Below are 88,369 nucleotides of genomic sequence, written 5' to 3'. Positions count from 1 at the left end.
CCGACGAGGCGGCCGCCCGGCTGGACCAGCTGGCGCAGCTGCTGGCTGCCCGGGCCGACCGTGCGCCGGGCGTCGGCGCCCCGGCGCTCGTGGTGGCCTCGGTGGTGCACGGCGAGCTGCTCGCGCTGCGGCCGTTCGCCTCGCACAACGGCGTGATCGCCCGGGCCGCCCAGCGGATCGTGCTGATCGCCGAAGGGCTGGACCCGAAGGCGATCTGCCCCGCCGAGGTCGGCCTGGCCGAACTCGGCACCGCGGCCTACCAGCAGGCCCTGCAGGGCTACTTGAGCGGCACGGCGGACGGCATGGCGGCCTGGATCGCGCACTGCGGGCAGGCGCTGCGGCTCGGCGTCCGGGAGAGCACGGCGGTCTGCGAGGCGATGCAGCGCGGGATGGTCTGAGGCGGCCGCAACGAAGAGTTGCGGCAAAGAGTTGCGGCGACGCCTGATGGAGCTGGGCGCCGCCGCTGGTACAGGTACCGGGTGACCATGCATGCACCGTAATTGCCCATCAGGTGGGGATCTACTGCCCGTTCACCTGGTGCGGCGGCCCGACAGCGGGTCGGCTGCATGTGGGTGCTCAGTTATCTGTACTCGGTCCGTGGGGCCTGAAATGCGTTGTCGGTTTGACCTCTCAGGGTCCTGACCGGGTCTCGCGGGCCGTAAGTCCTTTCTACCGCGAAATCGGACAAAGGGGAACCCGAAACGACAACTCATTCGGCGCTTGTCCGGGGCGCTTCAGGCAATCGGCCTGCGGCGCTTCGCGGTGTACCAGAGCAGCCCGGCGGTCAGCGCCGCCGTGCCGACCGCGACCGCGAGCAGCACCGAGCGGCTGGGCGCGGAGAACTCCGGGAGCCGGCGGCGGAGTTCGACCGGCCGGTCGAAGACCAGGATCGGCCAGTCCCGGGCCTGCGCCTCCTTGCGCAGGGCCCGGTCCGGGTTCACGGCGGAGGGGTGGCCGACCGCCTCCAGCAGTGGCAGGTCGGTCGAAGAGTCGCTGTACGCAAAGCAGTTGGCGAGGTCGTAGCCCTCGCTTGCGGCCAACTCCCGGATCGCCGCCGCCTTGTTCTCGGCATAGGCGTAGTAGTCGATCTCGCCGGTGTACCGGCCGTCCTCGACCTGGAGCCGGGTGGCGATCACGTGGTCCGCGCCGAGCAGCTGCCCGATCGGCTCGACCACCTCCGAGCCGGAGCTGCTGACGATCACCACGTCGCGGCCGGCCTGGTGGTGCTGCTCGATCAGTGACGCGGCCTCGTCGTAGATGATCGGGTCGATCAGGCCGTGCAGGGTCTCGGCGACGATCTCGCGGACCTGCTGCACGTTCCAGCCCTTGGTGAGGGCGGACAGGTACTCGCGCATCCGCTCCATCTGGTCGTGGTCCGCACCGCCGACCAGGAAGACGAACTGGGCGTAGGCGCTCTTCAGCACGGCCCGACGGTTGATCAGGCCACCCTGGTAGAACGGGCGGCTGAACGCCAGGGCGCTCGACTTGGCGATGATCGTCTTGTCGAGGTCGAAGAACGCGGCGGTCCGGGGTGCTCTGAACGGGCGAGCTGCGGCTGCTGCGGCGGTCGCAGCCACAGCGGCTTCGGCTGCTGCGGCGGTAGGCAGTGGGTCGCGCGGGGCGCCGTTCGGCACCGAATCGCGGGCGGAGTTCTCGCCGTGGTCGGCGGTGTCGGCGTTCTCGGTGGTGTCCACGGGATCAGAGGATAGAGGGCTGGGCAAAAGACCCCGCCATATGGCGTACTCGCGGCCACGCGGGTTTGTGTTTCTGGGCCGTCGGGTACACCATGGAAGTCACGGATCGTTCGCGACCGTGCTAACCCGGTCCGGCTCCTCCCCCCCCGAGTCGGACCGTGGATAGACGACCCCCGCTCTCCCCCCCGGCGGGGGTCGTCGCACGTCCGGGGCCATTTTCCGGGCCACAGGGCGGTCGGGCGGGGTTCGCGGTGCGGTGTTTCCCGCGACGGTGGGGCGGTTGGACGTCCTGTCGATCGAGACGAGATCGTCACTCTGAGTATCCAGTTCGACGGCTCGTTCGACCTTGTGGTTGATCTTCGTTTGTATCCGTCCGGGGTCTTCCGGATCTTCTCGGTGACGAAGTCGGCGTCAATTCATTGGGCAATCGCCCCCCGTGCGAGTGAACAAAGTTATCCACAGCCCCGAGTTGTCCCCAGGGAATCGGGCAGGGACTGACGGACCCTCAGCGGAGCCGGACCGTGGTGTCCGGTCGGGCACCGTCCGACCGCACCTCGCCAGAGGGAGCAGCCGTACCGGGGGAGACAGCCATGTCGACACCGATCACCGACCGACTCACCGACCGCCCGGCGGCCCGGGGGCCGCTGATCGTCACCGAGGACGAGACGCTCGCCGAGCACCTGCTGCGGCTCTGCGCCGCGGCCGGCACCGATCCTCAACTGCTCTCCGGGGCGCCACCGCCCCGAGGGCTCTGGGAGAGCGCCCCGCTGGTGCTGGTCGGTGACGACCAGTCCGAGCGCTGTGCCGGGCTGACCCGCCGGGCGGGGGTGCTGTTGCTCGGGCTCGACCTGGACGACTGCGACGTCTGGGTCCGGGCGGTCCAACTCGGCGCCGAGCACGTCATCTTCCTGCCCGACGCCCAGGCCTGGCTGTTGGACCGGATCGCGGACGCCGCCGAGGGCGTCGGCGCACCGGCCCTCACCGTCGCGGTGCTCGGCGGCCGGGGCGGAGCGGGCTCCTCCACGCTGGCCTGTGCGCTGGCCGTCACGGCGGCCAGGGCGGGCCACCGCACCATGCTTATCGACGCCGACCCGCTGGGCGGCGGCCTGGACATCCTGCTCGGCGGCGAGGAGACCGGCGGTCTGCGCTGGCCCGATCTGGCCGGTTCCCGGGGTCGGGTGAGCGGCTCCGAGCTGGCCAAGGCGCTGCCCTCGCTGCACCGGATGACCGCGCTGTCCTGGGATCGTGGCGACACCCTGGCCGTGCCGCCCGAGGCGATGCGCAGCGTGCTGGCCGCCGCCCGCCGTCGAGGCGGCCTGGTGGTGCTCGACCTGCCCAGACACCTCGACCCGGCGGCCGGCCAGGCGCTCGAACAGGCCGACACCGGGCTGCTGGTGGTGCCCGCGGAGCTGCGCGCGATGGCGGCGGCCGACCGGGTCGCGGCCGCCGCCCGGATGCGGCTCGCCGATCTGCGGGTGGTGGTCCGCGTGCCGGGCCCGGCCGGGCTGACCGGGGCGGAGGTGGCCCGGGGGCTGCGGCTGCGACTGGCGGGCGAACTGCCCGCCGAGCCCGGGCTCGTGGTGGACGTCGAGCGCGGCTCGCCGCCCGGCATCCGGGAGAAGGGGCCGCTGGCCCGCTTCTGCGGAGGCTTTCTGGCCGAGGTCATGCCGCCGGTCCAGGCGGCCGGAGGTGGCACGTCATGACGGATCGTCAGCGCCGCCCTGGCTGGCCCGTCGGCCGCCGTACCGCCGCCGTGCCGCACCGGCGGCCGCTGGGTGGCGGAGTCGCTGCCCCACGGCCGCTCGTCATCGCCGCTGCTGCCGACGAGCAGGCGGCGGCCCTGGTCGATGCCGTCCGGATCCGCCTGGCCGAGGTCGGGGCCGCACCCACCGCCGGTTCGGTGGCGGCCGCGCTGCGGGCCGCCCGCCCGCCGCTGGGTGGGGACGACGTGCTCGACGCCGTTCGGGTGCTCCGCTCCGAACTGGTCGGCGCCGGGCCGCTGGACGCCCTGCTCGGCGAGCCGGACGTGACGGACGTGCTGGTGAACGGACCCGACCAGGTCTGGGTCGACCGGGGCGGCGGGCTGCGACGCGTACCGGAGATCCGCTTCCCGGACGCCGAGGCGGTCCGGCGGCTGGCCCACCGGCTCGCCACCGCGGCCGGCCGCCGGCTCGACGACGCCCGCCCGTGGGTGGACGCCCGGCTGCCCGACGGCACCCGGCTGCACGCCGTGCTGCCGCCGATCGCGGCCGGCTGCACCCACATCTCGCTGCGGATCTGCCGGACCAGGCCCTTCACCATGGCCGAGTTGGTGACCGGCGGCGCCCTCCCACCGATCGGGGCCGAGCTGCTCACCGCCGTGCTGCGGGCCCGGCTCTCGCTGCTGATCAGCGGCGGCACCGGGACGGGAAAAACCACGCTGTTGGCTGCGTTGCTCGGTCTGGTCGAGCCGGACGAACGGATCGTGCTGGCCGAGGACTCGGCCGAACTCCGGCCCGACCACCCGCATGTGGTGCGCCTGCAGAGCCGCCCGCCGAACCAGGAGGGTCTGGGCGAGCTGACCCTGCGGGACCTGGTGCGGCAGGCCCTGCGGATGCGCCCGGACCGGGTGGTGGTCGGCGAGGTCCGGGGCGAGGAGGTGGTGGACCTGCTCTCCGCCCTCAACACCGGCCACGAGGGCGGCTGCGGAACGGTTCACGCCAATACCGCGGCCGATGTCCCGGCCCGGCTGGAGGCGCTCGGCTCGCTGGCCGGACTCGACCGGCTCTCGCTGCACAGTCAACTGCGCGCCGCGCTGGACGTGGTGATCCACCTGGTCCGCGACCAGCGGACCGGGCAACGGCGGGTGGCCGAGCTGCACATGCTGGTCGGCGACGAGCGCGGGCTGGCGCTGACCGTCCCCGCCCTGGCCTTCACGGCCGAGGGCGGCTGCACACCGGGCCCGGGCTGGGTGCGGCTGCGTCGGCGCTGCGCCGAGCGGGGCGTGGTGCTGCCCGAGCCGCCGGTGGTGGCGTGATGACGGGTGGCGCGATGACGCCCGAGCTTTGGCAGGTCGGCTGGGCCCTGCTGCTGTGCGGTGCGGCGGCTGCCGCCCGCTACGCGCTCAGGAACGGGACGAAGGAGCGGGGATGACGACTGATCAGATTCTGGTGATCGCGGCTGGAGTGGGCGGGCTGACCGCCGGGCTCGCGTTCCGCCGTTGGCGGCACTCCCGGACGGTGCGCCGGGCCGGGGCACTGCTCGGTGGTCCGGCGCGGGTCGGTCCGGTGAGTCGCTGGTCCGTGCTCGGGAGGGCCCGGCCGCTCTGGCTGGTGCCGGAACTCCTGCTGCTCCCGGCCGGGTTGCTGGCCGGGGAGCTCAGTCGCTCCCCGGTGCCGCCGCTGCTGGCCGCTCTGGCGGTGCTTCCGGTGTGGCGCTGGCGCAGCCGTCGCCGTCGGGCGGCCGAGGCGCGGCGCCGGGCCGCCGCAGTGGTCGAACTGTGCACCGGGTTGGCCGCCGAACTCCGCAGCGGAGCCACCCAGCAGCAGGCCCTGCACACGGTGCTGGGCCGGGCGTCCCAGCTGACCGAGGGGCTCGGCGCCGAGTCCTCGGCCCGGCTGGCGGCCGGCCGCTATGGGGCGGACATCCCGGCGGCGCTGCGGTCGGTCGCGGAGCTGCCCGGCGGTCGCGGTGCGGCGGCGGTGGCGGCCTGCTGGCAGGTCACCGCCGAGAGCGGCACCGGCCTGGCCCCCGGACTGGACCAACTCGCCGACGCACTCCGGGCGGAGCGGGCCCTCGCCGAGGAGATCGAGAGCGAACTCTCCGGGCCGAGGACCACGGTCGCGGTGCTGGCCGCGCTGCCGCTGGTCGGCCTGCTGCTCGGGGCCGCGCTCGGCGCGGCGCCCGTACGGATTCTGCTGCACACCCCGGCCGGGTTGGCCTGCCTGGCGGCCGGGGCGCTGCTGGAGGCGGCCGGGCTGGCCTGGACGGCGCGGATCGTCCGGGCGGCGGAGGACGTACCGCCGGAGCGGGGCGGCAGGGCGGCGGGCGCCTGTGGGCTCTCCAGGACGCGTGCTGGGGCACCGTCGCAGGACCGCTGGGTGGGCGCGGAGGCGTCGGCTGTGCGGGCGGAGGTGGCTTGGTGAAACGGGAGTTGTTGCTCGGGCTGCTGGCCGGGCCGGTGGTGGGCGGAGTCGGGGCCGAGCTGCTGAGGGCCGTCCGGCGGAGGTCGGTCCGACGGCGGGTCAGGCGGCGGGTCAAGCGGTGGGACGGCCCGGCCGGGCGGCCGTTCGCCCGCTGGCGCCGACGCCGGGCCGGGCGGATCGGCCAGGCGCTGCGGGCGCGCGGGGTGACCCGGGCGGTGCTGCTCGACCAGGCCGTCCCGGTGGCTGCCGGGGCCGGTGCGGCGGTGCTGGTCGGTGGCCTGACGGGGCTGGTGGTGGGGTTGCTGGTCGGCCTGGCGGCCCGGCGGTGGCTGCCGAGGGTCCGTTCGCCGAGTGCCCGCAGGGCGGCTCTGGAGCAGGAGCGGTTGACTCGCCAACTGCCGCTGGCTGCCGAGCTGCTGGCCGCCTGCCTGGGTGCCAGCTCGTCACCCGCCGCTGCGGCCGCCGCGGTGGCCGACAGCGTCGATCAGCCGATGAGCGGACGACTGGCGGGTGTGGCCGCCGAGTTGGCGCTCGGTGCACCGCCGGAGGTCTGTTGGGACCGGCTCGGTGTCGACTGCCCGCCGCTCGCCCCACTGGCCCGCTGCCTGGTCCGGACGAGCGTCAGCGGTTCGCCGCCGATGGCTCCGCTGGTCGGCCTGGCACACGCCCAGCGGGCCGCCGCCGGTCGAGCCGCCCACGCCCGGGTCCGCCGGGCGGGGGTGCTGGCCACCGCGCCGCTGGGGGTCTGTTTCCTGCCCGCGTTCGTCCTGATCGGCGTGGTGCCGGTGGTGATGGGGCTGACCGCACTGTTCGCCGAGCGGGTCTGACCTGCGAGGTCGTCGTTCCGATCCGGATGCTGATCCGGATTCTGACAAGGGAGTCTCTGATGACTGTTCACGTTGTGCGGGTTCGGCACCACCGGTCGGCCGGTCCGGCCCGGCGGATCCGGGTGCTGCTGCGCCGCCGGGTCGACTGGCTGACCGTCCGGGCCCGCCGGCTGGGCGGTGCCCGGGCCGATGCGGGGATGACGACGGCGGAGTACGCCGTCGGGACGGTGGCGGCCTGCGCCTTCGCCGCGTTGCTCTACAAGGTGGTGACCAGCGGGGCGGTCTCCGGTGCCCTGAGCGAGGGGGGGGGGGGGGCCCGGGGCCGCGGCCCGGGGAGACGGCAACGCCGGGGCGTTGGCGCAGGCCGCCGCCCCGGCCGGGGCCAGGGTGAGTGTGGCGACGGGCGGTGACACCGTACGGGTCACGGTCGAGGCGCCGAGCTCCGCGCCGGGGCGGCTCGGTGGGGCGTTGTCGGTGCGGCTGCACGCTGAGGCGGTGGCCGCGCGGGAGGACGTGATCGGTTCGACCGGCGGAGGTGGGCGATGGCCGGACTGAGGCGAGCTGGCCATCAGGGGGTGGGCCAGCGCCCCGACACGCCGCCCGACCGGGGCTCGGCGACGATCTGGCTGGTCTCGCTCGGGATGCTCGGCTGCGTGGTCTTCGCGGTCAGCCTTGCGTTCGGCGCGGCGGTGGCGGCCCGGCACCGGGCGGAGTCGGCCGCCGACCTGGCCGCACTGGCCGCCGCCGGGCACCTGATGCTGGATCAGGACGGCGGCTGCGGGCGGGCCGCCCGGATCGCCGGCGAGCACCGGGCCCGACTGGTCAGCTGCACCGTGCGGGAGGGCATCGACGCGGTGGACGTGGTGGTCGAGGTGCCGGTCACCGGCCTGCCGCTGCCGGTCGGTCCGGCCCGGGCGCGGTCCCGGGCGGGGCCGGTCTGGGCCTGGGGCGACGGCGACCCGGTGGCGGCCGGGGACTCCCGCCGGGATCTGCCGGACCTGCCGGACCGTCAGGACCCCTCGGACGACCGCCCCGGGGCTCCCGCCAGCAGGATGTTCAGCAGCCGGACCGCCGCCGCCTTGTCCAGCGGGTCGTTCCCGTTGCCGCACTTGGGCGACTGGACGCAGGACGGGCAGCCCCGTTCGCACTCGCAGGCGGCGATCGCGTCCCGGGTCGCGGTCAGCCACTGCTCCGCGCCCCGGAAGCCCCGTTCGGCGAAGCCCGCTCCGCCGGAGTGGCCGTCGTACACGAAGACCGTCGGCAGCCCGGTGTCGGGGTGCAGCGGCACCGAGACCCCGCCGATGTCCCAGCGGTCGCAGGTGGCGAACAGCGGGAGGAGGCCGATGGAGGCGTGCTCCGCCGCGTGCGCCGCACCGGGCAGCTGGTCGAACGGGATGTCGGCGTCCAGGAGTTGGTTCTCCGTGACGGACCACCAGACTGCCCGGGTGCGCAGCGTCCTGGGCGGCAGGTCGAGCTTGCTCTCACCGAGGATCTCGCCGGTGGAGATCCGCTTGCGCAGGTACCCGACCACCTGGTTGACCACCTCCACCGAGCCGAAGCTGAGCCGGGCCTCGCCCCACTCCACGGTGGTGTCGGTGGCCAGTACCGAGATGGAGGTGAGGTCCCTGGCGGCGGTGGTGTAGGGCGGTTCCGCGGGTTCGACCAGGGCCACCGAGTTCTCCAGGTCGAGGTCCTGCACCAGGTAGCTGCGGCCCTGGTGCAGGTGGACCGCGCCGGTGTGCACGGTGGTGTGGGCGGCGGCCGCGTCCACGGTGCCGAGCAGCCGGCCGGTCGAGCCCTCGACGATCTGCACCGGGCTGCCGCCGCTGCCCCGCAGGTCCACCGAGTCGACGGCGCGCTCCCGGCGGGTCCAGTACCAGGAGCCCTTGGTCCGCTGCCGGAGCAGGCCGCGCTGTTCGAGCACGGTGAGCAGCTGCCCGGCGGAGGGCCCGAAGAGCTGCAGGTCGGCCTCGGTGAGCGGGAGTTCGGCGGCGGCCGCGCACAGGTGCGGGGCCAGGATGTGCGGGTTGTCCGGGTCCAGCACGGTGGCCTCGACCGGGGTGGCGAACAGCGCCTCTGGGTGGTGCACCAGGTAGGTGTCCAGCGGGTCGTCCCGGGCGATCAGCACCGCCAGCGCGCCCTGGGCCTCCCGCCCGGCCCGCCCGGCCTGCTGCCAGAGCGAGGCCCTGGTACCGGGGTACCCGGCCATCAGGACGGCGTCCAGCCCGGAGACGTCGACCCCGAGTTCCAGCGCGGAGGTGGAGGCGAGACCGAGCAGCCGGCCGGAGTGCAGGTCGCGCTCCAGCGCCCGGCGTTCCTCGGCCAGATAGCCGCCCCGGTAGGCGGCGACCCGGGCGGCCAGCGGCGTGCCGAGCTGGTCCTGGGCCTGCAGGGCGACCAGTTCGGCCGAGCGGCGGGAGCGGACGAAGACCACCGTGCGGGTGCCTCGCTCGACCAGCTCGGTGAGCAGGTACCCGGCCTCGGCGGTCGCGGTCCGCCGGACGGGGGCACCCTGCTCGCCGACGTTCTCGGTGAGCGGCGGCTCCCAGAGCGCGAAGACCAGCGGCCCGCGCGGCGAGGCGTCGTCGGTCACCGCGACGGCGGGCAGCCCGGTGAGCCGCTCGGCGGTGGCCGCCGGGTCGGCGGTGGTGGCCGAGGCCAGCAGGAAGGTGGGCGAGGAGCCGTACCGCTCGCACACCCGCCGCAGCCGTCGCAGCACCTGGGCCACGTGCGAGCCGAACACCCCCCGGTAGCTGTGGCATTCGTCGATGACCACGTACTCGAGCGTCTTCAGGAACGAGGCCCAGCGCGGGTGGGCCGGCAGGATGCCCCGGTGCAGCATGTCCGGGTTGGTCAGCACGTACGAGGCGTACTGGCGGACCCACTCGCGTTCCTCGGGCGGGGTGTCCCCGTCGTAGAGGGCGGCCCTGACCCGCTTCGGGGCCAGCTCGGTGGCCCGGCGGCGCTGGTCGGCGGCCAGCGCCTTGGTCGGCGCCAGATAGAGCGCGGTGGCGCCCCGGCCGTTGCGGGCCTCGGTGCCGTCCAGCAGATCGCTGAGCACCGGGGCCAGGTAGCCGAGCGACTTGCCCGAGGCGGTTCCTGTGGCCAGCACCACAGTTTGGCCGGATTTGGCCAATTTCATGGCTTCGGCCTGATGTGCCCAGGGTTCTTCGATGCCCAGGGCCTGCGCGGATGCCACGATCTCCGGACGGATTCCGTCCGGCCAGGGCGCGTAGCGGGCCTGACGGGCCGCCAGATGCTCCGTATGGGTGAGGCGGTCGGCCCGGCCCCGACTGGCGGACAGGGCGGCGAGCAGGGCCTCGGGCTGGTGGTGACGGGGCGGCATGGGGACCCAGTGTGTCACCGGCCTGGCGGAGAATCGCGCCAAGCCATCGTGCGGGCATGGTCGCAAGTGGTTGAATGAAGCCGTGACGGCCGCATGGCCGAGGGTCGCACCGCCGGGGCTCAACTGCCACGGCCGTGCCGTGCCCGGCCTGCGACCAAAGCGGTGACGGCCATCCGGCCGAGGATCGCAATGACGTAGCAAGGCAAGGTGCTGGAGGTTCCGTGGACCTGTCCCTGTCGACCCGCACTGTCGGCGACCGTACGGTCGTCGAGGTTGGCGGCGAGATCGATGTGTACACCGCCCCCAAGCTGCGCGAGCAGCTGGTCGAGCTCGTCAACGAGGGCAACTACCACCTGGTCGTCGACATGGAGGGCGTGGACTTCCTCGACTCGACCGGCCTGGGTGTCCTGGTGGGCGGCCTCAAGCGAGTTCGCGCGCATGAGGGTTCGCTGCGCCTGGTGTGCAACCAGGAGCGCATTCTGAAGATCTTCCGGATCACCGGTCTGACCAAGGTCTTCCCCATTCATACCTCGGTGGACGACGCGGTCGCCGCCACCGACTGACCAGTCGTCAACGGGCCGGGGCGGGCGACCGCTTCGGCCCCTGACGCTCTCACCTGAGCTCATCCGTTCGTGCACCGGCGGGGCCCTCGGCCCCGCCGGTGGCGAGTGGTGGGCACTGCCCCGGCGGCGCTCTCTGCCAGCCCGCGCGAGTCCGAGGCGTGATCCCGGAGGGGAAGACAATGGCAACGGTCGAACTTCGGTTCAGCGCACTTCCCGAGCATGTCCGTACGGCCAGACTCGTGGCGGKGGCGGTGGCGAGGCGCGCCGGAGTCGATGAGTCGGTGCTCGACGAGGTGCGGCTCGCCGTCGGCGAGGCGTGCTCGCGTGCGGTGAGCCTGCATCAGCGGGGCGGCCTGGACGGCGCGGTACGGGTCGCGTTGACCGATCAGGAGAAGCGTTTCCTGATCGAGGTGGAGGACGAGGCCGGTCCGGCCGGTCTGCCGCCGGTCGGCTCCGCTGCCGAGGAGATGGGCGAGGACGCCGAGGATGCGCTCGGGCTCGCGGTGATCACCGCGCTGGTCGAGGACGTCGAGGTGACCGCCGGGGCCAACGGCGGCCTGATCCGGATGAGCTGGGGCCTCGCCCCGGATTCCCTGGAGCTCTGAGGCCCCGCCGGGGCCGGTATTGACAAATTGTTGAAGCAGGCGGTTCCCTGCTCTCGGGCGCGATCGGTTTCGGTTCGAGAGAAGGACACCTTCCCCATGCGGATTCGCATCCTGTGGCCGGCCGGTCAGGCCACCGCCACCCTGCGTTCGACGCCCACCTCCGAGGCGCTCTGGGCCGCCCTGCCGGTCGGTTCCACCGCCAGCACCTGGGGCGAGGAGGTCTACTTCGGTACCCCGGTCTCGGTGGCCCGCGAGGACGACGCCCAACAGGTGGTCGAGCCCGGCACGGTGGCGTTCTGGACCGACGGCGACAGCATTGCGCTCCCGTACGGTCCGACGCCGATCTCACGTGCTGCCGAGTGCCGGCTGGCCAGCCCCTGCAATCTGCTCGGTGCGCTGGACGGCGATCCCGGGGTGCTGCGCACCGTCCGGGCCGGGGATCCGATCCGGGTGGAGCGGGCCTGAGCCCTTCGGGGGGCCGTGCGGGGCCGTGTAGGTTCGCAGCGTGAAGCCTGATGTGAAGCTCGAAAAGCGGCTGTGGGCCGCCCCCGTGCTCGGTCTGCTGCTGGCAGCGGGCGCTGTCGCGTGCGGCGGTGGTGGCAGCGACACCGCCGCGCTCGACTCCTGGGCCAAGAAGGTCTGTGACTCCGCGCAGAGCCCGATAGCGCAGTCGCAGACCGCGCTCGCCGACAGCGACAAGGTGGTGCCCGGGGAGCAGCCGGCCGAGCTGCAGCAGCGGCTGGCGGCCGACCTGGGGGTACTGGCCGCCACCAACCAGCAGCTCGCCGAGGCGATCTCCAAGGCCGGTGAGCTGAAGACCGACGGTGGGGCGGCGGTCCAGCAGGGCGCCGCCGACGAGTTGAAGAAGGCCGCCCAGGGCTACCTGGAGGCACAGCAGAAGCTCACCGCGCTGCCCAACACCGAGCAGGCGAAGTTCGCGGATGCCCTGCGCAGCGTCGGCGACCAGGTGCAGCGCCTCGCGCAGCAGTCCACCGCGGGGCTGAACAAGTTGCAGAGCGGCGAGCTCGGCGTCGCCATCGCCAAGCAGCCCGGCTGCAAGCCCGCCCCGAAGACCTCGCCGAGCGCGTCGGCATCCACGACCGCGTCCCCGGCCGCGTCCCCGGCCGCCGACCCGAGCGCTCCCGCCGCCGCGAGCGCCGCGCCGTCCACGGCCCCGACGCCGAGCGCCAGCGGCTGAACCGATCCGGTCACCGCGCGACAATGGGCGGGTGACCAACAGCCCTGTCCTTGACCACGCCCGTCTCGCCGAGCTGCGCGAGGCGCTGCTCGCCGCCTCGTACACCGCCGACGGCTGCCTCGACCTGCTCGGGTCCACCGGGTACGCCGCGCTGGCCCGGAGCGAGGCGGTGCCCGCGCTGCGGGCGACCACCGGCGGCACCCCGCTGGAGACGCTGGTGCGACTGTTCCTGCTCCAGCAGCCGGTGCCGTACGCCGCCGCGGCGGCCGCGCTGCCGGTCGAGCACTGTCTGACGGACCGTTGGCTGGTCCGCGACGGCGAGGGCGGCCGCGACCTGGTGCGGGCCACCGTGGACGTCCGCCCGTACGCCAACGAGGTGGCCGGGCTGCCCAGCGCGGACGCCTGGGTGGTGTCCGACCTCGGCTGTGCGGTCGGCGGGGCGGGTGGCATCGGCGCCGGGGAGGCCGCGCACGGGGTGGCCAGGAAGGACCTGGTGCTCGGTGTGGGCGGCGCCTCCACCACGCTGGCCAACCTGGCCGTGCGGCGGCCGGCCCGCCGGGTGCTGGACCTCGGCTCGGGCTCGGGTGTGCAGGCACTGCACGCCGCGCGGCACGGCCGCCAGGTCACCGCGACCGACCTCAACCCGCGCGCGCTGCGCTTCACCGCGCTGACCCTGGCGCTGTCCGGCTTCGCGGACTTCGAGACGGCCGAGGGCAGTCTCTTCGAGCCGGTCGGGGAGCAGAAGTTCGACCTGATCGTGTCCAACCCGCCGTTCGTCATCTCGCCCGGCAGCCGCTTCGTCTACCGGGACGGCGGGATGGCCGGCGACGAGCTCTGCCGCAGCATCGTCCGGGGCGCCGCCGCGCACCTGGAGCCGGGCGGCTACTGCCACCTGCTCGCCAACTGGCAGCACGTCAAGGGTGAGGACTGGCAGGACCGGCTGGCCGGCTGGGTGGCCGGGACCGGGCTGGACGCCTGGGTGGTCCAGCGCGAGGTCCAGGACGTGGCCCAGTACGCCGAGTTGTGGCTGCGCGACGGCGGTGACCACCGGGGCCCTGGCCCGGACTACCAGGCCAGGTACGGCGAGTGGCTGGATGCCTTCGAGGCCGCCGAGGTGGAGGGCATCGGCTTCGGCTGGATCACCCTGCGGGCGGGCGGTTCGGCCGAGCCGACGGTCCGGATCGAGGAGTGGCCGCACACCGTCGAGCAGCCGCTCGGCCCGCACATCGAAAGCTGGTTCGCCCGGCAGGACTTCCTCCGGACGCACGACGACGCGGCGCTGCTGGCAGCCCGTTACCAGCTCGCTGACGATGTGGTGCAGGAGCAGATCGGCGCGCCCGGCGCGGAGGACCCCGAGCATGTGATCCTCCGTCACAACCGGGGCATGCGGCGGGCCACCAAGGTGGACACCGTGGGCGCCGGTTTCGTCGGGGTCTGCGACGGCACCCTGCCGGCCGGCGAGATCGTCGACGCGATCGCCCAACTGCTCGGCGAGGATCGGGTGGTGCTGCGGGACCGGGTGCCCGAGTCGCTGCGGATGCTGACCGAGCAGGGCTTCATCGAGCCCGTCGGGTAGTCGGCGGGGCAGCCCGTCGGCACCTGGTTCATCTGCCGGTTGCCCGGCGTACGCCGGACGGCAGCCGCGGGTTGGCCGCAGCCTGCCACGCTCCCTGTCCACAGGCTGTGGACAGGGAATGGGCGGGGGAGCGATGGAGACGCCGACGGCGGTGGCCGCAGGGGTGGTACTCACGTGCTTCGGTAGCGCCCTGCTGCTCTGGTGCGCCGTCGAACTGCGCCTTCGCCACCACCTGCGCCGCCACGGCGTGCCCGCCACCGCACGGGTGATCGCCGACCGCGATCCGTACGGCGAGCCCTACGGCGACACCTTCGGCGAGCTGGACAGTGCGCCGCTGCTGGCCTTCCCGACCGATGACGGCGGCTCGGTGCTGGCCCGGCCGCGCGGACACACCCCGTTGCGTCGGCCGTCCTGGCTGCGGCCGGGCGTGACCGTGCCGGTCGCATACGACGCACAGCGGCCGACCCGCGTGGTGCTGGCCACGCCGGACGCCGCCTCGGCGGTGCCCGGTGACGTGTTCTGGGCCCTGCTCGGCACCAGCGCGCTGGCCGGTGGGCTGAGCCTGCTCGGCACCGTCCTCGCTGGTTAGACGCCGGTCGGGCGCTGGTTCGGCCGACCGGTTCAGGTCGTCCGGAATCCGACCCCGAGACACCCCGTAACCCCATCCGCGCGGCAGGAACACGCATCATCGGGTTACCGTTCGAGTGGCGTAGGTCGGCCTTGCCAGTGAAAAAGTGCGATCCGTTCGTTTGACAAGGGTGGCCAGGGTACGGTCACACTCCGCTGGTGGGGCCGTCGCACAGTGGCAGCCTCGGACGAGGACCACGAGCAGTAGACGAGGGTCGGGGGCGGGTCGAACGCCACCGGTCCTCGGCCGCGCCGCCACCAGACATAACGACCGGGAGAGAAGAGCGAAGGTGTCCCCGAGCAGCGAGACCGCGCACGGCATGCGACTCGTCATTGTCGAGTCGCCGGCCAAGGCGAAGACGATCAAGGGCTACCTTGGCCCCGGCTACATCGTCGAGGCCAGCGTCGGGCACATCCGCGACCTGCCCGGCACGGCCGCCGAGGTCCCCGACCAGTACACCGGCGAGGTCCGCCGGCTCGGCGTGGACGTCGACCACGACTTCGCCCCGATCTACGTGGTGAACGCGGACAAGAAGTCCCAGGTCTCCAAGCTCAAGGCTCTGCTCAAGGAGTCCGACGAGCTCTTCCTCGCCACCGATGAGGACCGCGAGGGCGAGGCCATCGCGTGGCACCTGCAGGAAGTGCTCAAGCCCAAGGTGCCGGTCAAGCGGATGGTCTTCCACGAGATCACCAAGGCCGCCATCCAGGAGGCCGTCGCCAACCCGCGCGAGCTGAACCAGCGCCTGGTCGACGCCCAGGAGACCCGCCGCATCCTCGACCGCCTGTACGGCTACGAGGTCTCGCCGGTGCTGTGGAAGAAGGTCATGCCGAAGCTCTCGGCGGGCCGGGTGCAGTCCGTCGCGACCCGCCTGGTGGTCGAGCGTGAGCGCGAGCGGATCGCCTTCCGCACCGCCTCGTACTGGGACCTGACCGCCACCTTCGGCACCGGCCGGACGGCCGCCGACGCCGCGAACCCGGAGAGCTTCGGCGCCCGGCTGTCCACGGTGGACGGCAAGCGGATCGCCAGCGGCCGGGACTTCGGCTCGGACGGCCGGATCAAGGGCGCCAACACCCTGCACCTGGACGAGACGGCCGCCCGCGCGCTGGCCGCCGGCCTGGAGCAGACCGCGTTCAGCGTCCGCAGCGTCGAGTCCAAGCCGTACCGCCGCTCGCCGTACGCGCCGTTCCGCACCACCACGCTCCAGCAGGAGGCCAGCCGCAAGCTGGGCTTCGGTGCGAAGCGGACCATGCAGGTGGCCCAGAAGCTGTACGAGAACGGCTTCATCACCTATATGCGTACCGACTCCACCACGCTGTCGGAGACCGCGATCAACGCCGCCCGGGCCCAGGTCACCCAGCTCTACGGGGCCGACTACCTGCCGGACGCGCCGCGCACCTACGCCTCCAAGGTCAAGAACGCCCAGGAGGCGCACGAGGCGATCCGCCCCTCCGGCGACCGCTTCCGCACCCCGGCCGAGACCGGGCTGAGCAGTGACGAGTTCCGGCTCTACGAGCTGATCTGGATGCGCACCGTCGCCTCCCAGATGAAGGACGCGGTCGGCCAGTCGGTGACGGTCAAGGTCGGCGGCCGGGCCACCACCGGGCAGGACGTGGAGTTCTCCGCCTCCGGCAAGATCATCACCTTCCACGGCTTCCTGAAGGCCTACGTCGAGGGCGCCGACGACCCGAACGCCGAGCTGGACGACCGCGAGCGCCGGCTGCCCCAGGTCACCGAGGGCGACCCGCTGGCTGCCGAGCAGCTCAACCCCGAAGGCCACTCGACCAAGCCGCCGGCCCGCTACACCGAGGCCTCGCTGGTCAAGGAGCTGGAGGACCGGGAGATCGGCCGACCGTCGACGTACGCGTCGATCATCGACACGATCATCAACCGGAAGTACGTCTTCAAGAAGGGCACGGCGCTCGTCCCGTCCTTCCTGTCGTTCGCCGTGGTGAACCTGCTGGAGAAGCACTTCGGCCGACTGGTCGACTACGACTTCACCGCCCGGATGGAGGACGACCTCGACCGGATCGCCGCCGGTGAGGCGCAGTCCGTGCCGTGGCTCAAGCGGTTCTACTTCGGCGGCGTCGAGGGCGCGGCCGAGGGCGGCGCGGCCGAGGCCGGGAACGGCGACGGCGACCACCTCGGCGGCCTCAAGGAACTGGTCACCGACCTCGGCGCGATCGACGCCCGGGAGATCAGCTCCTTCCCGCTGAACGACGAGATCACCCTGCGGGTCGGCCGGTACGGCCCGTACGTGGAGCGGGCGTCCAAGGTCGAGGGCGAGCCCGGCCAGCGTGCCGACGTGCCCGACGAGATGCCGCCGGACGAGCTGACCGTCGAGCTGGCCGAGGAGCTGCTGGCCAAGCCCAGCGGTGACTTCGAGCTGGGCCAGGATCCGGAGTCCGGCAACCAGCTGGTCGCCAAGGACGGCCGCTACGGCCCGTACGTGACCGAGATCCTGCCCGAGGGCACTCCGAAGACCGGCAAGAACGCGGTCAAGCCGCGCACCGCGTCGCTGCTCAAGACGATGACGTTGGACACCGTCACGCTGGCGGACGCGCTGCGGCTGCTCTCGCTGCCCCGGGTGGTCGGCACCGACGCCGAGGGCGTGGAGATCACCGCGCAGAACGGCCGGTACGGCCCGTACCTCAAGAAGGGCACCGACTCGCGGTCGCTGACCGACGAGGAGCAGATGTTCACGGTCACCCTCGAGGAGGCCCTGGCCATCTACGCCCAGCCCAAGCTGCGGGGGCGGGCCGCGGCCGCGCCGCCGCTCAAGGAGCTCGGCAACGACCCGGTCAGCGAGCGTCCGGTTGTGGTCAAGGACGGCCGGTTCGGACCGTACGTGACCGATGGCGAGACCAACGCGACGCTCCGCAAGGACGACGAGGTCGAGACCATCACGCCCGAGCGCGGCTACGAGCTGCTGGCCGAGAAGCGGGCCCGCGGACCGGTGAAGAAGAAGGCCGTGGCGAAGAAGGCCCCGGCCAAGAAGGCCGCACCCGCCAAGACGGCGGCGGCCAAGAAGACCGCAGCGAAGAAGACCACCACGGCCAAGAAGGCGACCACGGTGAAGAAGACCGCCGCCAAGAAGGTCGCGGCGAAGAAGACGGCGGCTCCGGACGAGAGCTGACCCCGGTCGGAAGGTCGGAACCGAGGGCCCGTGCCACGGCGCGGGCCCTCGGTGTGTCACAACCCAGTCATGACCGGGCATCCGGAGGGCCTTCCCCCCTTTGGCCGCAGGCGTCGACCGCTACGCTGACGGTATGACGAGCGAGGAGCAGCCCACCCCGACCAGCACCGCCGACCTGCCGGAGGTACGTCCGGCCGGGACACCCGGCGAGCGGGCCAGGGCGCTGCTGCGGCTGCGCCCGTACCGGCGGCTCTGGGTCACCCAGCTGGTCGGGGGTGCCGGGGACCGGCTCGGTCTGCTGGTGCTGATCGGCCTGACCTGGGTCGCGGCGCTGGTCGGCGGCCAGCTCGGCCACGGTTACCGGGGCCAGGCGCTGGCGGTTGCCGCCGTGCTGGCGGCCCGGTTGCTGGCCACCCTGATCTTCGGTGCGGCGCTGCTCGGACCGGTGCACAGTCTGTTCGGCGGGCGACTGGACCGGCGCTGGACGATGCTCGGTGCCGACGTCTTCCGTGCGGTTCTGATCGGCCTGGCGCCCTGGTGGCTCAGCTGGTCGACCGGTTCGGCGACCTGGCTGCTGCTCGGCACCGCCTTCCTGACCGGTGCGGCCGAGCGGATCTGGTCGGTGGCCAAGGACGCGGCCGTCCCCGGCCTGCTGCCCGTCGCCGACCCGTACGCCCCCCAGCGGGAGCAGCGTCCTTCGGCCTCGATGCTGGAGACCGTCCGGGCTGTCGACCAGCGCACCGGCTGGGCCACCGTGCCGCTGGCCGGGGCGCTGCTGGTCGGGCTGACCCTGCTCAACAACGTCTTCGCGGCGCTCGGCTCGGACTGGCTGAGGGTGCATCAGTTCACCACCGCCGGTGTCGGCGCGGCGCTGCTGCTCACCGCCTCGGCGGTGCTGACCTTCCTTCAGGAGCTGCCGACCGGCGCCTTCGCCGCTCCGCGCTCCCCGTTGCAGGGCCTGCGGGCCCCGACCGACGCCACCCCGGGCCCGGCGCTGCGCAAGGGCCGGACCGGCTCGGCCCCGTTCTTCACCTTCTCGGTCGCCGCCGCCTACGCGGCGATGGCGGGCGTCGCCGTGCTCGGCCTGCTGACCGCCGTCGACCACCGGGCCGGCCCGGCCGGCTTCGGCCTGCTGGTGCTCGCCGCGACCGGTGCCCCCGCGATCGGTGTCCGGATCACCCGGCCGCTGCTGCCCACCCTGTCCCGCCGCCGGCTGCTGGCACTCGCCCTGATCACCGAGGGCGTGGCGCTGATCCTGGCCGGTCTGGTGCTGGACTTCGTCCTGGTGCTGCTGCTCACGACGCTGGCCGGGCTGGCCGCCGGAGTGGTGATCGGCACCGGCCGCACGCTGCTCGCCCAGGAGGTCGAGGAGACCCGGCTGGCCAGGGTCACCGAGCACCTGTACGCGGTGCTGCGGGTGGTGGTCGGCGCCGCGCTGGTGCTGATGCCGGTGCTCGCCGCCGGGTACGGCGAGATCGCCTTCGGCGAGGTCACGACGGGCAGCTTCACCTTCATCCACGACGGTGCCGCGCTGGCGATCGGCACGGCCGGGCTGCTCACCCTGGTGCTGGCCGCCGTGGTGCTGCTGAAGACCGACGACCAGCGGGGCGACGTCCCGTTCGGCCGGGAGCTGATCCGTTCGCTCCGGGGTACCGACGCCGTGGCGCCGCACCGGATGAGCGGTACCGGCTTCTTCATCGCCCTGGAGGGCGGCGACGGCGCCGGCAAGTCCACCCAGGCGACCGCGCTGGCCGAGTGGATCCGCAGCAAGGGCCACGAGGTGGTGGTCACCCGTGAGCCCGGCGGCAGCCCGATCGGGCAGCGGCTGCGCGCGCTGGTGCTGGACGTCGGCAACACCGGGCTCTCGCACCGGGCCGAGGCGCTGATCTACGCGGCCGACCGGGCCGAGCACGTCGAGAACGTGATCCGCCCCGCGCTGGAGCGCGGCGCGGTGGTGATCACCGACCGGTACATGGACTCCTCGATCGCCTACCAGGGTGCGGGCCGTGACCTGGCCGCCACCGAGGTGGCCCGGATCTCGCGCTGGGCCACCGGTGGGCTGGTCCCCGATCTGACGGTGGTTCTGGACGTCGCGCCGGAGGCGGCGCGCGAGCGCTTCACCGAGGCGCTCGACCGGCTGGAGTCCGAGCCGACCGAGTTCCACGCCCGGGTGCGCGCCGGGTTCCTCGCGCTGGCCGCGGCCGACCCGGCCCGCTACCTGGTGGTGGACGGCAGCCAGGCCGCCGCCGCCGTCACCACCGCGGTCCGGCACCGGCTCGACCGCGAGCTGCCGCTCTCCTCGCAGGAGAAGGCATCGCAGCTCGAGCAGGAGCGGCTGGCCCGTGAGGAGGCCGCCCGGCGCGCCGCCGAGGCGGCCCGGCTGAAGGCGGAGGCCGAGGAGGCCGAGCGGAAGCGGCTGGAGCTGCTCGAGGAGCTCCGCGCCGAGCAGGCCGAGAAGGACCGGCTGGCGCGCGAGGAGGCCGAGCGCGTCGCTGCGGAGGTCGCGGCCAAGGCCGCCGAGGAGGCCAGGGTGCTGGCCGAGGCCGAGGCTGCGCGGCGGGCCGAGCAGGAGGCCGTCCGGGCTGCCGAGGAGGCGAAGCGGCTCAAGGCCGAGCTGGCCGAGCGGGAGCGGCTGGCCGCCGAGACTGCGGCCCAGGAGGAGCTGCAGCGGCAGCGCGAGCTCCAGCGGGCCGAGCAGCGGCGCCGGGCGGAGGAGGCGTTGCAGCGGGCGGAGGCGGCGCGGGTGGCGGCTGCGGCCGCTGCTGCTGTGGCGGTGGGAGAGAGCACGACGACGGTGGAGCTGTCGCAGGTCGTTGCCGACGACCGGACCCGGGAGATCCGGAAGCCGGCCCCGGCGGACGAGACCGCGGTGATGCCCAAGGTGCCGGCGGCGGACGAGACGGCGGTCATGCCGAAGGTCGAGCCGAAGGCCGTCCCCGTGGAGGACCGGGTGCCGCCGGGGCTGTTCCGTGACGAGACGCCGGCTGAGACGCCGGCCGTGACGCCGGAGCCGCAGGCCGACGCCACCCGGGAGATGCCGGTGGCCGAGCCGCGACCGCGTCCGTCCTGGGCGGAGGAGACGCCGATGGACGACCTGCCGAGTCTGACGGACACTCTGCTGGGCTCCCGCGAGGAGTGGGCGCAGTGGCAGACGGACGAGCCGGGCCCGGACGAGAAGCCGCGCAAGCGCCGCAGCTAGGCGCTCGCGCCCAGGTGGCACACGCCAGGGGCTCGGGGAACTGCGAAAGTGCCTGACCACTTACGTACGGATCACCTTGTACGAGGTCGGCGTCGCAGTTCCCCGAGCCCCTGGCGTTCTGCGAACTGTGTCCGCCCGCAGGGTTAGGCTCGGGCCGGGACGAGTGGTGGGAGTGCGGCGTGAGTGTGTGGGACGACCTGGTCGGCCAGGATCGGGTGGTCGAGCAGCTGACGGCCGCTGCCGGGGCGGCCCGCGCGACGGTGCTGGCGGGCCGGACGGCAGGCGCCCCGGCGGGTAATGCTTCGCTGATGACGCACGCCTGGCTGTTCACCGGCCCCCCGGGGGCGGGCCAGATCACCGCCGCGCGGGCGTTCGCGGCGGCGCTCCAGTGCACCAGCCCGGACCTCGAGCTGGGCGGCGTCCCGGGCTGCGGGTTCTGCGACGGCTGCCACACGGTGCTCGCGGGCAGCCACGCCGACGTGAAGTACGTCCGGACCGACGGGCTGTCGATCGGCGTCGGCGACATGCGTGAGCTGGTGCTGCGGGCCGCCAGCTACCCGACCGGCGGCCGCTGGTCGGTGATCCTGGTGGACGCCGCGCACCGCCTCACCGAGGCGGCGGCGAACGCGCTGCTCAAGGGCGTGGAGGAGCCGTCCCCGCGGACGGTCTGGCTGCTCTGCGCCCCGTCCGTGCAGGACGTGCTGCCCACCATCCGCTCGCGCTGCCGTCTGCTGGTGCTCCGGACGCCCGCCGCCGAGGCGGTGGCGGACATGCTGGTCCGTCGGGACGGGGTGGAGCCGGAGACCGCCATGCTGGCCGCGCTGGCCGGGCAGGGCGACGTGGACCGGGCGCGGCGGCTGGCGGTGGACGACCAGGCCAGGGCCCGGCGGCTGGACGTCCTGCGGATTCCGTTGGAGGTGGCCGACATCGGGGGCTGCCTGGCGGCCGCCCAGCGGCTGGTGGACACCGCGAAGGCCGATGCCGAGGCGCTGGCCGAGACCCAGGACACCAAGGAGACCGGCGATCTGCGGGCCGCGTACGGCGCGACCGAGGGCAGCCGGGCGCCGCGTGGGATGGCCGGCGCGGTCAAGGATCTGGAGAAGCGGCAGAAGAGCCGCGCCACCCGGACGCGGCGGGAGACGCTCGGCGTCGCGCTGCTCGATCTGCTCGGCTTCTACCGGGACGTGCTGGCGCTCCAGTTCGGCGCGGGCGGTGCGCTGTCCAACGAGGACCAGCGCCAGGCGCTCGGCCGGGTCGCGGGTCAGAGCACGGCGGAGAACACGCTGCGCCGGATCGAGGCCGTGCTGGCCTGCCGCCGTGCGCTGGACCGGAACGTCGATCCGCTGCTGGCGGTCGAGGCGATGACGGTGGCGCTCCGCGCGGGCTGATCCGTTGGCCGAGCCGTCGGCCGGGCCCGGCTCGCATGGCGGCGGGTGACGCTGCGTCAGCTCATCCGTTCGAGTGAATCCCGCACCCCTTCCGGGAGCCGCGCGGCCGTCCGCCGTTCCGTCTTGCACGCTGTGGACCGAGTACGCCGTGGTCTGCGGCCCCGAAGGCCGGGCCGTTCGTGTTCGGTTCCCCGAGGTGGTGCGCCCCATGCCCCGTCCGCTCCTCGTCGTTTTGCTGGTGCTGGCCCTGGCCGTCGGATTCTGGCTGACCCGGGCCGCGTTGGTCCGCTGGCGCGACCTGAAGTCCGCGCAGACGTACGAACTGGTCGCCGAGCAACGCCCGTTGCTGCTCCGTGCGGGTGGCGCGGTACTGTGCGGCATGTGTGTGACCGCGCTCACCGTGGCGGTTGCGCTGGACGGCCGTGGAGTGCACCCGGCTCGGGCCGCCGTTGTCGTGGCGGCCGAACGCGCGGCAGCCGAACGCGCGGCGGCTGACCATCCGGCGGCCCCGCCGGTGGCCGCCGCCTCGCCCGAACTGCCGCCGGTGGTCACCCAGTTCGACGCGATCGGCAAGCCCGCAGGGGGTGAGCTGCTGGAGGGCTCGGTGGCCGGTCCTGGCGGCCGGCCGCGCACCGTACGGGTCTGGCTGCCCGAGCGGTACCGGACCGACCCGCAGGCCAGGTTCCCGGTGGTGGTGCTGCACGCGGGCACCGCCCGGCGGACCGCCGACACCGAGGTGCCTGACGTGTTCGAGGGCATCGCCTCGGCGGTGAAGCTGGGCCGGGCCCGGCCGTTCGTGGTGGTCGCCCCCGAGGCGCCGACCGGCACCGAGCACCCGTGCGAGCTGGTCGCCGCCGCCCCGCAGGCGATCGCCGACGACCAGGCGCTGCGGACGGCGGTGGCCGCCGCGTTCCGTACCCTCCCGGCGGGACCGGGCAGTTGGGGCGTGCTGGGCATCGACGGCGGCGCGGCCTGCGCGGCCGCCGCCGGGCTGGCCAGGCCCGACCTGTACGGGGCGGCCGCCGCCGTCTCCGGCCGGTACGACGCCACCGCGCTGGCGGGCACCGGCGCCGAGGCCCCCGAGGGGACCACCGCCAAACTGCTGCTGGCGGCCGCCAAGAACGACGCGGCCGGGCTGGACGCGGCCCGCAAGCTGCAGACCGCCCTGCAGGGCGGCCGGGGCCGGGCCGCCAAGGCGAACGTCCGGATCTCCGACGTGGTGCAGGACTTCGCGCCCGACCGGGAGCGGCTGCGGCTGGTCCGGGTGGCGGCCCAGTACCTGGCGGAGAGCCTGACCCGTACGGGCTGAGGCCCCCGGCCCGCACCGGTCGGGCCGGGCGCGACCGCTACGCTCGATGCACCCTGGTACCGAGCGCAGAGAGAAGCACCCATGCGAGCTGTCCGGCCGTCCCGCCTCGTGCCCGCCGTCCTGGCGGCTGCCCTGCTGCTCGGGGCCTGTACCTCCGGCGGGTCGACACCCGGTCAGACCGTCTCCTCCGCGCCGTCCTCGGACCGCGCTCCGGCCGCCGGGGTCACCCCGTTGGAGCCGCTGCCCGCCGAGATCCCGGCCGCGCTGGCGTCCTACTACGCGCAGAAGCTCACCTGGCAGTCCTGCGACGGCGAGTTCGAGTGCACCACCTTCAAGGTGCCGCTGGACTACGCGGCCCCGGCCGGCGGCGACCTGGTGCTGACCGCCGCCCGCAAGCGCGCCACCGGTGGCAAGGCCCGGCTGGGCTCGCTGCTGCTCAACCCGGGCGGCCCCGGCGGTTCGGCCGTCGAGTACGTCGAGGGCGTGGCCAAGGGCTACGACCCGGAGGTCAGGGGGGCGTACGACCTGGTCGGTCTCGACCCGCGCGGGGTCGGCCGGAGCTCGCCGGTGACCTGCCTCACCGGGGACCGGATGGACGCGTACACCGCCGCCGACATCACTCCTGACGACCAGTCGGAGATCGACGCCCTGGTGGCGGCGGACCAGGAGTTCGCGGCGGGCTGCCGGCAGCAGGCCGGTGCCTTCCTCGGCCACGTCAGCACCGTCGAGTCGGCCCGCGACCTGGACGTGCTGCGGGCCCTGCTCGGCGACCAGAAGCTCAGCTACCTCGGCAAGTCCTACGGCACCTTCCTTGGCGCCACCTACGCGGGCCTGTTCCCGTCCCGGGTCGGCCGGATGGTGCTGGACGGCGCGATGGACCCGTCCCTGGACGCCCGCGCGGGCAACAAGACCCAGGCCGGCGGCTTCGACGTGGCCTGGGCCGCCTTCGCCAAGGACTGCGCCAAGCGCGAGGACTGCCCGCTCGGCGGCGACGCCCAGCAGATCGACCAGCAGCTCGAAGCCCTCTTCAAGCGGATCGACGGTGGCGCGCTGCCCACCGAGTCGGGCCGGAAGCTGACGGAGGCCCAGGCCACCACCGGGGTGATCCACGCGATGTACGCGGAGTTCCTCTGGCCGCAGCTGCGCACCGCGCTGACCACCGCCAAGGCGGGCGACGGCACGGCGCTGCTCAAGCTCTCCGACCAGTACTACGACCGGGGCGCGGACGGCAGCTACCCCAACCTGATGTACGCCAACATGGCCGTCAACTGCCTCGACCTGCCCGCCCCGTTCGCCTCCCCGGCGGAGGCCGCGGCGGCGGTGCCCGAGTTCGAGCAGGCGTCCAGGCACTTCGGCCGGGACATGGCCTGGATGGCGCTCGCCTGCGGTTACTGGCCGGTCAGGCCGACCGGGGCCGCGCACACCATCCGCGCGGCCGGCGCCGCCCCGATCGTGGTGGTCGGCACCACGCGCGACCCGGCCACCCCGTACGCCTGGGCCCAGTCGCTGGCGGGCCAGCTGGAGTCCGGCCGCCTGCTCAGCTACGACGGCGACGGCCACACCGCGTACGGCCGCCACAACACCTGCATCGACGGCGCGGTCACCCGCTACCTGCTCGGCGGCGACGCCCCGGCCGCCGGGACCCGCTGCGCGAAATAACGACAGTACGATCTTCGGCCTGGTAGGTACGATGTCCGCCCCTGCTCATCCGGCCTCGCCCGCCGCCTGCCGAAGGAATGCTTCGTGCTCGGAGTCAACGACCTGGCGACGTACGTCCTCGGCGCCCTGGTCATCGTCCTGCTGCCCGGACCCAACTCGCTCTACGTCCTGTCCGTCGCCGCCCGCAAGGGCATCCGCACCGGCTACTCGGCCGCCGCGGGCGTCTTCGTCGGCGACTTCACCCTGATAAGCCTGACCGCCCTCGGTGCCTCCTCGCTGCTGAAGGCCAACCCGGCGGTCTTCGCCGTGGTGAAGTTCGGCGGCGCGGCCTACCTGCTCTGGATCGGCTTCGGCATGCTCCGGGCTGCGCGTCAGCTCTGGCGCGAACGGCACGCCGCCTCGGACGAGGCCGCCGAGGCGCCGGCCGCCATCGAGCGGCCGTTCCGCCGCGCCCTGGTGATCAGCCTGCTCAACCCCAAGGCCATTCTGTTCCTGCTGTCCTTTTTCACCCAGTTCGTCGATCCGACGTACGGTCAGCCGGTGCTCTCCTTCGCCCTGCTCGGCGGCGTCCTGCAGACCTTCAGCGTGCTGTACCTCTCCCTGCTGATCTTCGCGGGCACCACCCTGGCCACCGCCTTCCGCCGCCGCAAGCGCCTCTCGGCGGGCCTGACCAGCGGCGTCGCCGTCCTCTTCGCCGGCTTCGCCGCCAAGCTGGCCGTCTCCTCCGCCTGAAAGCCGGGTGCGGACCACCGGTTCGCACCGTGTAGACTGGCTCGCGTTGCCGACGGCGTGATCATCTCGCCGGAGGTAACGGTGCCGCCTTAGCTCAGTTGGCCAGAGCAACGCACTCGTAATGCGTAGGTCTCGGGTTCGAATCCCGAAGGCGGCTCCGTGGAGGCCCCAGGACTCACTCGCCGTGACCTGGGGCCTTCGCCATGTCCGGACACCGCCGCTGACCCACCCTCAGCCGTGGCGGGGCTCCCAGCGGAAGAGGCGGCGGCCCAGGACGGCTGCGCCCGCGGTCCAGGCGGCGATCACCAGCAGGGCCGGGGCCGCGTGCTGCCAGGTGTGCAGGAGGTCGAGGGTGGGGAGCGGGGCGCTGTTCCAGGACTCCGGGCCGAAGGGGCGGCCGAACCAGGCGGTGCGGAGGGTCTCCACCACGGGGGCGAGCGGGAGGTTGTGGGCGGGGGCCTGGAGCCACTGCGGCATGGAGCTGAGGGGGGCGACCACGCCGCTGCCGAACATGCAGATCAGCAGGACCGGGGTGGCGATCATCGGTGCGGCCTCCGCGCTGGGGGTGAGGCCGGAGAGGGCCACCGCCAGGACGGCGAAGAGCAGGAAGCCGCCGGTCAGGGCCAGCAGGAGGAGCAGCGGGTCGGCCGGCAGCGGGGCGTCGAACCAGACCACCGACAGCCCGCCGAGGACCAGCACCTGGAGCAGGACCACCGCGCCGGCCGCGCCGAACTGCCCGGCGAAGATCGCCGTCGGTGGGACCTCGGTGCCGCGCAGGCGCTTGAGCACCAGGTCGTCCCGTCGCGCCACCACGCCGTTCAGCAGGTTGATGAATGAGGTCACCAGCGCGAAGCCGATGAACCCGACCGTGCTGTAGGCCGCCGCGTTCACCCCGGCGATCTGCTGGTCGCGCAGTGGGGCCGCGACCACCAGGTTGAGCAGGACCGGCAGCAGGAAGCCGATGAAGGTCGAGCGCCGGTTGCGCCAGAACACCCGCCAGGAGAGCAGGAACTGGCCGCGTGCGTAGGCGGGCCAGGCGAGGTGCTGGCGGGATGCGGTGGTGGTCGCGATGCTCATCGGGTCTCCGCCTTTTCGTGGGCCAGTTCCAGGAAGACGTCTTCGAGGGAGGCGTTTCGGGCCTCGATGCCGTCCAGCTCGACGTCCAGCTCCGCCGCCCAGGTGTGCAGGGCGGCCAGCGCAGGGGCGGTACGGGCCACCGTGTAGAGCACCGTGCCGTCGGTGACGGTCGGCAACTCGCCGAGGACGGCCGGGAGTTGGGTGGGAAGAAGACCGGCGGGCAGCGGGAAGGTGATCCGGGTGCCGTGCCCGGACAGCACCTCCTCGACCGTCCCGACGGCGGCCAGCTGCCCCCGGTCCATGATGGCCACCCGGTCGGCCAACTGCTGGGCCTCCTCCAGGTAGTGGGTGGTGAGCAGGACGGTCGTACCGGCCGCCCGGAGTTCGGTGACGAGTCGCCAGGTGGCCCGGCGGGCCTCCGGGTCCATGCCGGTGGTCGGCTCGTCCAGGAACAGCAGCTCCGGGGTGTTCAGCACGGCCAGCGCGAGGTCCAGCCGGCGCCGCTCGCCGCCGGAGAGCTGGGCCACCCTGGTGCCGGCCCGTTCGGTGAGCCCGACCCGGTCGAGTACCTGGGCGGCAGGCTGGGCGCCGGAGATGAAGGACCGCCAGGAGTCGACGGTCTCCCGGACGGTCAACTCCTTGAAGAAGCCGCCCTCCTGGAGCATCACGCCGGTCCGTCGCCGGACCTGGGCGCCCTGGGTGTACGGGTCCAGGCCCAGCACCCGGACGGTGCCCGAGCTCGGCGGTGAGTACCCCTCCAGGACCTCCAGGGTGGTGGTCTTGCCGGCGCCGTTGGTGCCCAGCAGGGCGAAGAGTTCGCCTCGCGCGACCGAGAAGGAAATGCCCCGGACGGCCTCGTAGTCGCCGTAGCTGCGCCGCAGGTCGCGGACCTCTACGGCCGGTTCGCCGGGAATTCCCGGGCCAGTGGTGAGTGTCATGTAATACAGGGTGAACCGGGGCGCCCTTATAAGGCAAGTGGCGCTATCAATGCAGGTCAGAGCATGTTCAAAATGTCATGGATGGGCATATGGCATTTTGTAGAGGTGAGTTCCTGACATCCCCTACTGACGCACTTCCGGGTGCCGGGTGCATAGTTTCCTCATCGCCGAAAACGAGCCGGAGAAAAAGCCGGAAAACGAAATCGGCGCCGATGGTGACCAGCCCCGCCGGGGCCGGCGCCACACCCCGAAGGGAGCCCACCATGGCTGACAACAACATCGCCGCGAACGACCAGTTCGACATCGAGATCGAGGAGCTGGACACCGTCAACGGCGCCGGCGTCTCCGTCAGCTCGCTGGCCTGCGCGGCCTGCCCGGTCTCGAGCTTCAGCTCGGTCTCCAACAACGTCGCCGAGCTTTCTGAGTAATTCGGGTCCAGTGCCGCGGTGAGTCCGCCCTCGGGTGGGGTCACCGCGGCACCCTGCTACCACCCTCCAGCCCTCATGCGGGCCACCGACCAGCAGTGAAGGAGAGCCGGGCCATGGAGAACCTCCGGCAGGAGCTGACGCGGTTCATCCAGCAGCCCGCCGCCCAGCAAGACCCGCCCGCCCTCTACCGCCGACTGCTGGCCGAGGCGCCGGTGCTCGACCTCGGCCGGGTCCATGTGGTCTCCGGCTACCAGGAGATCATCACCGTCCTGACGCACCCCGGGACGGCCGTCGACCCGACCACCGTCGGTCTGCCCAGGGCCGGTTCCACCGCCCTGGCCCGGATCGTCAACCGAATGCTCCCGATGCGCGACGGCGCCGACCACACCAGGCTCAAGCGCCTCGCCACCACCGCCTTCAGTGCCCGCCGGCTGGAGCAGATGCGCACCCGGATCGAGAACACGACCGCCCGGACACTTGAACCCCTGCTTGCGGCGGGGGAGTTCGACGTGGTTGCCGACCTCGCCGTGCCGCTGCCGGTGGCGGTCTCCTGCGCGATCCTCGACATCCCCGACTCCGAACAGGAGCGCGTCACCGGCTGGGCCGGTCTGATGGCGCGTTCACTGCTCGACGACTTCGGCAGCCAGGACGCCCCGGCGGATCCGGACCGGATCGCCGAACTGGACGCCGAGTTCGAGGAGTTCCGCAGCTACGTCGAGGAACTGTGCGCCGCCCGCGCCGCAAATCCGGGCGACGACCTGATCAGCCGCCTGACGGTGGCTCGCGCCGACGGCCGGCTGGACGATCAGGACCTGCTCGCCTTCGTGGTCATGCTGCTCGCCAACGGGCTGGAGACGCTGACCTCCGGACTGGCCCTGGCCGTCTGGCAGTTGCTCCGTACCCCGGACCTCGCCGAACTGATCCGAAGCCGGCCCGACCGGGCCGAAGCGGTCTTCGACGAGGCCCAGCGCCTCGGCAGCCCGGTGCGCGCCAGCGCCCGCGCTCTCACCCACGAGATCACCCTCGGCGACACCGTCGTCCCGGCCGGCCGGGTCGCACTGCTGCTGTACGCGGCGGCCAACCGGGACCCACGTCGTTTCGCCGACCCGGACGTCTTCGACCCGGGCCGGGCGGAGACGCGTCACCTCGCCTTCGGCCACGGCCCGCACCACTGCCTGGGGGCGCCGCTCTCGCTGATGGCGGGCGCGGCGGTGTTGCGCGGCCTGGCCGAGGCGGGGCGGACGCGTGAGTTGAGTACACCGCTGACCGAGCAGACCGTGCCGTGGAGCACGCAGTTCGTCTTCGGTGGGATGCGTGAACTTCCGCTGCGGTGCCCGCTCATGGCACCCGCGGAGCAGGCGGCCGCCCTCGTGGGGGCGGGGCGGCCATGAGCGGTACAGCCACCAGGAAGCGAGCATCGGAGAGTGGGGAGATCGTGACCGTCGCGACCAGGCCGAACGGCCCGGACACCGAGCAGCCGACCGTGGGCACGAAGGGAGCCACCGCGGTCGCGGCGGCCCGGGCCGCCGCAGTCCTCGAACCCGGGCTGGACCGTCCGGTCGGACTGGTCGGTGCCAGGCTCTGGGCTGCCGCCGCCGCACTGCTGCTCGCGGTCGGCGCGGGCGGCGGCTGGGCGGTGTTCGGCACCCTGCCGCACACCCTCGCGCTGCCGGCGGTGCTCGCCCACGGAACCGCCCCGGAGACCGTCCGGGCCGAGTACACGGGTGCCCTGCTCGCCTATCGGGTGGGCACCGGGGCCAGGGTGACGCAGGGCCAGGAGCTCGCACTGCTCCGGACATCGGCGGGCGAAGAGCTCGTTGTCCGGGCGCCGTACGCCGGCACGGTCACCTCCCTGCTCGCCACCCCGGGCAGCGTCATCGCGGCCGGGACGGGCCTCGCCATGCTGGATGCCGGTCAACTTCCGCAGACTGTCCGGATCTTCGCCACTTCGTTGCAGGACGCCGGACACCTCACGCCTGGCCGGACGGTGCTGGTGCCGGTGCCCGGGGCGGGGACGGTCGAGGCCACGATCACCGCGGCGGACGCCCTGCCGGTCCGGGCCGACTCGCTGGACGGGACGTTCACCGTGCCGCTGCCCGGCCTGCCGGCCGGATCGGCCCCGGTGTGGACCGCGTACGCCCGAATCCCGTCCACCATAGGACAGTTGCACGGTCCGGTGCCGTTGACGGTCTCCGTCGACCTGGGTGCCAGGCACCCGTACCAGGCCGTGTTCGGGACGGGGGCCGGACGATGAGCCTCGACGTCCGCGAGACGGCGGCGCCGGGGGCGGAGCACGAGGAGCCGCGTCGGCCCGAGCCGCCGAAACCGAAGCCGACGCCAGAGCCGAAGGCGACTTCGAAGCGCAGGCCGCGCCGCCACCTGCGGACGCCCGTGGTGCCGCAGATGGAGGAGCAGGACTGCGGTGCGGCCTGCCTGGCCGTGGTGCTGGGCGCGTTCGGCCGTCGGGTGACCCTGCACGAGGCCTCCCGGGCCTGTGGGGTGAGCCGGGACGGTGTCAGCGCGGCCGTGGTCGCCAGGGCGGCCGGCCGGTACGGGCTGCTGGCCCGGGGGCGGCGGGTGGTCCGGACCGAGGAACGGCTGCTCGGCCTCGACGGCCTGCAGGTCCCGTCGATGGTCCTGGTCACCGGCCCGCACTTCGCGGTCTTCGAGGGCATCAAGCGGGGCCGGGTGCACGTCAACGACCCGTCGCTGGGCTCGTACTCGGCGACACCGGCCGAGTTCTGGGACTCGTTCTCCGGGATCGCGGTCGGGTTCGAGCCCGGTCCGGACTTCGAGGGCGGTGGCCGGCGTTTTCCGCTGCTGCGGGCCTTGGCGGCGCGGATGCGGCCGTTCGTAGGGCCGCTGCTGCTGGCGGTGCTGCTGACCGTGACGCTGGCGGTGCCGGGGGTCGCCGCGGCGTTCCTGCTGCGGGCCTACCTCCGGTCCGTGGTGATCGAGGGCACGGTGGCCTGGGCGACCCCGCTGGCACTCGCGGCGGCTGCCGTGGCCGGGACGGTCGTGCTCGGCACCTGGCTTCAACAAGCTTTGGTCAACCGGGTGTTGGAGGCGATGGCAGCCCGCGCCTCGGCCGGGTTCCTGTGGCGGCTGCTGCGGCTGCCCGGATCGTTCTTCCACCGCCGCCAGCTGGGCGGCCTGGTGACCCGGGTACAGATGAACGACGGTCTGGCGATGCTGCTTTCGCACCGCCTGGCCGCCGTGGCCGCGGCCGCGACCGCAGCCGCGGTGCACCTGGGCGCACTGGTCTGGCTGGAGCCTCGGCTGGCGGTGGTGCCGGTGGTGGTGGCGGTGCTGGACATCCTGGCACTGCGGGTCGCGGACCGGCGGCGCGGCGGTCTGGTGCACCGGCTGCACGCGGAGCAGTACAAGCGGGACGGGGTCGCGTTCGCCGGTGTGTCGGCGATCGAGACGCTGAAGGCGGAGGGGGCGGAGGATTCGTTCTTCCGGTCCTGGGCGGGCTGGCAGGCCCGGGCGATGGAGACCGGTCAGCGGGTCACCACGGCGGTGATCGTGCCGCTCTCGCTGCCCGGTGCGCTCAACTCGGCGGCCACGGCAACGGTGGTGGTGGCCGGCACCTCGATGCTGCTCAGCGGCTCGCTCTCGGTCGGGACGCTGCTCGCCTTCCTGCTGCTGCTGAACGGATTCCTCTCGCCGGTCGGGCAACTGGTCGGCGCCATCTCGGACTTCACCATCGCCAGGGCACAGAACGCACTGCTGGAGGACGTCGAGGGCACCGAGCCCGACCCGTACCTGACCCCGGTGCTGGACGCGCCGGGCGATGAAGCCGAGCCTTCGCCCCGGTTGAGCGGCGAACTGGAGCTGCGGGAGGTCGAGTTCGGCTACGACCCGAACCGGCCCGCCACGCTGACCGGGATCTCGCTGCACATCCGCCCGGGTGAGTGGGTGGCCGTGGTCGGCGGCAGCGGCAGCGGCAAGTCCACGGTGGCCAGGCTCGCGGCCGGGGTGCTGCGCCCCTGGTCCGGGCAGGTGCTGCTGGACGGCCGGCCCCGCGAGGACTGGCACCGTGCCGTGGTGACCGGTCAGGTCGCTTACGTGGAGCAGCAGTTGCGGCTCTTCGAGGGGACCGTCCGGGAGAACCTGACGCTCTGGAACCCGGCCGCCGACGAGGACGCCCTGCGGCGTGCGCTCGACGATGCCGAGGTTGCCGAACTGGTCGCCCGGCGCGGCGGGTTGGACGCCGGACGGATCGACGAGGACGCTCGCAACCTCTCCGGCGGTGAGCGCCAACGCCTCGAACTGGCCCGTGCGCTCGCCCTCGATCCGGCCCTGCTGGTGCTGGACGAGGCCACCTCCGCGCTGGATGCGCACACCGAGGCGGCCGTCAACGAGCACCTCCGCCGCCGGGGCACCACCTGTCTGGTGCTGGCCCACCGGCTGAGCACCATTCAGGCGGCCGACCAGGTGGTCGTGCTGGCCGATGGCCGGATCGTCCAGCAGGGCACCCCCACCGAACTCGCCGCCGTCCCGGGTCCGTACCGGACCTTGCTCGCGGAGAAGACCGCCCAGGCCGAGAAGACCCAGGCCGAGACCGCCCAGACCCCGAAGGCCGAGACCCAGAAGGAGGAGAAGTCATGACCGCCACGGCCACCGCCGAGGCCAACCGCGCCGCGCTCGCCGCCGCCGTCGGCGTGCTGCACGCCGGCCGTGGCGGACGACAGCCACACCAGCGGGCGACCGCAAGCCCGGCCGCGCAGGCGCACGCCGTCCTGGCCGCATTGGGCGCGGTCCCCGAGACCGGCAGCAACGCCGAACTCCCGGCTGCCGTACGCACCTCCCGTGACCCGCTGACCGTACTGCTGCGGTCGGTCGGGGTGCGGTACCGGCCGGTGACGCTGCCGGCCGGGGCGGACGGGCACGGCGATCCGGCAGGGACGGCCGGTCCGATGGTGGGGTTCGCGGCGGACGACGGCCGGCCGGTCGCGCTGGTGCCGCGTCCGGCGGGAGGCCACCGCAGATTCGACCCGGCGGGCCGGGGTGAGGTCGCCCTGCAGGTCAGAGCGCTGCTGCTCTACCTGCCGCTGCCCGAGGGTGACCTCGGACCGGCGGACCTGGCGCGGTTCGTGCTGCGGGTGCCGGGGGCACGGCGTGACCTGGGCAGGCTGACCGCAGCCGGTCTGGGGGCGGCGTTGCTCGGGCTGATGGTGCCGCTGAGCGCCGGGGTGCTGATGCCCCAGCTGCTGGCGGCCGATCGGCACCCGGTGCGCTGGCTGGCCCTGCTGCTGGGGTCGGCGGTGCTGGCGGCCTGGCTGCTGGTGATCGTCCGGAACACCGCTGCCGTCCGCCTGACCGGGCGGGTGCAGAGCGCGTTGGAACCTGCTGTCTGGGACCGTCTGCTCGGTCACGACGCCCGGTTCTTCCGCGACTACACCACGGGTGACCTGGTCCATCGGGCCAATGCGGTCGCCCAGGCCAGGGCCGCGCTGTCCGAGGTGCTGGTCAGCGCGGTGCTGGGGGCGGTGTTCGCCACCTCGGGGCTCACCGTCCTGCTGCTGGTGGATGCCTGGCTCGGCGGGCTGCTGCTGCTCGCCGTACTGGTGGTGACCGGGCTGCTGCTGTTGCTCGGTCGCCACCGCCAGCGCCACGAGAGCACGGTGTTCGAGCTGCACGGACAGCTGAACGGCGTGCTGTACGGGCTGCTGCTCGGGATCGACAAGATCCAGACGGCGGGCCGGGAGATCCAGGCGTTCGCCCGCTGGGCGGTGCCGTTCGCCGCCCAGAAGCGGGCCGACGCGGCCGCTCAGCGATCCGACGCCGCGGCCGGCGCCCTCACCGCAGGACTTCAACCGCTGCTGCTGGCGGTCCTGTTGGCGGGGGCGGTGTTCGACGGTGCGACGCCGTCGGGGCACCTGATGGCAGCCGGTGTGGCGGCCGGTCAGGTGGCGGCGGCGCTCGGTCAGGTCACCCATGCCGCGGCCAGTGCGTACGGCATCGCGCCGGTGCTCGACCGGATCCGCCCGATCCTGGCCGAGGTCCACCCGGCGGACGGGAACCGGCAGTTGACCGATCCGGGCGAACTGCTCGGTGCGGTCGCGCTGGACCGGGTGACGTTCCGCTACCCGGGGACGGCGGCGCCCGCGCTGGAAGGGGTGTCGCTGCACGCCGCGCCCGGCGAACTGGTGGCGGTGGTCGGCCCGTCCGGCGCCGGTAAGTCCACTTTGGTACGCCTGCTGCTCGGTTTCGAAACGCCCGAGTCCGGCACCGTCCGCTACGACGGACAGGACCTGGCGGGGCTGGACGCCCGGCTGGTCCGGCGCCGGCTCGGCGTGGTGCTCCAGCACGGCCGGATGCTGCGCGGCTCACTGCTGGAGAACCTGGCCGGCAGCGACCCCGACGTGTCCGAGGAGCAGATCTGGGAGGCCGCCGAACTCGCCGGTATCGCCGACGAGTTGCGCAGTCTTCCGCTCGGCCTCGGGACCCGGGTCGGGGAGGACGCCCAGGGCTTCTCGGGGGGTCAGGTACAGCGCCTGCTGCTGGCGCGTGCCCTGGTCCGACGGCCCGCCGTCCTGCTGCTGGACGAGGCCACCTCCGCGCTCGACAACGCGACCCAGCTGCGGGTCGCCGAAGCCGTCGCGGGTCTCGACCGTACCCGGGTGGTGATCGCCCACCGGCTCAGCACCATCCGCACCGCCGACCGAATCCATGTGCTCTCCGGCGGCCGACTGACGGCCTCCGGTACCTACGACGAACTGCTCGGCCACGACCCCTTGTTCACCCGACTCGCCCGACTCCAGGAGATGTGAGATGCCGCTCGACCTGCAGACCTGGCTCCGCCCCGTCGACGGTGCCTCCACCCCGCACACCGACGACCGCGCCGCCGCCGACCACGATGCCGCCGACCTTACGGACACCGCCGCCGACGAGGCCGGGGTGCTGCTCCCCGGCCTGGCCCGGGGCGACGACCGGCTGCGCGCCGTGGTGGTGGCCGCCGCCTCGTTCGCCGACCGGGCCGAGGCCCGTCCGGACGGCAGCACGATTTTCGCCCCCGACCCGGACGAGGACCGCCGTGGCCGGAGCGCCGCGGTGGACACCTGGCTGCGCCGGGCGGCCGGCGAGCACGGCGGCGCCGGAGTGCTGCTGGACCACCTGGCCGAGACCGGCCGCCCGCTCGGCGCCGGGCTGCGCTCGGTGGTGCTGGCCGATCCGGCGCACCTGCCCGACTGGGCCCTCGCACTGGCGGTCTTCCTGCGGACGCTGCCGGTCGCGCCGACCGCGGAGACCACCGCCCCCGGTGCGCTCGGTGCCGCCTTCGCGGCCGCCGCAGGCGAGTTGCTGCCGAACGGCACCGGCGGGATCCTCGGCATCCCGGTCACCGACCGGGCCCGCGCCGACCTGGCCGGCACCCTGACCAGCCGCATGGTCGAAGCGTGCAACCTGGCGTTCTGCCACGAGCTGCAGGCCGCCACCGGCCGCCCGCGCGCCACCGACTGGGACGCCGTCGGCGGTCTGGACACCTCGCAGGAGGGCTGGCTGGCCCGGCTGGAGCGGCTGCCCGCGCTGGCGTACCTGGTCGGCACCGTCTGCCGGCAGTGGCAGCACGTGCAGACCGAGATGTTCGCCCGGCTCGCGGCGGACCACGCGCTGCTGGTCGAGCAGATGTGGGAGGGCGAGGACCCGGGCCCGCTGGACTCGGTGCGCGGCGAGGCGGGCGACCGGCACGCGGGCGGCCGCTCGGTGTCGCTGCTGTACTTCGCGAGCGGCCGGGCGGTGGTCTACAAGCCCAAGGACATGCGGCACGCCGCCGCCTACCTGGACCTGTCGCGTCGGCTGAACGAGGAGCTGTCGCTGGATCTGCCGCTGCGCACCGTACTGATCCGCAGCGACCGGGGCGACGACGGCCACGCCGCCTCGCTGGCCGCACACTGCGAGAACGACTACGGCTGGGAGGAGCTCGTCCCGCACCGGCCCTGTGCCGATGCCGGCGGCTTCGCCCGGTTCTACCGGCGGCTCGGTATGACGATCCGTCTGGTGCAGCTGTTGGAGGGCCGCGACCTGTGGGCCGACAACCTGCTCGCGGACGGTGAGCACCCCGCGATGATCGACCTGGAGTGCCTGCTCTACCCGCGCGTCATGACGCCGCCGACCATCAGCGCCGACCAGCACGGCCTGCTGGACGAGCTGGAGTCCACCGTGGTGCGGACCGCGATGGCCTTCCAGTCCTGGACCCCGGCCAAGCAGAGTGCCGCGCTGGACATCGGCTGCCTGTCCCGGATCGGCAGCCTGGAGATCACCCCCGGGGTGCCCGCGCTGCCGCTGCCGCCGTACCGTCCGGTCCACCTGGACGAGACCGGCGCGACGGTCACCGCAGACCCGTGGGAGTACAGCGACGAGCTGACCGAGGGCTACCGCGAGATGCACCGGACGCTGTACCGGCTGCGCGCCGAACTCGCCGACCCGGAAGGTCCGTTGGCGGACTTCCGGGGTATCTGGGTGCGCTACATCTGGCGGCACACCTGGGACGGCTACAAGATCATCCGAGCCTCCACCAGTCCGCTCGCGCTGGACAGCGGTGCCACCCGCGAGACGGTGATCGCCGGTGCGCTGCAGGGCGCCATCACGGCGGTGGCCGGTGACCCCGGACGCGGTGACCTGCTGGAGGTGGTGCTCGCCGAGCTCGACGCCTTCCGGCAGCTCGACGTCCCCTTCTTCCGCTCGCTGACCTCCTCCTCGTCCGCCTTCACCGTGGACGGCCAGGAGATCCCGGGCCACTTCCGCAGCACCGGCTGGCAGCGGCTCCAGGACCGGGTCGCCGAACTCGACAGCTTCGACCTGGACGCCCATCTCGCCGTCCTGACCGGCTGCGTGGACGCCGCCCGGGGTGGCACCGAGCTGCCCGCCCCCGCCGTCCCGCGCAGCGTACGGACCCGGATCCCCGGCAACGGCGAACTGCTCGACCGCGCGGTGGAGATCGGTGACCGGATCCTGGCGGACCGGCGCGGCAACGGCTGGCTCGGCCAGAGCTGGTACCCCGGCAGCGGCCTGCGTCAGGTCGAGGTGCTCGGCCTGGACCTGGTCAGCGGCACCCCGGGGCTGGCCGTCCTGTTCGCCGAACTCTGGGCCGCCACCGGCGAACCGCGCTTCCACCGCGCCGCCCACCGCACCCTGACCGCCGCCGCCCGGCTGATCGACCCGGCCGCCCCGCGAGCCTTCGCCTTCGCCGCCGACAGCCGGCTGGCGGGCGGCGCACCCGTCCCCGGCGGGTTCGCCGGTCCCGGCGCGCTGATCCACGCGCTGGCCCGGGTCGGTACCCTGCTCGGCGAGCCCCAACTGGTCGCCTCGGCCCAGGCCTTGGTGACCGGTGCGGTCACGGTCGCCACTCCGGCATCCGCCCGCCCGGGCCGGCAGCCCCGCATTCCCGGCCCGGACGTGCCGCTCGGCAGCGCCGGTCTGCTGCTCAACCTGCTCCGGCTGCGCCGGGTCACCGGCCCCGGCCACGCCCCGACCGACGACGGCATCCGGGCCCTGGCCGCCGCCGCCCTGGAGCAGCTCGCCGCCGAACCCGGCGCGGACGGCGACACCGAGGCCGACAACGGCTTCCTGGATCTGGTGCCCACCGGCACGGACTCGATCGCGGCCGCCCTGGCCCGCGTGGTGGCCGAGGCGCCCGCCCTGCTCGCCGCCCCGGACGCGGTCCGCGAACGGCTGCGCGGCCACCGCTTCGCCACCGCCACCCGGGCCGGCCGGCTGGCCTGCCTGGACACCGCCGTCGCGCTCGGCGCCGGCATCGTCGACCCGGCCGAACTGGCCGCCCTCACCCCGCCGGTGAGCGAGCGTCAGATCACCGGACGGAGCACCCGCGACCTGGTGGCCACCGCCGGCGAGGCGCTCACCGCCGCCGAGGCGGGACTGCTGCACACCGTCCACGATCCGCTGGACTCGCTGCTGCCGGGCCCGTTCTACGACGGCCGGGAGGCCGCCGCCCTGCTGGTCGGCGAGCTGATCGCGCGGCACGACACCACCGGCAGCTGGTACCCCGACCGGGCCGCCGACGACCGGATCAACGTCAGCGCACTGGACGGCTCGGCAGCCGTCGGCCTGCTGCTGCTGCGCCTGCTCGACCCCGCCACCGCCCCGCTCGCCACCCTGCGCTGACCGCGACCGAGACCAGAGGTACCAGCCATGCCCAACACACCCGCGATCGGCTTCAAGCCTCACTACACCCCGTACGTCGTGCCCGGCGAGGCCGTCTACCTGGTCTCCGAGCGTGGCGTCTCGGTGGTCGACGGCGGGCTCGCCCAGGCCCTCGCGCCGCTGCTGGACGGGACCCGCACCGCCGAGCAGATCGGTGAGGCGCTGAGCGGCACCGTGCCCGCCGACAAGGTGCGCACGGCCGTCGACCGGCTCCGTGACCGGGGCTATCTCGCCACCACGGGCCAGGCCGAGGACCTGGCAGGGGCCGCCTACTTCGAGATGGCCGGCCTGGACGGCGCCGCCGCGAGCAGTGCGCTGCGCACCGCCCGGGCCCGGGTCGAGGTCTACGGCGAGCTGGACCCGCAGCCCTTCCTGGCGGCCCTCGCCGCCGCCGGTGTGACGGCGGACCCGGCGGCCGAGTTCACCATCGCGCTGACCGAGGACTACCTGCACCCCGGCCTGGCCGAGCGCGACCGGGAGGCGCGGGAGAGCGGGCGGCCCTGGCTGCTGGCCCGCCCGGTCGGCTCGATCGTCTGGGTCGGCCCGGTCTTCGTGCCGGGACCGGCCGAGGACGCCGGGACCACCGGCTGCTGGGAGTGCCTGGCCCACCGGCTGTCCGCCAATCGCCAGTCGCTCAGCTACCTCCAGCACCGGCTCGGCCAGGACGGTCCGATCTCCACCGCCGGTGCCCACCTGGCGCCTTCGCTCGGCACCGGCGTCCAGCTCACCGCACTGGAGGCCGCCAAGTGGCTGGCCGGAGTACGCCCGGCCGAGCCGGTCGTGCTCACCCTGGACACCGTGCTGCTGGAGACCGAACGGCACCGCCTGATCCGCCGCCCGCAGTGCCCGGCCTGCGGCGACGAGCAGCTCATGACGGAACGTCAGCTGAGCCCGGTCCGGTTCGAGAGCCGCCCCAAGGCGTACACCGCCGACGGCGGCCACCGCTCCGCCTCCCCGGAGGACATGCTGGAGCAGTACAAGCCCCAACTCTCCCCGGTCACCGGCGTGGTGACCTCCCTGGTGCCGGCCGGCCGCACCCCCACCGGGCTGCGGGTGTACGTCTCCGGGCAGAACCTCTCCCGGCGCAGCGGCGACCTGCGCCAGCTCCGTACGGGACTGCGCTCGGTCAGCTGCGGCAAGGGCCGCACCGACGTGCAGGCCAGGGCCAGCGCGCTCGGCGAGGCGATGGAGCGTTACTCCGGCGTCTTCCAGGGGGACGAGGCCCGCCGTACCGCCAGCTTCACCGAGCTGGGCGACGCCGCGATCCACCCCGCCGACTCGCTGCTCTACAGCGAGCGCCAGTTCGCCGAGCGGGGCCGCTGGAACAACCAGCCCTCGATGTTCAACACCATCCCCGAGCGGTTCCGCGAGGACGACCGGATCGAGTGGTCACCGGCCTGGTCGCTGACCGAGCAGCGCACCCGCTGGCTGCCCACCATGGCGCTGTACTACGGCTACCGGCACCGCGACGGTTTCTTCGCGGCCGGCGACTCCAACGGCTGCGCGGCCGGCACCTCCTTCGAGGACGCCACCCTGCAGGGCTTCCTTGAGCTGGTCGAGCGGGACGCCGTCGCGCTCTGGTGGTACAACCGGGTCCAACGGCCGGCCATCGACCTGGATGCCTTCGGGGACCCGTACATCGACCAACTCCGGGACATCTACCGGGGCTTGAACCGGGAGATCTGGGCGCTCGACCTCACCTCGGACTTCGGCATCCCGGTGGTCGGCGCGTTCTCCCGCCGGACCGACAAGCCCGCCGAGGACGTACTGATCGCCTTCGGGGCGCACCTCGACCCGCACATCGCGCTCACCCGGGCGCTGACCGAGATGAACCAGTTCCTCGGCCCGGTCGCGGGCGACGCCGACGGCAACGTGACCTACGCGGGCGCCGACCGCGAGCAGAAGGAGTGGTGGACCACCGCGACGGTGGCCAACCAGCCCTACCTGCTGCCCGACCCGGCCGCCCCCGCGGCGGGCCCGTCCCGCTGGACGAAGCTGGCCGGCGACGACCTGGCCGATGACCTGGCGCTGGTCCAACGCCTGGTCGAGGAGCGGGGGATGGAGTTCCTGGTGCTCGACCAGACCCGCCCGGACATCGGCCTGCCGGTGGCCAAGGTGATCGTCCCCGGGATGCGGCACTTCTGGGCCAGGTTCGGGCCCGGCCGGCTGTACGACGTTCCGGTGGCGCTGGGCTGGCTCGATACGCCCACCCCGGAGGAGGAGCTCAACCCGATCCCGATCTTCATCTGACGAAGCGCCGGGCCGCCGCCCCGTCGGCGGCGGCCTGTCCAGCCCGGAAAGAGGTACCCGATGACCGTGACCGAACAGCTGCCCCCCGACCTCACCGCCGAGGGCGGGACGCCGCGCACGCTGCTGCGGCTGCGCCCGGAGGTGGAGGTCACCGCGCAGGGCGACGACCTGGAGCTCAGCCACCCGTGGGGCCGACAGCGCGTGCACGCGCTCGGCGCCGAAACCGTCCAGCGGCTCGCCGCACTCACCAGGACCCATCTCGACGTCGACGAAATCGCCGACGGTGGCAGGCTGTTCCACCTGCTGAGCCGGTTCCCCTACCTGGTCACCACGACCATCGCCGACCCGCTCGGCGAGCCGCTTGCGACCGCCGTACCGATCGCGCGGGCGGCCGGTCTGCCCGGCCTGGTCCGCCCGCCGGCCTCCGTGGTGCTGTCCCGGTTCGCGTACCTGCGCCGGCTGCCGGAGGAGCACGCCGGGGCCTGCGTGCTGGAGTCCCCGATGGCGCCGTTCCGGCTGACGCTGCACCAGCCGGCGGCGGGGGCGTTCGTCGCGGCGGTGACCGCCAACCGCTCGGTGGCCGAGGCGGCGATGCTGGCGGGCATCAGCGCCTCGGCCGGGCAGGCGCTGGCCGGGCTGCTGGCGGGGGCCGGATTCCTGGACGACGGCGCGACCGGCGAGCCGCCGCTCTGGGACTTCCACGACCTGCTGTTCCACGCCCGCAGCCGACCGGGCCGGCACGACTACCCGAGCGGCGGCGTCTTCGCCCACACCGACATCGCCCAACTGCCCGCGATCCCGGGCGTGGGGCCCCGGGAGGACGGCAGCGGGATCGACCTGCCGGTGCCGGACTGGGACGAGGTGCTGGCCCGCGACCCCGCGCTCAGCGAGGTGCTGGAGGGCCGACGTTCGGTCCGCTCGTACGCCGAAACCCCGGTCACCCTGGCGCAGTTGGGCGAACTGCTCTACCGGGTGGCCCGGGTCCGCCGGATCATCCCGGGCGATCCGTCCGACCCGCACGGCTACGACATCGTGGACCGGCCGTACCCGGCCGGCGGCTCGACCGGCGAACTGGAGGTCTACCTCTCGGTGGTGCGCTGCGACGGCCTGGTGCCCGGGGTCTACCGCTACGACGCGGCGGCCCACCGGCTGCGACCCCGGCCGTTCGCCGGAGCCGGCGACGAGGCGGCGTTCCGCGAGCTGATGACGGCGGCCTGGCGGGCCACCGGCTGCGCGGTGGACCCACAGGTACTGCTGACCGTCACCTCCCGGTTCGGGCGGCTGTCCTGGAAGTACAGCCAGATCGCGTACGCGCTGACGCTCAAGCACGTCGGCGTGGTCTACCAGACGCTGTACCTGGTGGCGACGGCGATGGGGCTGGCGCCGTGCGGCCTCGGTTCGGGCGACACCGACGCGGCGGCGCGGGCGCTCGGCCTGGACTGGACGGCGGAGTCCTCGGTCGGCGAGTTCCTGATCGGCAGCCGACCGGCGGACATGCCGCGCACCGCGCACGGGTTCAACGACATCGTGGCGTCCTCACGCACGAGTTGACCCATTGGGCACACGGTTCGGAAGTCAGGGGCTCGGGGAACTGCGACGCCGACCTCGGACAGGGTGATCCGTTTGCGCCGTGGAGTGGCGGGGCATCGGCATGTCCGGGCTGGGTGTCGGCTCAGAGCCACCCGTTCTCGCGGGCGATCCGGATCGCGTCGCAGCGGTTGCGCCCGTGGGTCTTGGCGATCGCGGCCGAGACGTAGTTGCGCACCGTCCCGGGGGAGAGCGACAGGGCGGCCGCGACCTCGTTGATGGTCGCCCCCTCGGCCACGTGGCCGAGCACGGTCAGCTCGCGCGGGGTGAGCGGCATCGCGGCGGGCCGGACCACGTCCGCCACCAGTCGGGGGTCGTACACCCGTCCGCCCCGGGCGAGTTCGCGGACGGCCGAGATCAGTGCGCCCGGCGGTACGTCCTTGAGCAGTACCCCGGCGACGCCGTCGGCGACCGCGCGCTGCAGGTCGGAGGAGCGCGGCACCGCGATCAGCAGCAGCACGGCGGTGGCCGGTGCGTGGTCGCGGATCAGGGCGGCGGTGGCGGGTCCGCCGGGTCCGGGCAGATCCGGGTCGAGGACGGCGACGGTCGGCCTGGTCCGGGCGGCTTCGGCGGCGGCCTCCTCGGCGGTGGTCGACTCGGCGACCACGGAGAGGTCGGCCTCCCGGTCGAGCAGGGCGCCGAGGCCCGAACGGAACAGGTGGTGTCCGTCGGCGAGCAGGACGCTCACGGTGGGGGTCCCGGCGGTGTGGGCCGGGGCCGAACGGTACGGGGGGTGATCCAGGAGGGTGATCATCCGGCTACCTCGGTGGCGTTGAAGTGTCGGGCGAACAGGGCGAACAGGCGAACCGACGGACAGTCAGGCGGTCAAGCGGTCAAGCGGTCAAGCGGTCGGGCAGGTGGCGGCGGGCGGCTCAGCCCCAGCCCCAGGTGTCCTGGGGGCCGGTGGGCAGCGGGACCGGCGTGGTGGTGGCGGCGGGAACGGGCGCCGGGGTGGGCTGGCCGACCGTGGCCAGGTCACCGGGGGCACCGTCGGCCGTCAGGACGACGGCGGTCGGGGCGGGACCGGCCAGCTGGACGGCGGCGGCGGTACCGGTCAGGACGCTGAAACCCAGGGCGACAATCGTGATAAAACGGACCTTCTGCGTCATGGGGGTGCCCGATCCTCTCGCGTTCAACTGAGCCCCGGGCTGCTTCCGGGGATCGAGGGTGCGCGGCTGACGGTCCGTACCGGGCCCCCTGAGGGGCTGCTGTCCCGGTGTTCCGGTCCGTCGTTCTTGCCGACACCATGAGAGTGGCCGCCCGGAGTGGTCCGTGTCTCTACTCGGAGCTGGCACCAGAGTGCCGTGACACTCTGAGGCCAGCTCGGGTCACTTGCTGCCAGGGCGGGCATAACTGCCCTGACCTGCGCGGATGTCGGTCAGGGGCGGCTGGGCAGCTCGTGCAGACCGAGCGCGATCCTGGAGTCGGCCTCGCAGTGCAGAAGGTGCCAGCCACTCAGCACACCGCCGGCGCGGGTCAGTTCGTGCCAGGCGTCGCGCAGTCCGTCCTCGGCGTCCAGCAGATTGCCGGCCGCGACGAACACCACGGCGTCCAGCACCTGCGGCGTCACCCGGATCCGCGCGTGGCTGAGCCGGGCCGGCCCCCGGAGCCCGCGCTCCAGACCGTCCCGCACGACCGGTGCCACCGGGTGGCCGGCCGGTGGACCGGCGGGCGTCTCCAGATGGGCGCGAATCGCATACACACCTGCCAGCGTAGGCACCGACGGCTCGTCGGCCGGAAGTTGGAGGTGGCATCTCTCCGCCTGGCAGCAACATGTCGCGGGTCCCGGCCCTGGGAGGCAGCTTCTGTCACCGGGAGACCCGTTCGGCGTCCTGTCCTTCACGATTCGTCCATCGGACCACCGTGATTGTCCGTAAGACTGTTCTATGTTCCTGCTCGTGACGGTACGCTGACCGCCTGTCAGGGCTGCAGATCGACCGGTTTGATTCCGGTCACGGGGAGGGTGTGATGTGGTCCGCACTTCTGGTGACGGGGCGTTGACCGAGTCCCAGCCGATGGGCCTCGACCCGTTCGGCGAAGCGGTGTACCGGACGATGCTGCTCCACCCCGAGCTGGACACCCAGGGCATCGCCGACCGGCTGGAGGCGCGCGAGCCCGAGGTCAGGGCGGCGCTCGACCACCTGGCCGACCTGGCGCTCACCAGGCCCACCGGTGCCGAGGACCGCTGGCGGGCCGTCAATCCCGAACTCGGGCTGGCCACCCTGCTGGCCCGCCAGGAGGCCGAGGCGGCCCGCCGCCAGCAGGAGATCGAGCGCAGCCGCGCCGCGATGGCCGGCCTGATCGCCGAGTACGCGAGTGTGCGCGCCCCCAGCAGCCAGTCCGGGGTCGAGCTGATCGCCGACCTCGGCGAGGTCCGCGGCCGGCTGATCCAACTCGCCTCCGACGCCGCCGTCGAGGTGCTCGCACTCGCGCCCGGCGGCCCACAGCCGTTACAGGTCATGGAGGCCAGCCGCACCCTCGACCAGGAGACCCTGGAACGCGGCGTCCGGATGCGCACCATCTACCAGGACAGCGTCCGCAACGACCCGGCCACTGTGCAGTACGCGCGCTGGCTGCACGGCCTGGGCGGCGCCGTCCGGACCACGCCGACGCTGCCGCTGCGGATGATCCTGGTCGACAACGCCACCGCGATCGTCCCGATCGACCCGGAGGACCCGCGTAAGGGCGCCGTGCTGCTGCACAGCCCCGGCGTGATCGCGGCCCTGCGCGCCCTGTTCGAGCAACTCTGGGACCAGGCCATCACGTTGGGCGAGACCGTGCAGCGCGACCCGCGCGGGCTCACCGCCCAGGAGCGCGAACTGCTCCGCCTGCTCGCCGAGGGCCTCACCGACGAGCGGGCCGGCCAGCGGCTCGGCGTCTCGCTGCGTACCGTCCGCCGGATGATGGCCGACCTGATGGTCCGGGTGGACGCCCGCAGCCGCTTCCAGGCCGGCATCCAGGTCGCCGCCCTCGGCTGGCTCGGCGAGCCCACCGCGCGCTGAATCTCGGTCGCCGCCGGCCTGTCGCGCGGCACGCGGGCCGGTGTGACCGCCGCCGTCGGGTGCTGATCCCGGACATGAAGGTGGGGTCAGGACTGCCGGGATCACGCACTGCGGAGCGGATCCCCTCGCTGCCACGCTGAGCCCGGCGGCGCAGCAGCGTCGGCAGCGGGGTTCTGCAGAGGCGGGCGACAGCACGTGGGTGGGTTTCTGGGGGCGGTCACGGGATACCCCACCGTGCTCTTCACCTTTGCGCTGGCGGTCGTGGTGGCGTACTGGGTGGTGGTGCTGGTCGGGGGGCTGCACTTCCACGGCGGCCACGGCGGGGGCCACGGTGCGCACGGGGGGCACGGTGCGCATGGCGGGGGCCGTGCGGGCCACGGGGGAGTGCAGAAGGTGCTGGGCCTGGGCGGGGTGCCGATCACGGTGGGGGTCTCGCTGGTGGTCGCCTTCGGCTGGTTCGGTGCGCTGGTCGGCCGGGCCGTCCTCGGGGAGCGGGCGGCTGGGGTCGTGCTGCCGTTGGCGCTGGTCACCGGGTGGGTGGGGGCGCGGGTCCTGGCGTGGCCGGTGCGGCGGTTGATGCCGACCCCGGCTCCGCCGCCCACCCGGCAGGACTTCGTCGGCCGGGCCTGCGTGATCCGCACCGGCCGGGTCGGCCCCGACTTCGGGCAGGCCGAGGTCCGTGCCGCCGACGGCTCCGCCGCGCTGGTGCAGGTCCGGCAGAGCGTCGCGGAAGCTGGGGGCCCGGGACGCGGGCTGACGGCGGGGGCGTCCGCGCTCATCTACGACTACGACGCGGCCGGCGAGTTCTTCCGCGTGATGCCCGAGGTCATGCCCGGCCTGCCTGTCATCGACTGATCCGTCGTCATCATCCATTCACAGTGAGCTCGTCCAAGGGGCCGGCCATGTCTGTTGTCACCATCGGTATCGGCGTGCTCGTCGCCGTCCTGCTACTCATCGGCCTGGGCACTCTGCTGCTCTTCGGCCGGCTGTTCCGGAAGGTGGTCCAGGGGGAGGCGCTGATCATCAACCGCCCCAAGTCGGTCGATGTCACCTTCACCGGCGCCCTGGTGGTCCCGATGATGCACCGGGCGGAGGTGATGGACATCTCGGTGAAGACCATCGAGATCTCCCGCACCGGCCGGGAGGGCATGATCTGCCAGGACAACATCCGGGCCGACATCCAGATCACCTTCTTCGTCCGGGTCAACAAGACCGTCGAGGACGTCATCAAGGTCGCGCAGGCGATCGGCACCGACCGGGCCAGCCACCAGGAGACCCTGCAGACGCTGTTCAGCGCGAAGTTCGCCGAGGCGCTGCGTACCGTCGGCAAGCAGCTCGACTTCACCGATCTCTACACCAAGCGCGAGGAGTTCAGGGACCGGATCATCGCGGCCATCGGCACCGACCTGAACGGTTACCACCTCGACGACGCCGCGATCGACCACCTCGAACAGACCCCGATGGTGCAGCTCGACCCGGCCAACGTGCTGGACGCCCAGGGCATCCGCAAGATCACCGAGTTGACCGCGCTGGAGCACATCCGCACCAACGACTTCCAGCGCAACGAGGAGATGGAGATCACCCGGCAGAACGTGGACGCCCGGGAGGCCGTACTGGAGTTGGAGCGCCGCCGGGCGGAGGCGGAGATCCGGCAGCGCAAGGGGATCGAGACGCTGCGCGCCCAGGAGGAGGCGGCCACGGCGCAGGTCCAGGAGGAGGAGCGGCTGCGGGCACACGGTGCGCTGCTGCGGACCGAGGAACTGCTCGGCGTCCAGCGGGAGAACCAGCAGCGGGAGATCGCCGTCGCCGAGAAGAACCGCGAGCGGGTGATAGCCGTCGAGACCGAGCGGATCGAGAAGGACCGCCTGCTGGAAGTGGTCAACCGGGAGCGGGAGGTCGAGCTCTCCCGGGCCGAGATGGACCGGCAGGTCGAGGTGGAGCGCCGGGGCGTCGCCGAGGTGGTCCGCGAGCGGGTCGCGGTGGACCGTACGGTGGCCGAGCAGGAGGAGGAGATCAAGCGGGTCCGGGTGGTCCAGGAGGCCGAGCGGACCCGGCAGGCCGTGATCATCACGGCCGAGGCGGAGGCGCAGGAGCGGCTGGTCAAGGACATCAAGGGGGCCGAGGCCGCCGAGCAGGCCGCGCACTTCCGGGCCAGGGAGCAGCTGGTGCTGGCCGAGGCCGGGCAGAAGAGTGCCCAACTCGACGCGGCGGCCGCCGCCCTGACGGCGGAGGGCGAGCGGGCCAGGGCCGGTGCGGCCGGGCTGGCGCAGGCTGAGGTGGCGGAGCGTCAGGCGCTGGCCGAGGCGGCCGGGATCCGGGCCCGGCTGGAGGGAGAGGCCGAGGGCCTGAAGCAGAAGGCGGAGGCGATCGAGAAGGTCGGCCTCGCCGAGGCGGCGGTCACCGAGAGCAAGGCGCTCGCGGAGGCCGTCGGCATCAGGGAGCGGCTGCTGGGCGAGGCCGCCGGGCTCAAGGAGAAGGCGGTGGCGATGGCCGCGCTGGACGAAGTGTCCCGGGCGCACGAGGAGTTCCGGCTGCGACTGGCCGCCGACAAGGAGATCAGGCTGGCCGCTCTAGAGGTCCAGCAGAAGGTCGCCGAGGCCCAGGCGGCGGTGCTGGCGGCCGGGTTGGAGAGCGCGGACATCGACATCGTCGGCGGGGACAGCGTGTTCCTGGAGCGGCTGGTCGGCGCGGTGTCCTTCGGTAAGGGCATCGACGGTGTGGTCCGGAGCTCGGAGACCGTGCAGGCTCTGGGCGCGGAGTGGCTCGGTGGGGACCGGAGCTTCGGGGCGGACGCGACCGAGGTGCTCGGCTCGCTGGCGGCGGGTGGGCCGTGGAACCTCGCGATGCTGCTGAAGCTGCTCGGTACCAACGGAGTTGACGCCACGGTGCCGGCCGTCACGGTGCCGATCGCGCCGGTGCCGGCCGCCACGGTGCAGTCGGCCAACGGCAGCGCCAAGTAACCAGGGAGCGGGGAGAGCAGCGATGGGCGTCGAGGACGGCACCTACCAGGTCCTGCGAGCGCGGCTCGCCGACCGGGCCGCCGAACTGGGGCGACAGGTCTCGGAGTTGAACGGCCGTCGGCAGGAGGTCTTCGGCACCCGCGGCCTGGAGCTGGCGGGCTCGGCCCGGCTGCGCACCGCCGGGGAGGCGACCGCCTGCGGCCTGGTCGCGGTCCGGCCCGGCGTCCTGCTGCTGGGCACGTCCGCACCGGACCTGCCGGCCGGCCTGCTCTCGCTGCACGGCCCCGACGGCTCACCGCTGGAACCAACCGCCGTCCCGGGCCTGTTGGACGACGAGCGGTTCCACCGCGATCTGGCCGAACTGCTGCGCTACTTCCGGGGCTCCCGGCTGGTCGACCTGGTGCGCACCCCGGCGGGGCGGCTGCTGGCCGTCTTTCGCACCGGGGCGAACGAGGGCGACCTCCGGGTCCTGCGCTGGCAGGTGACGGACGACCGGGTCGAGTACCTGGACAACCACGGCGAGCGCGACCTGCCCCGGCCGGCGGCCTTCGAGCTGCCGTGGACCACGGCCGGGCGTGACCACCACGAGCAGGGCCGGATCAGGATCGAGGGCGGCGAGGGTGTGGTCTCGGTCGCCGCCACCGAGGGCAGCCTCACCGTCCGCTCGGTGCCCGACGGCCGGGTCCTGTTCGAGGAGACGGTGGACGACCCCTTGCAGAGCCTGGCCGACGCCACCGTGGCGTACGCCACGACCGGGCCGCTGCTGCTGCTCAGAGTCCGTCCCTACAACGAGTCCGCCGACCGCTGTCTGGTCGTCAACACCCGTACCGGCTCGGTGCGTCGGCAGGACTCGCTCGGGTACGGAGCCAGGCTGCTCCCGGCCGAGCAGGGCCTGCTCTTCCCCGGCGGGTACGAGCTGGCGGACGGCAGCCACCGGGCCTTCCGGAGCGGAGCCGCCCCCGGCGCCGAAGAACTGCACTTCGACGCGGTGCTCCCCTCGCCCAACGGTGAGGACCTGCTCTACATCCTGCGCCGACCCGGCCACGCCCAGGCGCTGCTGCTGCCGTGGAACACCGTCCGCCGGGAGGCCGGGGCCGCGCTGCACGGTGCGGGCTGCGCTCTGCTGCCCGACGGCACGCTGGTGCTGCTCAGGGCGGACCGCGAGCTCGTCCGGACCCATGAACTCCAGCTGTGGCGCACCCCGTTCCTCTCCGCCGAGTACGCCGCCGCCCAGCCGGTCGGCGACGGCCCGCTGGAGCGGATCGGCAACGCCGACCTGGTGCGCGGCATCGCGGACTGCCTCGACGTGGTCCGTACGGCGACCGCAGCGGCGAGCGAACAGGCCACCGCCGCCACGGCGTTGCTGCTGGACAGCTGCGCCAAGGTCGGTGACCGCCACTACTGGCTCGCCGAGGCCGGGCTGCTCGCGCCACTCACCGAGTTGCGCGGCGCCGCCGAGCAACTCACCGCCGAGCAGGCCCGGATCGGAGTGCTGGCCGCCCGGGCGGCCGAGGCGCTGGACCGGGCGGGCGAGGAGACTGCCACGCTGATCCGCCGCTCGGTGGGCGAGCCGCCCGCCGACGCGGCGGCCTGGACTGCTCTGCTGGCCGAGCTGCGCCGGGCCCAGGGCCGACTCCGAACCCTGCGCGAGCTGCCCAGGATCGACCTCGCCGAGCTGGATCAGCTGGAGGCGCAGCTCTCCGCCGAGCTGGCAACGGCGACCGAGCGGGCCTTCGCCTGGTTCGCCGGTCCGGACGCCTTCGCCGCCTCACTGGCCGCCGCCCTGGCGGCGGCCGAGACGGCTGCCGGGGTGGCGAGTGCGGCCGAGGCGGTGCAGCTCGCCGACCGGCTCGCCGGACAGGCGGACGCCCTGGCCGTGGTGACCGATCTGGTGACCGGCGCGGTGGCTGCCGATCCGGGCGCGGGCACCGCCGTGCTGCTCGCCATCGGCGAGGTGCTGGCCGCCGTCAACCGCGCCCGGGCCGTCCTGGAGACCCGTCGCCGCGCCCTGCTGGACGAGGAGTTGCGCGCCGCGTACGCCGCCGAATCCGCGCTGCTCGCCCAGGCGACCACGGCGGCGCTGGCCGCCGCTGCCACGCCCGCCGACTGCGACGGTCGGCTGGCCGGGCTACTGCTGCGGCTGGACGGAATGGAGGCCAGATTCGCCGAAGTTGCGGAGTTCGCCGATGAGTTGGCCGCGCGCCGGGAGGAGATCCGGCAGGCGTTCGCCACTCGCAGGCAGAGTCTGCTGGACCAGGCCGCCGCCCGGGTCGGCCGGAGTGCGGCTTCCGGGCAGCGAGCGCTGGAGGCGCTGCGCCGCCGACTCGCCGGGCTGGCCACCCAGGAGGACATCCACGCCGCAGCGGCCGCCGACCCGATGGCGCTGCGCGTCCGCGCCGCCGCCGACGAGCTGCGGACACTGGACGACCAGGCCGGCGCCCAGGAGTTGGCGGACGGCCTGGCCGGTGCCGTCCGGGCGGCCGTCCGGACCCTGCGGGACCGGGCCGACCTCGCCGAGGACGGCGGCGCGAGCGTCCGGTTCGGCCGGCACCGCTTCGCCGTACGGCGCGAGCCGGTCGAGCTGACGCTGCAACAGGACGGCGAGCAGCTGGTCTTCGCGGTCACCGGGACGGCCTACCGGCGGCCCGCCCCGGCCCCCGAGCTGCTCGCCGGGCGCGAGTTCTGGGCCCAGCCGCTGGTGAGCGAGTCGCCCGCGCTCTACCGCGCCGAGTACCTGGCCACCGGCCTGCTGGAGACGGCCACCGACGAACCGCTGCCGGACCAGGTCCGCCGCGCGGCGGAGCAGGCGTACGACGAAGGCTACGAGCGGGGCGTGCACGACCAGGACGCGGCACTCATCCTCGGCGCGTTGCTCCGACTGCGCGCCGGAGCAGGGCTGTTGGCCCACCCGCCCGGAGTACGGGCGGCCGCGCAGCTGTTCTGGGCGCACGGGGCGGACGAAGGGCGACGTGGTGCCTGGCAGCGCCGGGCCCGCTCGCTCGTACTGGCCCGCGACACCTTCGGGCCATCCGGTGCGCTGGCCGAGCTGGCGGTCGAACTGTCCGATGCGGCGAGGGAATTCTGCGAGGTCGGAGGTCTGCCCGTGGGCCCGCCGGTGGGCGGGTACCTGGTCGAGGAGCTCGCCGACGGGCGCGCGGGCTTCGCGGGCAGCGCCGCCGCCCGCACGCTGCTCGACGGATTCCGGCGCACGGCGGCGGCCCCGCAGCTCGCGGCCGACCTCACCGCGCTCGCCGGGGACCTCCCCGCCTGCCACCAACTCGCCACCGCCTGGTTGGGGTCCTACGCCGGGCCCGAGCCCGACGGCCTCGCCGAGGCGGTGGCCCGGCTCTGCGCCCCGGCCCTGCCGCGCTACGAACTCGACGTACCGCTCGGTGAGACGGTCGAGGGCCTGCTCGGCACCCACCCCCGGGTGCGGGACGGTCAGCTCACCGTGCGGATCGACGAACTGCCGCACAGGGCCCACGAGTTCAGGGAGAAGCGCGGCGCCGCCTTCCGGGCCTTCCAGCGACGGCGCACGGAGGTCCTCGCCGCCGAGCGGACCCGCCTGCGGCTGGACGACCACCACCCCCGCCCGCCGGCCGGGTTCGTCCGCAACCAGCTGATCAACGAGGTCTACCTCCCCCTGATCGGCGACAACCTGGCCAAGCAGCTCGGCACGCTCGGGGCCGGCCCCGACCGCAGCGGCCTGTTGCTGCTGCTCTCCCCGCCCGGCTACGGCAAGACCAGCCTGCTGGAGTACGTCGCCGACCGCCTGGGCCTGCTGATGGTCCGGATCGACGGCCCGGCGCTGGGTACCGGCACCACCTCACTGGACCCGGAGCGGGCTCCGGATGCCGCCGCCCGGCACGAGGTCGAGAAGATCGTCTTCGCGCTGGAGGCGGGTAGTGGCGTGCTGCTGCACCTGGACGACATCCAGCACGTCTCGGCCGAACTCCTGGAGAAGTTCCTCCCGTTGTGCGACGCCCAGCGCCGGATCGAGGCCGTCAGCGAGGGCCGGGCCCGCAGCTTCGATCTGCGCGGGCGCCGCTTCGCGGTCTGCCTGTCCGGCAACCCCTACACCGCGAGCGGCCGGCGGTTCCAGGTCCCCGACATGCTGGCCAACCGGGCCGACGTCTGGAGTCTCGGCGAAGTGCTGTCGGAGCGTCAGGAGTTGTTCGCGCTCTCCTTCCTGGAGAACGCGCTCGCCGCCAATCCGGTGCTCGCCCCGCTGGCCGGGGCCGAACCGGCCGAGCTGCGGCTGCTGGTCGCTCTGGCCGACGGCGACCCCGGCGCCCAGGCCGACCGACTCACCCGGCCGGTCCAGGACTTGGACCGGGTCCTGGCCACCCTGGCCCGGCTGCGCAGTGTCCAGCGCACCGTCCTGACCGTCAACCGCGCCTACATCGACTCCGCCGCTCAGCAGGAGAGCACCAGGATCGAGCCGCCGTTCCTGCTCCAGGGCTCCTACCGGACGATGGCCCGACTCGCCGCACGGGTCGACCCGGTGCTCAACGAGACCGAACTCGAGGCCCTGCTCGATGAGCACTACATCGCCGAGGCACGGACCCTCGGCAGCGCGGCCGAGGCCAACCTGCTCAAGCTCGCCCAGCTGCGCGGCAGGGCCACCGCCGAGCAGACCGCCCGCTGGCGGGCGCTGTGCGCGGGCTACCCCGCAGCGGACTGATCGGGCCACCCGAGCAGCCGCGCGCCGAAGGCCGCCGTCTCCAGGGTGTAGCGCTGGAGCGAATCGTCCGGATCCAGCCCGGTCAGCCGGACGATCCGGTCCAGCCGGTACGACAGCGCCCGGACGCTCAGCCCGAGCCGCCGCGCCGCCTCCGCCAGCACATAGCGCGAGTCGGCGTAGGCGGCCAGGGTCTCCAGCAGCGGCACCGCCCCGCCGCGCGCTTCGCGCAGCGGGCCGAGCACCCCGTTCACCAGCTCTTCCAGGGCGACCCGGTCCCGCAGCAGTACCGGCAGCACCAGCAGATCGGCAGCGGACAGCAGCTGCCCCGGCAGCCGGAGCCGGTTGGCCTGCTCCAGCGCGCTCCGGGCCTCCTCGTACGAGCGGACCGCCCCGCCCGGCCCGCTGTGCGGACGGCCGACCACCACCCGCCGACGCCCCGTCAGCTCCGCGAACGCCTGGATCGCCGCACCCTCGCCGGGGCCGGCGGGCAGGATGCAGACCAGCCGCCCGTGCTTCACGGCGAGCAGCACCTCCTGCTCGCCGAAGCGGCCGAGCAACTGCCGCTCCACCCCGCGCACCAAGGGGTCCTCGGGGTCGTAGCCGTCGCCGTCGGCGACCGCCACGATATGGGCGCAGGCCAGGTTGAGCCCGAAGCGCTCGGCGTGCTCGGCCAGCCGGCCCAGGTCGCTCCGGCTGCTCAGCAGGTCGGCGACGAACTCCCGCCGCCAGGCCTCCTCCTGGTGCAACTGCTCCCGGTAGGCCCGGCCGTGCCCGTCGGCGAGTGCGGCCACCGCCGCCCGCAGCGCGACCATGGCGGCCCCGTCCACCGGCTGCCCCGCCCAGACCCGCCCGCTTTCGGCCAGTTGCTCGTCGACCAGCTCGGCCAGCCCCCGCCCCGCCAGGGCACACCGGCCCCCGTACTCCCGCAGCGCCTCCAGCTCGTCCCGCCGCAGGCGCCGCCCGGTTCTGGCGACCTCCTCCAGCAGCCGTCCCCACCCGTCCGGGCCGGACGCCGCAGGCGACCCCGACGACGCTGTGACCGTGGCCATTTCGGCCCCTTCCCCCGTTCGGACAACGACGCGCCAGCGTACTCGCTGCCCCCCGGCGGCCCGCGTGGGCCGACCCACTCGAGGCTGCGGCTCCCGGCGATGGATGGCGGGTTTCTGACAGGTCGTTGCCCCGGGCCCGGGTGATCAGCACGATGGGCCGGTACGGATGAGTGCTGAAGGGGGACGGGGATGACCGGGGGCGTGGCCGAGAGACCGAAGGCCGAGGAGGGGGAACGCGCCGAACAGCGGGTCACCTGGGCGGAGTTGTTCTTCGACCTGGTGTGGGTCTTCGCCATCACCCAGATCGCGGTGGCGCTGGCACACGCGCACTCGCTGCTGGAGGTGGCGACCGCGATCATGCTGTTCCTGCCGCTCTGGATGGGCTGGGTCGGGGCGGCACTGCTCGGCAACGCGACGGGGGAGAGCCTCGACGGGGTGCACGGTCGGTTGCTGGTGTTCGCGCTGGCGGCCTGCGGGCTGGGCATGAGTGTGGCGGTGCCGGACGCCCTGGGGGACCGGGGTGTGCTGTTCGGGGTCTGCTACGTGCTGATGCGGCTGATCCTGTGGCAGCGGATGCGGCGCTGGCCGACCTTCGGCGGGCTGCGGATCGAGCCGTTCTCGGTCAGCCTGCTGGTGAGCGGCCCGCTGTTCCTGCTCGGCGCCTTCCTGGACAGCGGACCGCGCCAGGTCCTGTGGGCGGCGGGGGCGCTGATCGAGGTGCTGGGCACCACACTGCTGGGCAAGCGGCTGGACCGGGCCAGGTTCGAGACCTCCCATCTCCCGGAGCGGTTCGGCCTGTTCGTCATCATGGCGCTCGGCGAGACGGTGATCGCCTCCGGCGGACACGTCTCGGACGGCCACCTCGGTACGGTCGCCCTGCTCACCCTGGGAGTGGCGTTCGTACTGATCGTGCAGCTCTGGTGGGCCTACTTCCACTACAGCGCCCCGGCGGCCCGGCACAGCCTGGACGTCGACCCGGTGCAGGCCAGGATCGTCCGGGACGTGTTCAGCTACGCGCACCTGGCGTACGCGGTGGCCATCATCCTGATGGCGGTCGGGCTGGAGGAGCTGCTCGCGCACCCAGGTCAACATCCGCACGAAATACCGCAGTTCATGCTGGCGCCGGGAGCGGCGCTCTACCTGGCCGGGTTCTGTTACGCCCGCTGGCGGATGTTCGGCGCGGCCGCGGTGCCGCGTACGGCGGGCGCCCTGGCCTGTCTGGCCCTGGCCTCGGTCGCCTCGGCGCTGCCGCAGGCGGTCACGGCGGTGCTGGTGGTGCTGGTGCTCGGCGCGGTCAACGGGGTGGAGGCGTTCATCGTCGAGACCGGCCGCCCGCTGCTGCTGCTCCGGATGCCGGGCAGCCGGAGGGTCACGGAGTAGGGCTCGCGCCGAGCAGTGCCTCGCCGAGCGGGGTGCGCAGGTAGAGCACGGTGCGGCCGGTGCGGTGTGAGACGGCCAGGCCGGCCGCGCGGAGCGTGGTGAGGTGGTGCGAGACGGTGGGGGCCGGCATGCCGGTGCGGGCGGCGAGTTCGGTGGTGGAGGCGGGGGAGCCGAGCTCGGTCAGCAGGGTGGCCCGGGAGCGGCCGAGCAGGGCGGCCAGCGCGTCGGGTGCCCGGTCGCGGGGGCTCTCCCAGAGCGTGGCGATGCCGCGCGGCGGGTAGACCAGGCCGGGCTGACGGGGCGGGGTGCTCTGGGAGAAGACACCGGGCCAGACGAAGACGGTGGGGACCAGGACCAGACCCCGGCCGCCGTCCAGGGTGCGGGTGGCCTCGTAGAAGCGGTGCCTGACCCGGAGGGTGTCGTCGGACCAGCTGACCTGCGGGTGCAGCGCCTCGAAGAGTTCGGCGGCACCCCCGTGCGCCATCGACCGGGCGCGGTACAGGACTTCGCCCTCGACCAGGCGCTGGATCCGGCTCCAGTGCGGCCGGATGGCGACCTCCCAGTAGGCCCGGATCTGGTCGGCGAGCCGGGCCAGCCCGTCGGCGGGATCGCGGTGCAGGGCGGCCAGTGGGGTGGGCAGCGGGCCGGTGAGCAATTCCAGATCGGCCCGGACGGTCTCCGGCGGGGTGACCGCCAGCGCGGCCAACTCGTCGTCGAGGGAGGGGGATTCGGTCTGCGGGACGGGCGTGAGGAAGCTCGGGACGTAGTAGGTGGGGATCGGCACCAGGGCGAACAGCAGCGAGAGGTCCACCGCCGGGAGGGCGGCCCGGGTGTCGCGGGCCCAGCCGAGGTGCAGGGGTTTGCCGCCGGGGTCCTTGAGGGCCTCGATGCTGGTGACCACCTCCCAGAGCGGCGAGTGGCCGAACCGGGTCCGGGCCAGGTCCTGGGCGGAGAACTGCAGGCTGAGCACGGTCCGCCTCCGGACGATTCGAGCAGGATGAAATCTGTGGGCGGCCCGGGGCGGCGCTGGCAGGGTCGTCCCCGCGACCGGCACTCATTCCAGCAGACCGGTCCGCGTTCTGGATGAGGGGGCCGTCGGCCATGCGTACCTTGCGGAGATTCGGCCTGCCCCGGGTGGCGGGGAACGGCGGGCTGGTCGGTGCCAGCGTGATCGACAGCCTGGGCACCGGGCTGGTGCTGGCCTTCGTGCTGGTCTACTTCGCCCGCACCACCGAGCTCACGCTGCCGGTGATCGGCGGGGCACTCACGCTGGCCCGGCTGCTCGCGGTGCCGACGGCGGTGACGGTCGGTCCGCTGATCGACCGCTGGGGCCCGCGCAGGCTGGCGCTGGCGGGCAACCTGATCTCCGCGGTCGGCTACACGGGCTTCCTGTTCAGCCAGCAGGTCTGGCAGATCGTGGCGGCCGCCTGGCTGGCCCAGGTCGGCGCGGTGACCTACTGGACGTCGAGCACCGGACTGGTGGTGCTGGCGGCGGACGGGGCGGAGCGGCCGCGCTGGTTCGCGATGATCCACATGCTGCGCAACGTCGGTCTCGGGCTCGGCGGCGCTCTCGGCGCCTTCCTGGTCGGCATCGGCGGCACCGCCGGGCTGCGCGGGGTGGTGGCGGCCAACGCGGTCAGCTACCTGGTCGCCGTCCTGCTGCTGTGGCGCTGGCGCCCGGCGGTCCGGGCGGTACCGGGCAGGGCCCCGGCCGGGGGCGGCTACCGGACGGTGCTCCGGGACCGCCGCTACCTGCTGCTGGTGGCGATCAACGTCTGCTCCGTCTTCTCGGCGCTGATCCAGAGCCTGCTGGTGGCCGTCTACATCACCGAGGGCCTGCACCGCGAGGCCTGGATCGCCGGTGCGCTGCTGGTGCTGAACGGTGCTCAGGTCGCGCTCACCCAGACCCTGGTGAGCAAGTGGCTGGAGCGGTTCCGGCCGACCAGGGTGATCGCCGCCGCCTGCGGGATCAACGCGCTGGCCTTCGGCATCTTCGCGGTGCTGACCCGCACCCCGGGCTGGGCGGTGCCGGCCGGTCTCCTCCTGGCCATGCTGCTCTACACGCTGGCGGAGACCGCCGCGACACCGTTCGCCGAGGAACTGAGCGTCTCGCTCGCCCCCGAGCAGCTGCGCGGCCGCTACCTGGCGGTCTATCAACTCTCCTGGACCCTGGGCCAGACCGTGGCCCCCGGCCTGCTGACCCTGCTGCTCGCCGGGGGCGCGACTCGGCCGTGGCTCTTGCCCGGTACGGATGCTCCGTACCGGGCCCGCTGAGCGGTCGTCAGACCAGGACCAGCTCCTGCTCCGGCGCCTCGGCCTCGACGGCCGGCCGCGGGGCCCGCCGGGGCAGCGCGAAGACCAGCGCGAAGACCAGCAGCAGTCCGCCGGTCACCCACCACAGCGCGTGCTGGAAGGCGTTCACGAAGACCGGGCCCATCGCCTGGACGGCCGGGTCGGCCGCGTCCACCACGGTGAAGAACGCCACCGAGGAGAGCCCGAGGCCCATCGCGATGCCCAGCTGCTGGGTGGTGTTGATCAGCCCGGAGGCCGATCCGGAGTGCTCGCCCGGCACCTCGGAGAGCACCAGGTCGGTCAGCGGGGCGACGATCAGGCCCATCCCGAGACCCATCACCACCAGCGGCAGCGCCATCTGCCACGGCTCGATCCCGGTCCCGTACCGGCCCGCCCCGGCCAGGTAGAGCAGCGCCCCGGCCGCCATCACCAGCGCCCCGGCCTGCAGCACCCGCCGTCCGAACCTGGGCACCAGCATCTGCACCGACAGGCCCGCCGCCACCGACACCGCGAGCGAGAACGGCACCCCGGTCAGCCCGGCCCGCAGCGCGCTCCAGCCGAGGCCGAGCTGCATGTAGAGGGTCCACACCATGAAGAAGATGCCGGAGGCGATCCCGAAGCTCAGCTGCACCCCGATGCCCGCCGCGAAGCTCTTCACCCGGAACAGCGCCAGCTCCACCAGCGGCGAACCGTCCCGCCGGGTCTTGGCCTTCTCGTACGCCACGAACAGCACCAGCACCGGCAGGCTCAGCCCCATCGAGACGAAGCCCCAGACCGGCCAGCCCGACTCCCGGCCCTGGGTCAGCGGGTAGAGCAGCATCAGCAGCCCGGCCCCGGCCAGCAGCATCCCGACCAGGTCGAGCCGCAGCGCCTGCGGGGCCCGGGACTCGCCGACGTACTTCGCGCCCAGCAGCAGCCCGGCGATCCCGATCGGCAGGTTGACCAGGAAGATCGGCCGCCAGCCCAGGCCGAACAGGTCCCACTCCGTCAGCAGTGCGCCCAGCAGCGGCCCGAGCACCGCCCCGAGCCCGACCATCGCGCCGAACATCCCGAACACCTTGCCGCGCTCGTGCGCGGGGAAGGTGACGTGGATGATCGACAGCACCTGAGGCACCATCAGCGAGGCCGTCGCACCCTGCAGCACCCGGGCGGCGACCAGCATCTCCGGACTGCCGGCCAGCCCGCAGAGCGCGGAGGCCAGCGTGAAACCGGTGATCCCGACCAGGAACAGCCGCTTGCGGCCGTAGATGTCACCGAGCCGCCCGCCGGTGATCAGACCGATCGCGAAGGCCAGCGCGTACCCGGCGGTGATCCACTGGAGCGTGCTGTACGTCGCGCCCAGGTCCTGCTGGATGCTCGGCATGGCGATGTTGACGATGGTGACGTCGACCAGGTCCATCAGACTGGCCGTCATCACCACGGCGAGCGCCAGCCAGCGGCGGCGGTCGGGCAGGTCCGTGACGGGTGACATGAGGGGTGTACTCCTTCAGCTGGGAACGGACCGAAGGTAGCGGGCAACTAGGTCAGATCCTGACCGCTTGGTACGGCATGCTGGCCCGCATGACCGACACCCCCGCGAGGCTGCTCAGCCTGCTCTCGCTCCTCCAGACCCCGCGCGAGTGGCCAGGCAGCGAGCTGGCCGACCGCCTGCGGGTCAGCCCGCGCACCATCCGTCGGGACATCGAGCGGCTGCGCGACCTGGGCTACCCGGTGGAGGCCAGCAAGGGCGCGATCGGCGGCTACCGGCTGGTGGCCGGCGCCGCGATGCCGCCGCTGCTGCTGGACGACGAGGAGGCGGTGGCCATCGCGGTCGGCCTGCGGGCCGCCGCCGGGCAGGCGGTCGAGGGGATCGAGGAGGCCTCCGTACGGGCGCTGGCCAAGCTGGTCCAGGTGCTGCCCGCCCGGCTGAGCCACCGGGTCGGCTCGCTCAACGCGGCCACCGTCCCACTGGTCGGCGGCGGCCCCCGGGTCGACCCCGAGGTGCTCACCACGCTGGCCTCGGCCGCCGCCGGGCGGGAGAAGGTCCGGTTCCAGTACCGGGCCGGGGACGGCGCCGAGACCAGGCGGCTGGTCGAACCGCACCGCCTGGTCGCGACCGGCCGTCGCTGGTACCTGGTCGCCTTCGACAACGAACGGGACGACTGGCGGATCTTCCGGGTCGACCGGGTCCGCGCACCGGAGCCGACCGGGGCCCGCACCCTGCCCCGCGAGCTCCCGGCCGAGGACGCCGGCGCGTACGTCGCGGCCCGGCTGAGCAACCGCGCCCGCAGCTACACCGCCGTGGCCACCCTGCACGCCCCGCTCCACCGCCTCCAGGACCGCCTGGGTCACCCCGGCGACGAGGTCGAAGCCCTCGACCCCGACCGCACCCGCCTCCGCACCCGAGCCGACTCCCTGGAGTGGCTCGCCCTCCGCCTGGCGAGCCTCGGCTGCGAGTTCGAAGTCCACGAGCCCGCCGAACTCCGCAGCTACCTCCACGAACTGGCTGCCCGCGCCTCTCGCGCAGCTGCGCTGTAGGCAGGTCCTAAAGTTGCACTGTCCAGGGGCTCGGGGAACTGCGAGGAGATCTGGCGTGCGGGTCACTGCGAAAGTGCCTGACCATCTATGTACGGATCACCTTGCAAGGGCCGGCGTCGCAGTTCCCCGAGCCCCTGGACCGTAGAACCCGAGCTACTTGCCGAGCGCGGCCACGCCCGCCTGGGCGAACTTCTCGTCGAGGTCCCCGCTCGGCGCGCCCGCGACACCGATGCCCGCGATCGGTGCGCCCTGGTCGGCAACCGGAGCACCCCCGCCGAGGAACAGCGTGCCGGGGATGTCCTTCAGGTTCGGAGCCTGGGCGAGCCGCTTGACCAGCTCGGAGGTCGGCGCGTTCCAGGACACCGCGGTGAACGCCTTGCGCTCCGCCGACTCGTACGACTGCGGGCCGGCCCCGTCGCCGCGCAGGGTGACCAGGGTGTTCCCGTTCCGGTCCACCACCGCGACGGTGACCCGCTGGTTCTCCTGCTCGGCGGCGGCCAGCGCGGCCTGGGCGGCCTTGGTGGCGGCGGCGATGCTCAGGTGGGTGCTGGTGATCGTGTCGGACTTCTTCACGTCGGCGGCCGGCCGGGCCGCCGCGGTCTGCGGGGCGGCGGAGGCCGACAGTGCACCGAACGTGCCCGCCCCGACCGCTGCCAGGGCCACTGCGCCGGTCAGGACCCGGGTCCGAACGCTCATCTTCTGCATGGGAGTTGCTCCTCGTCGGATCGCCTTCGGAAGCCTGCGGCTCCCGCTCTGCTTCGATCCTCACCCGGCCGCACCCCCGACCCCGTCGACGCGACAGCCGACCCGGATATCAACCGATCGGCTGATACGACACCACCCACCCGGCGAGGGTGCGCAGTCGTGCCACCGGAGTCGGATACTGCTAGAGGGTGTCTAGGACCCCCGGGGCAAGCCGGGGCTCCGCATCAGCAGGGATGGACGTCATGCCCCAGAATCCCGAGAACCCCGAATTTCCCGAGGACTTCGACGACTTCGAGGAGGAGGCGGTGCCGGTCGTCCAGGAGGCGGTGGACGGCGAGCGGGTGGTCGCCGAGCACCTGGGCGACGACTACGAGCAGCTCAGGGAGCGCCGTTCGCTCGGCACCGATGCGGCGGACGACGCGGATGCTTCGGAGCAGGCCCGGGTGGTGGAGCTCGACGAAGACGAGTACCGCTAATCGGATAAAGGCTTAGAATCCGGGCATAACTGCCTGGCGTCCGGATCGCCGCGCACACCGGCGGGGCGATCGTTCGCCGAACGGAGGTCGACGATGACCAAGCGATCCACGGGCAAGATGACCAAGCTCCGCCGCGGCACCCAGGAGCTGCTGCAACGCCGCGGCATGGTGGCCGATCCGGGACCGCAGCCACCGATGATGGCCGGTCACGCGATGGGCGCCGACTCCGGCCCCCGGCTCGGTGACGCCGCCTTCAGCCACGGCGGCCGCCGCTCGTTCGCTGCCCCGGCGATGCAGGGCGGCCCGGCCCACCACGCCGAGCTGCCCGGCCACCGGCACCGGGGCGCCGAGAAGCACTCCGCCCACTGAGCCGAGCGGGGCGGGCGTTCCGGTGATCCGGGCGCCCGCCCCGGTGCGTGCCCGGGTACGGGAGAGTGGGGGCGACACGTCGTCTGCCTGAGGAGAGTGCATGTCCGAGGAGAGCAAGACCCTGCAGCCCCGCGACCAGTGGCTGGCCTCGCTGCCCCGGGTGTACGCGGCGGCGGGCTGTCTGATCCGCGACCCGGCGGGCCGGGTGCTGATCGTGAAGGCGGGCTACCGCCCCGACTGGCAGTTCGTCGGTGGCACGGTGGACCGGGGTGAGGACGCCGCCCAGTGCGCGAGCCGGGAGCTGCTGGAGGAGACCGGCCTGGTGGGGCAGGCCGGACCGCTGCTCACGGTGGCCTGGACCCACCCGACCGAGGACCTCGCACACCCGGCCGTGCACTTCCTGTTCGACTTCGGCACCATCCCCGCCGACAGCCCGATCACCCTCCCGGCGGGCGAGCTGGACGACTACCGCTGGGTCACCGTCGAGGAGGCGTACACCCTGCTCGGCGCGACCCGGGCGCCCCGGCTGGAGGGTGGCCTGGCCGCCCTGGCGGACGGCCGGACCAGGATGGTCACCACCCCCGCCGGCGGCTTCTGACGTACGGTCAGGCCTTGCGCCAGACGTAGGCGGCGGAGACCGGGATGCCCCGGAACCGGGACCACTTGGGCTTCAGCGCGATCCACTCGTCGCCGACCGTGCCCTCCCGCATCTCGGCCAGCTGCCACCCCTCGGCCAGTGCGGCCGTGAGGTGGTCGCTGACCAGGTGCAGGTGGGTGTCGATGGCGAGGTCCTCACCCCCGTCGGTGGTGAAGTGGGTGGGCATCCCGGCCGCCATGATGAACTGCGGGTGCAGGCCGACCAGGACGCACAGCCCGCCGGGGGCGGCCAGCCGGTACGCCTCCCGGTAGAACGGGGTGAGGTCGGCCAGGTGCTCGTCCACCAGTGAGGAGATCACCAACCCGTACCCGCCGTCCGGCAGCCCGGTGGCGGCCAGGTCGGCCTCCACCAGCCTGTCGTGTGCGCCCTTGGCGCCGGCCAGGGCGAGCATCTCGGGAGTGAGGTCGACTCCGTCCACCGCGCCGACGCCCTGGGCGCGCAGCCACACCCCGGTCCGCCCCGTCCCGCACCCGAGGTCGGCGGCCCGCCCGGCCGATGCCCAGTCGGGCACCGTCAGCCGGTCCAGCACCGCGAGGTCCATCAGGTCCTCGACGGTCCGCTCGTAGCTGCCGACCCACTGTCCGTATCCCGTCCGGACATCCACCATCGGATAGCCACGGGAGTCAAAATCCGCGAATTGCGCCATGCCTCGCAGTGTCCACGCCCCGGCCGCCCGGCGGCCAGCCATTAAAACGCCAGGCCGCCGGAGCCCCGGAACAGCCAGAGTTCCCGGCCGAGCGAGTCCACGCAGCTGACCTGCCGGAAGCGGTCGTCCCCGGCGGTCAGGAAGCCCTGGGCGACGCCGGTCAGCACCTCCTGCGCCACCGGGTCGGACCGGCTCCAGGCGCCGGTCAGCAGCAGGGTCTTGTCGACCAGTTCGGCCCGCTGGATCCGGGCCACGGCGGCGGTCAGCAGCGCGGCGTTGACCTCCTCCAGCTCGGCGGGGGAGAGGTAGGTCTCGGCGAGCCGGACCGGCCCGGTCGCGGCCGCGGCGGCCAGCCGGCGGCGGAGCTCGGGCAGTGCGTAGTGCCGGACGGCGGCCGCCGAGTCCTCGACCGCGACCAGCCAGCGCGGTCCGGGCGAGACCTCCCAGCAGATCTCGCCGTCCACCGGCATCAGCTCGCCGATCCGGGCGTGCCAGAGCTCGGCCCCGGTCGGGGCGTTCGGGTCGGGGCGCTCGCCCGGGCCCGGCCAGTCCGCCTTGGCGGTCAGGCTGAGCGTGACGGTGTAGCGCAGTGCGTACTCGTCCTGACCGATCGGCTGTACGCCGAGCAGGGCCCAGTGGTCGGGGGCGGGGAGGCCGAACGAGCCGCGCTGGTCGGTCAGCCCCAGCGCCCGCAGGGCGGGAGCGAAGTGCTCGCGCATCCCCTCGGCGAAGAGTTCCTGAGCAGCGGTCATCGCGGCGTCCTCAGTGGTGGGTGGCGGCGGAGGCGCGCTGGGAAGGCGTTCCGCTTCGTGTACCACCAAGTTATGTCGGGGACAGAGCTACCCGCTGCGGGCTAACGGCCGCAGCCAGGGGGTCTTTGGACCTGCCCGGGTATGCCGCATGATGTGGCGGGTGCACAGTCCCGAACCCCCGGCCCCCGACCTCGCCGAAGCCGTCCGTGCGGCGCAGCGCGGCGACGAGGACGCCTTCCGGCTGCTCTTCCGGACCGTCCAGCCCGGCCTGCTGCGCTATCTGCGGGTGCTGGTCGGCGGCGGCCCCGAGGACGCCGAGGACATCGCCTCCGAAGCCTGGCTGCAGATCGCCCGTGACCTGGGCAGCTTCCAGGGGGACGCGGACGGCTTCCGGGGCTGGGCGGCGACGGTCGCCCGGAACCGGGCGATGGACCACCTGCGACGGGTCCGCCGACGCCCGGTCGCCGACCTGCCGGTCGAGTACCTGGCCGAGCTGGCGGCGGCCGAGGACACCGCGGGCAGCGCGGTGGCCCTGGTCTCCACCGGCGACGCGCTCGCGCTGATATCCAGGCTCCCGCCGGACCAGGCCGAGGCGGTGCTGCTCCGGGTGGTGGTCGGGCTGGACGCGGCGGGGGCGGCCCAGGTGCTCGGCAAGCGGGCGGGTGCGGTCCGGATGGCCTCGCACCGTGGCCTGCGGCGGCTCGCCAAACTGCTGGAGCAGAGCGGTGGCCGGTCGACCGGCATTCCCGCGCAGCAGACCCCCGGGACCGCCGCCGAAAAGAACTCTCCGCAGGGTGTGACAGCAGGCCGGTCCGCGACGCTGAAGGACATGAGATGAGCACCAACCGATCCCGGCGGATCGACCGGGCTACCGCCGAGCAACTGCTCGCCGGTGCCCCGGGCGACCTGTCGGCCGGTCAGGACCGGCTCGCCGGCCGTACGGTCCCCAGTGACCACGCGGCCCTCGCCGGGCTGATCGCCTCCGCTGCTACCCCCGGAGCAGGCGGCGGCGAACTGCCCGGCGAGATGGCGGCCCTGACGGCGTTTCGGACGGTGCGGGACCAGCCGGCCCCGGCACCCCGGAGACGGACCACGATGGCAGCCGCCGCAACCGCGCGGGCCCGGGCGTTCAGCGCAAAGGCTCTGCTCGCCGCAGGCGTGGCCACCGCGCTCGGCGGCGTCGCGGTCGCGGCGACCACCGGCGGCCTGAGCCATCTGCCGGGCGGTCTCGGCGGCGGTCCGCAGGCGCAGGCGTCGGCGAGCGTGCTCCCGAGTGCGTCCGTGCCCCGGACCGAGGCTCCGACCGGGCAACCGTTCGGCCGGTCGTCCGCCGGTGCCTCGGCCGCCAAGTCCAAGTCCGCCCGGCCCGAGCCGAGCCGCAGCGACCCGGCCAGCCCGGCGGCGCCGAGCGGTACGGCCACCCCGCCCGGTACCGCTCCGGGCGCCGTGGTCGCCCCGGCCGAGCTGGAGCGGCTCTGCCGGACCTTCGGTGACCGGCTGCTGGCCGGTGACCGGGCCAAGGCTCTGGTCGGCGATCCGGCCTTCGCCCCGCTGGTCGACGCGGCGGGCGAGTCCGACGTCTCGGAGTACTGCGCCCGGCTGCTCGGCGCCCCGGTCGCCGGGGGCAAGTCCCCGGGCGGCCGCAGCGGTAAGACCGACTCGCCGACCGCCCACCCGACCCGCGAGGGTGCGGACGGAGCCGCCCAGCGGTGACCCGGGACTCCGGACGGACCACGACCCGGACCGGCTGCCCGTTCGGGAGCAGCCGCTATCGTGCTCACAGTGCGAGGCGATCCGACGGCCTCCGGCCGAGAGCGGAAGGGAGCTGGTGGCGGTGATCGGACGTGCGCTGAACGGGCGTTACGAGTTGGGGGAGATACTCGGCGTCGGTGGCATGGCCACCGTCTACCGGGGCCACGACCACCAGCTGGGCCGCCCGGTCGCGGTCAAGGTGCTGAACGGCGGGCTGGCGGACGACCCCCGGTTCGCCGACCGGTTCGGCCAGGAGGCCCAGCACGCCGCCCGGCTGCACCACCCGAGGATCGTCACCGTCTTCGACTCGGGCGTCGACCAGGGCTCGCCGTACATCGTGATGGAGCTGGTGCACGGCCGGCCGCTGAGCCAACTCATCGCCGAGACCACCTGGTTGCCGGTCGAGCGGGCGGTCGGGATCGCGGCCGCGGTCTGTGAGGCGCTCGAAGTCGCGCACGCCGCCGGGCTGGTGCACCGGGACATCAAGCCGGGCAACATCATGATCACCCATGACGGCGGGGTGAAGGTGGTGGACTTCGGTATCGCCAGGGCGAGTTCCTCCGGAGCCCAGCTGACCCAGACCGCCGCCGTGCTCGGCACGGCCGGCTACCTCTCGCCCGAGCAGGCCACCGCGAGCCCGCTGGACGGCCGCTCCGACCTGTACGCCGTCGGCTGCGTGCTGACCGAAATGCTCACCGGGGAAGCGCCGTTCACCGGCGACACCTCGGTCGCCATCGCCTTCCGGCACGTCACCGAGCAGCCCGCCCCGCCGTCCTACCGGCGGCCCGGGCTGCCGCCCGCACTGGACGACGCCGTGCTCCGGCTGCTCGCCAAGAACCCGGCCGACCGCCCGGCCGATGCGGCTGCGGCAAGGGCAGAACTGCTGTCCGCCGTACCGGTGTTCACTCCCGCCGACCGGACCGGCGAGCTGCTCGCCGAGACCCGGGCGATGCCTCCGGTGACCGCGCCGTACCAGGACCCGCAGCGCACCTCCTTCCTGTCGCCGACGTCGTACCCGGCCGACCCCGAGCCTGGGCTCAGCCGACGCGCGTTCGCCTATGCGGGGGTGGGGCTGGTGGCCGTCGCCGGAGCCGCGGTGATCGGGCTGCTCACGCTCGGCGGCCCCGACCCGTCCGGCGCCAGGGCGGCGGCCTCGACGCCGAGCCCGAGCGCCAGTGAATCGGCCTCGCCGAGCCCGAGTGCCACCCCCTCCGCCAAGTCGTCCCCGAGCGCAAAGCCCTCCGCCACCCCCAAGCCGGGCCCGGCCGCCGCCGTGGCCGCGCTCCGCGCCGCCGTGGCCCAGGCCGACGTCGGCAAGGAGCGGGACCGGTACCGCGCCCTGCTCGACGAACTCGACCAGGCAGCCCAGGCCTTCGCCGCCCAGGAGCCGGAGGACGCCGTGAGCGCACTGCGCAACGCCCAGCGCCTGGTCCGCGACCTGGCCAAGAAGCACGCCATCGACAACGCCACCAGCCAGGCCTGGCAGACCAAGATCGGCGCCCTGATCACCGCCATCGACTGAGGGCGCTCCGCAAAGGGCTCACCGCCCCCGCCTGTCGGCTCGCTCGACGAAGCGGCCCCGCATTCGCCGGGTGATCGCGGTGGCCCCCGCCGTCAGGAAGACCAGCGTGTAGAGGATCTGCAGCATCACCACAATCCGGGACTGCTGCCCGAGCGGCGCGATGTCGCCGTAGCCCACCGTCGACATCGTGATGACCGTGAAGTAGAGGGCGTCCGTCCGGGTGTACAGGCCTCTGAACTGGCCCGGCACCTTGGCCATGCCGTAGTAGGTGGCGGAGAAGACCACCAGGGTCAGGCAGATCAGCAGCAGGATCATCAGGGTCGGCCGCCCCGGGAGGCCGAGCAGCTCGCGCCGGATCTCCCGCAGCAGCAGGCCTGCCAGCAGGGCCAGCCCGGTCGCGAAGCTGACCCAGCCGAACACCGGGTGCTCGGGGCCGAACAGGTCCAACGGCAGGGTGTAGTACAGCGTCAGCAGGACCGCCGGCCCGACCACGCAGAAGGTCAGGGCGAATCGGTCCGTCAATTTGTCGGACGGCAGCTGCACTCCTCGGTCCTCTCCCAGGTGATCCGCAGTGAATCCGCTCTCCCTTGCCGCGCCGGACGCTCCGTCAGACGGTGGCGTCCGGCCGGTCGTCCAGCAGCTCCAGGACGGCCAGCGCGCCGAGCAGCCCGACCCCGAGCCAGAGCACCACCGCGCCGGTCGGGTAGCTCCACAGCAGCAAGGTCAGCGCGAAGCCCGCCAGCACCGCGCCGATCAGCCAGACCTTGAACCGGTGCACGAACCGGCCGACCGGCCCGAGCCGCAGCCCGGCCTTCGCGGCCGCCTCCCGGACGGCGCCGAACCCCGTCTCCCAGAAGCCGCGTACGGTGCCCGCCCAGCGTCCGCCCCCGCTCACCCAGGCACCGAACGCGACCAGCACACCGAGTGCCAGCACGGCCCGGACGGTGCTGCGCAGATAGCGCACCAGCGCGTCGAAGACGGCGGTGGCCGCGTCCTGGTTCACCCCGGCGGGCAGCCGGTCCAGGTAGAGCGTGCGGGCGGCGGCCAGCGCGAGGCCGAGTACGGCGGCCCCGGCGGCCATCCCCAGCGCGGCGGTGACCAGTGCCCGCCTGCGCCGTCCGGCCAGCAGCACCCCGGCCGCGGCGCAGAGCACGGTCAGCACCGGTAGCCAGAACCCGGCCAGGTCGAGCAGCCGGAACGCCGTCTTGATCTTCGGGAGGGCGTCGGACTGCACCAGCACGAAGTCGGTGTGGATCTCGGGGATCTTCGCGGCGATGCCCAGGCCGTCGGCGACCAGCCGGTTCTTCACCTGGTCGATCAGCGGTGCCAGGTCGAGCGTCACGGTGTCGCCCTGGGACTGGACGGCGCCGCCGCCCTCGCCGGTCAGGATCCGGTTGACGGCGGCGTGCGCGTTCCGGTTCACCGCCACCCAGACGGTGACGAAGGCGTCGCTCTCCACCGCCTTCTGCACCTGGTTGTGGACGAAGCCGGTCAGCCCGTCGGTGATCGCGCTGCTCACCCGGCCGAGCGCGGCGTCCAGCAGCGGCCGCTGCTCCGGGGTCACCTCGTCCAGCAGGGTGCCGACCGGCAGGTGCTTCATGATCTCGGTGGTCACCCGGTCGGTGACGGCGGCCCGGACGGCCGGGTCCTCGGCCAACGGGGTGACGGTGGCCAGGTACCGGTCGGTGTCGGTGACCTGCGAGCTGGTCCAGGCGGCGACGGCGCTGAGCGGGGTCAGCACACAGGCCAGCAGGATCAGCAGGACGGCGCAGAGAGACCTGATCCGGTGCCGCTTCCGGGGCTGCCCGGCGCCCTTCTCCAACAGGGCCAGCCGCTGGCGCAGTTCATCCAGCTCGGCGGTCTGGTCACCGTCGGCCATCCGGCTCCTCCTGATAGGCGGTCAGTTCACACCAGGAGATACCAGATCATTTCGGACGCCAGTCAGGCGCGCCGCAGCACCCCGCCACAGAGACGACTCAGGCCGCCGATCCGTCACGTGGACGGATCGGCGGCCCGGGAGGACCGACCGCTGGGGTCAGGCCTTGTCAGTCGTCTTGGTGGCCTCGGCCGCCGTGGTGACGGTGGTCGGGTTGACCGCCGGTCGGGGCTGCTCGGTGGCGGTGCTCTGCGCCGTGCCGTCGGCCGGAGCCGCCGCACCGGCCGCGGGGGCGTCGTCCTCGCGCAGGGCCTTGGTCTCGGCCTTGAGAATGCGCATCGACTTGCCGAGGCCGCGCGCCATGTCGGGCAGCTTCTTCGATCCGAAAAGCAGGATGACGACAGCCAGCACCACAAGGAGGTGCCAGGGTTCGAAACCGTTGCGCAGCATCCCTGACCACCGGTCCCTTCGGAAAACTCGCTGTTCATGGGCCGCGCGAGCTGCCCGGCCTCGGCCAGTATGCCTGGCAGATACCGCGAACGTATACATCGGTCGTGAAACATCGGTCAAAAACCAGGTGTTCACACGCGGTTATCCCTATAGGTGGTCTGGACCACTTGTCAGCCTGGCGGGCCGAGCAGTACGCACCAGGCCGCCGCGACGGCCACCAGGCAGACCACCCAGGCCATCGCCCGCAGCGGCCCGGCCCCGACCGGCCCCGGCACGCCCGTCCCGGGCACCAGCCGCCGCCGGCGGTGCAGGCCGAATCCGTACGTCCCGCAGGCCGCCAGGGCGAGCAGCGCGCCGAGCGCGACCAGCTCCGGCTGCCGGTCGGCCAGGCCGGTGCGCAGCACCAGCGCCGCGTTGACGGTCAGCACCAGGGCGGTCCGGCTCCAGGCCAGCAGGGTGCGCTCCGGCTGCAGACCGGGGTCACGGTTCACCGCGCGTACGCGATGATCAGGGCCGCGAAGGCGAACGAGATCACCACCACGCAGCAGGTCATCACCAGCAGGATGTGGGTGGGCGGCACCAGGCCTGGACGGGGCGCGGGTGGGCGAGCGAGAACCGGTAGTCGGGCTCCTCGGGCTGGCTCGGTTCCGACATCTAAGACCCTCCGGCGATTGGGGGGCGGCGTCGCGACGCCGGGGCACGCACCTCGCCGGCTTGTCGTCGGTCGCCGATGCTCCGCATGGACTCCCTCCTCCGCACCGCCGAGGCACGCACCCCAACGCCGCTCCTTCTTCCACCCCCCAATCGCCGGAGGGTCTGAATCACTGTAGCCACGGGTCCCCAGGGGACTCGTGGCCAAGTGAGCGTGTCGGATCAGGCAGCCGGGATGTGCTGGGGAGCCGCGGTGAGCTGCTCCTCGGGGATCTCCTCGGCGCGGTTGGCGGGCAGGCTGCCGAGCAGGCGGTAGGCGACCGCCGAGCCGGCCAGCAGGCAGAGCACTCCGACCGCGGCGGCCAGGTGCAGGCCGTCGGTGAAGGCGATCCGGGTGGCGCCGAGCAGCTGCTCGGCGAGGTCGGCGGGCAGTTCGGAGGCGACCGTGACCGCACCGCCGAGGGTGTCCTGAGCGACCGTCAGCGCACTGTCCGACAGGCCGGCCGGCAGCGTGCCGTCCAGTCGGGCGGAGTAGACCGCCGCACCGGCGGCGCCGAGCACCGCGATCCCGAGCGATCCGCCGAGCTCGCTGGCGGTCTCCGAGGTGGCCGAGGCGGCACCGGCCTGGTCGGCCGGGGCGGCCGAGACCACCAGTTCGGCGGTCTGCATCACGGTGCTGACGCTGCCGGCGGCCAGCACCCCGGCGCCGACCAGGATCAGCGCCAGCGGCGAGTCGACCTGGACCTGGGTCAGGATGCCGAAGCCGATCGCCCCGACCACCATGCCGCCGGCCATCTGCACGGCGGGCCGGATCTTCCCGGCCAGCGCCCCGGAGATCCCGACCGCCGCGCCGACCCCGACGCTTGGCAGCAGCGCCCAGAGTGCGGCGGTCAGCGGGCTGAAGCCACGGACCAGCTGGAGGTACTGCGAGGTGAAGAGGGAGAAGCCCATCATCGCCAGCATCGCGATGGTGTTGACCGACACCGCCCCGGTGAAGATCGGGTTGCGGAACAGCGCCAGGTCGAGCAGCGGCGTGGCGGCGGTACGGAGCCGCAGGATCAGCAGACCGACCAGCACCAGACCGCCCACGATGGCCAGCGCGGCCGTCAGGTCCCAGCCCTCGACCGCCAGTTGCTTGATGCCGTAGACCACCGGCAGGACGGCGGCGACCGAGAGCACCGCGCCGAGCAGGTCGAAGCTGCCGGCCTTGGGTGCCTTGTACTCCGGCAGCAGCGCGGGGGCGGCGAGCAGGACCAGCAGCATCACCGGCACGGCGCAGAGGAAGACCGCGCCCCAGTGGAAGTGCTCCAGCAGCAGCCCGCCGGCCACCGGGCCGAGGGTGGCGCCGGCCATCAGCACGCCGCTCCAGGCGCCCATCGCGGCCTGCCGCTGCTTCGGGTCGTGGAACATGTTCCGGATCAGCGCCATGGTCGAGGGCATCAGGGTCGCCCCGGTCAGTCCGAGCAGCGCCCGGGCCGCGATCAGCTGCCCCGCGCCGTCCGCGGTGGCCGCCAGCACCGAGGCGGCCGCGAAGCCGGCCGCGCCGGCCATCAGCAGCTTCCGGCGGCCGATCCGGTCGCCCAGCGCGCCCATCGGGATCAGCAGCCCGGCCAGCACGAACGAGTACATGTCCATGATCCAGAGCTGCTGGGTGCCACTGGGCTGCAGCTCCTTGCTGATGAACGGGAGGCCGAAGAACAGGATGCCCATGTCCATCGAGAGGACGAGGGTCGGCAGGAGGAGGACGGCGAGTCCGGTCCATTCGCGGCGGCCGGCGAGGCCGTGGGTTGCGGTCATGAGGGCAACCATACGTATGTGTCAGACGGTTGTCTAGTACGGACGTGCAAGACAATCGTCTGTTCGGACGCGTAGGCTTCCGGCCATGGGAAATCGAGAGGATCTGCTGGCCGGCGCCAAGCGCTGCCTGTTCGAGAAGGGCTACAGCCGGACCACCGCCCGGGACGTGGCCGCCGCCGCCGGGGTGAGTCTGGCCGCCATCGGCTACCACTTCGGGTCGAAGGAGGCGCTGCTCAACACCGCGATGATCGAGGCGATCGGCGGCTGGGGGGACGTGGTCGAGAAGGCGGTCGCCCAGGCTGTACCCGAGGGGGCCACCCCGCGCGAGCGCTTCGTCGCCACCTGGGACTGCGTCCGGGGCACCCTGATCGAGTACCAGGGTCTCTGGGCGGCACAGTTCGAGGCGTTGGCCCGGCTGGACGACATGCCCGAGATCCGCGAGGCCTTCAAGGCGGTCCAGCGGGACGCCCGGCTGGGGATGGCCGCGATGTTCTCCGAGCTGACCGAGGTGCCCGACACCGAGGACGAGGTGGTGGTCGGGGCCTTCCACCAGGCCCTGCTGGCCGGCCTGGTGAGCCAGTGGCTGATCGACCCGGCCCAGTCGCTGACCGGCGCCGAGGTGCTGCGCGGGCTGGAGCTGACCAGCGGCCGGGTGCTGGCCTGAGGCCCTGAGCCGCTACCCGGTGACGGTGGTCAGCAGCACCACGGCGTCGGTGTGCGCGAGCAGGCCGTGCCGCTCCTGCGGGACCGGGTGCAGCTGGCCTGCCGTCAGCTCCACCCGGCGTCCCGCGATGGTCAGCGACACCCGGCCGCGCAGCACCTGGAGGCCGGCCGCGACCGGGGCGTTGTGCTCGTCCAGCGCGGTGCCCGCGGTCAGCGCGATGACGGTCTGCCGCAGCACGCCGTCGTGCAGCAGGAGGTGTGCGCTGCGCCCGTGCGGCGAGGCGGCCGCCTTGGCGGCGTGCTCCTCGGTCGCGGCCGCCAGGTCGATTCCCGTACCCATGCCGCGACCCTAGCCCGCCGGGGGCCCGGCGGCCCGGCGGCGCAACCCGAACGGGGGTGTTCGAGATGCGCGGGCGCTTCGGTGGGCCGAGGCTGGGGCACATGGCGACGTATCAGAAGTTCATGGGCGGGTTCGAGATCAATCGAGGGCTGCTGAGCACCGGAGTGGTGCTCACCGGGGTCGGCGCGCTGGTCGGTCTGGCCGGCACCGCGATCGTCGGGGCGGCCCTCCTGTCGGCGGGCCGGGGGTGGGTCCAGCAACTGGACACCCCGCCGAGCGAGCTCGCGCACCGCACGCTCAACCAGGCGCGGGCTGCCTCCCTGGCAGGCCTGGAGGCCTGGCGGGCCGAGCAGCCGGGCGGGGTAAGCCACAACTGACCGGCACACTTCGCTCCTGGCATCGGCCATCAGGGGCTCGGGGCCCTGGACCGTAGACCCGGAGCGCCTGCCTACGGCGCAGTCCCGAGCGCCAGCTCTTCGCGGAGCTGGCGCTTGAGGAGCTTGCCGGTCGGGTTGCGGGGCAGTGCCGCCGTCCGGAGGACCAGGTGCGTGGGCACCTTGAAGGCGGCCAGCCGCCCGGCGACGTGGGCCCGCAGCTCGTCCGGCCCGGCCGTCGCGCCGGGCCGCAGCACCACCACGGCCGCCACCTCCTCGCCGAGGGCGGGGTGCGGGACGCCGAGCACCGCGGCGTCGGCGACGTCCGGATGGGCTGTCAGGACGCCCTCCACCTCGATGCAGTGCACGTTCTCGCCGCCGCGGATCACCATGTCCTTGAGCCGGTCCAGTACGTACACCTCGCCGTCCAGCACCTTGGCGAGGTCGCCGGTGCGGAACCAGCCGTCGGCGAAGGCGGCCGCCGTGGCCTCAGGGTTGCCGTGGTAGCCGCGGAACACCGACTGGCCGCGCAGCCGGAGTTCGCCGATCTCGCCGTCCGGCAGGGTGTGGCCCGCCGGGTCGGTGATCCGCAGTTCCAGGGCGGGGGAGGGGCGGCCGATGCTCTCGGGGTGGGCCAGGTAGCGGGCGCCGAGGTTGGCGATCACCCCGCCGCAGGTCTCGGTCAGGCCGTAGCCGTTGCGGGCCTCGACCCGGCCGTCGAAGCGGCGGGCGATCCGGCCGGCCAGTCCGGGCGGGGCGGCCGCACCGCCGGTGTTGATCATGGTGAGCCCGGGCATCCCGTCCCCGGCGGCGTCGGCCGCGTCGAGCAGACCGAGTGCCGTGGTCGGCACCCCCGCGTACGTGGTGACCCCGTGCTCGGCGATCAGCCGGCGGGCCTCCTCGGCGTCCCAGCGCCGCATCAGTACGGCGCTGCCGCCGCTCGCCATCAGCGGGAACATTGTGGTGAACGCGGCGACGTGGAAGAACGGGAAGGTCATCAGGACGGTGTGCGGCCGGACCGCCGCCAGGTCGCCGCCGGCGCAGAGCACCGAGGTGGCCGCGAAGAACCGGGGTGCGGTGGCCGCCGCGCACCAGGCCGCGTGGGTGGCCTCGACTCCCTTGGGGCGACCGGTGGTTCCGGAGGTGTAGAGCAGGGTGGCCAGGTCGGTCGGCTCGACCCGGGGCTCGGGAGCGGCGCCGTCCCGGGGCAGGCCGGTCAGGTCGGTCAGCACCGGGACGCCGTGCCGGGTGGCCCAGGGTGCCACCCGCTCGGCCCGTTCCGGGTCGGCGATCACCAGCCCCGGCGTGCAGTCGTCCAGCGCGTACGCCAGCTCCTCGGCCGTCCACCAGGCGTTCAGCGGCACCGCCACCAGGCCGGCCAACTGGCAGGCCCAGAAGGCGATCTGCCACTCCGGCAGGTTGTGCATGGCGATCGCCACCCGGTCGCCCCGGCGCAGCCCGTACGCCCCCAGGCAGTGGGTGGCCAGTGAGGCGGCGGCGCCGTGGTGTTCGGCGAAGGTGTACCGGCCGGAGTCGGCGATCAGGAAGGGGCGGTCGCCGTGCGTGAGGGTGGCGTCCAGCAGCTCGCGCAGGGTGCGCGGTGCTCGCAGGTAGCGGGGGCCTTCGGGGGTGGACTCGACCTCGAAGGGCATGCCGGGGGCGCGCAGCGCGGCCTGCACCCGGGTCACCAGGGCGAGGGAGTCGGCGGGTCGAGGTGTCATCAGGTCCCCTGCGGCTGAGACGGTCGGAGGGAGGTGGCAGCGGGCCGATGGGGGAACGGCCCGCKGCCGGGGCCCGGCGGAGTGGGGGTGTGGGGTTCGGCCCGCCGGGCTGGTGCAGGAGGCTTACAGGCCGAGCGACTTGGCGATGATGGTCTTCATGACCTCGCTGGTGCCGCCGTAGATCCGGAACACCCGGTTGTCGGTGTAGAGCCGGGCGATCGGGTACTCCAGGATGTAGCCGTAACCGCCGTGCAGCTGGAGGCACTTGTCGATCACGACGGAGGCCGACTCGGTGCAGAACAGCTTGGCCGCGGCGGCGTCCGCGACGGTCAACTCGCCCTGCTGGTAGAGCTCCAGGGCCTGGTCGACCATGGCCTGCTGGGCCAGCACCTGGGACTGGCAGTCGGCCAGCGTGAACTTGGTGTTCTGGAACTCGGCCACCGCCTGGCCGAAGACCTTGCGGTCCTTCACGTACTGCACCGCGAAGCGCACCGCCGCGGCGGCCGAGGCGTACGCGCCGACGGCGATCGCCAGCCGCTCCTGCACCAGGTTGTGGGTCAGGTAGGCGAAGGCGTTGCCCTCCTCGCCGAGCAGGTCCGCCACCGGCACCTTGACGTCGGTGAAGGAGAGTTCGGCGGTGTCCGAGGTACGCAGGCCGATCTTCTTCAGCTGGCGGCCGACGGCGTAGCCCTCGGAGGTGGTGTCCACGCAGAGGATGGAGAGCCCGGCCCGGCGGTTCGCCGGGTCGTAGGGGGAGGTGCGGCAGACCACCAGCACCAGGTCGGCCAGCACGCCGCCGGTGATGAAGGTCTTGGCGCCGTTCAGGACGTAGTGGGTGCCGTCCGCGGAGAGCTTCGCGGTGGTGGTGATGCCCGCGAGGTCGGAGCCCGCGCCGGGCTCGGTCATCGCGATCGCGGTCATGATGTCGCCGGAGACGAAGCCGGGCAGCCAGCGCTGCTTCTGCTCCTCGTCGGCGTACTCCATCAGGTACGGGAGCACCAGCCCGGTGTGCACACCGGACGAGCCGAAGGTGACGCCCGCCCGGGCGCACTCCTCGACCACCACGGCCTGGTACTTGAAGCCGGTCTCGCCCGCGCCGCCGTACTCCTCAGGCACCTCGATGCCGTAGACGCCGAGCTCGCCGAGCTTGCGGTAGAAGTCCCGGGGCGGGTGGCCCTCGTTCTCCCAGCTCTCGTAGACCGGCACGACCTCCTTGGAGATGAAGTCCCGGATGGTCTCCCGGAACGCCTCGTGGTCCTCGTTGAACACGGTGCGGCGCACGCGGCGCTCCCTTCGTGGTGCCCCCTGATCGCTGGTTAAGTTAATCGCCGGTAGCTTCTGCTGTCCAGCGTTCCCGCCGGTGGTTCTTCGTGCCGTTTCCCCGCTGCTCGAGCATCTCCCGGCTGGTCAAGTGAATCCTTGCTACCCTGGGCCGACGACCGTGGGTGATCGCTTGCAGGGGGCGAGAGGATGACGACGGAGCGCGGCGTGGTCCGCCGTCCGCCGGGGCGCAAGGCGCAGATCCTGGCGGCCGCGAGTGAGCAGTTCCACCGCTCCGGGTACCACCAGGTGTCGATGGCCGAGGTGGCGGCCGGAGTCGGCATCACCGCCCCGGCGCTCTACCGGCACTTCAGGAACAAGCCCGAGCTGCTCCGTCAGACGGTCGGGGCCGAACTCGCCGGGCTCCGTACGGCGGTGGCGGCCGGCCGGGCCGGGCCGACCGAGCTGTGCGCCCGGCTGGCCGCCGCCGCGATCGACCACCGCGCGCTGGGCACACTCTGGCAGCGGGACACCCGGCTGCTGCCCGCCGCCCAACGGGCCGAGCTGCGCCGGGAGTTGCGGGCGGAGGTCCGGCGGATGGCCGAGGTGCTGGGTGCGGCCAGGCCCGAACTGGCGCGGGCCGACGCAGAGTTGCTCTGCTGGTCGCTGCTCTCGGCGTACGGCGGCCTGTCGTACCACACCTTCGCCCCGCCCCGGCGGCGGTTCGAGCGGCTGCTGACCGAGCTGGGTGCGGCGCTGCTGGACGTCCCGTTCGGCCCGCCGGGGCCGGCGACGGCACCCGCCGGGCCGGCGGAGCAGGTGGTCGCCGACGGCCGGCGGGAGGAACTGGTGGCCGCCGCCGCCCGGCTGTTCCACCAGCGTGGCTTCGACAATGTGAGCACCGACCAGCTCGGGGCGGCGGTCGGTATCTCCGGGCCCAGCGTCTACAAGCACTTCGACACCAAGGCCGAGCTGCTGGCCGCCACCCTGGTGCGTGGGCGGGAGCGGCTCTGGCACGAGATCTCCGGTGCGCTGGCCGGGGCCGCCACCCCGGCCGTCGCGCTGGACTCCGGGCTGCGGGTCTATCTGGACTTCGCCCGACGGCACGTCGACTACCTGGGCGTGACGGTCAGTGAGACCGAGCGGCTGGCCGAGCCGGACCGGAAGGCGGCGATCGACGCCCGGCGGGACTTCCTGCGGACCTGGGTCGGGCTGCTCCGACAGGTGCGGCCCGACTACGACAAGGCCGAGGCTCGGATCCGGGTGGGGCAGGTCCGTTGTGGACCTGCCCCGCACGGCACGAATCGGCCTAGTAGAGCACGAAGGGGTAGTAGACGTTGTGGGCGAAGGCGCCGTTGCCCTGGATCACGCCGATGCCGCCGGAATTCCCGGCCACCCCCGAGTTGTTGTTCTGGTTGGCCGCACCGGATCCGGTGGCGGCCTGCTGGGTCGCGTTGCCGTTGCCGTTGACGCTGCCGACGACGTTGCTGGAGCCGATGTTGCTCACGACGCTGCTGTTGGAGCCGTGGGCGGCACCCGCGCCGTTGTCGGCGTGGGCGGCGCCGGCTCCGATGAGCAGAAAGGCGGCGAGGGCGGTGACGGTGGCGGCTGCGCGAATTCGGGACACGGTGGTCTCCCTGTAACTGGTGCGAATGTGGCGCGTGCGGGGTGGCCGCCCCGTAACGCGCCGTTGCCTGACGTCGCATGACCAGCATTCACCAGAGGGTCGGCCGACTTCAATGGTCGGCCACCCGGTTCGCCCGAACGTGTCACGGTTGGTGGCCGACTTGGTGTGAAGGCATTGTCGAGGCCGCCCGGAACGGGCAATTCCCCCCCGTCCGACCTGGTACGCAGCCGAGAATGTCCGTGCCGGGCAACGGTAAAGCACAAAAAGGTAGTAGGTGGATTGTCTTACTGGCAGACTTGGGCCTCATGTCAGAAGGTCTTCAGCCCGGTCGGCTGCCGGAACAGAATCTGCGTACGACCGAGGTCGACCTCGGGGGTCTGGTCGGTGTGCTGGCCACTCATCTCTACTCCACCCCCCTGGTAGCGCTGCGCGAACTTGTCCAGAACGCCCACGATTCACATACCCGACGTCTTCTGGAGGCCCCGGGCAGTGCTGCCGGGGTGATCCGGGTGCGGGCCGACCAGGCCGGCCGGACGATCTCGATCGAGGATGCCGGAGCCGGGCTGACCGAGCCGGAGATCCACGCCTACCTGGCCACCGTGGGAACCGGTTACACCCGGCTGCTACGCGATCTGACGGGTGACCAGAGCCTGATCGGCGCCTTCGGCCTCGGCTTCCTGTCGGCCTTCTCGGTGGCCGACGAGGTCACCGTCACCACCACCTCGCACCGCGAACCCGGGCTCGGCCACCGCTACCGGAGCCGGGGCGGCGAGCAGTACAGCGTCGAGCAGGTGCCGGCCCGCCCGGCCCCTGGCACCGTGGTCGAGCTGCTGCTGAAGCCCGAGCACGTCCGGCTCGCCGACGAGTACGCGCTCCGCGAGGTGCTCGGCCGGTACTGCGTGCTGCTGCCGATCCCGGTCCTGGTCGGCGACGACGAGCAGCCGGTGAACGGCGTCCAGGTGCCCTGGCGCACGGAGCTGACGGGCGATCAGTCGATGGCCCGGATGCGGTTCGCCGCCGCCTTCGGACGGCACTTCGAGCCGCTCGCCACCCTGCCGGTCGCCCCGGTGGAGGGCGTCACCGACGCGGTCGGCCTGCTCTGGGTGCAGGACGGCGGCAGCTACGGGTCCAGCGACAACCGCGACCTCGCGGTCTACCTGCGCGGCATGCTGCTGGCCGAGGACGCCCGCGATCTGCTGCCGCCCTGGGCCGGCTTCATCGGCGGCGTGATCGAGTCGAACCGCCTCACCCCGACCGCCGGCCGGGAGGACCTGCAGCGCGACGAGCACTACCGCGCGCTGCAACGGGTCCTCGCCGACGCCGTGGTGGAGGGCCTGTACGAGATCGCCCGGCTGGACCCGGCCGCCTGGCGGCGCATCCTGGCCCGGCACGGCCAGGAGCTGCTGGGCGCCGCGCTGGTGGACGACCGGCTGTTCACCCTGCTCGCCGACGACGTACCGGTGCCCACCTCGCAGGGCGAGCTGACGGCCGGTGCGCTGCGGGCGGCCGGGGACGGCGCGGTGCACGTCGCACTCGGCGCGGGCGGCGGCTTCGAGGAGATGCTCTACCGCGCCATGCAGGTGCCGATCGCCAGGGGCGACCGGTACGCGGTGCTGCCGTTCCTGCGCCGGTACGCCGCACTGCGGGACTGCCGGCTCGTCGAGCTGGGCAGTGCGAGCGGCGACCGCGAGCTGTTCCGGGATCCCGAACGACCGCTGCCCCGGGAGGAGTTCGCCTGGCTGTCGGGTGCACTCACCGATCCCGGCGAGCGACTGGTGCCGGCCCGATTCGATCCGCCGGGGCTGCCGCTGGTGCTCGTCCCGGACCGGGAGGCCGAGCTCAAGGCGCGGATCGAGAGCGACCAGGCGGACGCCCGGATACCGTCCGCCGCACTGCAGTTGGCCCGCGCCTTCACCGCGCGGACCGACGGTACGGTCAAGGCCAGGCTCTATCTCAACCTGGCCGCACCCGCGGTCCAGCAACTGCTGACGGCTTACCGGGCGGGGCACACCGGCAGCGCCACGGCGGCCGGGCTGCTCCGCTCACTGAAGGTGATCATGGCGGCGGCCGCAGGCTCCGCCGCCGGGGATCTGGCCGCCGCGCTGGGGGGCGTGGGCACCGCGGTGGCGGCGCTCACGGCGGCCGTTCCCGAGGGCCCGGCCACGCCGGACGGGCTGACGGACGACCAGGACGGAACGCCGAACCGATGACCGCAGTGAACGGCCCGGGCACGCCCGGCAAGGGGGAAGCCGTATGAGCACCGACATCTGGGCCTGGGTGCACGACAGTCACGGCCGTCTGATGGAGTCCGGCCAGCACCGGCTGGCCGCCGCGCTGGCGGAGATCGCCGGGCACGCCGTCGAGGGGCGGAACGAGCAACTGGACGCGGTCTTCCCGGAGGCGCTGGCCGCCGCCCGCGCGCTCGACCTGCCGTGGGTCGAGGTCTTCCTGCGGCACTGGCGGCTGCAGAACCTGCTGAACAAGCGGCACCAGGGCGAGGCGGCGCTCGAAGAGGCGGTCTCGCTGCTGGAGTTCGCGCACCGGCCGGAGACCGAGTCCTGTCCGCAGTCGGTCTGCGCGGTGCAGGACTTCACCATCTGCCACGCCAACATCGACGGCCCCGGCTACGTGACCGAGCGGCTCGCGGTGCTGGAGGAGACCCTGGAGCGGGTCGAACCGGCCCGGGCCTGCTTCGACTGCCTCTCCCGGGAGTACGCCGACACCCTGGAGGACGACGGCCGGGCCGAGGCCGCCCTCACCCACCTGGACCGGGCCCAGGCCCGGATCCTGGCGGCCGGGGAACAGGTCTCGCTGGCCTTCGGGCACAGCCGGGCCTCCGCGCTGTACCGGCTCGGCCGGCACCAGGAGGCGCTGGACGCGTACGACACCGCCGAGGCCGGATTCCTGGCCACCCGGCGGCAGTTGGACGAGGACGACCGCCGAAAGCTTTCGGTCGGGCGGGCGCTGATGCTGGCCTCGCTGGGGCGGACCGAAGCCGCGCTGGTGCAGCTGCCCGCGCCGGAGGAGGCGGAGAACTTCGCCGACATCCGGTACCGCTGGGCCTCCGCGGTGGCCGCGCTGGTCGAGGCCGACGCCTACCTCAACGACGCCGAGCTGGGTGCCCGGCTGGCGCACTGGGTCGGCTACCTGGACGCGGCCGGGTCCCACCGTCCCTGCCTGGACCTGCTGTTGGTGGCCGGACGGCTGGCCGTCCGGCGCGGCGCCCGGGAGGTGGCCAGGACGCTGGCCGGTACCGGCGAGCGCAAGCTCGGCCTGCTCCGCCGTACGGACGGTGTGGCGGACCGGGTGGCCGCGCTGCGGGCGGCCGCCGACGCCCTGCCGGCGGCCGAACTCCCGGTGCCGGTAGAGGAGTTCCGGGACTGGCTGACCGGGCACTCGCTGGCCGGTGAGCAGGCCGCCGACCTGCTGGCCGCCGCGCACGCGGCCGCTCCGGCGACCGATCTGCTGACCGGTCTGGCCGGTGCGCTGGGTGGGCTCGGCCACGCCAGGGCGGCCGCCGACCTGCTCTGGGACCAGCTCGAAGTCGACCCGGCCAACGGCCAGTTGGCCCGGGTGCTGTCCGCCGCACTGATCGACGCGGGGGACGGCGACGGGATCCGTCGGCTGGCCGACCGGCTGATGGCGGACAGCCCCGCCGACGCGTACTGGGCCAGGGCCCGCTGGGCCGCCGCCGAAGGCCGCTGGGCCGAGGCGGGTGAGCACTGCGCCGCGATGATCGCCGAGGACCCGAGCCGGATCAACCCGCGCCGGCTCGGCGCGCTGGCCGCCGGCCGGCTCGGCGACCACGTCACCGCCCAGCGGCTCTACCAGGAGCTGCTGGAGCACGCCCTGCCGGCCGAGGGCACACCCGCCGAGCTCCAGTACCGCACCGTGCACGGCGCCGACCTCTGGCAGCTGGTGACCGCTGCCACCGCCAACCGGGACTGGGCGGTGGTCCGCTCCACCGGCGCTCTGCTCGGCATCGACTTCGAGCAGGACAGCGGCCCGGTGGACGAGGAGTGGCAGGTCGTCACCGTCCGGGCCCGGCGCAGCAACGGCACCCCGGCGGATCTCCCGGCGATCCGCACCGGACCGGCGACCGCCCGGATCATGCCGGTGCTCGGCGACGACCTGACGCTCAATCACGGGGACGTGGTCGTCTTCGGCCCCACCCTGCTGAACGAGGCACCCGAGGACCAGGGCCTGGACTGGCGGCCGGCCTTCGAGCTGCTCACGCTGCTCGACCCGGCGGGCTTCACCACCTGGTGGCTGGACGGGGTCTGGCCGGGGACGGTGCGGTGGGTCTCCTTCCGCGAGGCGCTCACCGACGCGGGTTTCGCGGTCTGGGCCCACAGCGGGGACGGCTACACGCTGCTGGACCCGGAGACGGGGGCCTCGCTGCCCGGGGTCTACGCCGCACTCGGCGTGCCGCCGCTCGCCTCGGCGGCGGAGGCCGACGCGATCCTGAGCACCCTCACCAGGGGCTGGGACCACCCGCTCAGCTGGCTCGAACTCGCGGCGGCCGCAGGGGTGGACCTGGGGCCGCACCGGGAGATCGTCGAGCGCTACGACCTTTAGCTTTTGGCAGCTCCTGAAGTCGCACTGTCCAGGGGCTCGGGGAACTGCGAGGAGATCTGGCGTGCGGGTCACTGCGAAAGTGCCTGACCATCTACGCCCGGATCACCTTTTACGAGGTCGGCGTCGCGGTTCCCCGAGCCCCTGACCGTAGATGCTGAGCTAGGCGGTCGGGCCCGGGGTGGGGTCGAGGTAGATGCGGGTGACGGCGGGGAAGGTGGTGCGGACGGCCTGTTCGGCGGTGTCGCAGGCCTGTTCGACCTCGGCGGCGGTGGCGAGGTCGGAGAAGTCGACCTTGGCGGCGACCAGGACCTCCTTGGGGCCGTGCAGGATGGTGATCAGGTCCAGGACGGCGTCCACGTGCGGCTGTTGACGGAGGGTCTGCTCGATCCGGTCCTCGATCGACCGGGGCAGCGATCGCCCGATCAGCAGTGAGGAGTTGTCCCGGCCGAGCACGTACGCCACCCAGGCGAGCAGGGCGCCGATCAGCAGCGAGGCGACGCCGTCCCAGACCGCGGAGCCGGTCAGCTGGGCGCCGAGCAGGCCACCGAAGGCGAACAGCAGGCCGATCAGGGCGGCCGAGTCCTCCAGGAAGACCGCCTTCACGGCGGTGTCGGGGGTGTGCCGCAGGTACTGGTAGGTGTCGGCGCCGAGCCGGGCGGACTCGGTCCGGACCTGGCGTACCGCCCGTCGCAGTGAGATGCCCTCCAGGACGAAGGCGACCGCGAGCACGACGTACGAGAGGGTCGGGCTGCCCAGTTCCTCGCCGTTCAGCAGGGTGTGGATGCCATCGTTGATCGAGAAGACCGCGCCGCCGACGAAGGTGGCGAACGAGGCGAGCAGCGCCCAGAGGTAGCGTTCCCGGCCGTAGCCGAACGGATGGGCGTCGTCGGCGGGCCGGGAGCCGCGTTTGATCGAGGTGAACAGCAGCAGCTCGGTGACCGTGTCGGCGAACGAGTGCGCCGCCTCGGAGAGCATCGCGCTGGACCCGCTGATCGCTCCGGCGACCGCCTTGGCGACGGCGATCCCCAGATTGCAGAGCCCCGCCACGATCACGGTGCCGAGGCTCTCCTCGGCTTCGGTGCTGCTCATAGTCGGACAGTATGTCCGGTATGCCGGGAATCTCGGCCCTCACGCGCCACTTGCTTGGTCAATGCTTTACTGTTTCTTTGCCTAAGCTGCCGCCCTGAGGAGCGCCTGCCCGTGACCAGCCTTGCCCTCGGTCCGTCCTGGCTCGACCCGACCACGCTGATATCCACCTTCGGGCCGGTCGGCATCCTGGCCATCGTGTTCGCCGAGTCGGGTCTGCTGATCGGCTTCTTCCTGCCGGGTGACTCACTGCTGTTCACCACCGGGCTGCTGGTGGCGGACGGTACGTATCTGACCCAGCCGCTCTGGCTGATGTGCGTGCTGATCGTGCTGGCGGCGGTGGCCGGTGACCAGGTCGGCTATCTGTTCGGCCGGAAGGTCGGCCCGAGCCTGTTCCGCCGCCCGGACTCGCGGCTGTTCAAGCAGGAGAACGTGGAGAAGGCCGCCGCCTTCTTCGACCGGCACGGGCCGAAGGCGATCGTGCTGGCCAGGTTCGTGCCGGTCGTCCGGACCTTCACACCGATCGTGGCGGGCGTGAGCCGGATGAACTACCGCACCTTCGTGGTCTACAACCTGGTCGGCGGCGTGCTCTGGGGCGCCGGGGTCACCGTGCTCGGCTACTTCCTCGGCCAGATCCTTTTCGTCCGGGAGAACATCGAGGCGATCCTGATCGCGATCGTGCTGGTCTCGGTGATTCCGGTCGCAGTCGAACTTCTGAGGGCCCGTCGGACCGCCCAGCGAGCGGGCTGACCTCCGGCGGTTGTGCATCCGGCCGTCCGATCGGGCAAGGTGGGACCGACGATCACCATGCGGACCGGGGCGGCGGAGGAGCGGCAGTGCCGAAGCGGGGCCGGGGCCGACCCGGTGGCGGCAGGAAGGTCAGGGGCGGCAGGCCGCCCAGGCCGGTGCCGAAGAAGCCGGTACTCCCGGGCGAGGCCCCGCCCACCGAGGGCCTGCTCGGCTCGGCCGCGCCCCCGCTCGAGCAGCAGACCGTCATCCCGCTGGCCCCGGCGCCACAGCAGACCGAGGGCCTGCTCAGCCCGGCCGAGGCGGCCGAGCCGGTCTACAACCCCGAGGACACGCTGACCCCCGAGGTCTGGAAGGCGGTCGGCTTCAGCCCGCCGACCGGGATCGCCGTCCCGACGCTCCGTCAGGGCGCGCCCGGCGAGGCCCCCTGGCCGGACCGGATGCGCACCCTGCTGCGCACCCCGATGGCCGAGCGGCCGGCCTACGAGCGGACCCAGCGGGAGCAGAAGCCCGAGTCCGCGGTGAAGCGCAACGTGCCGCGGGTGCTCGACCTGACGCTGCGGATCGGCGAACTGCTGCTGGCCAGCGGCGAGGCCGCCGAGGACGTCGAGGCGGCGATGCTCGGCATCGCGCACGCCTTCGGCCTCGACCACTGCGAGCCGCAGGTCACCTTCACGCTGATCGGCATCTCCTACCAGCCCTCGCTGGTCGAACCCCCGGTCACCGCCGACCGGGTGGTCCGCCGCCGGACCTCCGACTACACCCGGCTGGCCGCGGTCTACCGGCTGGTCGCCGACATCACCGCCGAGCAGCTGACGGTGAACGACGCCTACCGGCGGCTCGCCGAGATCCGCCGCAACCGGCACCCGTATCCGGGCTGGCTACTGGCGCTGGCCACCGGGCTGCTGGCCGGGGCGGCCACCTTCCTGGTCGGCGGCAAGCTGGACGCCAAGGCCTGGCTGGTCTTCGCGAACGCCTTCGTGGCGGCGATACTCGGTGACCGGCTGGCCTCGCTGGTGGCCCGGCGCGGGCTGCCGGAGTTCTACCAGTTCGTGCTGGCGGCGATGCCCGCCGCGGTCTCCGGCATCATCCTGTCGCTCAATCACCTCGGCCTGCGCGGTTCGGTGGTGATCACCGGTGGGCTGTTCGCGCTGCTGCCCGGCCGGGCCCTGGTGGCCGCCGTGCAGGACGGTCTGACCGGCTTCTACATCACCGCCGCCGCCCGGCTGCTCGAGGTGCTGTACCTGGTCGCGGGCATCGTGATCGGCGTGATGCTGGTGCTCTACGCGGGCTCCAAACTTGATCCGAACCTGAACCCGAGCGAGAGCCTGATCGGGATCAGCCACCCACCGGTGCAGCTGGTGGCGGCGATGGTGCTCACGCTGGCCTTCGCGATGCTGCTGCAGACCGACCGCAGAATCCTTCCGCTGGTCACCATGAACAGCGGTATCGGCTGGTCCACGTACGGGGTGCTGGCGTACAACGCGGCGGTCTCCCCGATCGTCGCCACCGGGATCGCGGCCGGCCTGGTCGGTCTGTTCGGCCAGCTGACCGCCCGTTACCAGGCGACCTCCGCGCTGCCGTACATGACCGCCGCGCTCGGGCCGCTGATGCCGGGTTCGGCGATCTACCTCGGGATGCTGGCCTTCACCCAGAACAATCCGGTCGGCGGCGTGGTCCAGGTCGGCCGGGCCGCCGCACTGGCGCTCGCCCTGGCGGTCGGGGTGAACCTCGGTGGGGAGATCGCGCGTCTCTTCATGAAGATGCCCAGCACCCTGTCGGGCACCCGGGGCCTCGGTACGGCTGACGAACGGCTCGCCCCCTACCTGTTGGTGCCGCGCCGGGCGGCCAAGCGGACCCGCGGTTTCTGATCCCCGGTCACCGGCCCGGGGTCAGGACGGAACGAAGGTACGAGGCATGATCGAAGCCCTGCTGGACGGCTACCGGACGCATATCGTGGCCGCGCACAAGCAGCCGCTGTTCCTGCTGCTGGTGGGCTTCATCCTGTCGTTCGTGCTGATCCGGGTCAGCGTGCGGATGATCCGGGCCAACGTGCGCTGGTGGCCCGGCAACATCACCCCGGGCGGCCTGCACATCCACCACATGGTGTTCGGCCTCGGCTTCCTGCTGCTCGGCGGGATCGGGGTGTTCGCCACCAACGGCGCGGAGCCGTGGATCAACTGGTTCGGTTTCAGCTTCGGGATCGGCTGCGGCCTGGTGCTGGACGAGTTCGCGCTGATCCTGCACCTGGACGACGTGTACTGGAGCGCGCAGGGCCGGAAGTCGGTGGACGCGGTGATCTTCGGCATCCTGTTCACCGCGCTGCTGCTGACCGGGTACGTGCCGCTCGGCGTGGTGCCGGGGCAGGACACCCGCTGGGGCCTGGTCGCGGTGATCAGCGTGAACGCGCTGGTCTCGATCGTCGCGCTGTTCAAGGGCAAGGTGTGGACCGGGCTGCTCGGCATCATGGTCCCCGGCCTGTCCTGGATCGGCGCGATCCGGCTGGCCCGGCCGACCAGCCCCTGGGCCCGCTGGCGGTACGCCACCCGGCCCCGGCGCAGGGCGCGGGCGGTCCGGCGCGAACGGCTGCTGCACGCCCGCGCGGACCGCGCGCGCACCTGGCTCTTCGACCTGATCGCAGGGGCCCCCGACAAGGTCCCCGCCCACCACACCGCCACCCACCGGGTCGCCGAACGGATGGCCGCCCGGGCCACCGCCCACCTGGACGCCCACGAGGCCCGGGCGCTGGCCCGCCGCTCCGCCCGGCTGGCCGACCGCCGGGCCCACCCGCTGGCTCCCGGCCCCGCCGCCGGTCCGGAACGTACCTTGCCGGCGGTGGCCCGGCGCCGGACGGTCCGGGCCGGGCGGACCCGGACGTACGCCGTCCGGCCCTCCTCACCGGCCGGGCCCGAGCCGCACTCCCCGTACCGGCGCCTGCGGACCGCCGCCCCTCGGTTGCCGCACCCGCAGGCCCGCCGCCCGCACTGATCGTCCGGGGGCGTTCCGGGGGCTCGGGCTGATGGGCGGTCACGCGCCGGGCGCCGCTGTCCGAACGGGGCTGACAATCCGACATCTCACCCGCCCGGCCGTGTGGGGATGGCGCTGAGGCACCGTCAGGTCTGAAACTATGACAACGAGTGACCGATTTGTCACTTGATGGGATATTTGATCCACCGTCAGCCGTCGCGAGAGGGACACCCCGTGGCTCGCAGAATCCTCCCGACCCTCCTGCTCACCCTCTCCGGCCTGTTCGGTCTGCTGCCCGCCGCGGGAGCGGCACCCGCCGCACCCGGCATCGCCGCCCCGGCCGACGATCCGTACCCCACCGCCGACGACATCGCCGCCGCCCAGGCCGAGGAGAGCGCCCGGGCCGCCGACACCACCGCCATCGAGGCCCGGCTCACCGCCGCCCAGGCCGATCTCGAGCGGGCCGGCCGGGAGGCCGAGCAGGCCGTCGAGTCCTACAACGGCGCCCAGGCCCGGCTGACCCGGGCCCGGGCGGAGGCCGCCAGGACCGGAGCGGTGGCCGCGGTCGCCGCCGCCGCCAGGGTGGCGGCCGCCGAACGGGCCGCCGAGCTGGCCGCCGAGACCTACCGGCAGGGCGCCAGTGCCCAACTCTCTGCCCTGGACGCCCTGCTGGGCGCCGACGGACCCCGAGCGATCGGCGCCCAGGCCGCCGCGATCGGCATGGTCGGCGCGCGGACCAGGGAGATCCTGGACACCGCCACGGCCACCGCCGCCGAGGCCGCCCGCACCGCCGAGGCCGCCGGAGCCGCCGAAGCCGAGGCGGTCCGGGCGGCCGACGCCGTCCGGCTGGCCAGGGAGCAGGCCGAGGCCCGGCTGGCCACCCAGCAGACCCAGGTCACCGAGATCGCCGCCCGCCGGGAGCAGCTGCTCGCCGCCCTGGCCGCAGCCAGGAACAGCACCCTGGACCTGGAGCGGCAGCGCCGGGAGGCGCTCGAAGCGATCGCCGCCCAGCAGGCCGAGGACGCCGCCCGCGCCGCCGC

Annotated in this window: 68 protein-coding genes, 1 tRNA gene and 5 pseudogenes; 51 read left to right on the top strand and 23 right to left on the bottom strand. The window is 73.3% G+C overall.

Annotated elements, in window-relative coordinates:
- A pseudogene (locus ACXJMZ_RS23440) lies at window positions 1–398 on the top strand (oxidoreductase); the annotation flags it as partial.
- A gap of 336 nt (window positions 399–734) precedes the next feature.
- On the opposite strand, the gene ACXJMZ_RS23435 reads toward ACXJMZ_RS23440, so the two are convergent.
- Window positions 735–1,577, bottom strand: a complete 843-nt coding sequence (locus tag ACXJMZ_RS23435; RefSeq protein ID WP_457032017.1) for an HAD family hydrolase — start codon at window positions 1,575–1,577, stop codon at window positions 735–737.
- 707 nt (window positions 1,578–2,284) lie between these two features.
- Here ACXJMZ_RS23435 and ssd point away from each other — a divergent pair.
- The 7 genes and pseudogenes from ssd to ACXJMZ_RS23400 form a co-directional block, all read left to right on the top strand.
- On the top strand, window positions 2,285–3,397 hold the full coding sequence (gene ssd, locus ACXJMZ_RS23430) for a septum site-determining protein Ssd (RefSeq protein WP_457032016.1): 1,113 nt from the start codon (window positions 2,285–2,287) through the stop codon (window positions 3,395–3,397).
- On the top strand, window positions 3,394–4,710 hold the full coding sequence (locus tag ACXJMZ_RS23425) for a TadA family conjugal transfer-associated ATPase (RefSeq protein ID WP_457032015.1): 1,317 nt from the start codon (window positions 3,394–3,396) through the stop codon (window positions 4,708–4,710). Before ssd ends, ACXJMZ_RS23425 begins: the two co-directional genes overlap by 4 nt.
- A 112-nt stretch (window positions 4,711–4,822) precedes the next feature.
- On the top strand, window positions 4,823–5,818 hold the full coding sequence (locus tag ACXJMZ_RS23420) for a type II secretion system F family protein (RefSeq protein ID WP_457032014.1): 996 nt from the start codon (window positions 4,823–4,825) through the stop codon (window positions 5,816–5,818).
- The gene (locus ACXJMZ_RS23415; protein WP_457032013.1) at window positions 5,815–6,645 is read left to right on the top strand and encodes a type II secretion system F family protein; all 831 of its coding nucleotides are present in this window, start codon (window positions 5,815–5,817) and stop codon (window positions 6,643–6,645) included. Before ACXJMZ_RS23420 ends, ACXJMZ_RS23415 begins: the two co-directional genes overlap by 4 nt.
- A gap of 59 nt (window positions 6,646–6,704) precedes the next feature.
- Window positions 6,705–6,941 (top strand): annotated as a pseudogene (locus ACXJMZ_RS23410) (DUF4244 domain-containing protein); the annotation flags it as partial.
- Between the two features lie 58 nt (window positions 6,942–6,999).
- Window positions 7,000–7,200 carry a hypothetical protein gene (locus tag ACXJMZ_RS23405; protein ID WP_457032012.1) on the top strand — a complete coding sequence of 67 codons (201 nt, stop codon included), beginning with the start codon at window positions 7,000–7,002 and terminating at the stop codon, window positions 7,198–7,200.
- A pseudogene (locus tag ACXJMZ_RS23400) lies at window positions 7,188–7,520 on the top strand (Rv3654c family TadE-like protein); the annotation flags it as partial. The gene ACXJMZ_RS23405 and the pseudogene ACXJMZ_RS23400, both read left to right, overlap by 13 nt.
- Before the next feature lie 134 nt (window positions 7,521–7,654).
- On the opposite strand, the gene ACXJMZ_RS23395 reads toward ACXJMZ_RS23400, so the two are convergent.
- Window positions 7,655–9,991: a DEAD/DEAH box helicase gene (locus tag ACXJMZ_RS23395; RefSeq protein ID WP_457032011.1), complete on the bottom strand. Its 2,337-nt coding sequence runs from the start codon at window positions 9,989–9,991 to the stop codon at window positions 7,655–7,657.
- A gap of 221 nt (window positions 9,992–10,212) precedes the next feature.
- On the opposite strand from ACXJMZ_RS23395, the gene bldG reads away from it, so the two are divergent.
- The 13 genes from bldG to ACXJMZ_RS23330 all read left to right on the top strand — a co-directional run bounded on the left by bldG (window position 10,213) and on the right by ACXJMZ_RS23330 (window position 26,138).
- On the top strand, window positions 10,213–10,554 hold the full coding sequence (gene bldG, locus ACXJMZ_RS23390; protein WP_057232018.1) for an anti-sigma factor antagonist BldG: 342 nt from the start codon (window positions 10,213–10,215) through the stop codon (window positions 10,552–10,554).
- A 179-nt stretch (window positions 10,555–10,733) separates the two neighbouring features.
- Entirely contained in the window at window positions 10,734–11,159 is a 426-nt protein-coding gene (locus ACXJMZ_RS23385; protein WP_457032010.1) for an ATP-binding protein, read from the top strand.
- A gap of 96 nt (window positions 11,160–11,255) precedes the next feature.
- A complete protein-coding gene (locus tag ACXJMZ_RS23380) occupies window positions 11,256–11,624 on the top strand; it encodes a cyclophilin-like fold protein (protein ID WP_457032009.1) in 369 nt (122 codons plus the stop codon).
- Window positions 11,625–11,664: 40 nt separating this feature from the next.
- A complete protein-coding gene (locus ACXJMZ_RS23375; RefSeq protein WP_457032008.1) occupies window positions 11,665–12,357 on the top strand; it encodes a hypothetical protein in 693 nt (230 codons plus the stop codon).
- Between the two features lie 31 nt (window positions 12,358–12,388).
- Entirely contained in the window at window positions 12,389–13,933 is a 1,545-nt protein-coding gene (locus ACXJMZ_RS23370; protein ID WP_457032007.1) for a DUF7059 domain-containing protein, read from the top strand.
- Between the two features lie 133 nt (window positions 13,934–14,066).
- Window positions 14,067–14,522, top strand: coding sequence for a hypothetical protein (locus ACXJMZ_RS23365; RefSeq protein WP_457032006.1), 456 nt, complete (start codon window positions 14,067–14,069; stop codon window positions 14,520–14,522).
- Between the two features lie 328 nt (window positions 14,523–14,850).
- A complete protein-coding gene (topA, locus tag ACXJMZ_RS23360; RefSeq protein ID WP_457032005.1) occupies window positions 14,851–17,694 on the top strand; it encodes a type I DNA topoisomerase in 2,844 nt (947 codons plus the stop codon).
- Between the two features lie 133 nt (window positions 17,695–17,827).
- Complete coding sequence (gene tmk, locus ACXJMZ_RS23355; protein WP_457032004.1) at window positions 17,828–20,893, top strand: dTMP kinase; 3,066 nt, start codon at window positions 17,828–17,830, stop codon at window positions 20,891–20,893.
- Window positions 20,894–21,072: 179 nt separating this feature from the next.
- Complete coding sequence (locus tag ACXJMZ_RS23350; RefSeq protein WP_057232005.1) at window positions 21,073–22,281, top strand: DNA polymerase III subunit delta'; 1,209 nt, start codon at window positions 21,073–21,075, stop codon at window positions 22,279–22,281.
- 208 nt (window positions 22,282–22,489) lie between these two features.
- Window positions 22,490–23,590 carry an alpha/beta hydrolase-fold protein gene (locus ACXJMZ_RS23345; RefSeq protein ID WP_457032003.1) on the top strand — a complete coding sequence of 367 codons (1,101 nt, stop codon included), beginning with the start codon at window positions 22,490–22,492 and terminating at the stop codon, window positions 23,588–23,590.
- A gap of 81 nt (window positions 23,591–23,671) precedes the next feature.
- Window positions 23,672–25,249 (top strand): alpha/beta hydrolase, encoded by a 1,578-nt coding sequence (locus tag ACXJMZ_RS23340; RefSeq protein WP_457032002.1) that lies wholly within the window; start codon window positions 23,672–23,674, stop codon window positions 25,247–25,249.
- An 84-nt stretch (window positions 25,250–25,333) separates the two neighbouring features.
- Window positions 25,334–25,981: a leucine efflux protein LeuE gene (leuE, locus tag ACXJMZ_RS23335; protein ID WP_457032001.1), complete on the top strand. Its 648-nt coding sequence runs from the start codon at window positions 25,334–25,336 to the stop codon at window positions 25,979–25,981.
- A gap of 83 nt (window positions 25,982–26,064) precedes the next feature.
- A tRNA-Thr gene (locus ACXJMZ_RS23330) sits at window positions 26,065–26,138 on the top strand.
- A gap of 74 nt (window positions 26,139–26,212) precedes the next feature.
- On the opposite strand, the gene ACXJMZ_RS23325 is transcribed toward ACXJMZ_RS23330, so the two are convergent.
- A complete protein-coding gene (locus ACXJMZ_RS23325) occupies window positions 26,213–27,058 on the bottom strand; it encodes an ABC transporter permease (protein WP_457032000.1) in 846 nt (281 codons plus the stop codon).
- A complete protein-coding gene (locus ACXJMZ_RS23320; protein WP_457031999.1) occupies window positions 27,055–27,996 on the bottom strand; it encodes an ABC transporter ATP-binding protein in 942 nt (313 codons plus the stop codon). The genes ACXJMZ_RS23325 and ACXJMZ_RS23320 overlap by 4 nt, the downstream gene beginning before the upstream one ends.
- 263 nt (window positions 27,997–28,259) lie before the next feature.
- Between ACXJMZ_RS23320 and ACXJMZ_RS23315 the strand changes: the two genes are divergently transcribed.
- From ACXJMZ_RS23315 to ACXJMZ_RS23280, 8 genes are all read left to right on the top strand, one after another.
- A complete protein-coding gene (locus ACXJMZ_RS23315; RefSeq protein WP_457031998.1) occupies window positions 28,260–28,424 on the top strand; it encodes a thiocillin family RiPP in 165 nt (54 codons plus the stop codon).
- 113 nt (window positions 28,425–28,537) lie between these two features.
- Complete coding sequence (locus ACXJMZ_RS23310; protein ID WP_457031997.1) at window positions 28,538–29,815, top strand: cytochrome P450; 1,278 nt, start codon at window positions 28,538–28,540, stop codon at window positions 29,813–29,815.
- Between the two features lie 44 nt (window positions 29,816–29,859).
- Window positions 29,860–30,678: a hypothetical protein gene (locus ACXJMZ_RS23305; RefSeq protein WP_457031996.1), complete on the top strand. Its 819-nt coding sequence runs from the start codon at window positions 29,860–29,862 to the stop codon at window positions 30,676–30,678.
- Window positions 30,675–33,038 carry an ATP-binding cassette domain-containing protein gene (locus tag ACXJMZ_RS23300; protein WP_457031995.1) on the top strand — a complete coding sequence of 788 codons (2,364 nt, stop codon included), beginning with the start codon at window positions 30,675–30,677 and terminating at the stop codon, window positions 33,036–33,038. Before ACXJMZ_RS23305 ends, ACXJMZ_RS23300 begins: the two co-directional genes overlap by 4 nt.
- Entirely contained in the window at window positions 33,035–35,203 is a 2,169-nt protein-coding gene (locus ACXJMZ_RS23295; protein WP_457031994.1) for an ATP-binding cassette domain-containing protein, read from the top strand. The genes ACXJMZ_RS23300 and ACXJMZ_RS23295 overlap by 4 nt, the downstream gene beginning before the upstream one ends.
- 1 nt (window position 35,204) lies before the next feature.
- Window positions 35,205–38,552 (top strand): DUF4135 domain-containing protein, encoded by a 3,348-nt coding sequence (locus tag ACXJMZ_RS23290; protein WP_457031993.1) that lies wholly within the window; start codon window positions 35,205–35,207, stop codon window positions 38,550–38,552.
- Between the two features lie 27 nt (window positions 38,553–38,579).
- Window positions 38,580–40,841 carry a TOMM precursor leader peptide-binding protein gene (locus tag ACXJMZ_RS23285; RefSeq protein ID WP_457031992.1) on the top strand — a complete coding sequence of 754 codons (2,262 nt, stop codon included), beginning with the start codon at window positions 38,580–38,582 and terminating at the stop codon, window positions 40,839–40,841.
- A 60-nt stretch (window positions 40,842–40,901) separates the two neighbouring features.
- Window positions 40,902–42,392, top strand: a complete 1,491-nt coding sequence (locus ACXJMZ_RS23280) for a SagB family peptide dehydrogenase (RefSeq protein WP_457031991.1) — start codon at window positions 40,902–40,904, stop codon at window positions 42,390–42,392.
- A gap of 121 nt (window positions 42,393–42,513) precedes the next feature.
- On the opposite strand, the gene ACXJMZ_RS23275 is transcribed toward ACXJMZ_RS23280, so the two are convergent.
- From ACXJMZ_RS23275 to ACXJMZ_RS23265, 3 genes are all read right to left on the bottom strand, one after another.
- Window positions 42,514–43,182 (bottom strand): response regulator, encoded by a 669-nt coding sequence (locus ACXJMZ_RS23275; protein ID WP_457031990.1) that lies wholly within the window; start codon window positions 43,180–43,182, stop codon window positions 42,514–42,516.
- 118 nt (window positions 43,183–43,300) lie between these two features.
- Window positions 43,301–43,537 (bottom strand): hypothetical protein, encoded by a 237-nt coding sequence (locus ACXJMZ_RS23270; RefSeq protein WP_457031989.1) that lies wholly within the window; start codon window positions 43,535–43,537, stop codon window positions 43,301–43,303.
- Window positions 43,538–43,806: 269 nt separating this feature from the next.
- Window positions 43,807–44,130, bottom strand: a complete 324-nt coding sequence (locus ACXJMZ_RS23265) for a hypothetical protein (RefSeq protein WP_457031988.1) — start codon at window positions 44,128–44,130, stop codon at window positions 43,807–43,809.
- Between the two features lie 268 nt (window positions 44,131–44,398).
- On the opposite strand from ACXJMZ_RS23265, the gene ACXJMZ_RS23260 reads away from it, so the two are divergent.
- From ACXJMZ_RS23260 to ACXJMZ_RS23245, 4 genes are all read left to right on the top strand, one after another.
- Window positions 44,399–45,430 (top strand): LuxR C-terminal-related transcriptional regulator, encoded by a 1,032-nt coding sequence (locus ACXJMZ_RS23260; protein WP_457031987.1) that lies wholly within the window; start codon window positions 44,399–44,401, stop codon window positions 45,428–45,430.
- Window positions 45,431–45,625: 195 nt separating this feature from the next.
- Window positions 45,626–46,285: a hypothetical protein gene (locus tag ACXJMZ_RS23255; RefSeq protein WP_457031986.1), complete on the top strand. Its 660-nt coding sequence runs from the start codon at window positions 45,626–45,628 to the stop codon at window positions 46,283–46,285.
- A gap of 47 nt (window positions 46,286–46,332) precedes the next feature.
- Window positions 46,333–48,390 (top strand): SPFH domain-containing protein, encoded by a 2,058-nt coding sequence (locus ACXJMZ_RS23250; protein WP_457031985.1) that lies wholly within the window; start codon window positions 46,333–46,335, stop codon window positions 48,388–48,390.
- A gap of 22 nt (window positions 48,391–48,412) precedes the next feature.
- Entirely contained in the window at window positions 48,413–53,074 is a 4,662-nt protein-coding gene (locus ACXJMZ_RS23245) for a DNA repair ATPase (RefSeq protein ID WP_457031984.1), read from the top strand.
- Here the strand turns inward: ACXJMZ_RS23245 and ACXJMZ_RS23240 are convergent.
- Entirely contained in the window at window positions 53,056–54,123 is a 1,068-nt protein-coding gene (locus ACXJMZ_RS23240) for a PucR family transcriptional regulator (protein ID WP_457031983.1), read from the bottom strand. The genes ACXJMZ_RS23245 and ACXJMZ_RS23240 overlap by 19 nt on opposite strands.
- A gap of 201 nt (window positions 54,124–54,324) precedes the next feature.
- On the opposite strand from ACXJMZ_RS23240, the gene ACXJMZ_RS23235 reads away from it, so the two are divergent.
- Window positions 54,325–55,503 (top strand): low temperature requirement protein A, encoded by a 1,179-nt coding sequence (locus ACXJMZ_RS23235; protein WP_457031982.1) that lies wholly within the window; start codon window positions 54,325–54,327, stop codon window positions 55,501–55,503.
- Here the strand turns inward: ACXJMZ_RS23235 and ACXJMZ_RS23230 are convergent.
- Window positions 55,493–56,473 (bottom strand): DUF5937 family protein, encoded by a 981-nt coding sequence (locus ACXJMZ_RS23230; RefSeq protein ID WP_457031981.1) that lies wholly within the window; start codon window positions 56,471–56,473, stop codon window positions 55,493–55,495. The two genes, ACXJMZ_RS23235 and ACXJMZ_RS23230, sit on opposite strands and share 11 nt — an antisense overlap.
- A gap of 131 nt (window positions 56,474–56,604) precedes the next feature.
- Here ACXJMZ_RS23230 and ACXJMZ_RS23225 point away from each other — a divergent pair, with 131 nt between their 5' ends.
- Window positions 56,605–57,777: an MFS transporter gene (locus tag ACXJMZ_RS23225; protein WP_457031980.1), complete on the top strand. Its 1,173-nt coding sequence runs from the start codon at window positions 56,605–56,607 to the stop codon at window positions 57,775–57,777.
- 7 nt (window positions 57,778–57,784) lie between these two features.
- Here ACXJMZ_RS23225 and ACXJMZ_RS23220 read toward each other — a convergent pair whose 3' ends face one another.
- Window positions 57,785–59,266, bottom strand: coding sequence for an MFS transporter (locus ACXJMZ_RS23220; RefSeq protein ID WP_457031979.1), 1,482 nt, complete (start codon window positions 59,264–59,266; stop codon window positions 57,785–57,787).
- 89 nt (window positions 59,267–59,355) lie between these two features.
- Between ACXJMZ_RS23220 and ACXJMZ_RS23215 the strand changes: the two genes are divergently transcribed.
- On the top strand, window positions 59,356–60,312 hold the full coding sequence (locus ACXJMZ_RS23215) for a helix-turn-helix transcriptional regulator (protein WP_457031978.1): 957 nt from the start codon (window positions 59,356–59,358) through the stop codon (window positions 60,310–60,312).
- Window positions 60,313–60,465: 153 nt separating this feature from the next.
- Here the strand turns inward: ACXJMZ_RS23215 and ACXJMZ_RS23210 are convergent, their stop codons facing one another.
- Window positions 60,466–61,017, bottom strand: coding sequence for a GlcG/HbpS family heme-binding protein (locus tag ACXJMZ_RS23210; RefSeq protein ID WP_457031977.1), 552 nt, complete (start codon window positions 61,015–61,017; stop codon window positions 60,466–60,468).
- A 242-nt stretch (window positions 61,018–61,259) separates the two neighbouring features.
- Here ACXJMZ_RS23210 and ACXJMZ_RS23205 point away from each other — a divergent pair, with 242 nt between their 5' ends.
- The 3 genes from ACXJMZ_RS23205 to ACXJMZ_RS23195 all read left to right on the top strand — a co-directional run bounded on the left by ACXJMZ_RS23205 (window position 61,260) and on the right by ACXJMZ_RS23195 (window position 62,460).
- Window positions 61,260–61,493: a hypothetical protein gene (locus ACXJMZ_RS23205; RefSeq protein ID WP_457031976.1), complete on the top strand. Its 234-nt coding sequence runs from the start codon at window positions 61,260–61,262 to the stop codon at window positions 61,491–61,493.
- Window positions 61,494–61,586: 93 nt separating this feature from the next.
- Window positions 61,587–61,862: a hypothetical protein gene (locus tag ACXJMZ_RS23200; RefSeq protein ID WP_057231954.1), complete on the top strand. Its 276-nt coding sequence runs from the start codon at window positions 61,587–61,589 to the stop codon at window positions 61,860–61,862.
- Window positions 61,863–61,962: 100 nt separating this feature from the next.
- Window positions 61,963–62,460: an NUDIX domain-containing protein gene (locus ACXJMZ_RS23195; RefSeq protein ID WP_457031975.1), complete on the top strand. Its 498-nt coding sequence runs from the start codon at window positions 61,963–61,965 to the stop codon at window positions 62,458–62,460.
- Window positions 62,461–62,467: 7 nt separating this feature from the next.
- Here the strand turns inward: ACXJMZ_RS23195 and ACXJMZ_RS23190 are convergent, their stop codons facing one another.
- Together ACXJMZ_RS23190 and ACXJMZ_RS23185 are read right to left on the bottom strand one after the other, a co-directional pair.
- Window positions 62,468–63,166, bottom strand: coding sequence for a class I SAM-dependent DNA methyltransferase (locus tag ACXJMZ_RS23190; protein WP_457031974.1), 699 nt, complete (start codon window positions 63,164–63,166; stop codon window positions 62,468–62,470).
- A 41-nt stretch (window positions 63,167–63,207) separates the two neighbouring features.
- Complete coding sequence (locus ACXJMZ_RS23185; protein ID WP_457031973.1) at window positions 63,208–63,918, bottom strand: hypothetical protein; 711 nt, start codon at window positions 63,916–63,918, stop codon at window positions 63,208–63,210.
- A 160-nt stretch (window positions 63,919–64,078) separates the two neighbouring features.
- Between ACXJMZ_RS23185 and ACXJMZ_RS23180 the strand changes: the two genes are divergently transcribed.
- From ACXJMZ_RS23180 to ACXJMZ_RS23170, 3 genes are all read left to right on the top strand, one after another.
- A complete protein-coding gene (locus tag ACXJMZ_RS23180) occupies window positions 64,079–64,756 on the top strand; it encodes an RNA polymerase sigma factor (protein ID WP_457031972.1) in 678 nt (225 codons plus the stop codon).
- Entirely contained in the window at window positions 64,753–65,631 is an 879-nt protein-coding gene (locus tag ACXJMZ_RS23175; RefSeq protein ID WP_457031971.1) for a hypothetical protein, read from the top strand. Before ACXJMZ_RS23180 ends, ACXJMZ_RS23175 begins: the two co-directional genes overlap by 4 nt.
- Before the next feature lie 121 nt (window positions 65,632–65,752).
- Window positions 65,753–67,192 carry a protein kinase domain-containing protein gene (locus ACXJMZ_RS23170; protein WP_457031970.1) on the top strand — a complete coding sequence of 480 codons (1,440 nt, stop codon included), beginning with the start codon at window positions 65,753–65,755 and terminating at the stop codon, window positions 67,190–67,192.
- A gap of 18 nt (window positions 67,193–67,210) precedes the next feature.
- On the opposite strand, the gene ACXJMZ_RS23165 is transcribed toward ACXJMZ_RS23170, so the two are convergent.
- The 5 genes from ACXJMZ_RS23165 to ACXJMZ_RS23145 all read right to left on the bottom strand — a co-directional run bounded on the left by ACXJMZ_RS23165 (window position 67,211) and on the right by ACXJMZ_RS23145 (window position 71,966).
- On the bottom strand, window positions 67,211–67,735 hold the full coding sequence (locus tag ACXJMZ_RS23165; protein WP_457031969.1) for a potassium channel family protein: 525 nt from the start codon (window positions 67,733–67,735) through the stop codon (window positions 67,211–67,213).
- A 64-nt stretch (window positions 67,736–67,799) separates the two neighbouring features.
- The gene (locus tag ACXJMZ_RS23160; RefSeq protein ID WP_457031968.1) at window positions 67,800–69,071 is read right to left on the bottom strand and encodes a hypothetical protein; all 1,272 of its coding nucleotides are present in this window, start codon (window positions 69,069–69,071) and stop codon (window positions 67,800–67,802) included.
- A 156-nt stretch (window positions 69,072–69,227) separates the two neighbouring features.
- Window positions 69,228–69,518, bottom strand: coding sequence for a Sec-independent protein translocase subunit TatA (tatA, locus tag ACXJMZ_RS23155; protein ID WP_057231936.1), 291 nt, complete (start codon window positions 69,516–69,518; stop codon window positions 69,228–69,230).
- 170 nt (window positions 69,519–69,688) lie between these two features.
- Window positions 69,689–70,009, bottom strand: coding sequence for a DUF202 domain-containing protein (locus ACXJMZ_RS23150; RefSeq protein ID WP_457031967.1), 321 nt, complete (start codon window positions 70,007–70,009; stop codon window positions 69,689–69,691).
- A 382-nt stretch (window positions 70,010–70,391) separates the two neighbouring features.
- Entirely contained in the window at window positions 70,392–71,966 is a 1,575-nt protein-coding gene (locus tag ACXJMZ_RS23145) for an MFS transporter (protein ID WP_457031966.1), read from the bottom strand.
- An 85-nt stretch (window positions 71,967–72,051) separates the two neighbouring features.
- On the opposite strand from ACXJMZ_RS23145, the gene ACXJMZ_RS23140 reads away from it, so the two are divergent.
- A complete protein-coding gene (locus ACXJMZ_RS23140; RefSeq protein ID WP_457031965.1) occupies window positions 72,052–72,630 on the top strand; it encodes a TetR/AcrR family transcriptional regulator in 579 nt (192 codons plus the stop codon).
- 12 nt (window positions 72,631–72,642) lie between these two features.
- On the opposite strand, the gene ACXJMZ_RS23135 is transcribed toward ACXJMZ_RS23140, so the two are convergent.
- A complete protein-coding gene (locus ACXJMZ_RS23135; RefSeq protein WP_057231930.1) occupies window positions 72,643–72,969 on the bottom strand; it encodes a cupin domain-containing protein in 327 nt (108 codons plus the stop codon).
- Between the two features lie 101 nt (window positions 72,970–73,070).
- Here ACXJMZ_RS23135 and ACXJMZ_RS23130 point away from each other — a divergent pair, with 101 nt between their 5' ends.
- Window positions 73,071–73,346, top strand: coding sequence for a hypothetical protein (locus ACXJMZ_RS23130; RefSeq protein ID WP_457031964.1), 276 nt, complete (start codon window positions 73,071–73,073; stop codon window positions 73,344–73,346).
- 71 nt (window positions 73,347–73,417) lie between these two features.
- Here ACXJMZ_RS23130 and ACXJMZ_RS23125 read toward each other — a convergent pair whose 3' ends face one another.
- Window positions 73,418–75,064, bottom strand: coding sequence for a class I adenylate-forming enzyme family protein (locus tag ACXJMZ_RS23125; RefSeq protein ID WP_457031963.1), 1,647 nt, complete (start codon window positions 75,062–75,064; stop codon window positions 73,418–73,420).
- A gap of 123 nt (window positions 75,065–75,187) precedes the next feature.
- Entirely contained in the window at window positions 75,188–76,345 is a 1,158-nt protein-coding gene (locus ACXJMZ_RS23120) for an acyl-CoA dehydrogenase family protein (RefSeq protein ID WP_457031962.1), read from the bottom strand.
- 189 nt (window positions 76,346–76,534) lie between these two features.
- On the opposite strand from ACXJMZ_RS23120, the pseudogene ACXJMZ_RS23115 reads away from it, so the two are divergent.
- A pseudogene (locus ACXJMZ_RS23115) lies at window positions 76,535–77,296 on the top strand (TetR/AcrR family transcriptional regulator); the annotation flags it as partial.
- A gap of 337 nt (window positions 77,297–77,633) precedes the next feature.
- Here ACXJMZ_RS23115 and ACXJMZ_RS23110 read toward each other — a convergent pair.
- Window positions 77,634–77,951: a hypothetical protein gene (locus ACXJMZ_RS23110; protein WP_457031961.1), complete on the bottom strand. Its 318-nt coding sequence runs from the start codon at window positions 77,949–77,951 to the stop codon at window positions 77,634–77,636.
- A gap of 305 nt (window positions 77,952–78,256) precedes the next feature.
- On the opposite strand from ACXJMZ_RS23110, the gene ACXJMZ_RS23105 reads away from it, so the two are divergent.
- Entirely contained in the window at window positions 78,257–80,161 is a 1,905-nt protein-coding gene (locus tag ACXJMZ_RS23105) for an ATP-binding protein (RefSeq protein ID WP_457031960.1), read from the top strand.
- Between the two features lie 43 nt (window positions 80,162–80,204).
- Window positions 80,205–82,529, top strand: coding sequence for a hypothetical protein (locus tag ACXJMZ_RS23100; protein ID WP_457031959.1), 2,325 nt, complete (start codon window positions 80,205–80,207; stop codon window positions 82,527–82,529).
- A gap of 159 nt (window positions 82,530–82,688) precedes the next feature.
- On the opposite strand, the gene ACXJMZ_RS23095 is transcribed toward ACXJMZ_RS23100, so the two are convergent.
- Entirely contained in the window at window positions 82,689–83,618 is a 930-nt protein-coding gene (locus ACXJMZ_RS23095; RefSeq protein ID WP_457031958.1) for a cation diffusion facilitator family transporter, read from the bottom strand.
- A gap of 111 nt (window positions 83,619–83,729) precedes the next feature.
- Between ACXJMZ_RS23095 and ACXJMZ_RS23090 the strand changes: the two genes are divergently transcribed.
- The 4 genes and pseudogenes from ACXJMZ_RS23090 to ACXJMZ_RS23075 form a co-directional block, all read left to right on the top strand.
- On the top strand, window positions 83,730–84,365 hold the full coding sequence (locus tag ACXJMZ_RS23090; RefSeq protein WP_457031957.1) for a DedA family protein: 636 nt from the start codon (window positions 83,730–83,732) through the stop codon (window positions 84,363–84,365).
- Window positions 84,366–84,520: 155 nt separating this feature from the next.
- The gene (locus ACXJMZ_RS23085; protein WP_457031956.1) at window positions 84,521–86,233 is read left to right on the top strand and encodes a threonine/serine ThrE exporter family protein; all 1,713 of its coding nucleotides are present in this window, start codon (window positions 84,521–84,523) and stop codon (window positions 86,231–86,233) included.
- Window positions 86,234–86,279: 46 nt separating this feature from the next.
- Window positions 86,280–87,350, top strand: a complete 1,071-nt coding sequence (locus tag ACXJMZ_RS23080; protein WP_457031955.1) for a hypothetical protein — start codon at window positions 86,280–86,282, stop codon at window positions 87,348–87,350.
- A gap of 213 nt (window positions 87,351–87,563) precedes the next feature.
- Window positions 87,564–88,369, top strand: a pseudogene (locus ACXJMZ_RS23075) (hypothetical protein); the annotation flags it as partial.

It is taken from the genome of Kitasatospora sp. P5_F3 (assembly GCF_054049135.1).
The sequence above is the reverse complement of the archived record's forward strand: the minus strand, read 5'-3'. Positions and strand labels throughout refer to the sequence as shown.

Coding starts and splice junctions, on each gene's coding strand:
- ssd (WP_457032016.1), top strand. CDS start 2,285: ATGTCGACACCGATCACCGACCGACTCACCGACCGCCCGGCGGCCCGG.
- ACXJMZ_RS23425 (WP_457032015.1), top strand. CDS start 3,394: ATGACGGATCGTCAGCGCCGCCCTGGCTGGCCCGTCGGCCGCCGTACC.
- ACXJMZ_RS23420 (WP_457032014.1), top strand. CDS start 4,823: ATGACGACTGATCAGATTCTGGTGATCGCGGCTGGAGTGGGCGGGCTG.
- ACXJMZ_RS23395 (WP_457032011.1), bottom strand. CDS start 9,991: ATGCCGCCCCGTCACCACCAGCCCGAGGCCCTGCTCGCCGCCCTGTCC.
- ACXJMZ_RS23380 (WP_457032009.1), top strand. CDS start 11,256: ATGCGGATTCGCATCCTGTGGCCGGCCGGTCAGGCCACCGCCACCCTG.
- ACXJMZ_RS23365 (WP_457032006.1), top strand. CDS start 14,067: ATGGAGACGCCGACGGCGGTGGCCGCAGGGGTGGTACTCACGTGCTTC.
- tmk (WP_457032004.1), top strand. CDS start 17,828: ATGACGAGCGAGGAGCAGCCCACCCCGACCAGCACCGCCGACCTGCCG.
- ACXJMZ_RS23345 (WP_457032003.1), top strand. CDS start 22,490: ATGCCCCGTCCGCTCCTCGTCGTTTTGCTGGTGCTGGCCCTGGCCGTC.
- ACXJMZ_RS23340 (WP_457032002.1), top strand. CDS start 23,672: ATGCGAGCTGTCCGGCCGTCCCGCCTCGTGCCCGCCGTCCTGGCGGCT.
- ACXJMZ_RS23325 (WP_457032000.1), bottom strand. CDS start 27,058: ATGAGCATCGCGACCACCACCGCATCCCGCCAGCACCTCGCCTGGCCC.
- ACXJMZ_RS23320 (WP_457031999.1), bottom strand. CDS start 27,996: ATGACACTCACCACTGGCCCGGGAATTCCCGGCGAACCGGCCGTAGAG.
- ACXJMZ_RS23315 (WP_457031998.1), top strand. CDS start 28,260: ATGGCTGACAACAACATCGCCGCGAACGACCAGTTCGACATCGAGATC.
- ACXJMZ_RS23310 (WP_457031997.1), top strand. CDS start 28,538: ATGGAGAACCTCCGGCAGGAGCTGACGCGGTTCATCCAGCAGCCCGCC.
- ACXJMZ_RS23300 (WP_457031995.1), top strand. CDS start 30,675: ATGAGCCTCGACGTCCGCGAGACGGCGGCGCCGGGGGCGGAGCACGAG.
- ACXJMZ_RS23295 (WP_457031994.1), top strand. CDS start 33,035: ATGACCGCCACGGCCACCGCCGAGGCCAACCGCGCCGCGCTCGCCGCC.
- ACXJMZ_RS23290 (WP_457031993.1), top strand. CDS start 35,205: ATGCCGCTCGACCTGCAGACCTGGCTCCGCCCCGTCGACGGTGCCTCC.
- ACXJMZ_RS23285 (WP_457031992.1), top strand. CDS start 38,580: ATGCCCAACACACCCGCGATCGGCTTCAAGCCTCACTACACCCCGTAC.
- ACXJMZ_RS23280 (WP_457031991.1), top strand. CDS start 40,902: ATGACCGTGACCGAACAGCTGCCCCCCGACCTCACCGCCGAGGGCGGG.
- ACXJMZ_RS23275 (WP_457031990.1), bottom strand. CDS start 43,182: ATGATCACCCTCCTGGATCACCCCCCGTACCGTTCGGCCCCGGCCCAC.
- ACXJMZ_RS23270 (WP_457031989.1), bottom strand. CDS start 43,537: ATGACGCAGAAGGTCCGTTTTATCACGATTGTCGCCCTGGGTTTCAGC.
- ACXJMZ_RS23250 (WP_457031985.1), top strand. CDS start 46,333: ATGTCTGTTGTCACCATCGGTATCGGCGTGCTCGTCGCCGTCCTGCTA.
- ACXJMZ_RS23245 (WP_457031984.1), top strand. CDS start 48,413: ATGGGCGTCGAGGACGGCACCTACCAGGTCCTGCGAGCGCGGCTCGCC.
- ACXJMZ_RS23240 (WP_457031983.1), bottom strand. CDS start 54,123: ATGGCCACGGTCACAGCGTCGTCGGGGTCGCCTGCGGCGTCCGGCCCG.
- ACXJMZ_RS23225 (WP_457031980.1), top strand. CDS start 56,605: ATGCGTACCTTGCGGAGATTCGGCCTGCCCCGGGTGGCGGGGAACGGC.
- ACXJMZ_RS23220 (WP_457031979.1), bottom strand. CDS start 59,266: ATGTCACCCGTCACGGACCTGCCCGACCGCCGCCGCTGGCTGGCGCTC.
- ACXJMZ_RS23215 (WP_457031978.1), top strand. CDS start 59,356: ATGACCGACACCCCCGCGAGGCTGCTCAGCCTGCTCTCGCTCCTCCAG.
- ACXJMZ_RS23210 (WP_457031977.1), bottom strand. CDS start 61,017: ATGCAGAAGATGAGCGTTCGGACCCGGGTCCTGACCGGCGCAGTGGCC.
- ACXJMZ_RS23205 (WP_457031976.1), top strand. CDS start 61,260: ATGCCCCAGAATCCCGAGAACCCCGAATTTCCCGAGGACTTCGACGAC.
- ACXJMZ_RS23200 (WP_057231954.1), top strand. CDS start 61,587: ATGACCAAGCGATCCACGGGCAAGATGACCAAGCTCCGCCGCGGCACC.
- ACXJMZ_RS23195 (WP_457031975.1), top strand. CDS start 61,963: ATGTCCGAGGAGAGCAAGACCCTGCAGCCCCGCGACCAGTGGCTGGCC.
- ACXJMZ_RS23190 (WP_457031974.1), bottom strand. CDS start 63,166: ATGGCGCAATTCGCGGATTTTGACTCCCGTGGCTATCCGATGGTGGAT.
- ACXJMZ_RS23185 (WP_457031973.1), bottom strand. CDS start 63,918: ATGACCGCTGCTCAGGAACTCTTCGCCGAGGGGATGCGCGAGCACTTC.
- ACXJMZ_RS23175 (WP_457031971.1), top strand. CDS start 64,753: ATGAGCACCAACCGATCCCGGCGGATCGACCGGGCTACCGCCGAGCAA.
- ACXJMZ_RS23160 (WP_457031968.1), bottom strand. CDS start 69,071: ATGGCCGACGGTGACCAGACCGCCGAGCTGGATGAACTGCGCCAGCGG.
- tatA (WP_057231936.1), bottom strand. CDS start 69,518: ATGCTGCGCAACGGTTTCGAACCCTGGCACCTCCTTGTGGTGCTGGCT.
- ACXJMZ_RS23145 (WP_457031966.1), bottom strand. CDS start 71,966: ATGACCGCAACCCACGGCCTCGCCGGCCGCCGCGAATGGACCGGACTC.
- ACXJMZ_RS23140 (WP_457031965.1), top strand. CDS start 72,052: ATGGGAAATCGAGAGGATCTGCTGGCCGGCGCCAAGCGCTGCCTGTTC.
- ACXJMZ_RS23135 (WP_057231930.1), bottom strand. CDS start 72,969: ATGGGTACGGGAATCGACCTGGCGGCCGCGACCGAGGAGCACGCCGCC.
- ACXJMZ_RS23130 (WP_457031964.1), top strand. CDS start 73,071: ATGGCGACGTATCAGAAGTTCATGGGCGGGTTCGAGATCAATCGAGGG.
- ACXJMZ_RS23125 (WP_457031963.1), bottom strand. CDS start 75,064: ATGACACCTCGACCCGCCGACTCCCTCGCCCTGGTGACCCGGGTGCAG.
- ACXJMZ_RS23105 (WP_457031960.1), top strand. CDS start 78,257: ATGTCAGAAGGTCTTCAGCCCGGTCGGCTGCCGGAACAGAATCTGCGT.
- ACXJMZ_RS23100 (WP_457031959.1), top strand. CDS start 80,205: ATGAGCACCGACATCTGGGCCTGGGTGCACGACAGTCACGGCCGTCTG.
- ACXJMZ_RS23095 (WP_457031958.1), bottom strand. CDS start 83,618: ATGAGCAGCACCGAAGCCGAGGAGAGCCTCGGCACCGTGATCGTGGCG.
- ACXJMZ_RS23080 (WP_457031955.1), top strand. CDS start 86,280: ATGATCGAAGCCCTGCTGGACGGCTACCGGACGCATATCGTGGCCGCG.